Here is a 115343-nt window from a genome sequence, read left to right as displayed (position 1 = left end):
ATTCGTACCTCAACGTGGTGGCGCGAGATCCCGTGCCGCCAGCCGTTCACCATAGGAAGGCTTGAGCATCAGTTGTCGTCATACACCAGCTCATCGAGTTCGTCAGTTGCCGGCGAATGCTCAAACAAGTGCCTTGCCAAGTGACATATACGCTGCGACCAGGCCACCTTGGCTACCCACTCGGGCGGCATTCCCGACACCCCATACAAGGCACCTGCCAACTGCCCCGCCGTGGCGGCCACGCTGTCGGCATCGTCGGCAAGGTTGGCCGCGAGCAGAATCGCATCCTTGAAATTGTCGGTGTGCCAAACCGCCCAGAGCGCTGCTTCTAGGGTGTCGACCACATAGCCGGAAGAGCGAATCTGCTCTCGTGACTTGAGCTTGTATTCGCCGGCATTGATGATCCGCGGCCGAGACTTCAGCGGGCGCACTTTGGCTGCCAACGCCTCGTGTTTGTCGGCGCCATTGAGTGCCAGATGCAACTGTGCGCCGAACAGGCTACAGCACTGCAGCACTTCGGGCGCGCTGTGCGTGACCGTGCTCTGCGTGGCACTTTCTCCCCAAGTCGCCGAGAGCGAGTGGCGCCGAAAAATGGCAGTGGGCGCAAGCCTGATCAACGAACCGTTGCCAGCAGCCGAGGGCTCGGCATTCCCTTGCCAAGCAAGCCCCTCAGTTTCCCACCCTTCGAGCGCGCGCCGAGTGACACTGCCGATGTCGAAACAGCGCCCATTGACGCTGTTCTCGCCCTGGCGGTACCAACGCACCAGTGCGTCTGCAAAAGTCGCGAAATCGAACCTGCCCTTGGCCTCGTAAGTATCGGCCAGGCACAGCGCCATGCTGGTATCGTCGGTCCACTCGCCGGGCGCCAGCCGGAATGGGCCACCACCGACCATGTCTGTAACCTGGCCCTGACCGCGGCGCTGAAACTCCAGTGTGGTCCCCACCGCATCACCGATTGCCAGGCCCAGCAGTGCGCCCTGTGCGCGGTCGAGTGCTTGTTCGCGTGAAAGCGTGCAAGGCCTGTCGCTAAGCCAGGCTGGCTTGATGCGTGGCAATATGGGCGCGTCTGGATCGTATATGTACTCCATGCGCTGCTGTAACTGGGGGGATACGTCGGGGACCAGGTCGATGTAGCGCTGGGCGTATTCGCTCAGGACTGCGTCCGGACTTCTCAGGTCGATCATGCTGGCTCCTTGCAAAGGCTTGCTCTCATCCATCGGCCCATTTTGCTGACCTGGTCAGCCCCTGACAACAGCTCCAGACAGGATCTGGCATAATCAACGATCAAGCACAGCAAGGAACGCTGACGTCATCATGAAATCTCATCCCGAACTCCATGTCAGATCCCCGCTGCTCTTTCGCTGCGTGGCCATCGGCTTTGCGCTGTGCATGCTAGCGGTGTGCGCACTTGCGTTCTACGTACTGTGGGCCGAACTGCTGCCGCTGTATGGCCGCCTCTACAGAAATGCACCCGTTGTGGAAACGCCGCTCATGAGTTTTTTCGTACTCGCGGCGATTCCGGGGACGCCCTACTCGCTCGTTGTCTGCGCCTTCGCGGCATGGACCGGCCAGAAATTCGACCCGCCCAAAAAGTCCAGGCTTCACACGTTCGAAATCCGGTCGTTGCAGTTGATGTTCGCGATAATGTGCTGCGCTGCCCCGGCCATGATCATTGCGACCACGGCCACACTCTCTGCGAAGGGCTACTGGTCTTGCCCAAAGCTCCGTATTTCAGGCTCCGCATGGCAGATGTTCTGGGTGAACGATGAGCGCATATGCTTTACGCCCGATTCCTACATCAACGACCATTGGCCATGCAAAGTTGTCGGGAACAAGACTATTTGCGTCCAGGTGGACGGTAGGTAGCAACGCCCCAACCTGCCGCCGAACGACACGATCGAGGGGGGATGGCACCGGCTTTGCCGGTGATCGCCGGCAAGCCGGCTTGCCGGCGATCACGGGCGCAGCCCGTGCCAATCCCCCTGTCAAACACGCAGCTCAAATAATGCCGGCTCCTGGATCTTGAACCCACTCCATCCGCCGCTACATGCGGCGTATTCCGTCGCATTGCCATCATTGAAAGGCCCGCCGTAAAGCCCCTGCATTACCGCCCGACCCAACCAGAAATGCGACCTGCTTCACCTTTTGAAAAATATTTTCCAATCTCTTTTTCAGCTGTTTTCCCACGCCTCAAACCCCTTCCCCACGGGCCCAAGCCCTGATTTTACGCACCCAAAACCACTGCTCGATATCAATGCGACATCATTGCGCCGCGTCACAAACAACGAAAAAATCGCGGCCGCCGCAGGAACTTCTTCCAACGCGGGGTGCCCTACACGGCATTACTGGCAACACGATATTCATGTGCCAGTACCGAGTTTCCAGTCCACGCCAGCGGCGTATCAGGACGATTCAAAAAGGCTCATGGACGATGTACCGATGACACAGACGTTTGATGTCGAAGCACTGATCAAGCTGCGTAGCCAAACGCGGGCAATCTCCGATGCGCTCAAGGCGCAGGCGGCCGATTACCTCGCCACCGCGGCGCCGCTGATCCGTCCGCAAACGCTGTTCGGTGAATACCTGCAGGGGGCGCAACGCAGCAGCGGGCGCGAAACCCAGGGCCACTTCCAGTCGCTTATCGAACTCTACGAGCGTATCGGCTCGGCCGCGCCCTTCCAGCTGGTCAGCGAGCTGGAAGTGCCGCTCAACCTCATCAGCACCACCCCCGAACTGTTCCCCCTGGAATACGACAAGGCCCTGGTCCCCAGCGGCCAGGTCATCCGCATCACCAGCCCCGTGCGCTGGGTCGTGGGCTTTCAGGGCTTCGAGCTGGCGCGCTTTCGCAATGTCATCCACGACCCCAACCGCAGCAGCGCCGAGCTGTACCGCTTCGTGGTGCACTACCTGGTGCTGTTCTACTGCCTGAGCAAGTCACCTGGCCTTGGCCGCCTGTTCGAAGGCCTGCGCTTTGGCTTGAGCTTCGAACGCCTCAAGGGCATGGGTGACCTGCCCTTCTGCGTCATCAGCTCGCCGGTGCGTTCGGAACTTCCCGACGATTCGGTCATCCGTAGCAGCACGCAAATTGCCGGCAACACCAGTTTCGAAGAGCTGGTGGGCCGCGACAACATTCTGGAAATGAACGACGAAATCCGTCAGCGCCTGCTGCTGACGATCGAAGGACTGTAACGCGCAGGCCCCCGCCGGGCCGCGCCATGATTCGCAGCGAATTGCTCGCACTGGAGAACACGATGGCGAAGAAGGAAAGTACCCAGCACAAACTCGACCGCGTTCGCGCGCCGCGGGTTCACATCACTTACGACGTGGACATCGGTGATGCGATCGAGAAAAAGGAGCTGCCCTTTGTCGTTGGCGTGCTGGGCGATTTTTCCGGCAACCCGCTGGAGCCCTTGCCCAAGCTCAAGGACCGCAAGTTCGTCTTCATCGACCGCGACAATTTCAACGGCGTGCTCAAAGGCATCAAGCCGCGCCTGACCTACCGCGTCGACAACACCCTGGCCAAAAACGGCACCCAGCTGGGCGTGGAGCTGAACTTCAACAGCATGGAAGACTTCGAGCCACAGAACGTGGTGAAGCAAGTCGAGCCGCTGCGCAAGCTCTTGGAAGTGCGCAACAAGCTGGCCGACCTGCGTAACAAGATGGGCGGCAACGACAAGCTCGAAGAGCTGCTGATGGACGTGCTGCAGAACACCGAGAAGCTGAAAACCCTGGGCAAGGAATTCGGTCGCGAAGCCGCCGTACCCGCCGCCGATGGCAAAGAGTAAGCAGGAGCCAGACGATGACCGACAAGCAAACACTGCCACAACAGGACACCGACCTGGTCGAGGTGGAAACCTTCGCCCCGCAGGCCTCGCTGCTCGACAGCATCATTTCGCAAAGCCGTGTGGCCCGCTCCGACACCGAGCGCAACCGCACCCGTGACCTGATCGGTGAGCTGGTCAATCAGGTGCTCGAGGGCGAGATGACCCCGAGCAAGGACCTGATCGCCGTGCTCGACGCGCGCATCGCCGAGATCGACTCGATGCTCTCCGAGCAGATGAACGAGATCATGCACGCCCGCGAATTCCAGCAGCTGGAAGCCTCCTGGCGCGGCCTGAAGTACCAGGTCGACCAGACCGAAACCAGCACCACGCTGAAGATCCACCTGCTCAACGCCTCGAAGAAGGACCTGGTGCGCGACCTCAAGGCCGCCAGCGAATTCGACCAGAGCGCGCTGTTCAAGAAGGTATACGAAGAAGAGTACGGCACCTTCGGTGGCGCCCCGTTCGGCATGCTGATCGGTGACTACGAATTCAACCGCAACCCCGAAGACATGTACCTGCTCGAAGAGATCTCGCACGTTGCCGCCGCGGCCCATGCGCCATTCATTTCGGCCGCATCGCCCGAGCTGTTTGGCTGGGACTCGTTCACCGACATGTCCGGCCCGCGTGACCTGGCGAAAATCTTCGACACGGTCGAATACGCCAAGTGGAAGTCGTTCCGCGCCTCGGAGGACTCGCGCTATGTCGGCCTGACCCTGCCGCACGTGCTCGGCCGCCTGCCATATGGCCCTGATACCACCCCGGTGGAAGAATTCAACTTCGTCGAAAGCGTCGACGGCCGTGACCACAACAAGTACCTGTGGATGAACGCCGCCTACGCCTTGGGCACCCGCGTCACCGATGCCTTCTCGCGTTACGGCTGGTGCGTGGCCATCCGCGGTGTCGAAGGTGGCGGCCTGGTAGAAGGCTTGCCAACCCACACCTTCAAGACCGATGACGGCGAAATTGCCCTCAAATGCCCAACTGAGATCGCCATCACCGACCGCCGTGAAAAAGAGCTGTCGGACCTTGGCTTCATCCCGCTGGTGCACTGCAAAGGTACGGACTACGCCGCGTTCTTCGGCACCCAGTCGGCGCAGAAGCAGAAGCAGTACAACACCGACATCGCCAATGCCAACGCACGCCTGTCGGCGCAGCTGCAGTACATCTTCGCCACCTCGCGCATTGCCCACTACATGAAGGCGATCATGCGCGACAAGATTGGCAGCTTCGCCTCGCGCATGGACGTCGAGCGTTTCCTCAACCAGTGGCTGGCCAGCTATGTACTGCTTGACGACACCGCCAGCCAGGAAGCCAAAGCCAAGTTCCCGCTGCGCGAAGCCCGTGCCGAAGTGTTCGAGGTGCCAGGCAAGCCAGGTGTTTACAAGGCCGTGACCTACCTGCGCCCGCACTACCAGCTCGACGAACTGACCGCTTCGCTGCGCCTGGTCGCAGAGCTGCCGCAAGGCGCTCGCGGCTGACCGGCCTGCGTGTTCAAGGATGACACATGAGTAATCAGGCCCGCCTGCTGCCCTCGCTGCTCGACCGGCTGCTGGACGACCGTCCGTTTCAGTCGGCCGAGCCGGCTGTGCAGCGCACCTGCTCGCTGGCCGAATACAAGGCCAGCATCGTGCGCGACCTGGAGGTGCTGGTGAATACCCGCCAGTCCCTTGTCGCCGAGCAGATCGAAGGTTTCAGCCAGCTCGGTGGCTCCATCCTTGAATACGGCATGCCCGACTTCATCAGCCGCAGCGTGCTCGACCCGCACGACCGGCGGCTGATCCAGCAACAGCTGGAGCGCGCGATCAGTACCGGCGACCGGCGTTTTCGCCGGGTGCGCGTACAGCTGCTGGCCCAGCAGAACGGCCATCGCATGTTGACCTTCCGCGTGGACGCCGTGTTGCGTCTGCAGGACATCAGCCGCCAGGTGTCGTTTGACGCCGTGCTGCAGGTCAACACCCAGGAATACAAAGTGCAGAACCTCAACTGATGCTCGACGAACTGCTGCCCTACTACGAAAAGGAACTGTCGCACCTGCGCTTCCTCGGCCAGGAGTTTGCTGCGCAGTACCCGAAGATCGCCTCGCGGCTACTGATCGAGGGCGACAACTGTGAGGACCCGCATACCGAGCGCCTGATCGAGGCGTTCTCGTTCCTCTCGGCGCGGGTGCACAAAAAGCTCGATGACGAGTTCCCGGAGATTGTCGAATCGTTCCTTGAGGTGCTGTACCCGCACTACCTGCGCCCTACCCCGTCGATGTCGATCGCCGAGCTCAGCCTTGGCAAGCAGGAGAAGGTCACCGAAGCCTACCGCGTGGCGCGGCACACCGAGATGCACGCCAATGCCGTTGAAGGCGTAGTGTGCAAGTTCCGCACCTGCTACCCGGTGGAGCTGTGGCCGGTTGCCGTGCAGCAGGCCTCGTTCACCGAGATGGAACGCTCGGCCTTCAACGGCCACAGCGCCGATCTGGTGGCGCGCTTGCGCATCCGCCTGCAAGCCACCGGCGACGCCTTGTTCGGCCAGATGGAGCTTGACCGCCTGCGCTTCTTCCTCGACGGCGAAGCAACGCTGATGCACCAGCTCTACGAGCTGCTGTTCAACAACCTCGCCAAGGCCACACTCAGCTTCCAGGACGAAGGCCGCAGCCGTGAAGTCGCACTGCCCGCCGACGCCCTGAAAGCGGTGGGTTATGCCCGCGACGAAGGCCTGGTGGATTATTCCGAGCGCTCGTTCCTCGGTTACCGCCTGCTGCACGAGTACTTCACGTTCCCCGACAAATTCATGTTCTTCGACCTCTCAGGTTTTGCCCGCATCCTGCAGGGCAAGGCCATCGAGCAAGTCGAGATCAACTTCTACTTCAACGATTACGACCTCAGCGAGCGCCTGGCGCGGCTGGCCCAGAACATCGGGCGCAACAATTTCAAGCTCAACTGCACGCCGATCATCAACCTGTTCCGCCAGCAGGCCGAGCCGATCAAGCTCACCCACACCCAGCACGAATACCCGGTCACCCCGGACATTCGCCTGCACAACGCAGCGGAAGTGGTGTCGATCGACCGGGTGCGGCGCGTACGCAAGCTCGGTGGCATCGACCACGTCGGCACCTGCCAGCCGTTCTTCGAGCCGCGTGGCGAGCAAGACCCGCACAACAGCTTCTGGATTGCCCGCCGGCGCAACCAGGGCGATGCCACGGCGATGAGCATCCGCGTGGTCGACCGCGACCTGGAGTTGATCGACGGCACCAGCGACACCCTGAGCATCAGCCTGACCTGCAGCAACCGTGATGTACCCCTGCTGCTGCCGTTCGGTGGCGAGCGCGGTGATTTCAACATCCCGGCCAACTCGGTGATCAAAGACATCCGCTGCCTGCGCAAGCCCACCGCCACGGTGCGCGTCCCGCTGGGCAAAGGCCTGATCTGGCGGCTGATCGCGCACCTGTCGCTCAACCACCTGTCGCTGGTGAGCCAGGGCCGCGAAGTGCTGCTCGAGCTGCTGTCGCTTTACAACTACCGCAACGTCTCGGCCATCCGCAAACAGATCAACGGCATCAAGGCAATCAACAGCGAGCCGGTGGTAGCGCGCATCGGCCATCCGCGGCCGAATTTCGTGCGCGGCGTGGGCATCACCCTGACCTTCGACGAAAGTCAGTTCACCGGTAGCGGCGTGTTCCTGTTCGCCATGGTGCTGGACCACTTCTTTGGCCAGTACTGCTCGATGAACAGCTTCACCCAACTGACCCTGCGTACCCAACAACGAGAAAAGAGAGTCGTCCAATGGCCAGCACGTACTGGCGATCAGCCCCTGGTCTGATCGATCAAGCCAGAGCCGAGCCGCACCGATTCGAATTCTTTCAATTGGTGCGCCTGCTTCGCCTGCACTACAGCCGCACCGGGCGCATGGACCTGGCAACCCGGCCGCACGAAGACCCGCTGCGTTTTCGCACTCAGCTGTCGCTGGCGTTTCCGGCCAGCGAGGTCAGCGACCTGCAGTTCGAGCGTGAGGGCAAGGTGTCGACGGCAGGCCTGCCGCTGTCGGAAGTCCAGGTCACTTTCATGGGCCTGGTGGGCCCGTCGGGCGTATTGCCTCGCCCGTACACCGAGCTGCTGCTCGAGCGCCACGTGCAGTACCGCGACGATGCCGCCCATGCGTTTCTCGACATCTTCTCGCACCGCATGACCACGCTGTTCTACGAAGCCTGGCAAAAGTACAAGTTCCATATCGAGCACGAGCGCAACGGCACCTCGGGCTTCGATGGCTACCTGCTCAACCTGGTCGGCCTGGGCCCGCGCGCCCAGCAGCTGAAGTTCGAACGCCAGCAACCGGTGCTGCGCCGCGAGCTGTTCAGCTACTTTGCCGGGCTGCTCAGCCAGAAGCCACGCAACGCGCTGAACCTGGAGCGGATGCTCGGCTTCTATTTCGCCCTGCCGATCAAGGTCAGGCAGTTCGCCGGCCGTTGGTTGAACCTGCAGCCCGAACAGTGCACCCAGCTTGGCCGCAAGAACGCCCAGCTCGGCCTCAGCGCCGTGGCCGGCAACCGCGTGTGGGACTACCAGTCGTGCATCCGTATCGAGCTCGGCCCCTTGGCGTTGGCCGATTACCGGCGGTTCCAGCCTGGCACCGACGACTACCGCAAGCTGGTCGAGCTGGTGCGCTTCTATGTAGGCGCCGAGCTCGATTTCGAAATCGCCCCGCTGCTCAAACGCGAGGCCGTGCCCCGTGCCCAACTGGGCCGCAGCGGCAATGTCGCGCTGGGCTGGCTGGGCTGGCTCAAACGCCCTGGCCGTGACGCGGAGCCTTCGCGTTGCGCCGTCTTCCACATTCCTTACGATGGGGTCGCCTTGTGAACCTGAAGTCTCTGTTCGCCAAGCTTAACGAAACCAGCCGCACGGCCACTGAAAGCGCGGCGGCCCTGTGCCTGTCGGAGCACCACTACGACGTCGAGGTGGAACACCTGCTGCTGCAGTTGCTGGACAACAGCGACAGTGACCTGCCGCTGATCCTGCGCCACTACGACGTGGTCGCCGAGCGCCTGCAGGCGCAACTGGTGACCGCCCTGGGTACCTTCAAGAAGGGCAACACCCGCACCCCGGCGCTGTCCCCGCACATCACCCGCATGATCGAGCAGGCCTGGGTACTGGCCTCGATCGAGTATGGTGTGGGCCAGGTGCGCAGTGCGCACCTGTTGCAAGCATTGCTCGACGATGCCGAACTGCGCCGGGTGGTCATCGCCTCCGCACCGGAGCTTGAGAAGATCAACGCCGACGACCTGCGCCTGAACCTCAGCGCACTGGTCGAAGGCAGTGCCGAATCCCGGCTCGCCAGCCCTTTGGCCAGCCCCTCGGCGCCAGTGGCAGGCACCGGCAAGGTTGGCGGCAAGACCCCGGCCCTGGACCAGTACACCGTCAACCTCACCCAAAGCGCCCGGGACGGCCGGATCGACCCGGTGCTTGGCCGCGAGTTCGAAGTGCGGCAGATGGTCGACATCCTCACCCGTCGCCGCCAGAACAACCCGATCCTCACCGGCGAAGCCGGCGTCGGCAAGACCGCAGTGGTCGAAGGCCTGGCCTTGCGCATCGCCCAGGGCGATGTGCCGGCCCCACTCAAGGACGTCGCCGTGCACACCCTCGACCTGGGCCTGCTGCAGGCCGGTGCCGGGGTCAAGGGCGAGTTCGAAAACCGCCTCAAAGCGGTGATCGAAGAGGTCAAGCGCAGCCTGCACCCGATCATCCTGTTCATCGACGAAGCCCACACCCTGATCGGCTCTGGTGGTCAGGCCGGGCAGAACGATGCCGCCAACCTGCTCAAGCCAGCCCTGGCCCGTGGCGAGCTGCGCACCATCGCTGCCACCACCTGGGCCGAATACAAGAAGTACTTCGAAAAAGACGCCGCCCTCGCCCGTCGCTTCCAGGTAGTCAAGGTCGAGGAGCCTGACGAAGACAAGGCCATCCACATGCTGCGCGGCCTGCTCGGCAAGATGCGCGAGCACCACAAGGTGGCGGTGATGGACGAAGCACTGGTACAGGCCGTGCGCCTGTCCAACCGCTACATCACCGGCCGCCAGCTGCCCGACAAGGCGGTCAGCGTGCTCGATACCGCCTGCGCACGCATCGCCCTGGCGCAGTCGTCGCAACCCGGCGCGCTGGAAGACTGCCGCCGCCATATCGACAACCTGCAGGCCGAAATCGCCGTGCTCGACCACGAAGCCGGCAAGGGCCACGACCATGCCCGGCGCCTGGCCGAGCTGCAGGCCGCCCTGCAGGCCGAGCAGGAGCACGAACAGCGCCTGAGCGCCCAGTGGCAGCAGGAGCTGGGCCTGGTCGAGCAACTCAAAGCCCTGGACAGCGCCAAGGACACCGACGCCGCCCAGCTCAACGCCCTGCGCGCCGAGCTGAGCAATGTGCAGGGCGACCAGCCCTTGGTCCACGCCTTGGTCGATGCCGGCGCCATCGCCCAGGTGATCAGCGGCTGGACCGGTATCCCGCTGGGCAAGATGCTGCGTGACGAGATCGACACCGTGCAGCGCCTGCCTGCGCTGCTCGGTGAACGCGTGCTGGGCCAGGACCACGCGTTGCACGAAATCGGCAAGCGCATCAAGATTTCCCGCGCCCGCATGGAAGACCCGAACAAACCGATCGGCGTGTTCCTGCTGCTGGGCCCCAGCGGCGTCGGCAAGACCGAAACCGCGCTGGCGTTGGCCGACACCCTGTACGGCGGTGAGCGCAACCTGATCACCATCAACATGTCCGAGTACCAGGAGGCCCACACCGTGTCGAGCCTCAAAGGCTCGCCACCCGGCTACGTCGGTTACGGCGAAGGCGGCGTGCTGACCGAGGCCGTGCGCCGCAAGCCCTACAGCGTGGTGCTGCTCGACGAGGTGGAGAAGGCCCACCCCGACGTGCTCGAGCTGTTCTTCCAGGTGTTCGACAAAGGCGTGCTGGACGACGGCGAAGGCCGCGAGATCAACTTCCGCAACACGGTGATCATCCTCACGTCCAACACCGGCACCGAGCGCATCATGCAGACCTGCCTGAATGCCCAGACGCTGCCCACCCCCGAGGCCATCGTCGAAGGCCTGCGCGACGAGCTGAACCACGTCTTCAAACCGGCCTTCCTCGGCCGCCTGAGCATCGTGCCGTTCTACCCGGTGCAGGACCAGATCCTCGAGCGCATCGTTGCCCTCAAGCTCGAGCGTATCGCCAAACGTTTCGCCCGCAACCACCAGGCTGAGCTGAGCTACGACGACGCCATGGTCAAGGCCATCGCGGCACGTTGCACCGAGGTCGACAGCGGCGCACGCAACATCGACAACATCCTGTCACGCACCCTGATGCCCGAGCTTGCCCAGCACGTTCTCGAGCGCATGGCCCAGGACGCGCCGATCGAGCGCTTGACGATCGAGCTGGGCAGCGATGGCGATTTCGCCTATCGCCTGGCCTGAACGAGTACCCGGAGGTTTAGCCGTCATGTACCACACACACACCGCCCTGAAGCGCCTGACCGTCGCAGCCCTGCTGCTGGCACTGGCCGGTTGCGGCGTCACCGACCGTATCGGCAAGCGCATGGAAGACAGCTGGGCGGCCGACATGCTGGCCGACAGCGAGAAGGTCATCCTGACCTCCGACGGCGGTAACCAGCTCAACCCCGACGCCGAGGGCAAGCCGTTGTCGGTGGTGATGCGCGTGTACCAGCTGACCGACCTCGAGCGCTTTGCAGCCACCGACGCCGAGACGCTTTGGGACACACCGGAAAAAGCCCTGGGCAACACGCTGGTCGAAGCCCGCGAGCTCACCCTGCTGCCGGGTATCGGCCAGACCGACCAGTGGCCGCTGGCCAAGACCGCCCGCTATGTCGGCGTGGCAGCGTTCTTCCGCAATGAGCAGGATGCCCGCTGGAAGGTCGCATTCGATGCTGAGTCGCTGCGCAAGGACGGTATCTGGTTCTCGTCCGATGGCCTGCGGGTACTGGTGGACAATACCGAAATCAGCGCCCTGCGTGGCGTCGATGTGCTGAACAAGCCGCCCACCGCCGACCAGTTGGCTGCTGCGCAAAAGGCCGACGATGCGCCGCCTGCCCTCACCGACAAAGTGCAGGATGCCGTGATCGAAAAGGCCACCGACGCTGCCGGTAAATCGGCCAGCAACGCCATGGATTCAACCTTCAACTCTTTAGTGGATAGCGTCAAATGAGCAAGCAGAGCCGGGTGATGTGGTCGGAAGGCATGTTCCTGCTGCCCCAGCACTTCCAATACCAGGATGAGTTCCACCAGCACCAGCTGGCCGAGGCCACCCTGCGCGGCACCCCGTTCCATTGGGGCGTGCAGGCGCTGCAGGTGGACGAAGATGCCCTGGCCAACGGTTCGCTGCAGCTCAAGCGCCTGAAGCTGGTGTTTCCGGACGGCAGCCTGTACGACGCCCCGCAGCACGACCCGTTGCCGGCCGCGCGCGACCTCAAGGACCTGCTCAAGGCCAACGACCTGAAGGTTTACGCCGCACTCAAGCTGCCCGAGCCCTTCGGCCTGAACTATGTCGAAGATGGCCAGGAGCACAAGGCGGCGCGGCGCTTTCGCAAGCAGTTCGACACCCTGCCGGACCTTAACGAAGGCGAGCTGGAAAACGAAATCACCAGCCTGCGCCTGAATGTGGTGCTGCTGGTCGATGGCGACAGCCTCGATGGATACAGCCATTGCCCGTTGGCCAAACTCACCCGCAACAGCATGGGCGGCTTCAACCTGGACCCCCACTTCGTCCACCCCACTCTGCACTTGGGCAGCCACGAGACCATCGCCGGCATCGGCAAGCGCCTGCTCGGTGCCCTGCAGGCCAAGAGCAAGGCGTTGTCGGGTCGGCGCCGTGAGCGCGCCGACCAGATCGCCGAATTCGGCTCCAGCGACGTCACACTGTTCTGGTTGCTGAACACGGTCAACCGTGCGCACCCGCAACTGGCCCACCTGCTGGCCCACCCGCGGCTGCACCCCGAGCGCCTGTACCTGTTCCTGGCCGACCTTGCCGGCGGGCTGTTGACGTTCACCCTCGATACCCAGCTTAGTGATGTCCCCGAATACGATCACCACGACCCGGCGGCATCATTGGTCAAACTGGACGAGATGATCCGGGTGATGCTCGACAATGTCGTGCCCAACCAGTGCATCGTCATCAACCTCACCCAGACCAAGCCGTCGTACTGGCAGGGGCAACTGCGCGACCCGCGCCTGGCCGAGGCCGACTTCTATATCTCGGTACACGCCGACATGCCCGGTGCCAGCCTGCTGGAGCTGGTGCCACGGGCGTTCAAGGTGGGCTCGCCGGAAGACATCGAAGTGGTGGTCAACAGCGCCATGCCCGGCGTCACCCTCAATCATGCTGCGCGGTTGCCCAACGCCATTCCGGTACGCCTGGACAACCAGTACTTCGCCATCGAGCCGCATGGCCATGTCTACGAGCGAATGATGAACGCCCAGACCATCTGCTTCTATGCGCCCAGCGCCTTTACCAACCTCAAGCTTGAACTGATGGCGGTGCTCAAATGACCGAAGCCGTATTGCAACAGGGCGCCGTTGCGCCCGCCAGCGACAAACCGACCCTCAAGGGCCTGGTACAGGACTTCATCAGCATGGCGCTGATTGTCCGCCGTGGCCGCCAGGTCACGTCGGTACAAGCCTTCGAAGCCAGCGTCGACCGCTTCTTCGCCAACCTGGAGCGCGATGCCCGCGCCGCCAACTACAGCGTCGAGCAGGTCAAGGACACCCAATACGCCCTGTGCGCGTTCCTCGACGAAAGCGTGCTGCGCTCCGGCGACAACGAACTGCGCGGGCACTTCGAGCTGCAACCGCTGCAGTTCCGCTACTTTGGCGTGCACCTGGCCGGTGAAGGCTTCTTCGAGAAGGTCGAAGCGTTGCGCGCCGACGTCAAACAGAACCTCGATGTGCTGGAGGTCTACCACCTGTGCCTGGCGCTGGGCTTCGAGGGCAAGTTCAGCCTCGGCCAGAAAGACCAGCTGCGCTACCTGGCCAACGCCCTGGGCCAGGACATCGCGCGCTACCGCAAACCGCCCAAAACCCTCTCGCCGGACTGGGCCCTGCCCGACCAGGTGTCGCAGATGCTGCGCCACGAAGTGCCGCTGTGGGTGTACCTGGTGTTGATTGCGCTGGTCTGTGTCGCGGTGTACCTGACGCTCGACTGGTTGCTGGACAAGGATGTCGCCGCCCTTTCCGAACAAATTCGCCAGCTGTTCAGTGCCTGAGCACACCTCAGGTAGCCGAGTCAGGAAGACATGAAAACATTACTGCGTCTGTTGAAGAGTTTCTGGATTCTCCTGCCACTGCTGTGGTTGGTGACCCTGTTGATCTGCTGGCTGGTGGCACCGATGGTGCCATGGCTGCGCCACCATGTGCCCGAAGCGTTGGCCATCATCAGCGCCTGCTTCCTGCTGGTGATCGTGCTGCGCCAGTACCAGCGCATCCGCGCCGAGCATAACCTGGAGAACCTGCTGCAGATCGAGGTCGATCGCTCGTGGAACGCCACCGGTGAATTCCGCGACCAGCAAGTGCTGCGCGAGCGCCTCAAGCATGCCATCGCCATGCTGCGCACCGACCGCTCCGCCGGTGGCGGTGGCAAGGCGGCCCTGTCCGACCTGCCCTGGTACCTGGTGATCGGCATGTCGGCTGCAGGCAAAACCTCGCTGTTGACCCACTCGGGCCTCTCGGCCAGCATCGCCACCGCCAATGACAGCGAAAGTGGCACCCAGCACTGTGACTGGTATTTCAGCCCCGACGCAGTGATGATCGACACCGCAGGCCGTTACCTGCGCGACGATCAGTCTGCCAGCGAGTTTTCAGCCTTCCTGCGCATGCTGCGCAAGCAACGCGGCAAGGCAGCGATCAACGGCCTGGTGCTGGTGGTCAGCCTGCCTGAACTGTTGGCGGCCAACAGCGACGGGCGTAACGCGCTTGCCGCGCAGTTGGTGGCGCGCGTGGAGGAATACGCCGAGTGCCTGGGCACCAACCCGCCTGTGTACCTGATGCTGAGCAAGACCGACCAGTTGCCCGGCTTCAACCAGGCCTTCGAAGGCCTGGACCTGCACCAGCGCCAGCAGCCGCTGGGCATGACCTTTGGCCTGTCGGAAATCCGCAACAACGGTTTGCAGGCGGTGCTCAACACTCGCCTGAAAAACCTGCAGAGCCACATCCGCCGCCACGTCGATGCGCAGATGATCAGCCTCGGCGCAGATGCCGACAGCACACTGCTCAACTTCCCCCAGTACTTCGCAGAACTCAATGGCGTGCTGGAGCAGTTCCTTGAGCACTTCACCCGCGGCCAGGGTGGCGCTGCCCCGCTGCTGTTGCGCGGCTTGTACTTCACCAGTGCGCTGCAGACCGAGCAGCAACTGGGCCAGGTGTACGAAGACGTCATCGCCGACAACTTTGCCCTGCAAGCGGCCCACGACGAAGGCGCCCAGCCGGCCAGCCACACGCAGGGCAACCGCAGCTACTTCATCACCGACACATTCCGCCAGGTGATTTTCCCCGACCGCGACCTGACCCTGTACCAGTCGCGCCTGGGCCGCAAGGCAGGCTTCAGCCCCCTGTTGCTGGGCCTGGCCGCTGCCGCCGGGGTGGCCTTTATCGGCTGGCAGGCGCTATCGTTCGCCAACAACCGCCAGTGGCTGGACAGCCTGCGTGGCCAACTGGCCGAGATCGAACGCGCCGATGACCGCGCACAACTGTTGGCTGCCGGTAAAGGCCTGGAAGTGCTGCGCGGGCAGATGGCCACGGTCGAGGCCCATCGCCAGCAGGGTGTACCGCTGCAATTGAGCGCCGGCCTGTACCACGGCGAGGCGATTCACCAAGTGGCCCGCAACGCCTACCTGGCGCAACTGCGCAGCCAGGCACTGGAGCCGATTGCCCGCAGCCTGCAGGTGCAGATGCGTGCGTTCAACACCTTTGCCAGCGGCATCAACCAGGAGCTGGAGTTCACCCCGGCGCCGAAAAGCCGCAATGGCAAACCGTTGACGCCTCGCCTGGCGGCCAAGGCCCAGGCGGCCCTGACCAAAACCCGTGTCGGCGCCTACGCCGCCAAGGTCAACCTGGCCACGGCCAGCGACGCGGCCGAGTTGTCCGCCACCACCGGCGGCCTGTCACTGTCCGAAGAGATGCTCGGCCGCCTGGACGAACAGCAAGTGGCGTCGATCATCGAGGCCTACAACACCCTCAAGCTGTACCTGCTGTTGACCGAGCCACAAGCCCACCCCGACCCAGCCTTCGTCGCCGCCAGCCTGCCGCAGGCCTGGGCAGGCGCCGCAACCCAAGGTTCCCCCACCGACGCTGCGGTCATCAGCGAAAACGCCCCTCTGTACGTTCAATTGCTGGAGCAAGGCCAGGCGCCGTCGCTGCCGCGTAACCAACAGCTGATCGACGAAACCCGGCAGAACCTCAAGGCATTCATGATTTCCAGCTCGCTGGTGGATCGCGAATACCTGCGCCTGCAACTGGAGTCCAGCCGCCAGTTCCCGGCGCTGAGCCTCAACGACCTGGTGCCAACGCCTGGCCATAACCTGTTGTACAGCTCTGCCGGCGTGCCGGCGATCTATACCCGCCAGGGCTGGGACACCTTCGTCAAGCCCGAGCTGATCAAGCTGGTGTCGGGCAACCTGCGCAACGAGTCGGACTGGGTGCTCGACGGCGAAGGCGGCGATGCCATCGTGCAGAAAGCCAACTTCGTGCGCGAGTTCATGGCCCGCTACAAACGCGATTACACCCAGGCCTGGTACAAGATGGTCAGCAGCGTGGGCGTGCGCCACTTCGCCGACCTGGCCTCGGCCACAGAACACCTCGGGCTGCTCAGCGATGTGCAGAACTCGCCGGTGAAGAACCTGCTGGCAGCGGTCAACGACAACACTCAGTGGGACTTGCCGGTCAAGCGCGACGCCACGCCCACGGGCAATGCCCGCGCGGACGGTTTCTGGAGCAAGGTCACCGGCCTGATCGACGAAGCCAAGGACGCAGCGCCTGACGCCATGGCCCCTAGCCTGCCGGCCGTGGACGACGGCAGCCTGGCCAAGCGTTTCGAGCCGGTCGCCCGGGTGTTCGCAGCCAACAACGCCGAAGGCGCCGACAGCACCATCATGGACCGCTACCTTGCCGCGCTGCGCAAGCTCAAGGTGCGCATGAACAACATCCAGCGCTCGCAGGATGTCGGTAAAAGCAGCAAGCAGCTGATCAGCGAAACCCTGGAAGGCCAGCCGAGCGAGGTGACCACCGTGCGCAACTACGTGGAAACCAGCGTCGACACCAGCCAGGACGGCCTGTCGCGTTCGCTGCAGGGCCTGTTCAGCCTGCCGATCCAGTACGCCTGGGAAACCCTGCGCGACCCGGCCGGCCAACAGATCGCCAAAGCCTGGAAGCAGCAGATCGCCAAGCCCTGGGAGCAGGTCATGGCGCACCGTTACCCGATCGCCACCGGCAGCCGCAACGAAGCTTCGGTCAAGGACCTGCAGCGTTTCGTCGACCCCGAAAGCGGCCTGCTGCCGACCTTCAAGCGCAACGAGATCGGCAACCTGTCCGGCGGTGAAGGCCTGGGCCTGAGCAACGGCAAGGCGCCGGCGCTGGTCAACCCGGGGATGCTCAACAGCATCGACAAGGCCAGCAACGTGGGTCAGGTGATCGCCAGCCTGTCGGACCGCGACAACGGCTTCGAGATCATGCTTGAGCCGTCGGCCAACTTTACCGACATCGTGTTCACCCTTGATGGCCAGGAGCAGCACTACCGCAACGGCCGCAGCAGCTGGAGCCGCTTTGCCTGGCCAGGCACCAACAGCGCACCGGGCGCACGCCTGGACGTGGTCACCCTCAGCGGTGCACGCATCACCGTGTTCGACTTCCCGGGGCGCTGGGGCCTGCTGCGCATGAACGAAAGCGCCCGGGTCGATGACCTGGACGGCATCCAGCAGCGCTTCAGCTGGAACACGGCCAATGGCCGGGTCAGCCTGGTGGTGCGCAACTTCGGCGGGGTCAAACTCACCGACCTGGGCGACGTCAAGGCGCTGAGTGCCCTCAACGACGCTGGCAGGGGCGCACGATGATCGGCTGCTTCGGCAAGCTGCCGTCGAGCGCGGACTTCGTCAGCCTGCATGGCGCGGCGGAAGAAGTCTGCGAGTTCGACGCCTGGCTGCAGGCCTCGTTGGCGGCAATGCGCCACCGCGAGGACTGGCAGGCGTTGTTCGATGCACTGCCGATGTGCTTCTTCTGCTACCGCGCGCGCAATGGCAACTGGCTGCTGGGCGGCCTGCTCAGCTCCCGCGATGCCAGTGCCCGACGCTACCCGTTCTTCATCTTCCAGCTGCTCAAGGGCCAGGAAGGTGAAACGCTGCTCAACCCGTTCACCCTCGGCGAGCTGTTCAGTGCGCAGATCAAGCCTTTGCTGCATCAGGCCGTGCAAGGCGCCGAGCGCGCCAGCCTGTTCGAACGCATCAAGGCCCTGCGCCCGCTGCAGGCCCAGGACCTGGACCTGTTCCGGCGTGTGCACGGCAAGTTCCTGCATGATTTCAGCTTCAGCGACATCGCCCGTGCGCTGCAGGGCTCCTGGCCGGCCTTCGACAGTGCTACCGCGCTGGCACGCTTGCGGGCTACGCAATTGGCGCTGCACGGCGACTTCGACGGCGGTATCGAGCTGCCGTTGCCGGCCGAGCGTGGCCTGAAAAACCCCACCGCCGACCTGTGGCTGAGCTGGCTGACGCGCATTGCCAGGCGCCATGACGTACCGGCGATAACCTTGCTGGCCGACGATTTCATGCACCCGCGGCTGTACTGCTTCCCGTCGCGCCATACCGGCAAAGCGTATCGCCTGCTCAGCGGCACGGCCGCAGCCGGCCAACGCCTGGACCTGCTCAGCCCACTGCCGCCACAAACGCCCGTGCACGACTACGACCGACCTCTAGAACACGTCATCGACCGCTTTGTCGATGCGTTGGATGCGACGCCTGTATGAACAAGATCAAGTACTACTGCCTGCGCTATCAACCCTACCTGTTGGGGCTGGCCTTCTTCCTGGCGATCTTCGTGGTGTGGGCCCTGGGCCGTGCCCTGGGTTTTGCCTCGCTGCACAGCCTGCTGGCGGGCATTGGCGTGTTCCTGCTGCTGTCGGCGGGCTATGTACTGCTGCTTTACCGTGGCGCAGGCCAGCACCACAACCTTGAGGCGCTGCTGCGTGATGACGCAGACCAGGCGGTACTCAACGCCAGCCCGGCCGACCGCGAAGAAATCAGCCTGCTGCGCGAGCGCCTGCTGCAGAGCATCGAGCGCCTGCACAGCAACAAACCACGCGCCACCCCTGCGAAGGACGCTTTGTACGCCCTGCCCTGGTACCTGGTGATCGGCCAACCAGCCGCCGGCAAAAGCACCATGATCCTGCAGTCCGGGCTCAATTTCCCTTACGCCGAGCGCGAAGGTGCGCGGGTTGCAGGCCTGGGCGGCACGCGCAACTGCGACTGGTTCTTCAGCTCCGAAGCGGTGCTGCTGGACACCGCCGGCCGCTACATGAACAGCCCCGAGGAAGCCGGCAAGTGGCGTGGTTTTCTGCAGCTGCTACGCCAGCACCGCCAGCGCCGGCCACTCAACGGGCTGATCGTCAGCGTCAGCATCGCCGATATCCTGCATGGCTCGGCCGAAGACCAGGAGCGTGTGGCCAAGCGCCTGCGCGAGCGTATCCAGGAAAGCTGCGCCCTGCTGGAAGTACGCCTGCCCATCTACCTGGTGTTCACCAAATGCGACCTGATCCCGGGCTTCACACCCTTCTACCGCCAGCTGGATGACGCAGCGCGCGGCGAGGTGATGGGCAAGACGTTCTCGCACAAAGGCTATGAACAAGCCGACTGGGGCCAGCGCTTCGGCAAGGCCATGGACGAGCTGACCGGCTATTGGCAGCAGGTGGCGAGCCAGCAACTGATGCAGCAGGATATTCAGGTAACCCGCCAGAACAATGCCGCCTACCGCTTCCCGCTCGAACTGGCCGCGCTCAAGCCACGCTTGCAGCAATTCGTCGACAGCCTGCTGCGGGCCAACCCGTACCAGAACGCCGAACTGCTGCGTGGCTTTTATTTCACCGCCGCGCTGGAAGCCGACGACGCCCTGTGGGGCAGCCATGGCCAGCACGTCGCCGAGCGTTTCGCCCTCGCGCACGGCCAGGACCGTAGCGGGGGTAACAGCCAGCCGGCACCGCTGTTCATCAACAGCCTGTTCCGCAAAGTGATCATCCCCGACCAGCACCTGGTGGCGGTGTACACCAGCAACCGCCGTGAACGCCAGCGCAAGGCCGCCTGGGTGGGTGCCGCCAGCCTGGCGGGATTGCTGCTGTGCAGCCTGTGGGGCTGGTCGTACATGAACAACCGCAACACCCTCGACACCATGGCCGCCGAACTGGCCCAGGCCAAGCGCGAAGACCAGGCCAACCCTGGCCAGTACGCCCCTTGGCACAGCCTCGACCGCCTGCGTTTCTGGGCCGCACACTACTACCAGCAGCACCACGAGCACGCCGTGCCGCTGGGCATGCGCCTGGGCTTGTACCAGGGCCATGCGGTCGAGCCGGTAGTGCGTGCGCGCTACTTCGCAGCCCTGCAGAACGTGATGCTCAAGCCCACGGCAGACAACCTGACACGCACCCTGTACCTGCTGACTACACTGAAGGTCTACCAGCGCAATACCCGTGAGTTGCAGCCGGTGACCGGTGTCGACAGTGTCGAGCCAGAAGCCCTGCCCCATGACAACCGTGCCCAGTCGATCGCCGACTTCGGCAAGGCAGCGCTGGACACCTACGTGATGCTGTCACCTGCCCAGCGGGAAAAGGCCGACCCGGCATTGCTCAAGGCCAGGTTACCGGAGTACTGGTACCCGGCCATCGCCCGCCACACTGGCAAGCGCATGGACGCCGCCGGCAGCGAAAGCCCTGCCAACCAGGACTACCTGTACGCCAGCCGCCAGATCGTGTTCTACAGCGACCAGATCCGCGAACCCGATGTGCCGCGCATTCTCGACAACGCGTTCCTGATGTCCAGTTCGCGCAACTACATCAACAGCCTGCTGACCCAGTCGTTGCGCTCGATCGAAACCATCACGCTGGAGTCCGACACCCTGTTCGCCTTTGCCCGCGCCGACTTCCAGAGCCTCAAGAGCGAAGGCCAGAACCAGCTGAGCGCTATCGCCAGCAAACTGCTGAATACCCCGAACATCGGCAAGATCATCATCTCGGGCCACGCCGACCAGCTCGGCGATGCCCAAGGCAACCTGCAGGTTTCCCGGCAACGGGCGCAAACCATCCGCACCTACCTGGTCGGCAAGGGCGTACCCGCCGAGCTGGTAAGTGCACAGGGCGAAGGCAGCCGCAAACCGCTGGTCAACTGCGACATGCAACAACCGCGGGCGCAGCTGATCAAGTGCCTGGAGCCCAACCGGCGGGTGGAAATCGAAGTGCGCGGGCTCAACTGAGGCCGCGCTGCAAGAACCGGCCACCCGGGCCTCACAGGAGGAGGCCCGGGTGGCGGCAAGCTACCTCTGCTGACAGGTTCGGCGAGGTCAACACGAAGGGGCGCATGAGCGGCCTTTAATTGATGTTAATGGAGAGTTTTACAATGGCATTTGACGCGTATATCCAAATCGACGGCATCCCGGGCGAAGTTCTGGATGAAAAACACAAGGACTGGATCGAAGTGCTGGGCTACGAGTACGGCGCCACCCAGGCCACTTCGGCCACTGCCAGCTCCTCGGGCGGTGCATCCTCCGAGCGCGTGTCGCTGACCGACTTCAAGATCCGCAAGGCAGTCGACAAGGCCTCGGCCAAACTGTTCGAGCACTGCTGCACCGGCAAACACATCGCCAAGCTGAAGCTGAACGTCAACCGTGCCGGTGGTGACAAGGTCACCTACCTGACCATCGACATGGAAGAAGTGGTGGTGTCCTCGGTCAAGTTCGTCGCCGGTGGCAACCAGGGCGGTGAAGACAAGGCGGTCAGCGACCTGCCGATTGAAGAAATCAGCTTCAACTTCGCCCGCATCAAAACCACCTACACCCAGCAGAACCGTACCGACGGCCAGGCTGGCGGCAACATCGTCGGTGGCTGGGACCGCACCGCGAACAAAGTGTTTGCCTAAGCACTTGTTTGGCCTGGGCCGCGCAAGCGGCCCATACCCTGCGGCGTGCCGGGGCTCCCGGCACGTTGCTCTTCACCCCTGATCAGAGTGTTTTATGCCTGAATTCCTCAACGGCCTTTCGCTGGCCGAGCTGGCCGCGCCGATCGACGGTGGCAGCGGCGAAGACTTGAGCTTCTCTGCCTTGTTCGACCAGATCAAGGAGGCGCGCCGGGCAGACCCTGACTACCTGACCCAGGGCGACTGGCAGACCGACCTGAAAACCGCCGACTGGGAAAAGGTCATCAACCTGTCGGCCCAAGGGCTTGAGCAGCAGAGCAAGGACCTGATGCTGGTCGCCTGGCTCAACGAAGGCCTGGCCCAGCGCGATCACTTCCAAGGCATCACCTTCGGCCTGACCCTGTGCGAACGCATCCTGGAAACATTCTGGGAGAGTGCCTACCCGTCACTCGAAGACGGCCTGGACGAGCGCGCTGCGCGGCTGTCCTGGCTCAAGACCACCCTCACCGACATTGTCGGTGGCTTGCCCATTACCCAAGGGCAGAATTTCGGCGTGCTGCGTTACGACGAATCACGCCATGTAGAAAACCTTGCCTTGCAGAACCCCAAGGCGATGCAAACCGCGCTCAACGAGGGCAAGATCAACGCCGAGATCTTCCAGCGCTCGGTGGTGCTCAGCGACACCGAGCACCTGCAGGCCAAAGCGGTGCAGATCGCCGCCAGCCTGCAGGCCTGCCAACGCCTGCAAGCGACCACCGACCGGCTGTTCGGTACCGAAGCGCCAAGTTTTGCCAGCCTCGCCGACATGCTGTCGCGGGCCAGCCAACTGGCAGAGAAACTGCTCAAGGACCGCGGTGTCGAACTGCACCCTGTCGCCGCAGAGCCAGAGCCTGCCGTCACCCTCAGCGCAGCCAGCGAGCCAGGTGAACCTATGAATACGCCCGTTCAGGCCGCAGCGCCTGCGCCCATGCGCACCACGCCACTGACCCGCGACGAAGCCTTCACGATGCTCGCCGGCATTGCCCAGTTCTTCAAACAGACCGAGCCGCAAAGCCCGGTACCGTACCTGATAGAGCGCGCCATCAAGTGGGGCAACATGCCGCTCGAGGGCTGGCTGAGCGATGTGATCAAGGACAGTAATGTGGTGGACAACATCCGCGACGTGCTGGGGACACGCGAGCAGCGCTCCTGAGGCCTGCACTACCCGCACAAATGGTGCAAACTTGAGGCTTGCCCCCCGCGAAGGAAAGCCCCATGCCACCACGCCACCCCACCCCGCCAGGCTTCATCCGCGTACGTGGCGCCCGTGAGCATAACCTCAAGAACATCGACGTCGACATCCCCCGCGACGCCTTGGTGGTATTCACCGGCGTCTCTGGCTCAGGCAAGTCCTCGCTGGCCTTCTCCACCCTCTACGCCGAAGCCCAGCGCCGCTACTTCGAATCGGTCGCGCCCTATGCCCGGCGCCTGATCGACCAGGTCGGCGTGCCGGATGTCGACGCCATCGAGGGCCTGCCGCCAGCCGTGGCCCTGCAGCAGCAACGCGGTACCCCTAGTGCGCGCTCGTCGGTGGGTAGCGTCACCACCCTTGCCAGTTCGATCCGCATGCTCTACTCCCGCGCCGGCAGCTACCCGGCGGGCCAGCCGATGCTGTATGCCGAGGACTTTTCGCCCAATACGCCACAGGGCGCCTGCCCCGAATGCCATGGCCTGGGCCGGGTTTATGAGGTGACCGAGGCGACCATGGTCCCCGACCCGTCGCTAACCATACGTGAAAGGGCGGTGGCAGCCTGGCCATTGGCCTGGCAGGGGCAGAACCTGCGCGACATTCTCGTGACCCTGGGCTACGACGTCGACATCCCCTGGCGTGAATTGCCCCAAGAGCAACGCGACTGGATCCTCTACACCGACGAGACACCCACCGTACCGGTGTACGCCGGCCTCACCCCGGCGCAGACCCGCACCGCGCTCAAGCGCAAGCTCGAACCCAGCTACCAGGGCACCTTCAGCGGTGCCCGGCGCTATGTGATGCACACGTTCATGCATTCGCAGAGTGCGCAGATGCGCAAACGCGTCTCCCAGTTCATGCGCCCCAGCCCTTGCCCGCTGTGCCAGGGCAAACGCCTGAAGCGTGAAGCGCTGGCAGTCACCTTCGCCGGCCGCGACATCGGCGAGCTGTCGCGCCTGCCGCTGCAGGCACTGGCCGAGGTGTTGCGCACAGTGGCGGCACCCGGTTACCTGGAGCAGCATGAAGACACCCTGACGCTGGAAAAACGCCTGGCCGCACAGCGCATCGCCTACGAGTTGCTGGAGCGCATCGCGCCGCTGATCGACCTGGGGCTCGGCTACCTGGCCCTGGAGCGCAGCACACCGACGCTTTCTTCGGGCGAGCTGCAGCGCCTGCGCCTGGCCACCCAGCTCAACTCGCAGCTGTTTGGCGTCATCTATGTGCTCGACGAGCCGTCGGCCGGGCTGCATCCGGCCGACAGCGAGGCGCTGTTCGAGGCGCTGCAGCGGCTAAAACAGGCGGGCAACTCGGTGTATGTGGTGGAGCACGACCTGGACACCATCCGCAGGGCCGACTGGCTGATAGATGTCGGCCCTGCGGCGGGTGAACACGGCGGCCAGGTGCTTTACAGCGGCCCGCCACCGGGCCTTGCACAGGTTGCGGCGTCGCGCACCGGCGCCTACCTGTTCGCCGGGCAGCAGCCGGCCAGCCGCACGCCGCGCCCGGCGCAGGCCTGGTTGCGGCTTGAAGGCATTAGCCGCAACAACCTGCGTGAGCTCAGTGCGCAGTTTCCGCTGGGCTGCTTCACCGCGGTCACTGGCGTCTCTGGCTCGGGCAAGTCGAGCCTGGTCAGCCAGGCTTTGCTGGAGCTGGTGAGTGCACACCTGGGCCATGCCGCACAGCCGGCCGATGCCGAGGAACAGAGCCTTGAAGACGCGCCCGAGCAGCCCAGCAGCGGGCGCGTGAGCGCGGGGCTGGAGTGCATCAAGCGGCTGGTGCAGGTCGACCAGAAACCCATCGGCCGCACGCCACGCTCCAACCTGGCCACCTACACCGGGCTGTTCGACCATGTGCGCAAGCTGTTCGCCGCTACCGAGCAGGCCAAGGCCCTTGGCTACGATGCCGGGCGCTTCTCGTTCAACGTCGCCAAGGGCCGCTGCGCGACCTGCGAGGGCGAAGGCTTCGTCAGTGTCGAGCTGCTGTTCATGCCCAGCGTCTATGCGCCCTGCCCGACCTGCCACGGCGCACGCTACAACCCCCAGACGCTGGCCGTGACATGGCAAGGCATGACCATCGCCCAGGTACTGCAATTGACCGTCGACCAGGCGCTTGAAGTGTTTGCCGAACAGCCCTCGGCCCGGCGCTGCCTGCAGGTGCTGCAGGACATCGGCCTGGGCTACCTGCGCCTGGGCCAGCCGGCCACCGAGCTGTCCGGCGGCGAGGCGCAGCGCATCAAGCTGGCCACCGAACTGCAGCGCACCGCCCGCGGCGCCACGCTGTATGTGCTGGATGAACCCACCAACGGGCTGCACCCGCAGGACATCGACCGCTTGCTGGTGCAGCTCAACCGCCTGGTCGACGGCGGGCACAGTGTGGTGGTGGTCGAGCATGACATGCGCGTGGTGGCGCAGAGCGACTGGGTGATCGACATTGGGCCGGGGGCTGGGGATGCGGGGGGCACGGTGGTGGTGAGTGGTACGCCTCGGGATGTTGCGGGGTGTTGTGCAAGCCGCACAGCCGAGTTTCTGGCCAGAGCCCTATAGCGCCTGTACTGGCCCTATCGCCGGCAAGCCGGCACAAGTACCCCGCTGCTCTCAAGCTCAGCGCAAACCCAGTGAGCCGGCTTGCTGGCCGTAGGGCCTGTGGGTACAGTCTGCGCCATGGATAAATACACCCCTCACCAGTGGCTCCCGCACGAAAAGCCGAGCCTGCCCGGTTCCCCTTCCACGCCCTTGCATACCCCGGCCAAACGCCTGGCCTTCGGTGTGGTCGGCCTGCTGGTGGCGATCACCGGCGGCCTGGGCAATGCGCTGGTCACCGCCAACCTGGTGTTTCTGCAGGGTGCCTTGGGCGCAACCACCGCAGAAATGGCCTGGCTGCCTGCCGCCTACGTGATGACCAACGTGTCGATCAACCTGCTGCTGGTCAAGTTTCGCCAGCAGTTCGGCCTGCGCGCCTTCACTGAAGTGTTTCTGGTGCTCTATGCACTGGTCACCTTCGCCCACCTGTTCGTCAACGACCTCAACTCGGCCATCGCCGTACGGGCGGCCCATGGCATGGTGGGTGCCGCGCTGAGTTCGCTGGGCCTGTACTACATGATCCAGGCGTTCCCGGCGCAGTGGCGCCTCAAGGCCATGGTGCTGGGCCTGGGCGCCTCGCAGCTGGCCCTGCCGCTGGCGCGGATTTTCTCCGAAGACCTGCTGCAAATCGCTGAATGGCGCGGCCTGTACCTGTTCGAACTGGGCCTGGCGCTGGCCGCGCTGGGTTGCGTTCTGCTGCTCAAGCTGCCCCCGGGCGACCGCTTCAAAACCTTCGAGCCGCTGGACTTTCTGACCTTCACCCTGATGGCCGGCGGCACCGCCCTGCTGTGCGCCGCCCTGTCGCTGGGGCGCATCGAGTGGTGGCTGGAGGCGCCATGGATCGGGGTCGCCCTGGCAGCGTCGATCGCCCTGGTGTTCAGTGGCCTGGCCATCGAGCACAACCGCCAGAACCCGCTGCTGATGACGCGCTGGCTGGGCAGCGGCGCGATCATCCGCCTGGGCTTGTGCGTGATCCTGATCCGCATGGTCACCTCCGAGCAGTCCACCGGCGCCGTGGGTTTTCTGCAAGTGCTGAACATGGGCAGCGAGCAGATGCGCACGCTGTACTGGGTGATGCTGCTCGGCGCGGTGGCGGGCCTGGCCAGCAGCGCGCTGACCATCAGCCCCAACCACCTGGTGCTCCCGCTGTTGATCTCGTTGCTGGCCATGGCCACCGGGGCGTTCATGGACAGCAGTTCGAGCAACCTAACGCGGCCGGCGCAGATGTACCTGAGCCAGTTCCTGCTGGCCTTTGGCAGTACCTTCTTCCTCGGCCCGTCCATGGCCCTGGGCATCAGCCACGTGCGCGCCAACCCGCGCAACCTGGTGAGCTTCTCGGTGCTGTTCGGCATCTGCAACAACCTCGGTGGCCTGATCGGCGCCGCGCTGCTGGGTACCTTCCAGACCTGGCGCGAAAAATTCCATTCCAGCCACCTGGTCGACCGCCTCAGCTACCTCGAACCGCTGGTCAGCGCCCGCGTGCAAAGCGGCGGCAGTGGTTATGCCGGCATCCTCGCCGACCCGGCCCTGCGCAGCGAGGCCGGCCTGCGCGTATTGGCCAACGCGGCCACGCGTGAGGCCAACGTCATGGCCTACAACGATGTGTTCATGCTGATCGGCAGCATCGCTATCCTCACCATGATCTGGATTTGCATCCGCGGTTCCTGGCTGTGGTACACAGCCCGCCAGGCCGCTTCACCCGATTCCACCAGCGGTACTGCCAACCGATGACCGACCAAACCCGCACAACCACCACCACTGCCCTTGCCGAAACCCCGGAAGGCGCCACACCGCCCAGCGAACCGACCAGCCCGGTGCGCACGCGACGGGTGCGCATCCTGTCTTCGATCATGTTCGCCTGCGTGGCCCTGGCCGGCATCCTGCTGGTGCTCTATGCCTGGCGCCTGCCGCCGTTCGGCAGCGCCATCGAAAGTACCGAAAACGCCATGGTTCGCGGCCAGGTCACCATCATCGGGCCGCAACTGAGCGGCTATGTGGTCGATGTGCCTGTGCATGACTTCCAGTTCGTCAAGGCCGGCGACTTGCTGGTGCAACTGGACGACCGCATCTACAAACAGCGCCTGGCCCAGGCCATCGCCCAACTGCAACAGGAGCAAGCGGCGCTGGCCAACAACCTGCAGCAGCGCAATAGCGCCGAAGCCACCATCGCCCAGCGCCAGGCCGCCATTGGCGATGCCAAGGCCCAGGCGGACAAGGCCCGCGCCGATCTTGGCCGCAACCAGGCGCTGGTCAGCGATGGCTCGGTGTCGCGCCGCGACCTGGACGTCACCCGCGCCAGCCAGGCCGCTGCCGTCGCCACCCTGGCCCAGGCCAAGGCCGCGCTGGCCATCGCCCGCCAGGACCGCGAGACGGTCATCGTCAACCGCGCCGCGCTAGAGGCCTCGGTTGAAAACGCCAAGGCGGCCGTGGAGCTGGCCCGCATCGACCTGGACAACACCCGGGTCACTGCGCCGCGTGATGGCCAGCTGGGGCAGATCGGCACCCGCCTGGGCGCCTACGTCAACTCCGGCGCACAACTGATGGCGCTGGTGCCCGATACCGTGTGGGTGATTGCCAACATGAAGGAAACCCAGATGGCCAATGTGCGCATCGGCCAGCCGGTGACTTTCACCGTGGACGCCCTCAACCACCTGAAGCTGCGGGGCCATGTGCAGCAGATTTCACCGGCCACAGGCTCCGAGTTCGCCTTGCTGCAGGCCGACAACGCCACCGGCAACTTCGTCAAGATCGCCCAGCGGATACCCGTGCGGATCACTGTCGATGCCGACCAGCCAGCGGCGAGGCGCCTGAGCCCGGGGATGTCGGTGGTGGTGAGTATCGATACCCGTGATGAAAAATGACTGGCCCCGCGCTGGGTGAATCTGAGAGCCGCGTCGAGATGCCGTCCTGCCACGATTGCGCCGCTCTAGCCCGTGGGTTCTAATTCTGACCCACCGGTTTTATCTTCGCCATCCAAGGACGCTTGATCATGTACAGGAAGCTCGTACCGCTGGCGCTGCTGGCCACTCTGGCCGGCTGCTCGGACACCACGGACACCAGCGAAACCCATTTCCAGAAAGCAGCGCAGGCCTACCTCGACACCCAGTACCCCCATTGCTTCGTGATCACATCTTTCCCCGCCAAGACCCAGGACTTCGATACCAACGGCACCAACAAGGCGCTGCATGCGCTGGCGCAAGTCGGCGTGGTCAGCGAGAAGGAAATCTCCCGCACCGAAGTGCCGGAACGCCTGTGGCAGCCGGCACGCACCGACATCTATTACGCCTACGACCTTACCGCTGAAGGCCGCAAGTACTACAAGGCCGATGCGCAGAAGATGCTCAACGGCAGCACCCGCGGCGGGCTGTGTTTCGGCAAGGCGCAGGTCACTGCGATCGAGCGTTTCACCGAGCCGGGTGAAGTGATGGGCCAGACGATTTCCAACGTCACCTATGCCTACACGATCACCGGCCTGCCAGCCTGGGCGGCTGACAACGAAGTGCAAGCGAACATCCCCCCGCTGCGTGAGGCCGTGGCCACCAACCAGACCCCGGCCAGGGAGACACGGGCGATGGTGCTGACCAACAAGGGCTGGGTGCACGAGCGCCTGTTTGATAAATGAGGGTGCCTACCGGCCCTTTCGCGGGGCCGGTCCGGTCCCGTCACAGCCACCAGGCCAGCACCAGCGGTAACCAGGCAAACGACAGCACTGTCGAGCACATCACCAGGTTGGCCACCTGCTCCGGCTCACGGTTGGCGCGCACTGCCATCAGGTAGTTGAACACCGCCACCGGCATGGCCGACTGCAGCATCAGCACCGCGCGCTCCATCTGCTCCAGCCCCAACGCCATGCCCACTGCCCAACCCACCGCCGCCCCCAGCACGATGCGCAGGCCGCCCAGCACCAGGCCGCTGCCAATGTGCTGCGCGCGGATGCTCGCCAGCGATACACCCAGGGTCAGCAACATCAGCGGGATCGACATGCCACCGAGCAGGTCTGCCGTGTTGGCCAGCCAGCGCGGCAGCTCGAAGTCCAGGAAGATGATCGGCATGGCCCCAGCCAGGCTGATGACGATGGGGTTGCGCAACAGCGCCTTGAACGAGGCCGCCGTACCGGCGATGGCCATGCCGAGGGTGAACTGCACGATCGACAGGGTAAGGAAGAACGCTACCGCCAACGCCAGCCCATGCTCGCCGAAGGCGTACAGGCTGATGGGCAGGCCCATGTTGCCGGTATTGGGGAACATGAACGCTGGCATCAGCACGCGCCAGTGCTGGCCCGAGGCGCGACACACCAGCCAGCCGCCCAACGCCATCGCCAGCGTGCACAGCAGGCAGGCCATTGCCATGCTGGTGAAGGCTGCCGGGTCCAGCTCGGTGCGGCTGAGGGTCGACAGCACCAGCGAAGGGGTGCCCACCGTCATGACCATGCGGGCGACGAACGCGGTGGGGTAGTCCAGGCCCTTGCGGGCCCAGGCGTAGCCGATGCCGGCGACGATGAAGACCGGGGCCAGAACGGCGAACAGTGAAGCGAGCATGGGGTAGGCCTTCCTTGGAGCGTTTGGGCGACAGTATGCCGCAGCCTTCAACATCGCGGGGTTGCTTTGCAGCCCTATCGCCGGCAAGCCGGCACACAGGGACAGCAGTATGCTTGGGATCACGCTGTCGGGGTGGGAGCTGGCTTGCCAGCGATTGGGCTGCAAAGCAGCCCCACACAATGTCGGCTCCAGACACAAAGCCGAAGTATTCCGACCTGCGGCGTCCTGTCGCACTCTACACCCCCTTGGGCAAACCCCTCGCAGGCCGTAGAATCGCGCCTCCTTTTCGCCCGTCGCCTTGAACGGTGGCAACCGGCAGCAACGACAGAGTCCGTGCCTGACCACATGCCCGTCCATGTGAAATAGGCTCAACCGACCCCGCCCGGCCCAGCTCTTTGTGGGGCCAGCGGTTGAGTCTTGCCCAGGTCGCATCCAGCCCAGGCACACCCGTGCAGCCTTGCGGCCCTCATTGGGCCTGTTTGGCGTGCGCGTTCGAAAAGGCGCTCCCAACCGCCACTCCAACTTGAGGTTTGTATGTCTGCGCGTTTGCTGGCCATGGCGCTGGCGCCCCTGCTCGGGCTGTTCATCATTGCCCTGGGCAACGGTTTCATGTCTTCCCTGACTACCCTGCGCCTTGGCGCTGCCGGTGAATCGGCAACGATGATCGGTATCGTCTCGTCGAGCTACTTCCTGGGCCTGACCCTGGGCGCAATCTTCAACGACCGGCTGATCCTGCGCATCGGCCATATCCGCGCCTACTCAAGCTTCGCCGCGCTGATCGCCGCGACCATCCTGCTGCAGGGCCTTTTCTACGACACCACCTGGTGGTCGATCCTGCGCCTGATCAACGGCTGGGCGGCGGTCGGTGTGTTCCTGGTGATCGAGAGCTGGCTGCTGCTGGCGGGCGACGCGAAAATCCGCGGCCGGTTGCTGGCCCTGTACATGATTGCCTTCTACGGCGCCGGGGTGATTGCCCAGGCCGGGTTGGGCGAAATCACTCACCTGGGTGACAGCGCTCCGTTCATGCTGGCCGGCATGCTCGCCGCGTTGTCGGTGCTGCCGATCGTGATCCTGCCGCGGGTATCGCCGCTGCTGGACCAGGTCGAACCGTTGAAGCCGCGCCAGTTGCTCGGTGTGGCGCCGTCCGGGCTGGTCGGCTGCTTCGGCTCAGGCGTGGCCATCGCCGGGATCTACGCCTTGCTGCCGCTGTACCTGCAGCGCATCGGCCTGGACGTGGGCGAAGTCGGCAACATGATGGCCTGGGTAATCCTCGGCGCCATGCTGTTGCAGTATCCGGTGGGGCGCTGGTCCGACCGCAAGGACCGCCAGGATGTGCTGATCGCCCTGGCAGCGCTTTGCGTGGTGCTGTCGCTGATCACCGTGTTCCTGCCGTCGCAGTCATCGTTGCTGCCGGTGATGCTGTTCCTGCTCGGTGGCGGGGTGTTCGCGCTGTACCCGGTGGCGGTCAGCCATGCGGCCGACCGGGCCCCGTCCGATGCGCTGGTACCGATGATCCAGGGCCTGCTGCTGATCAACTCGCTGGGTTCGGCCATGGCCCCGCTGGCGATTTCGCCGGCCATGACCGAGTTTGGCGAGGCGGGGCTGTTCTGGGCCTTCGCCGTGGTCAACCTGGGCATGGTGTGCTTTTTCCTGTGGCGCCGGGGCAAACGCCCGGCGGCGGAGCACCCGGCACCGTTCACCGCCTCGACCACGTTCTCGCCGACCGGCGCCGAACTGCGGGTGACCGAAGACCTGAAGCAGGCGGCGCAGGAGCACCCGCCGCTGGAGCCGGCAGAGGCTCAGGCCTCAGGCGTCAACGCGCACTGAACCCAGGGGGCTGCAGGGCAGCCCCTGATGGTGACCGCCCGTCGCCCCAAGGGCACCCCACCATCACTGGCCAGCCAAACGAATGACAGATCATCCGCACAGGAGATTCGCCATGATCCGCATTCGTCCCCTCCCCCTGCTCTTCACGCTCGCCTTGGGCCTGGGCTCGGCCACCAGTTTCGCTGCTTCCGATACCTCCAACACCAACACCAACACCGACACCTACCCGAAAACCGACCAGCAAGGCGGCAAGACTGCCGGTGAGGGCAGCAGCGTCAACAGCCCCGGCAGTAGCCAGGACAACGACAGCGCCGACACCGGTGGTGATGCGGCCGATGGCGCCGCAGGCGGCTCCAACAGCACTGGTGAAGCAACGGGGTCTGGCGCCGGGCGTACCGGCGGCACCGCCGAAGACCAGGACAGCCGCTGACAGCAGCCTGGGCTACACTGCGGCGAGTCGCCCTGCCAAGGAATCGCCATGAACCTCAAACCCTGGCTGTTCGCCGCGCTGCTGCCCTGCACTGCACTGGCCGCGGGCAGCGGCTCCGGTGCGCTGTCGATCAGCTCCGCGTCTTTCACCGATGGCGGCGTCATCGCCCTGCAGCAGGTCGGGCCCGACCCGGCCTGCGGTGCTGGCGAGCAGCGTACCCCGCAGTTGAGCTGGACGAATTTGCCTGCCGGCACGCGCTCGCTGGCCTTGGTGATGTTCGACCCGGACGGCGGCAAGGGTATCGGGGTGGTGCATTGGGTCGCTTATAACATCGACCCTGAATTGGGTAGCCTGGAAGAAGGCAAGTACGCCTTGACCACCAAGGGTGTGACCGTTGGCCGCAATTCGCGCGGCACCCTCACCTACCGTGGGCCGTGCCCGCCAGCCGGGGATAACCCGCACCACTATGCGTTGACACTGATAGCCACTGACATACCCATCGGCGTATTGCCCGATGGGCTGGACCGCAATGGTCTGATGGAGTTGCTGCAAGGGCATGCGTTAGGTGCGCAGAGCCTTGTTGGCAAGTATGGACATTGAGGTGGTAAGCACCGGTCTTTTCGCAGGCAAACCCGGAGGCCACCATGCCCTCACCTGAAACAGCCCTGCGCCTCAGCTGGCAGCAAAACGCCAAAAGCTGGATCGAAGCCGTGCGCAGCGGCGCCATCGAAAGCCGCCGGCAAGTCACCGATCAAGCCATCCTTGTGGCCATACTCGGCCGCCAGCCCGAACATGTTCTCGACCTGGGCTGTGGTGAAGGGTGGCTGCTGCGCGCCTTGGCCGAGCGTGGCATCGACGCCACCGGGGTGGATGGCGATGCTTCGCTGGTCGAGGCGGCACGGGTAGCCGGCTCGCCACAGGTGCACCTGGCAAGCTATGAGCAGCTGTGCAATCGCGCGGTGGAGATTGGCAGCGGTTACGACCTGATCTGCAGCAACTTCGCCTTGTTGCAACAAGACATCATCCCCCTGCTGGCGGCGCTTGGCGCACTGCTGGCACCCGGCGGTGCGCTGGTGATCCACACACTGCACCCCTGGAGTGAGGCGCACGGTGATTACCAGGATGGCTGGCGCGAGGAATCGTTTGCCGGTGTTGCCGGCACGTGGCAGCCGATGCCCTGGTACTTCCGCACCCTGGCCAGCTGGTTGAACGCGCTGGAAATGGCAGGTTTCAGGTTGGTGAGCCTGCAGGAGCCGCAACATCCACAGAGTACAGGGCCGCAGTCATTGCTACTGGTGGCTGAGCGGGTTGATTGACTGTGCCGACAGCCCGGGGGAAACCCTGGGCAAGGGCAAGCACAGCGTAGCGGCCTGGCATTCAGCAACCAAATACCGAGCATTCCAACATTTAATTTGTGGATGTGTGGGGCTGGCCCCTATGCTGTCAGTGCATCCCCTGCACGCACCGGCCGGTGTGGTCCAAGGCATGGGGAGAGAACAACAAGTCGAGATCGTTCATGTCGAATCACTCCTACTTCGCCCCCCACGGTGGGCACCCGGCTCAAACCGAGCTGCTGACTGACCGTGCAATGTTCACCGAAGCCTATGCCGTCATTCCCAAAGGCGTGATGCGTGACATCGTCACCAGCCACCTGCCGTTCTGGGACAAGATGCGCATGTGGGTCATCGCCCGCCCACTCACCGGCTTTGCCGAAACCTTCGCCCAGTACATCGTCGAAGTGGCCCCGGAAGGCGGTAGCGAGCGTCCTGAACTGGACCCCAATGCCGAAGCTGTCGTATTCGTCGTCGAAGGCGAAATCGACATCACCGTCGAAGGCAAGCACCACACCCTGGGCCAGGGCGGTTACGCATTCCTCGCCCCGGGCGCCGAGTGGAGCCTGCGCAACAACAGCAAGTCCAACGTCACCTTCCACTGGCTGCGCAAGCACTACCAGAAGGTTGAAGGCCTGGACATCCCTGAGTCGTTCGTCACCCACCGCGACAACGCCACCGTCATCGAAATGCCGGGTACCGAAGGCCGCTGGGTCACCACCCGCTTCGTCGACATGGCCGACATGCGCCACGACATGCACGTCAACATCGTGACCTTCCAGCCGGGCGGCGTGATTCCGTTCGCTGAAACCCACGTCATGGAACACGGCCTGTACGTGCTGGAAGGCAAGGCGGTCTATCGCTTGAACCAGGACTGGGTTGAAGTGGAAGCGGGCGACTTCATGTGGCTGCGCGCATTCTGCCCGCAAGCCTGCTACGCCGGCGGCCCAGGCAAGTTCAGCTACCTGCTGTACAAAGACGTGAACCGTCACGTGCACCTGACGCTGAACCCGCAGCGTTAAGGCCTGAATGCTGTAGCAGAGCCCGCCACCTGGCGGGCTTTGTGTTTGCCGCACATACTCAAGGGCCTACCCACTTCGCGGTGCACGCCATGAACCGCAGTACCCTGTTCGCTGCCCTGTTGGCCTTCACCTGCGTGCAAGCTGCTGATGACTGGAGCCTGGCTTACGACCGCGAAGGCATTCGCGTGTACCTGCGCGGCGTGACCGGCTCACCCTATCAGCAGTTCCGCGGGGTCAGCACCATGCAGGCCAGCGTGCGCACCCTCACCGACCTGCAGGAAAATCTACGTGTCGCCTGTAAATGGCTGTATGCCTGCGCGCAGATGCGCCTGCTGGAAGTCGCGGGCGACAGCACCTGGGTCTACCTGACCACCGACTTGCCATGGCCTACCCTGCCGCGCGACGTCATTCTCAAAGTCACCAGCGAACGGCTCGACGACGGCACCCTGGTACGCCACTTGAGTGCCGAGCCGAACAAGTTGCCGGAGCAGCCGGGGCTGATCCGTGTGCAGCACCTGAGTGGCGAGTGGGTCATGAAGCCGCTGGGCGAGCGCACGACCGAGGTCACTTATCAGCTACAGGCCGATCCGGCCGGGGATGTGCCAGGCTGGCTGGCCAACCGCTTCGTGGTGGATGCGCCGGTAGTGACGCTGCGCACCCTTCGGGCCGTGGCCGAGCGCCAGCCTTGAGGCAGCCTACTGAACCACCCCGCAAGCGACCCGTGCACCGCCGCCACCGAGCTTCTCGGGGTGGTCACTGTGGTTGTCGCCCCCTGCATGCACCATCAGCGCGTGCCCTTTGAAGTCCGAAGCCTTCAGGCGTGGCGCCAGTACCGGGTAGGTGGCCTTGCCATCAGCGCCCACATACAGCGCCGGCAGGTCGCCGCGGTGGCCGCTATCGTCGTAAGGGCCCTTGTGTGCATTGGTCGAGTCCGGATCCCAATGGCCGCCCGCTGCACCTGCAGGCACAGGTTTGCCATTTTCCTCGGCAGGTGCGCAAGAAGGCTTCTGGTGCAGGTGGAAGCCGTGCACACCCGGTGGCAAGTCTTTGAGGTCCGGGGTGAGCACGGCGCCGTACTTGCTCTGCTCGATGCTGACGGTGCCGATCACTTTGCCCGGGCCGTCCGCGGCGGCCAGCTTCAGTTCCACGGTCTGCGCAGCCTGGGCGAGGCCGGCCGAGGCCAGCAAGGCGCTGAATACCAGTGCTTTCATGATGTATCTCCATGGTTTGAGGTGAGCGGGTGTCATACCCACATAACAGGTGGGACTGCACAGGTTGGCAGGCATTCAATCCAGCCACAGAATGAAATACTTCCTACCAGAACCGGTCAGCGTATTCTGCAAAGCCCAAATAAGCGTTTTTACCAACCCGCCAGCCGCGCTAACCTGTGGCCGTTACCCGGCCACGGACCCCGCCCATGCTCCACCTCCTGCTGACCACGCTGGCTCCCATCATCCTGCTGATCGCCCTGGGCACATTTTTGCGCGTACGCGGTTTTCTGGCTGAAACCTTCTGGCCTGGTGCCGAGCGCCTGAGCTACTACGTGCTGCTGCCATCGCTGTTCCTTCATGGCCTGGCCACCGCCAACCTGGACGGGGTGCCGGTGCTGGGCATGGTCGGCGTGCTGATGCTCTCTACCTTGCTCGGCGCCGCGCTACTGGTGCTGTACCAAGGTGCGGTGAACCACGATGGCGCAGACTTCACCTCGGTGTTCCAGGGTGGCGTGCGGTTCAACAACTATATTGGCGCCACCCTGGCCGCCGGGCTCTACGGCAGTGCGGGCATTGCCCTGGCTGCGGTGGCGAACGCCGCCATCGTGCCATTGGTGAACCTGCTTTGCGTGCTGGTGTTCGCCCGTTTCAGTGCACGCCACAGTTCCCCGGTCACCGTGCTGCGGGCGATCTTCGCCAACCCGTTGATCGTGGGGTGTGCTGGCGGGCTGCTGCTGCGCGTCACCGGGTTGGGGCTCCCTGCCGGCATCGAGCCAACAGTCAAGGCGCTGGGCCAGGCCGCCCTGCCCTTGGGCCTTTTGTGTGTCGGCGCAGCACTGGGCGGCGCCAGCGTCGGCCAACAGGTACGCCCGCTGCTGGCGGCTTCGACGTTCAAGTTCCTGGTCATGCCGCTGACCACCTGGGGCCTGTGCCGCCTGCTCGGCCTGAGCGGCCAGGCGGCGGTGGTGGCGGTGCTGTTCCAGGCATTGCCTACAGCATCGTCGTCCTATGTCATGGCGCGGCAAATGGGCGGCAACGCACCGTTGATGGCGACCATCATCGCCTTGCAGACCGTGGCCGCCGCGGTGACCCTACCCTTGATGTTAATGCTTTCGCTCAATTGAAAACGCTTGGCTAGACTGAGGATCAGCAAACACTTCGGAACCTGGACCATGCGCCTATCGTGGATGGTGATCGGCTTCACCTCGGCCCTGCTCGCAGGCCCATTGAATGCCGCCGACACTGCCAAGGCCACTGTTGCCGAGGAAAAGGCCGAGGTGCTTGAAGAGAAGGTGGCCGACGATGCGCCAGCACCGAAAAAAGCCGAAACCCTGACGCCCAGTGAAGTCAAGGCAGTCGACCCCGCAGGCCAGGCGCCGCTGGACGACAGCATCACCTGCCTGGCACGCACGATCTACTGGGAAGCCAAAGGTGCCGATGAAAAAGACATGAGCGCTGTGGCCAGCGTGGTGCTCAACCGCCTTGGCAAGGACGGTTTCCCCAACACCATCTGTGGTGTGGTCAAGCAAGGGGTTGAAAGCAAGTCCTGCCAGTTTTCCTGGTGGTGTGACGGGCGCTCCGACCAGGTCGAGGAGCCGCAGCGCTACGACATCGCCAAGGAGATCGCGCGCAAGGCGCTCAACCAGCAGCTCAAAGACACCACCGGCGGCGCGCTTTACTTCCATGACCGCACAGTGCGCCCCGACTGGGCCAAAGCCTACCGCAGGACCGCCCAGACAAGGCTCTTTCTGTTCTACAAACCCAACCCGGCGTTGGCGCGCTGAGCCGGGTGACTGTTGCGCAGCCCCTGACACCGGCGAACGTTTGCACACAGCGCGCAGTCAAACTCAAGCCCCGACAATGATGGGCAACGCATCGCACTTTTCAGGCAACCCGCGGTCTACCACCTCTTTTGTCGCCTGCAAGCCATTGCTGGTGTTTTGTTTTCATTGCTTTGCACGACACCGGGCCAAAAGCCTTGGGCTTGTGTAGGATGAGCAGCGCATACCAAGACGCTGCCAGTCACAGGGAGATCCACATGCGCGTCCTGTCATCCGTTGCCGCCTTGTCGTTAAGCCTGGCCGTTTCGACTTCGAGCCTGGCTGCCAACGGCGAAGAGGCGCAACTGATCGATTCGATCAATGCCTACCGCAGCCAGGCCCAACCCTGCGGCGATGGAGCATCGCTCGAGCTGCCGCCGCTCAACAGCGACACCCGCCTGGCGCTGTCGCCCGAAGGTACGCGCGACCTGCAGCAGGCCATGACCCGCGCGGCCTACCCCATGGTCAACGTACAGGCGATCAGCCTGTCCGGCCCGCGCGACGCCCGCGCCGCGATGCATGCCATCCAGGAAAGCTTCTGCCAGGTGGTGCTCGACCCGCAGTTCGTCGACATTGGCGTCAGCCAGGAAGGCCGCGACTGGCGCATCGTACTGGCGCGCCCATTGCTCAGCGGGCGCCTGGGCGACTGGCAGGCAGAGGGGCAAAATGTGCTGCAGGCGATCAACGCTGCGCGCAAGGCCCCACGACAATGTGGCGGCCAACCCTTTGCCGCAGCACCCGCGCTTGGCTGGAGCACCGCGCTGGCGGGGGTGGCGGCCAACCATACAAGGGCCATGGCCAACCAGAATTTCTTCGACCACATTGACCGCGACGGCCGCACGCCGGGTGACCGTGCCGAACTGGCCGGCTACCTGTACCAGCAGATTGGCGAGAACATCGCAGCCGGCCGTGACTCGGCACAAAAGGTGGTAGATGGCTGGTTGGCCAGCCCTGGGCATTGCGCAACCTTGATGAACCCAGACTTCCGCGAAATGGGGGCTGCCTATGCAGTGGACCCCAAGAGCGATGCGGGCATCTATTGGACGGCGTTGTTCGGCACGCCGCAATGAGCCGCCTTGCGCAGCGCCTGCGCCGTGCAACCAAAGCGCTGTCGCACGCGCCTGCCCAGGTAACTGGCATCTCCAAGCCCTACTTCCTCGGCAATCTGTGCCAGGCCATGGCTGGAGTTGCACAGCCGCCAGCGGGCCTGTTGCAGGCGCATTTCCAGCCACCAGGCCTTGGCGCTCATGCCGTGGCTGGCCTGGAACTGGCGGTCCAGTTGCCGCCGGCTGATCCCCAGCTCTGCCGCCAATCGCTCGATGGACAGGCGCGCCCCCATATGGTGGCGCATCAACGCCAGCGCACGCTCCACCTGGCGCCCCTGCCCTGCGCCGGCCTCCAGCGAGCGCAGGGCATGGCGGCTGTCACGGGTCTCATCCACCAGCATGTCGGCCAACCCCTTGAGCGCGCGAGCGCGGCCACAGGCCTCTGACAGCAGCGCCACCGCCAGGTCGATGGCTGCCGTGCCACCGGCGCATGTAATACGGGCCCCATCGATGCAGTACAGCTGCTCGCGCAGTACCTGAAGGTGCGGGAACAATGCGCGGAACTCGGTTTCGTGACGCCAGTGCACAACCACCCTGTGCGCCTCCAGCAAACCACAGGCCGCCAGCAGGAAAACCGCGTTGTCGACGCCGACCAATTTCACCCCAGCCCTGGCTGCGCGCTTGAGCAGGCTCTTGTAGCGAGGAGCCAACCCGGCAGTTGCCTGCGCGTTGCGGCTGCCGAACAGCACCAGGTAATCGAAACCCTCCAGCGCCAGCGAATCGGTAATCGCCGCCACTTGCACCACCGCGCCGCTGCTGGAAACCACAGGCTCCCCGGTCAGCCCGCCGAGTGTCCAGCTGCAGTAGCGCTGGCGGCTGTAATCTTCGTCGTCGGCGCTGAAACGCAGCTTGTCCAGAAATGCGCCAAAGGGCAGCAACGCGAAATCCGGCAAGGGCAGGATCAGCAGGCGAATATCGGGGGCCATGCGAGGATGTCCAGAAAGTACCTTCGAATGTCCAGATCATACCCTGCCCCAGCCACGCCGTCGCTTAGACTGGACACCTGAACACTGATCGAAAAAGGCGCGTTGCATGGCTCTGGATACCTGGCTCATTTACCTGCTGGCAAGCATCGGCCTGTCGCTGACCCCAGGGCCGAACAGCTTACTGGCGTTGACCCATGGCGCGCTGTATGGCGCTCACCGTACCTTGTTCACCATCGTTGGCGGTGTGTTCGGCTTCAGCGCGCTGATCGCCCTGGCCATGTTCGGCCTGACGGCCCTGCTGCAAACGTCAGCGGCATTGCTGACGGTATTGAAGTGGGTAGGTGGCGCCTACCTGGTGTGGTTGGGGATTACGCTCTGGCGCAGCCCGGCCTTGCACCTTGAAATGAACACGCGCCCCGCAAAGCTGAGCAATGCCGGTCTGTTCCGCCAGGGCCTGCTGTCGGCCATGGCCAACCCCAAGGTGCTGCTGTTCTATGGCGCATTCCTGCCGCAGTTCATCGACCCGCAGCGCGGCTTGCTCATGCAGTTTGTAATCATGGCCGCCACCTTCGCCAGCGTGGAGTTCGTGGTCGAATACCTGCTGGCCCGGTTGGCGTTCCGTATCAGGCCTTGGCTGGCCAAAGCTGGCAAGGGTTTCAATCGGTGCTGCGGGGGCTTGTTCGCGCTGATCGGATTGGCGTTGCCGTTCGGCCGCTAGCGGGTTCAACGGGCAGGTTCGCGCCGCGCAACCAGAAGGAACGCCGCCAACGCCAGGCCTGGTAACAAAGCCCCCAGTACTGCCACACCCTGCCACCCATAGTCGGAAAACACCGCGCTGGCCGCCGCCGAACCCAATGCACCACCGAGGAAAATGCTCGTCATGTACAGCGCGTTGAGCCGCCCACGGCTAGCCGGGTCCAGCGCATAGACCTCGCGCTGGCCGATGACCATGTTCATCTGCACCGCAAAATCCAGCAGTACCCCTGTCATTGCCAGGCCGATGACGCTATACCCCGGTGCGGTCAACCCCAGCAGCAATGCCACAGGCGCCAACACCAAGGCAAGCAGTGACGCGGCGCGGGCATGGCCGGCGTCGGCCAGGCGTCCGGCCAGTGGCGCGGCGATGGCCCCGACTGCACCCACCAGGGCAAACAACGCGATCTGGCTCTGCGAAAGGCCATGCTCTTGCGCCAGGACCAGCGGCACCGCCGTCCAGTAGAGGCTGAACGCCCCGAACATCAATGCTTGATACAACGAGCGTTGGCGCAACACCGGGTACTGTCGCAACAATGCAATCAACGAGACCATCAGTGCGGCGTAGCTGGCCTTGTGGTCGGGCACCCGACGCGGCAGGGTCAGCACCAACAGCAGGATGATCGCCAACATCAGGCCCGCTGCACCGATGAACACCATGCGCCAGCCGAAATGGTCAGCCACCAGGCTCGACAGCGGCCGCGCCAGCAGGATGCCCAACAACAGGCCCCCCATGATATTGCCGACCACACGCCCGCGTTGCTGCTCCGGTGCCAAGTGCGCTGCCAGCGGAATGAGCATCTGTACGGCGACCGAACTGAAACCGATCAACAGCGCATAACCCAGGAATAACAGGCCTTGGCCATGGCTGCTGGTACCCGCCAACAGCAGGCTTGCGCAAGCGAGCACGGCAGTGAAGACCATGAGCCGACGGTTTTCAACCAGATCGGCCAGCGGTACCAGCAGCAGACCCAGCGCATAACCCAACTGGGTCAACGAAACGATCAGGCTGGCTCGCTCTGCAGACAGCCCAAGGTCCGGAGCAATCAACCCGACAATAGGCTGGGCGTAATAGATATTGGCGACGATAGCGCCGCAACAGAACGCCAGCAGGGTAATCAGGGCACGACTCAGTGCTGGAGCTGCAGCCTGCGCAGCAGCAAGGGAGGGATTCATGCGAGGTTCCTCGGCATTGGGTGGAATATGCCGGGCACATTAGCGGTACATCCCCGGCAAGAGAACCCGGCCTTGACGCAACGGGGCTTTGCATTCTGCGCAACGCAAATTTCTCAGGGCACCAGCAGGCCTTCGCAGAACCTGATGAATGCCTGCACGCGTCGCGAACCACGATGGTTGGGGAGATACAAGGCATTGATGCTGGCGTTGGCGGTGCCCGGGCTGATCTGCCAGGTATCGAACAGACGTCGCAAGCGCCCGGCCGCGACATCCTCGCGGACCATCCAGTCAGCCAGCAGCGCGATACCGCTGCCGGCCAGCGCAGCTTCGCGCAGCAGATCAGCGTTGGCGCTGCGCAGTGGGCCCCTGACATCCAGCTCCAGCACCTCATCGCCCAGCCGCAAGCGCCAAGGCCGCACCATCTGCCCGTAGCTAAAGCGCAGGCAGGCGTGATCAAGCAACTGACCCGGGTGCTGCAAGGTCTGGCAACCGGCCAGATAGTCAGGGCTTGCCACCAGCCAACGCTCGAAGCGGCCCAGTTGCCGGCACACCAGTTCCTCACTGGGCGCAGGGTCGCCAAGCCGGATCGACACGTCGTAACGACCGCCAAGCAAGTCATCGATCCGATCACTCATGTCGATGTCCAGCTCCAGAGCACGATGGCGCGCCAGAAACTGCCCAAGGTGTGGCGCAATCACCCGGCGGCCGAACTCAACCGGCAGGCACAAGCGCAGCACACCCACCGGTTCCTCGCCACGGTCGGCGACACTGGCATCGGCTTCATCCAGCGCTTCGAAGATCTCACGTGCACGGGCGTAGTAACGGGCACCTGCTTCTGTAAGGGTAACCTGGCGCGTGGAGCGGTTGAGCAAAGTGGCCCCCAGTGCCGACTCCAGAGCATCAACCAGCCGCGTCACCGACGAGGTGGCCACGCCGAGCTTGCGCGCTGCGGCGGAAAAGCCCCGAGCGTCGACGGTGGCAGCGAACATCCTCATCGCCAGAAGCTTGTCCATATGAGTCCTTTGGCATTTGGTCTCAGAAAAGTCCTACATTCGAGATAGGTGGTCAAGAAGCGCGCGACCTTTCGATCCAGTCCATAGTGAAATACCTCCCATACAGCGAGATGCGCTATGACACCTGCCAACGTGCTGACCACCCTCCCACCGTGTGACCCTGCCACACCGGAACGGGTCGATGACCTCCTGCAACGCCCGGGCCTGCGTATCGAGCGCATTGTTTCAAGCGGCCAGTGCAGCCCTCCCGGCTTCTGGTACGACCAGCCCGAAGGCGAATGGATCGTGCTGCTGAGCGGCAGTGCCGGCCTGCGCCTCGAGCATGAGGCCTACACACGGCTGCTGGCGCCGGGTGATTGCCTGGACATCCCGGCCCATTGCCGCCATCGCGTGGAATGGACCGCACAAGGCACCCATACCGTGTGGCTCGCCGTGTTCTATAGCAGTGAAAAACCCTGGCCTGCCTGCTGAGCGGGTTAGAATGGCCACACACATCCCTCGACATCACGACCATGATCCAGTCCGATCTCGACCTGTTCGGCCCCCAGCCACAACGGCTGGCCAGCCACACCGTGCTGTTGCCCGGCTTCGCCCTTGCGCAAGTCGAGCGGCTGCTCGACGCTCTGCGCCCTGTGCTTCGCGCAGCCCCCTTCCGGCACATGCGTACGCCTGGCGGGCTGCACATGGCGGTGGCTTTGACCAACTGCGGTTCGCTGGGTTGGGTCAGCGACGCCAAGGGCTACCGATACAGCCCGACCGACCCAGCCAACGGCGAACCTTGGCCAGCCCTGCCTGAAGCTCTGCTTGACCTGGCCGGGCGTGCTGCGGCCGCGGCAGGCTTCGACGCGTTCGTACCTGATGCCTGCCTGGTCAACCACTATCTGCCCGGTACCCGCCTGAGCCTGCACCAGGATCGCGACGAAGCGGACTTCGGCCAGCCGATCGTGTCGGTATCTCTGGGGTTGCCGGCGGTGTTCCTGCTGGGTGGTTTCCAGCGCTCGGACAAGACCCGGCGAATAGCGTTGAGCCATGGCGATGTGCTGGTATGGGGAGGTGAGGACCGGTTGCGCTTTCATGGTGTATTGCCGATCAAGCCTGGCGTGCATCCGCGGATGGGCGAGCGGCGGATCAACCTGACGTTGCGCAAGGCGGGGTGATGCAGTCAAATAGCCACCCGACATTTTTGCCAGTAGACGAGCGCCCTCCTGCTCCCGGTTAATTGAGCTGACGCCGCCACTACCAGAGCGGTCTCGTTCAAGGGAGTGAACCCATGCGCTTGATGACCACATTCCTGCTACTGATGGCCCTCTTCGGGGCAAGCCGCGTCATGGCGCTGGATGCCAATGAAGAGGCCTATGTCGATGCGCCACCCGCCAAGTACCTGGTCTACTCCGTCACTTGGCAACCCACGTTCTGCATCATGCGGCCCTCAACGCCTGGCTGTGACCAGGCACCGCAACGCTTTCTCACCCACGGTATCTGGCCCTACAGCGAAAGCAGCGGCCACCTCACCAACCGTCACCCCCAGTACTGCACCAATTCCCCTGACTGCACCAACGGCGAAGCCTGTGCAATGAGGGCCGATGAGATGAGTGCGGTGCTTGCCAACAAAGCCCTGCGGGACATCGTTACCCGCGAGCCCAAGGGCATGTTCGCGCACGAATGGCAAAAACACGGCACCTGCTCAGGCAAGGAGATGCAGGCGTATTTTCAGGACTTTGTCGACTTGAGAAAAGTAGTCAGTTTTGACAATCAAGCATTCGACGCGATGGTAGGCAGCGCTACCGAGTTCTCGAAGATTCGCGAGGCCTTCCCTGAGAACACTGCGTTCAGATGTTACCGGGACGAGCAGGGCAAACAGTACCTGCATGAGGTGTTCTACCTGATCGACGATAAAGGGAACCCGTATAGGGAAGAAAACAACCTGCAGATCGGCGTCCGTTGTGAAGCGCAGAAAACATGGATTCCGGCTGGTACCAAGCCTGTGTCCTGACGGCAGTTTTTACCCGGACAAGGATGCCAACCTCGAGGTACAGCGCGCGCTCGGACGCCTCTGTACCTGTGAGGGGCGATGTCGTCTTCATGGTCATTGCGCCTGAGACTGGCTCAGGTACTTGTCCACCCCAGCCTTGCCATCCCCTGCATCCCCCGCCACCTGCCACAACCGCCGCTCGATCCCCTGTGCCAGCAAATGCCCTACCGCCGACTCGATAGCCGACAGCACGCACAACTGCGCGGGTTCGTTGGTGGTGTAGCCCACTTCTGCTTCGAGCAGCTTCTTGAACTCGATGAACTTGAACACCCCGGCGCTACGCCCCACCGAGTAGATGGTCTTGCTGGTCATCACGTTAGCCAGTACCTGCCCGGTGCGCACGTCCACCGCCCGCAGGTTGACCGTGACCTGATCGACCCGGTACTCGCGGGAGATGTCGATGCCCAGGTAGCGTGCCCCTTCCCCGCCGCTGCGCACATTGGTGTCGTAGGCGATGATGCCGCCTTCGAGCATCAGGTTGGCCGCTTGCAGTGGCGGCAGCTCGGTCTGGATGTTCTCCGGTACGTCGGCCTTTTTCTGCGAGGCGCGGATGATCTTGCGTTCGGTCAACAGGTTCTGCAGGCCTTCACGCTCCAGCACCACGAACCAGCCGCTGGCATTGAGGGCATCCATCAGCATGCTCGCCGCCCCTTGGGTGACACTGGTGGAAAACGAGCTGGCCGGGGTCGGCTTGTACTGCCCGGTCTGGTCGCGGAAGCCATACACCACCGCCATCAGCCGGCCCTTGGGCCGTGGCATGTTGATCAGGTCGTAGTAAGTCGACGCGCGCGGAGTCAGGGTCGGGCTTTCCGAGTCCTGTTCGGCCGACATCGGTTCGCGCAGGCCGCAACCTTGGAGGCCTTGCAGGGCGGCGAGGATCAGCAAAGTGCTCAGCAGACGTTTCATGGTGTTCTCTCCCCAGATAACAACCCGTCCCTCTCAGGGGTTCAGGCCGCTGACCTCAATGATCGAAATTTCTCCTGTGACGCGGTCGGTGACCTTGATGCTCAGGGCACCGGAGTCATCGATCACATCGATCAGGAAGGCATCGGTGGCCATGCTGCCGGTCTGGCCATTGCTGATGTTGTCCAGCAACTGCGACAACATCCGCGATTCCAGCTGGTTGCTGAAGCGTTCCAGGGCCGAGGTACCGCCAAAGGCGGAGGTGCGGTCCTTGAGGTCGGGGTCGTCATAGTCGTTCTGCGCTTGGGCGTTGTTCAGCAACCAGGTGCCGTTGAGCGGGTTGCCACCGAACGCCGGGTTGACCGGGGTGTACACCAGCTCCGTGGCCTGGGCGGTAACGGCGCAGGCCACGAGACAGGCGGCGATGCAGTGGGGTATACGCGTGTTCATAGCTCGTCCCTCTCCAGATCAGTGGTGTCTTGCAGCAGGCGTTGCAGCTTGCGTTGAATCACCTCCTGCTTGACCAGGTCGGCGGCCGCAACGGCCTCTTCTTTCAGTTGGGTGACGTTGGGTGGCAGAAAGCGGCGGTACAACACGTCGCGCTCGAACTCCACCGTGATCAGGCTGCCCCAGCGGGCATCCGGGCGTTCTCGCACCACCAGGTTGAAATCCAGGCGGCTGGTGGCACGCAGGCGGTCGGCAAAGTAGTAGTAAAAGTCGTGACCGATGTGCGAGATGGTGTTGTCGACGATAAAGCCCTTCATCTCGTCTTCGGCATCGGCCTGCGCCACATCGGATACCCCGGCGGCCAGCAGCAGGCCAAGGCTCAGGCAAAACACGTTCAGGCGTTTCATGGCGCGTCCCCCGGGCTGCTGTGGGTCTGTGCGCCACTGGCGCTTTCGTTGAAGGCCTGCTCGGCGACGAACTGCCAGTCGCTGTAGTGCTCGAGGCCTTCGAAGCCGGACCACTGCGTGTCGAAGCCGCTGCGTTTGAACGGGGTAGCGTCGGAGCGGCTGTGCACCCCGGTGATGCGCCCGTCGATCGAACGCAACAGCCCCCATTCATCACTGCCGGTGACCGGGTCCGGGTACAACCGGCGAATGTGCCGTTTCGGCTCGGGAAAACGGTTGTCCTCCAGCAGGTCGGCCAGCGCCTGCGGGTACTGCGCCAGGCCTGGCGAAGCGCGGTAATAGCTGCGCAGTGCCTGGGCATACTGGCCACCCACCCACAGCAACTGACGCTCCTTTTCGCGCTGCGCCGCGCTGGACCACAGCGTGCCGCTGGACGCCAGGGCCACGCTGCTGGCTGCGATCAGCAGCAATACACCCAGGTAGGTGAAGCCGTTGCAGGCCTTACCATTGTGCGAAGTGGCTGCCATCACGTGCCCTCCCTGTCGCACCGCTCTTGATGTCGGCCACGCCACCGGCCACCCCTTCTGGCGGCGGCACCAGTTGCCAGGCATCACCGCGTTCGGTAATCGGGTCGATCGGGGTGTTGCGCAGGTAGCGCTGCTCGACCAGTTGTTCCAGCGAGTCGGGGTAGCGGCCGGTGTCGCCGTAGTAGTGGTCCAGCGCCTCACGCAGCACCGCCAGGCTCTGGCGCAGGGCAGCCTCACGGGAGCTTTCCAGGCTGTTGAAGTAACGTGGCATGGCAATGGTCATCAGCGTGGCGATGATCGCCATCACCACCAGCAGTTCGATCAGGGTGAAACCTCGGCTGCGTTTCATGGCCGTCACCATTGCCCGTAGGGGATGTTGTTGAGGCCTTTGCCGCGGGCCTTGGAGTACACGTCGTAAACGTCTTCGCCGTCACGCGGGTTGTCCGGCCCGCTGTCATAGGCGCGCAAGCCCCAGCCACCGCCGTCATCGTCTTTTGCCGCCACCAGCGGGTCGTGCGGGATGCGCCGCAGGAAGTAGAACTTGTTGCCCTTGGCGCTGCGTACATCGCGCACCCCGTCGACCAGTACCTGCAGGTTTGGCGGGTAGCCACTGGCATCCAGGCCTTTTTCGATGAAACCTGCGTCAAAGGCCCGCTTGTAGGCATCGATGGCATCGCGGATCTGGTACAGCGCCTGACGCAATTGCTGCTCCTTGGTGCGGCGCACCACGGTTTCGGTCAGCGGTGCAGCCATGCTGGCGAGCAGCCCGAGCAATGCCAGGGTCAGCACCACCTCGATCAGGCTGAAGCCTTGCACGCGGCGTTTCATGGCCGTGGGCCCTTGCCGGCAGGTACCACCGCCATCTGGCTGTCGACAACCGGTGCATCGCCAGGCGCCTGGCCCGGCTCATCGGCCGGCAGCGTGCCGGCTGGCAAAGGCAGGGCCAGTTGGCGCACCTGCATGCTCGATTCGGTACCGGTGGCGAACTCCATGTCCGAGGGGCTCTGGTAAGGCAGGTTGCGTACGATCCGCGGGGTGATCGCCAGTACCAGTTCAGACTTGCTCATGTCATCGCGGTTGCTGCCGAACAGCCGGCCCAGGCCAGGGATGTCGCCCAGGCCCGGGATCTTGTTGCCGCTGGAGGTCTTGTCGTTGCGCACCAGCCCCGCCAGCACCTGGGTTTCGCCGTCGTGCAGGCGCAGGCTGGTCTGGGCGTTGCGGGTGTCGACCTGGACCGGGATGGTGCCCTGGCGGGTCGGCTCCAGCGGGGTGGCGTTGCTGACCTCGAGCGCCACCTTGATCGCCACCTCGTTGTTCAGGTGCACGGTAGGCTGCACTTCAAGCTTCAGACCGACATCCAGGTAGGTGACGCTTTCGGTGATCACCGGCCCTTGGGTGGAAGGTACCGAGGTGGCGCTGATGATCGGCACACGCTGGCCGATGTGGATGCGCGCCTGCTCGCGGTTGCTGACGCGGATCACCGGGCTGGCGAGGGTGTTGATGTCCTTGTCCTGGGCGTTGATCTTGGCCTGGGGCGCCGGCGAGATGCTGATACGCCCGGAGTTGATGCCGCGCAACTGGTCCAGCACGCTGACCGGGTTGCCCTCATCGCTCAGCACCCCGAAGGTATTGGGCCATTGCAGGCCAAGGTCGAGGATGCGCGAGCGGGCCACCTCCATCACCTCCACTTCCAGCACCACTTCAGGGTTGGACTGGTCCTGCGACTGCAGCAGCTTCTCGGCCATGCGCACGGCGTCGGGGGTGTCGCGCATGGTCAGGGTATTGAGGCGCTCATCAACGAATACATCGCGGGTCTTGAGCATGGTCTTGACCATGTTCAGTGCGGTGTTGGCATCGATGCTGGTCAGGTAGAACGTGCGCATGACCAGTTCCTGGTAGTCCTTGGTCTTCTGCGGCGAGTCGGGGTAGACCAGCAAGGTGTTGTCGTTGACGATCTTCTGGCGCAGCTGGTTCTGTTCCAGCAACAGGGCTATGGCATCCTCGATGCGCACCTCGCGTACGAAGATGGTGGCCTTCATGTCCGGGCGCAGGTCCTTGTCGAAAATGAAGTTGATGCCGGCCACCTGGGACAGCACTTCGAAAATGACCTTGAGCTCGGCATCGCGAAACTCCAGGGTCACCGGGCGTTCCAGCTTGCTGCGCAGTTGCGGGAAGGGCTGCGCCGTGCGGGCCTGGACGTTCTCGATATCGCTGCGCAGCATGATGCCCTTCTGGTTTTGCGGGTCCAGGCGCAGCACCTCACGCATGTAACGCTCGGCACCGAACAGGTCGCCCTGGCGCAGCGCAGCCTGGCCCAGCGCAACACGGTCATCGAGGGTGCGCATCAGTTCCAGCTGGCGGATGCCCTCATGCGCGCGGCGGTTGTTCGGTTCCAGGGTGAGCACGCGGCCATAACCAAGGCGCGCGCCGGCGAAGTCGTGGCGGATGCGGTCGCTGTCGGCCTGGCCAAGCAGCGCCTCGACCGCGTGCTGGCGGCCTTGGGCCAGGGCAATGTTCAGGTCGGTGTCACGCGGGTCGTCGCGCAGCGCCTCTTCCAGGCGAGCGATACCGGCCTCGTACTGGCCTTCTTTCATCAGCGCCTGGCTGTCTTTGCGCACCGCGCTCGAACCGCAGCCGGCAATGGCCACGCAGAGCGCCAGCAGCATGAACGGAGCAGGCTTGCACAACTTCGATGGCTTCATGGTGCGCTCCCGACAGACAGCGTCTGTGACTGGTGCAAAGGCAGGTAGACCAGGCCCAGCTCATTGGCCGAAACCCGATCGAGGCGGTAGGTGTCGTCAATCACGTCGCCCTGGCGCACGACGTAGAGTTTTTCGCCGCTGCGCAGGAAGACCTGCAGGTCATCGCGATCGCCCAGGCGGCCGACGAACTGGAAAGGCAGCGCCGGGGCTGCGGGGGCAGCGGCTACCACCGAGGTGGCGACCACAGGTTGTTCGGTGACCGTGGCCAGGGCCTTGGGTTTGGTCCATTGCTGGCGGGGGAACAGGTCGCGCGTGGCCTGTTCTGGCTTCATCACCGGTACGCCGGCACTCTCAGAAACCGCTTGTGTGGGCGCCGGCTTGCCGGCGATCAGGGCCTCCTCGCTGCCCTCGCCGAACCAGTGCCCAGGCGCCCAGGCCAACGCCCCGGCAAGCCCCAGAAACCCCGCCCACACCACTGCACGCTGAGTGTTCATCACGACCTCGACAGGTAAAGGGTCATGCGCAGGCGGCCATTGAGTTCACTGTCGCCAATGCGCTTGCGCTGCAGCTCCAGGTCTTCCAGCACCAGGGTCGGCAACTGGCCCAGCAGGCCGCGCACAAAGCCGCGGATCTGCGGATAGCTGCCACGTACCGGCAGGACGATCTGGTAACGCGCCAGCTGGGTCTTGGGGTCGACACCCAGGGCGTACTCACCACGGGCCAGGCTGATTCGTTGGGCGCTGGCCAGGTGGTACAGGCGCTCGATCAGCTCGCTGGCTTCAGGTTGCCCTGGCAGTTGCTGGCGCAGGCTGTCCAGCGCTTGCTGTTCAGGCTTGACGGCGACTTTAAGTTCGCCGCGCCTGACCCGCTCGACCTGGGCGCTGGCATCGGCCTCGCTGGCGCGCAGCTCGCGCAGGGCCTGCCACTGCGGCAGCACCCCGGCCAGCGCTACAGCGACTGCCAGGACGGCCATTGCGGCGCCGGCCAGGCCGACCGGGCCGATACGGCGCAACTGCTCCTGAAGGATCAGGCTGTTTATCGAGTCAGGGGCGCGCATGGCCGGTCTCCCAGGTGGCGGTAAGGGTGAAGCGCACCGGGTGCTCGGGTTGGCCCGCCACCACCTCATGGTTGAGCAGCGATACATCGCTGAGCTCGGTGCTCTGTTCCAGGCGGTGGTGGTACTGCAGCATCGCTTCCAGGTTGCGGGCCTCGGCGGCAATGCGCACCTGGCCCTTGCGGGCATCGGGCGTCAGGCTGAGCAGGGCCACGTCTTCCTGGGGTTGCGCTTCAAGCATGGCGAACAGTTGCTGCCAGGGCCGTTGCAGTTGCTGGGAAACGCTGCGCATCTGCGCCAGGCGTTCGGCCTGCTCGCGGCTGGCGGCGCTGTTCTGCGGGGCGACCGTGGCAGGGCGGCGGCCCAGTTGCAGCTCCAGGCTGTGCAGCCGGGCCTCAAGGTGAACCTGCTCGGCTTGCAGGTGCTGTTGCAGCAGTACCAGCACGGCCACCACCGCGCCGCCCAGGGCCAGCAGCGACCAGGCCAGCGGGCTGCTGCGCCGGGGCTGGAATTCCAGGTCGAGGCGGCGCATGTCAGGCCACCGCCCGCCACATGGCGCACAGCGGGTCGGCTTCGCTGGCCGGCTGGCACAGCTGCACCGCCGCCAGTTGCGGCACGTCGCCCCGGCCCGGGGCATGCAGGTAGACCTGCGGCATGTGCTCGCCATACAGCTCGCAGGTCCGTTCGATCAGCGCCTGCAGGGCTTGGTCGCTGTCGGCGCAACCCTGCGTCAGCACCTGCTGCCAGGCGCCACCGGCGGCCAGCAGCAGCACGCTGCGCCGTGGCTCGGCGAGGACAAACAGGAAATCGCCCGCCTGCAGCTGCGATGAGCAGCGGTTGTAGGCAGCCATCAAGTACGGCTGCACCGAACGCAGGCGCAAGCGATTTTCCCGGGCCAGTGCCTGCAGCCCCTGCAGCAGTGCCTCAGGCAGCGCTGTGGCGATACGCGCAGCGCCGGCCGGCTCTGGCGAAAGGGCGATGCGCCAGTCGTCGAGCGGCTGGGCATAGAGGTTCTCGAAGCAGGCCCGGGCGTAGGCCTCAAGCTCGCGTGGATGGCTGATGGCAGCGCTCCAAGGCACCAGGCAGAACCGGCTGTAGCGCGCCGACAGCAGCACCTGGCACTGGCCACCGCGCACGGCATGCTCGCCCAGCAGCGCGGCTAGCGCCTGCAGGGCCGCATCCCAGGCCGGTTGCCCGGCGTCACCGGTGAAGGCGCGGCTGCCCAGCCATTGGTGCTGGTTGCCGTGCCAGCGGCCCAGGCCGACGCCTTCGGCGCCGAGCACGGCGCAGTAACGGGTAGAGGCATGATCACGCAATGAATGTGACACGGTTGATCTCCTCAAGCGTGGTACGGCCCTCGCGGACCAGGTCCAGGGCGGATGCGCGCAGCAGACGCAGGCCGCGCTGGCAGGCCAGCGCCTTGATCTGCGCCAGCGGGCGACGTTCGACGATCATCTGCCGCAGGTCGTCATCCAGGTGCAGCAGTTCGGCGATGGCGCTGCGGCCGCGGTAGCCACTGCCGCGGCACTGGCCACAGCCCTGGGCGCGGACGAACGTCCAGCCCTGCACGGCGTCACGGGTAAGGCCGGAGGCGGCCAGGGTTTCGTCATCGGCCTCGCACGGCGTGCAGCAATGCGGGCAGGCCAGGCGGATCAGGCGTTGGGCCAGCACAGCGTTGAGGGCGGAGACGAAGCTGTAGGGGTCGACCTGCATCTGGCTGAAGCGGCCGATCACGTCGAAGACGTTGTTGGCGTGGATGGTGGTGAACACCAGGTGGCCGGTAAGTGCCGACTGCACGGCGATCTGCGCGGTGTCGGGGTCGCGGATTTCGCCGACCAGGATCTTGTCCGGGTCGTGGCGCAGGATCGAGCGCAGGCCACGGGCGAAGGTCAAACCCTTCTTCTCGTTGACCGGGATCTGCAGCACGCCGGGCAACTGGTACTCGACCGGGTCTTCGATGGTGATGATCTTGTCCACACCGTGGTTGATCTCGCTGATCATGGCGTACAGCGTGGTGGTCTTGCCGCTGCCGGTGGGGCCGGTGACCAGGATCATGCCGTAGGGCTCGGCGGCCAGGCGGCGCAGGGCACGCAGGGTTTCATCGGCAAAGCCCAGGGCCTGCAGCTGCACGCCGCTGACACGGTCGGACAGGTCCTGTTTGTCGAGCACCCGCAGCACGGCGTCTTCACCGAAGATGCTGGGCATGATCGACACCCGGAAGTCGATCTGGCGCTCGCCTACGGCAACCTTGAAGCGGCCGTCCTGAGGCACGCGCTTTTCACCGATGTCCAGCTCGGCCATGACCTTGATGCGCGAAATCACCTGGTCGGCGAAGGCGCTGCCACTGGCCTTGCCGGCCGCGTTGAGCACGCCGTCGATGCGGTATTTGATGGTCAGGCCCTGGCCGGTCATGCCCAGGTGGATATCGCTGGCATGCTGCTTGAGGGCGTCGTAAAGGGTTGAGTTGACCAGCTTGACCACCTTGCTCTGGTCTTCGCTGATGCTGGTCAGCGACAGCCGTTGCAGCGGGTCGCTTTCGCTGCTGGCTTCGGCGTCGTGATCGAGGGCATCGACGGCGTGAAAGCTTTCTTCGTGGCGGGCCAGGAAGGTGGCAAGGTCGGCGGCGTGGGCCAGGTACAAAGGCGCGCCTTGCAGCACATCGTCGATCCAGGCCAGGCGGGCGTGGTCGAAGGGGTCGGCGAACACACCCCGCAGTTCACCGCCCTGCTCTATCAGCACGAACTCGCGCTTCAGGCATTGGGCCAGGCTGATCTTGTCGAAACGAGGGGTGCTGGCCAACAGGCTCTGGCTGTCCAGTACCGGGTAATGCAGGGTGCTGCCCAGGCGGCGGATGAAGGTGTCGGGGGTGTCGCAGGCGAGGCGTTCGAGGCAGTTGAGCAGGCGCTCGCCGCTGGCTTGCAGGCGGGCCTGGGCCATGAGATCGCGGGGGTAGCTTGAGGCTGGCGGAGCCTGTACCGGCGATGAGGCCGAAACGCTGTGGTCGAATACATCTGACATGGCCTGCGACTCCGCTCAGGGGGCGCGTCGCAGGCTCGGTGAGGGCTGCGGGCGCCGCTATTCCCCAGTGAGCAGTTGGTCGTCGTCGGGTCCAGGGGGCTTGGCGCCATTACGGCGGCGGTCGGCCAGTACCCAGCTACCATCGTACAACTGCAAGGGGAACGATTCGTTCCTGTTCTGGCGTCGTTCGACGAACCCTTCTGCCGGGTTGTCCGTGGCCCTGCGCCGGCGCTCGATGCCCATCAGGTCGAAGATCGGGCGCGCCAGTTCCGACAGCGGGAACGGCTTGAACAGGACATGGGTCACGCCAAGTTCGGCGGCTCGCTCACGGACCTCGGCGGTCGGGTGGGCGGTGATCAGCACGAAGTGGCACTGCCTGTTCTTGCGCACGGTCTCCAGGACCTGAAAACCCTCCATATCGGGCAAGCGGTAATCCAGCACGATCACATCCGGTGCCAGGCACTCAGCCAGGCCGATACCACTGGCACCGTCGTGGGCAACATGGACTTCCAGGCCTTGCGCCTGCAGGTACGCTTGCAGGTTTTGCGCAAGGGTCTGTTCGTCATCGACTACCAATACTCTGTTCACCAAGGTCGACTCCCAAGAACTGCCCGGTTACCCGGTCTGCGAAGTGCGGCCTTGGTAAGGCTTGAGCAGGCTTCGTGCCAGGCATGAATAGTCATGTTGCACCACGTCAAGTTATTGATTTTGCTGGCACCTTTGATAGCCCTACGAACAGGCTCAGGCCCGCTGCCCCACATCCGGGGCACCTGATGGCACTTTGCCAAGCCGTTATTCCCCAGCTTTGGGGAAACGCCATCGCAGGCTTCAGTCAGCGATTTCCACTTTAGCGGATTCGCGCAAACGTTGGCGCGCCGCTTGCCGTGACTGTGCCTGCAACTGGCTGATGAGCGAGGCCCTGGCCAGCACCAGGCCCTGTTCGCGTATGACCGAAGAATTATCACTTTGGTTCTGCGCTCCTTGCAGTCTCTGTTGGTTGGCCTGATAAAACGCTTCCACCTCGGCCTGGGTGGGTTCGGCTACCGCGCTGAGCTGGGCATACACCTGTTGCGCTGCCAGCTCCCGGTGCAGGTAGTCAGCGTATGCTGCGCGGTCGAACCCTGCCTGTGCAAGCCGTCTTTCAAACAGCGCTGGGCTTGCGAATGCCGCCTCGACTTCACCTAGCTGCGCCGACACCTGTTCATCACTGATGGCGATGCCGCGGCGCTGGGCTTCTTGCCACAGCAACTCCTTGTCGATCAGTTCGTCCAGGGCCTGGCTGCGCAGACGTTTGTACAGCGCAGGGTTGCGGATACTGGTCACCGCCCGCCCCTGTGCCTGCAGATACTCGCTGAAATAGCGCTCCAGGCGCAGCAGCCCGATGTCCACACCATTGACCCGCGCCGCCGGGCTATCGGCCCAGCCCGCCTTGGCGACCAGCAACAGCAGGCACAGCAACAGAATACGCATGGCAACCTCCACTCAAGGGCTGACCGGTACAGGCCGATACGGGACGACAGCTGTAAAACGTGGCCCAGGCAGCGCCACCGCGACCACATGGGCGCCGGCCAGGCCCTGGCGCTGGCCCGGCCCGAAGCCCAGCGGCGGGGTCAGGCCGGTATCGACGTCATGCAGGCCCTCCAGCGCCGCAACCAGGCGCTCGCGGCTGGCGTCACGGCCGATCTGCTTGAGGGCTTCGCCAAGCAGGCGCAGGGCACATAGGGTGTTGACTTGCAGCGAGGCCTGACGCGTGTCGAGGCCTTGACGCTGCTGCAGGCCGGCCAAGGTCGCCATGCCCTGTTCGGTCCAGTCGGCGGGCACGAACGGATAGGCCAGGAACACCCGCTGCGACCACTGGGCCGGTAGCGAGGCCACGGCACCGGCCACCTGGCTGGAGGTGGCGAACAGATAGGGGGCACGGCCTGCCGCCTGCAACGCCGTGGCCAGCTCGGCAAAGGCCTGGGCGCGGCCTAGAAAAACAATGCCCTGCCCCTGCACCGGCTGGCCTTTGAAGGCCTCGACCGGTGCTGGCGCCCAACCCAGCTGCTGCAGGCGCTCGCGCACCTGTTCGGCTTGCACTGCCTGGTCATCGCCGGCATACACCACACGCAAGCCATCTGGCGCCAGGCCCAAGGTATCGCGGGCATGCACGGCCAGGCTCAGCAATTGCGTGGCGATACCTGGCATGGGGTCGAATATCTGCGCACTGCCGCCACCGCGCGGTGTACTGCCAACCAGTGGCACGCCATGCTGTTCGAGCAGCAGGGCCAGGCGCGGGTCGAGCATCGGTGCCAGCGGGCTGATCAGCGCAAATACCCGCTGCTGCTCGAGCAACTGCTGCAACGCATGCTCGGCACTGGCCAGGTCGCTGCCGGGGTCGATCACCACCAGTTCCAGGCGCCGGCCATGAACGCCGCCCTGCTGATTGAGCTGGGTCACCCCGTCCTCGAGCACCGCGCGCACCACCTGCCCGGCCTCGGCCAACGGCCCGCTGGCGGGCAACAGGGTACCCAGGCGTAGCACCCCTTCTTCCACGCCAGGGTCGCGCTCATCAGCCAGGCGTTTGAGGTAGGCGGTGAGGTTGCGCTGGTCGGCCAGGGTCAGTTCAAAGCGAGGCATGGCCGGGTCCAGGCGGTTGCCGGCCGGGTCCAGGCCGTGCTGGATGGCGCGGGCCAGGCTGTTGTCGGTGTACGCCGGGTAGCTGCGGCCGTTGCTCTGGCGTGCGCCCTGGCCCTGGGCCAGGCGCTGCCAGTCGAGGCTGGGCGGGCGCACCCCGCCTTCGGCGCGGCCACGGCCATCATTGCCGTGGCAACTGGCGCAGGGCAACACGCTGGCGGGCACGCGCATGTCGCTGGCACCTACGCGGGCCAGCAATTGCGCGTCGCTGCTGGATAGGCCTTCGCGGTACAGGCGTTTACCGGCTTGCTCGTGGGCGGTGAGGTCAAGGGCAAGCGCCTGAGCGCAGCAGGTCAGGCCCAGCGCCAAGCAAAGTAATCTCGCTGTGTTCATTCTGGCCTCATCGCCGGCAAGCCGGCTCCCACTGTGTTCTGCGCCGCTGCGCAGATCCTGTCAGTGCTGCCACTATGTTCTGCGCGGCTGCGCAGATCCTGTGAGTGCATTTACCGTCCGGCCAACGGCTGGGTCAGCAACTGCATGCGCTGGGCAATGGCCGCTGGCGGTGCATCGGGGCGGATCTTGCTCCAGCGCTTGCCCGCCACGTCACCGGCTATCAGCTGGGTCGAGTGCTGCTCGGGGCTGGGCAGGAACTGGCCGATACGCCCCAGCACCAGATCGACGCTGGCCTTGTCGCCGGTCAGGAACAGCCAGTTGGCGCTGTCCACCCCCTGTTTTTCAGCAAAGGCCTTGAGCGCTGCCGGGGTGTCGTTGAGCGGATCGCTGCTGATGGACACGAAGGTCACCTGGCTGGCCAGCTCCGGGCCCATGGCCTCGCGCACCTCACGCAGCTTGCGGGTGATCAGCGGGCAGGCATCGGTGCAGTGGGTAAAGATGACGTTGAGCATCACCACCTTGTCTTTGAGCACATCACTGTAAAAGCGCAGCGCGCGGCCATTCTGGTCCTGGAGCACGGTGTCGGTGAACCAGGTGTGCGCATCGCGGGTGCCTTCGCCACTGGCCATCACCGGGGGCGAAGGCTGCGGGCTGGGAGCGCTCGGTGCATGGCCTTCGTGGGCCATGGCGACCGACGCGAAGATCCACAGGCAACCGGCCAGGGCCAGCCAGTCGAAGCTGCGCATGCCGACGCGACAGGACGCTTGGCTGCTCATGGTTGCACCTCCTGGTGTTCGGCGATGGCCGTACTCTTGGCATGCACCCGACGGGCGCTGAGGCGGTTGATTTCGTCGATCAGCACGGCCGGGTCGGTGAAGCCGTAATAACGCGTCCAGTGGCCGCTGTGCCCGTCACCCACCATGATCATCGGGGGGTGCTGGCTGAGGTCGGCACTGAAGCTGCCCAGGCCTTTGAGGGTCTCGGTGATGGCATAGGGCGAGCCGGTCAGCCAGCTCCAGCCAGGGCCGTGCTGGAACGCCTTGGCGTAACTCTGCAAGCGTTTGGAGTCGTCACGCTGCGGGTCCACGCTGATCGACACCAGGCGGATTTCCTCGCCTACCCGGCCACCGAGTTGCTGCTGGACCTTGCCCATGATCGAAGACACTACCGGGCATACCGTGGTGCAACTGGTGTATATGAAGCCCATCACCACCAGATGATCGCCGACCAGGTCCTTTTCCAGGCGCACTGGCATGCCATCCTGGTCGAGCAGTGAAACATCGGCAAAGCGCACACTGGCTTTCTCCTGATGTGCCGCTGGCGGCTGTGGAGCATGCCCACTGTGGTCATGGCCCGCGTGGGCCATAGCGAGATGGCTGGCCATGGCCATGGAAAGTGCGAGCAGCTTGCAAGAATGTCTGGCGTTCATTGCACATTCCTCACTTCAGTCTGGGAAGCAGTAGACGCTGCAGCCGGCAGGACACGCAGGCTGGTGTAGTTTTCTTCGGCGAACTTGTGCCCCAGCGACGGCGACTGCACATGCAGGTACCACGCGCCGGCTTCAGGCAGCATCAGTGCAGCCTGGTAAATACCCTCGCCCACCTCTTCCAGGCGCAGGTTGCGCGGCATCGATGACGGCGCCAGGAAGTAGCGCAGGGTCAGGTCGTCCAGGCCAAGGCGCGGGCGGCCGTCGTCACCGAGGATGCGCACTTTGGCGGTGATGGCGCGGTGCTGTGGCAAGGGCTGGTCCAGGCCGATGAACTCGGCATGCGCGCCCTTGCGCTTGACCGCATCCGGGGCGGCAGCCACGTCGGTGCTGAAACAGTGGATGATTTGCGGCTGGTTGAGCAGGAACGCCACGTCGAACTTGCCTGACGCCGGCATCTTCACCGTCGAGCCATACACCCCCGGGGCCAGTTCGCGCAGGCTGCGGTCGATGACGATGGCGGCGCGGGCCTGGTGGCCGCGGTTGTTGTAACCCGACATCGGGGCATTCATGCCTTCGGTATAGAAGTACGTGGTGTTGTCCACCGGATTGACCACGAATACCGAGTTGTCATCCCGTGACACCGACAACCCCTGGGCCAATGGCAGGTCCCCGGCCTGGCGCGGCGCGGCGGGGCCGGCATCGAAGCCCTGGATGATCGGCTGGCGGCCTTCGCCCAGGCTGCTCAGGTTGATCATGCTGACCTTCGAAGACGCCAGGCCGCGCACGTAGGCATAACCTTTGGTGAACGTCAGTTGGTACGGCTCGGCCGCCACCGGGATGCGGTGGATCAACCTGTCGGTACTGGCATCGATCACAAGGGCCTGGTTTTCCAGGGTGTTGAGGACGATGCCGTAACGGCCATCGCTGCTGAAGCGCATCGGCCCCAGGCCCTGCTCGGCCTGGACGGTATGGCGCAACTGATGGCTGCGGGCATCGTACACACGCACCGTGCCTTCTGAACCATCGCTCACGTACACCGCCTGGGACAGCGCCGAGTAGGCCACTGCCAACGGATGCGGGCCAACTTCGAGGGTTTTCACCAGGCGCATCTCGGGGATGTCGATGATGCTCAGGGTGCCGCCGTCGCGGTTGCTGACGTAGGCGTAGCGCGAATCGGCGCTGAAGGCGATTTCGTGGTGCCCGGAGCCGGTGGCGAAGCTCTTGAGCGTGGTGCGGCTATGCACATCGATCACCGTCACCCCGCCCTTGGCCGGGTCGTCGCTGTTGTTGCCGACCCACAACCGGCGCTGGTCCGGCTGCAGGGCCACGCGCAGCGGCATCTCGCCGGCCTCCAAGGTGGCCACGCGGGTAAAGGTTTCGGTGTCGATCACCGCGACCTCGCCGCGTTCGGGAATTGACACGAATACCTGCTTGTCATCGCCGCTAGCCACCCAATCCATGGGCCGACCCGGCAAATCGATGCGTGCCAGGGTGCTGGTAACACCGCCCACCGAGACTGTCGGGTCGATCACGGTCAGGCTGGCATCCTTGTTCAGCACCAACAGGAAGTAGCTGTTCAGGTCCAGCAGCGGCCTGGCACCGATGCTGCTCTTGAGAAACAGCGCCACCCGGGCCTTGCAGCTCTGGTCGCGGCTGCTTTCCAGTGGGGCCGACTGCGCCGGGTCGATCCACGCCCCTGGCGCCATCCCCGACAGCGGTTGGCCGCTGTTCTGGTCGGTGACCTTGAAGCGGATATTGGCGAAGGCGCCTTCGCGCAGCTCGCTGCCGGCCAGGGGCCGGGCTTCGAACTCCACGGTCACCCCATCCCGGCTGAGCCGGTGCAGCGCCTGCGGGTCGGCAGGCTCCTGCAGCAGCTCGCGCGGGTCGCACCAGAGCTCCTCGTAGGCCACGCCCAGGCCGATCAACGCCGTGCCCAGCAATACCCCCAGCACGGCGGGGCGGATTTTCCTGTTATGCATATTGGTGCGCCCCTTTTCTTATTGTGCCGGCGCCGTTGCCGGCGGTGCGTCGTCGGTAACCCGCAGAATCCCCCACAGCCCCGAGGTATTGCCGTAGGCGGCGTAGTCTCGGAACAGATAGTCGCCCGGCACCGCGTTGGCGCCCCCGGCGCTGGGCAACATGAAGCTGAAGTGCGCGGCGGGCAGCACGCTCTCCTGGGCACCGATGTACATCGACATCGGGTTGTAGCCAAAGCGCACCGACCCGATCCCAGGCTGCTTCATCGGGTAGCCATCGAGGTCGTTTTTCTCGGCCTGGTAGGCATGCAGTGGCCACAGGTGCCCGTCCAGCTGGTAGGTGATGCCACGGCTGCCGCCACTGGGCATCACCACATGGTTGCGCACGGGTTGACCGGGTTTGGCATACAGCACCGGGGTTTGCGGGTCGCTGCCCACCAGGGCATTGCTGTAGGCCATGTGCGCGTTGGGTACATCCGCGAAGCCAAAGCCATCGGCACGGCCAAACGGAGCGTCCGGTGCCAGGCCGAAGCGCAACCACAGCGGCTCGGTCTTGTAGTTGATGGCCATGTTGCCGTTGTCTTTGGGGTCACCTGGCACACCGTTGCCTTCGGTGGCGATACCCTCCACCGGGCGGCCGTCGGCCCAACGCATGTTCAGCGCACGCTGCCAGACGGTGACGAAGTCGCGGTAGTCCGGCTGGCCACTGACCTTGACCGTGGCCTGGGCCCGGCTGGCCGCGTCCTCGGTGAAGGTCGCGGTCTGCGGCAGGATGCTCATGGCGCCCACCAGGCCTTTCTGCGGTTGCTTGATGACATCCGCCGGGGTGAGGTTGAGGGCGCCGAACTCGATTGCCGTGGTGCGGATGTTGTCCACCGTGCGGCCCAGTTGCAGCACCGGCTTGCCTTCACGCTCCAGGTGCCCGGCATAGTACTGGTACACCCTGGTCGGGTAGGCACCACTGTTACCGCTGCGCGGCGGTACGGTCTGCTCCGGGTTGAGGCCGACGTTGACGCCATCGGACTTGGTGATGTCATAGGCCAGCAGCTGTGCGTGCAGGCCAACGTGGCTGGAGGGCCGGATCAGGTTGTTGTTGAAGGCGGTAGCGCCTTCGCTGTCATTGCGGTCGCGCTTGACCACGTTCTGCATCACCGCCGTGCTGGGCAGGTCCGGCATCACCAGCGGCAGGCGGTTCTCCAGGGTGATGCTGATGCAGTCGCCGGCATTGGCGCGCAGCACCAGAGGCTCGACCGGCACCCCGGCCTTGAGCTTGCCGGTGTTGGTGTCCAGGTCGGCCTTGCGCACATACAGCACGGCGGTCGGGTCGTGCAGTGGCGCGCTGTGCCCGCCCACGGTGAAGGTGGTGCCATCCTCCTCGTCGGTCACCGTCACCTGCGGGATGCTGGTGGTGCGGCTGTTGAACACCAGGGTGCCGCCATTGGCCTTCAGCGGGCCGCCGACGTGCTGGCCGATACCGGCCGGGTCGTTGATGCTGACACCGTTGCGGTTTTCGAGGATGTCGTTGGCCAGCGCGGCGACGATTTCGTAGTTGCGCTTGACCGTTGGCCGGCTGCCGACGCCGCTGGGGTTGGCCGTGGTTCTCGGGCAGATGCCATCGAAGTTGATGGTGTTGCGCATGGCCACCGGCTGCGGGTTGTTCGGCAGCGCGAACAGGTCGGCACGTTGCGCGGTGTAGTTGCGCATGACGCCCCAGATGCCGTTCCAGTAGCCTTCCAGCGCTGCGTCCAGCGAATACAGGTAGTCGCCATTGGTGGTTGCGGAGCTGGAGATCATCGACACCGGCGCCAGGAAGCCCAGCTGCTCGGATATGCCGATCATCTGCGAGGCCTTCCACCCCGAGTTGGAGCTGCTGCCGTAGCCGGTGCCGTTCTGCAGCCATTTGACGCCGTGCATCGTGACGTTGTGCTCCTCCTCATAGCCGCCAGCGTGCATGCGCAACCGCACGTTGTCGCCAGAGTAGGTGCGCAGCATCGGGGTGAACGGGTCGCCTGGTTCGCTGCCTGCCGTGTTGATGTGCGGCGGGAACAAGGTGGTGCCACCCGTAGGGCCGACCGCAGAGTTGATCGCCGAGGGGGCCAGGTTCATGGCCGGGATGGCACGGTCGGTACGGCTCTGCAGGGCATACCCCAGGTCGCCACCGAGGCCGTCGGCCTGCATGCCGCGCTTGCCGTCCGGCGCCACCTTGTTCGGGTCGAACACGCGCAGGGCCAACGGCTCGTTGCGGTAGTTGACGACGAACATGCCCGGGTCATCCACCGAGATCGCCTGTGGGCATGGCCGGGTCGGGCAACCAGGGTTGAGGCCACCGCGCGATTCGACGATCGACTCCAGCAGGTTCGAAGCCTTCTGCCGCACGGGCGGGTTGATGGCGTAGCGGAAGCTGTCGGCCGTGGCTGGGTAGGCCTGGGCGTTGGGCACACCATCGGGGCCGGCGCCCACATACACGCCCGCTTCATAGGCATGCTGGAAGTCGCTGTACTCAAGGAAGAACTCGCGATAGCTGTCGTTCTTGCCATCACCGTCGTTGTCACCGGTATTGATCACCGCCTGCCACGAGGTCGGGCCACCGTCCTGGCGCAGGGCGGGGTTGTACAGCTGCTCGCCGGTCTCGGCGTGGTGCCAGGTGGAGCCGGCAGGCTCGGCCAGCACAGTGGCATACAGGCCCAACTGCTGGTGGGTCGATGGGCCGAAGTGGTCATGGGTGAAGATGGTGCCCAGGCCGCGGTCGACGTTGTGCACGTTGACCAGCGGGTCGGCGAACCAGCGCTGCATGGCTGTGCGCGCGCCCACCCAGTCGGCCCGGCCAAAGCGGCCGAAGTACGGGTGCAGCTTGGCTGTCGGGCAGGCGGCGGTGCCGTCGCGGCTGTCGCCTTGTGAACAGCCATTGAACGCACGGATGGCGTTCACCCGTTCCACCACGCTGCCGGGTGAGAGGACACCGTCTTCGTAGTTCCAGCCGTTGGCTGAACCGTCGGCTGCGGTCAGGTCCCACTTGGGCAGGTGGATGTGCTGGCCGATCACATCGGTCGGTGTGCGCACCTGGTAGTCGTCCATTTCATAGAACGCCGGGATCAGGTTGGTCTGCTGGTACATGGTGCAGTCGAAGGTGTTCATGCGCATCACCAGCGGCTCTGGCGGGCGCTGCTTGGTGATCACCGGCCAGGCGTCTTCCCACAGCGCAAGGATGCGCGCCTGCGGGAAGTGATAGCCGACCTTGTTGTACACCGCGTCGAACTGGATGTTGGCCGCCTTGTAGATGCGAGGGCGGTCGGCAGTGAACGTGGAGGCACCACGGAAGTTGATACCGCCCAGGCTCTCGCCGCTGAAGTATTCGCCCGTGGACGAGGCCTGGGTAAGGCGTTTGCCGCGGTCATCCATGCAGGGTTCGAAGAAGGGGGCACCGGCGGTTGGCAGTGCACCATTGGTGCGAAATGCCTTGGCCACCGGCTGGCTGCCAGGGATCAGGGCAAAGCTTGGGTGCTCGGCCTTGGCGTGGAACTGCATGGCGGCCTGCTCGACGTCGGTGCCCTCCTCGGGCAGGTAGATCGGCTTGGCCTTTTCTACCACTTTGGAAAAGTCCAGCTTGGTGGTGGTGGTCACGGCCTCACCACCGGCCGACACTCCATCGAGGGCATGGCGGCCCAGGCCGCCATCCCAACCGTCGACCTGGTTGCCATCGAGGTTGGCCCACAGTGCTGCGCCGCTGTCTTTGAGCTGGCGTGCCATGGCCGGGTCGAGCATATCCAGCGGCGGGGTCGGCGGACGCTGGCCGACACTGCTTTCCATGCCGCCGATCCAGAAGGGGTAACCTGGGTTTTTCAGGGTGCCGTCAGCGTTGCGGTTGGTTTCGCTGCGGTCGACCAGTGCCAGCGAGCCTACAGCCTTGGCTGCGCCTGGCGCGTCGCTGTGATCGTCATCGCCGTGCTCTGGGTCATCATGATCCTCGTCATCCTCGGCGATCAGCTCTTGCGCCAGTTTCGGCACGACCACGACCTTGCCCGGCATCGGCGCCATGGCTTTGCCTGGCAGCGGCACGATCGCCGGGATCGGCGTACCTGCAATGATTTCGCCGTCCGGCAGCGCACGTGCGCCGGCCGCCGGCTTGCCGCTGCGCAAGGCGAAGGGCGTGTCATGGAAGCCGTCCTCCCCCTGCCCGCTGACTTCCAGGCGGGTACCCTCCTCGAACACATCGTGCACCCGCCACATGGCCCACATGCCTTGGGCGAAGTGCGGATAGAAGTGGCAATGGTAGATGGCATCACCCGCCACACGGTTACGGTTGCCCGAGCCGCCGTTGGCGATCTCGTAGGTGTACCCAACACCTGGGCCTATGCCCTGGGCGTCGATGTAGTCGGAGTTGTCGTCATTGGGGTTGAACAGCCACTGGTGGCCATGCAGGTGGAAAATGTGTTGCTCATGGCCGTTGTGGGTGTTGCGGAACTTGGTGAAGTCGCCAATGTAGCTGTGGTGCACGTTGGCCGGCTCCGACGGGTACAGCGCCATGTTGGCCTTGACGCCAATGGCGCTGGCCGGCGGGGTCTCGCCTGGGCGAATGTGTTCCAGGCCGATGTTGGCCGGCACGTCCACCAGGGTGCCGATATCACCCACGGTGTGCGCGCTGAGGAAGAACTCTTCATAGGCGCAGGACAGGCAATCGTGCATCGGCCCGACCCCCAGGCGGTTGGCCACAACTTCCGCGCCCATGCCCCCCGAGCCGTAGTTGATCATGAACGCGTCGCGCGTAGGCTCCAGCACATGCCCCATGACCGGGTCCGCCCAGTAGCCGGGGAAGGCCTGGGTGGCCGCCACTTCATCAGCGAACTGCGAGGCGAAATCGCGGAACGCCTCCAGGCGGTTGGGCAAGGCCGGGTTGCGCTTGTTGATGCTTTCCAGTGGGTAGGTTGAACGCGGGAAGCTGCCGTCCGGGTTGGGACCCATGACAATGGCGTCGGTTTCACTGCTGAGGATTTCGTTGCCGTCGACCATGGCGATGATCGGCTTGCCGGCCTTGCCTTCGGCTATCCACGGCTCAACCTGTGGGTAGCGGGCCTCGTAGTCGACCACGGGCTGGCCGGTGGCGGCACGGCCGGTACTGGCCAGGCGCATTTCCTCTTCGGTCAGGGTGTTTCGATAGGTGCGCCCACCTTTGGGCACCACCACCACCTGGCCGAACAGGCCATTGGCGACGTTGCCGGCGTTACCCTGGCCGCCGAACGTGGCACCCTGGCTGGTGGCGGCGAAGGCACCTTCGCGCTCGGCGTAGAGGGTGTAGCTGCGGGTAGCGCCCGGGGCGATCAGGAAGTTGCCATTGCGGCCGGTGTTGGCGGCAATGTCGCCGATGCTGTTGACGGCCTGAAGGCCGTTGACCTGAAAGCCGACGTGGCGATCAGTGACCTGCTCGTCGACGACGAAGTGCTCGCCCCCGTCATTCTCCACTTCTGCAGCTTCTTCGGCTTCATCGCCTTCTTCGGCTTCTTCTCCCTCTACACCTTCGAACTCGTTCTCATCATGGTCGATACCGTGTTTGTTGGGATTGGCCTGATAAGCCAACAGGTTGGTCAGGTTGACCGTCAGGCAATCACCGGCGGCAACCCGCAGCACGATGGGACGTGGGCGTTTGTCCGGGCGCAGGGTCACCTTGCCCGGCACTGCGGCGCCCCCCTTGCTCAAGGGTACCAGGTGCTCGTCCACCACATCCTGACGCAGGGCGAACATCATGCCGTTGGCGTTTTGCGCGCCAAGGCGGTTGAACATCAGGGGCTGGTCCAGGGCGATCACGTTGGCCACCAAGGTGCGCTGGCATTGCACAGCCGCCTCGCTGGTCGCTGTCCAGCCCAGCAGGGCCAGTACAAGTGATGTGAGGACGGGGCCTTTGTTGGGGGTCGACATGCTGCACCTCCGGGACACAGGAACTGTGCAAGAGGGTCAGCAAGGTGTATGCCAGAAGCAAATATCCTTTTTATTCAATTGGTTGGACGATCAATCGAACCGGATTGGGGTGGATTCCCCGCTGCGCCCCCCACATCAGGGGATGGTATTCGTTGTCATTGCGGGGGGTGTGGGTCACCAGAAAATGGGGTATTCATGGTTTGCCGCAGGGGTGGGTAAACGACCTGTAAACAGGCCCCATAAAAAGTTGAACGTCCGCACTCAGTTGCTTTCCACATGCTGATCGACGTCAACTTCCAGGAGCCCCGCAACGATGAAGATGCCCGGCCGTGCCCCCAACGCCAACGTGCAACTGGACTATGTGCGCGACACGCTGTTCGGCCCGATTGCCATGAGCGTTGAATGCCAGTGCCAACTCGCTGCACTGAACGTGCAGGGGCGCCCTGCCCTGCGCCTGCACATCTGCCCGCCGCTTCCGGACAAAGTCGAGCGGGCGCACAGCGTGGCCTTCGTGTGGGATGGCCGCAGTTACCATGGTGTGGTCCGTGACCAAGGCAAGTGTGGTGATGGCGGGCTGAACCTGCTGCTGGAGCTGCAATGAGCCGATCAACGACGGCGAGGTGGGCTGACAGCAGAATATGGCGCCCGGCCAGCTTCGGCTGACCGGTGCCCCTGGGTGGTCAGGCGATCGCCTTCAGCGACGCTGGCTGGCTGTCACGCAGCGCATGCAACTGGTCAACCAGTTTCACCACGTCACGGCAACTGTTCAGGTTCTGCAATGGAACGCCTGTAAGCGTCACACCCTGCTCCATGTTTGGCCCCTGACCCAAGCGAATGGTCAGGCTTGTGCCATCCAGGCAACTCACTTCACAAAGATCAGGCAGGCAGGCCTGTTCGATCAGTTGGCGCATTTCCAGCATCGAAACACCTATCAACGACATGTTAAGACCCTCTCTTGAGTGGATGGCCTGTTTATTGGAGTACGCCTTTGGCAGGCAGGGTGCCAATTGATAATGCCCATGCCCAGGCGGCCGTCCATGCGCCGGGGCAATTGATGATGCGCAAGATCAACTAGCACCTTAGTGGAAGAACCGGCAAGCCCTCTTACCGTTCGATCCAATCGAGGCACTTCACGACAGGCGGTCAGCGCTGGCGACCGCGTGGCGGGTAGCGCATAAACAGTGCCAATGACGTCGAGCGCCCCCGCCCATGTGATCGTTGCTCAGCCTTTGAGGTGGTCCAGTACCTGTTGCGCCGCCGCGGCCGGATCCTCCTGCATGAAGCAGTGACCTCCGGCGACCTGACGAGCCTGGACCCTGGGGTTGATCGCGGCCAGCCGCTGCACCGAATGCGGCACGAAAGGATAGGTCTGTTCGCCATACAACACACGGGTGGGAACCTGGATGGCGGCGAGATGCGCCCACATGCGCGCAGGGAAGGAGCTGAAAATCTCAACTTCACGGCTGGGCCGGCACTTGAGCACCACGCCCTCACCGCAATCGCCGATGGCATGTTCGATGTAGGCCTGCAGCGCTGCATCGCTCCAGCCCTTGAAGATGCCCCGCCCCTGCAGCGAAGCCGTTGCCGCTTCGCGGTCGGGCCAATGGCTGCGGCGGTTGGCGGCCTTGCGCGCCAGGGCATGCCGGCGGTGCAGGCCCACCAGCGCAGCAGCCCCCATGACCCCGATCATGCGCCGGCTGAACAATACCGGGTCAAGCAATACGGCGCGCTCGAACAACCCAGGCCTGATGGCCAGGATCAGCCCGGTGAGCACGCCACCAAAACTGTGCCCCAGTGCATAGCGAGGTACCTCGCCATACTCGCCACGGCCCGCTTCGAACGCCTCCACTGCCAACTCAGCCGTGCGGTTCCAGCCGCGGAACACCCCGCCATGGTCACTGTCGCCGTGCCCCTGAACATCACTGAGCCACAGGTCGAACTGCTCGCCGAGGCGCGCCAGCATCGGCTGGTAGGCCAGGCAGCAAAAGCCATTGCCGTGCAAAAAATGCAGCAGCGGCTTGCCGCTGGCCGGCGAGCGCCAGCCGCGCAGGGTGAAACCTTCGGAGCATTGGTGAGACCAGGGGATCAACTGCATGGGTTTGCCGTACTCGACGCGTTACGAAAACGCCGATTCTACAAATAGCAGCGGGTAAAGCGATATCACCAGCAGCAAGGCCATCAGGACATTGAACAGCATCAGCCAGCGCGGGTTCTGCAGCAGGTTGCGCAGCGCACTGCCAAACATCACCCACACGCCGACGCTGGGCAGGTTGACCAGGGCGAACACGGCCGCGATGACGATCACGTTCAGCACATAGCCCTGGGCCGGTGTGTAGGTGGTGATCGCCCCTACCGCCATCACCCACGCTTTGGGGTTGACCCACTGGAACGCGGCTGCCCCCCAGAAGCCCAGCGGCTTGCGGGCATTGGACGAATCGGCGCTCAACGGGCCGGAGGTGGCGATCTTCCAGGCCAGGTAGAGCAAATAGGCAGCGCCCACGTAACGCAGCACGGTGTACAACGCAGGCCAGGCCTTGAACACCTCGCCAAGGCCCAGACCAACGGCCAGCCCCAGGACCATGAAACCGATGCTGATGCCCAGGGCGTGAGGGATGGAGCGACGCACGCCAAAGTTCACCCCAGAGGCCAGCAGCATGGTGTTGTTGGGGCCTGGGGTTATCGAGGAAACGAAGGCAAACAGCACAAAGGCCATCAGCAGGTCGAAAGAGGCAAGCATGGCAGGCATTCCAGAATGGTAATGAGTGCTGTCACACTACGGCAGTCGCCTTCCGTACAACCGGTACAGTTACCTTAAATTACGCAGACACACATGACTGTATCGATACGACGCATTGCTTATCAAGGAAGCCCAGCATGAGCCTTACCATTCGCCCCGCAGTACGCACTGACGCCGCACAGATTCTTGCATTCATCACCGAACTGGCCGAGTACGAGCGTGCGCGCCATGAAGTGGTCGCCACCCTTGCCGATATCGAGCACAGCCTGTTCGATGAGGGCAGCACGGTGCACAGCCTGATCTGCGAACGCGATGGCCAGGCAGTGGGGTTTGCCGTGTATTTCTACAGCTATTCGACGTGGCTGGGGCGAAACGGTATTTACCTGGAAGACCTGTACATCACGCCTGAACAGCGCGGCGGTGGCGCGGGCCGCGACCTGCTGCGGCACATTGCCCGCGAAGCCGTAGAGAACCGCTGCGGACGGTTGGAATGGAGTGTGCTGGACTGGAATGAACCGGCGATCGGGTTCTACAAATCGCTGGGGGCCGAGCCACAGGATGAGTGGGTGCGGTACCGGCTGGATGGGGACAGGCTGCTGCAGTTTGCCCGCGGTTGATCGGTAACCTTTGTGGGCTTGCCGAGATGCAGACGCTGCGGTGCAGGGCACCGGCTTTGCCGGTGATCGCCGGCAAGCCGGCTCCTACAGGGACCCCGCTGCTCTCAAGCTCAGCGCGAATCCAGTGGGAGCCGGCCGTCACGCGCCGCTGCGCACCCGTTGCATCACCGCCCCCACCAGTACCACATTGACCAGCGCCAACAGGCACAAGGTCACCAGCACCCCCATCGCGCCAAAGTGCTCGAACAGGTAGCCCCCCACCACCGGCGTCAACGCCTGCCCGATCAGCGACGGCCGCGACATGCGCCCCATCAACAGCACGTATTGCGCAGGCGGCATCATCGCCAAGGGCAACAGCCCGCGCACGATCGCCCGCAAGCCATTACCACAACCGAACACCAGCAGGCCCACGGCCGTGGCCGCCGGCACCAGCGTGACCAGCAGCAGACCGACCAGCACCAGGCTGACCCAAGCCAAGGCCGTCCAGATCGGATGGCGCTGGCCGGCCAGAATCTGCAACACCCTGGAGGCCACCTGGCTGGGACCGAGCATCGCCGCCAGGCCAATTGCCACCGGCAGCGAGTGCCCAAGGCCCTGGAGCACGGCTACCAGTTGCACGGCAATTGCCGTCATGATGATCGCGCCAATAGCGAACATGCTGGTCAACAGCAGGTAAAGCTGGCGGTCGGCCCCGGTCGCGGTGCCTTGATCCTGAGCCTTGCGTACCTCAATCCGCCCTCCGGCCGGCAACACGCGCCAATACAGAGGCGCCACCACCAACAGCAACACGAGCGCATAGCAGCCGCAAGTGGTGCGCCAGCCCAGGTGTTCGATGGCCAAGGCCACGGTCGGCCAAGACAGGGTCGAGGCGAAGCCGGCGATCAGGGTGATGCCCGTGATTGCCTTGCCCGCACCCTCGCCATACAACCCGCCAAGGGTGGCGAACAGTGCCTCGTACAGCCCCATCGCCATGCCGACGCCGATCACCACCCAGGCCAGCAAAAACAGCCCCAGGCCCTGGCTGGCGGCCATGATCAGCAAGCCCACCGCGACCACGGCGCCACTGGCGGCCATCTGCGGACGGCCACCGTAGCGTGCAACAAGGCGGCTGGACAGCGGGGCAAACAGCGCCGAGACCATCAAGCTCAGCGATAGCGCACCGTACACCCACTGGCTGGGCCAGCCGGTGTCGCGGCTGATGGGCTCGGCCATCACCGCCATGAGGAAGAACGAACCGCCCCAGACCAGTATTTGCAGGATGCCCAGGCAGACGATGCCGAGGGGCCCGGGTAGTTGCGGGGAGCTGTTCACGATCGGGCCTTGGTTCACATACGGGGGAGGATCAGAGCCGGCACCCTACCATGCTCGCCATCGATGAAATATCCCGACATATCATTGGGCGTGATAATAACCTTCGCTGCGTTCGATTCGTGCGTCACGCGCAAGGCACTCACACTCCGCCCACTACTAATACTTTGGCGGAGTTCTCCATGGACCACTCACTCAAACCCTTGCGCTTCCCCCTCGCTGCCCTGGCAGTGGTGGTGCTCAGCGCTTGTGGCCGCACCCCAGATGCCGTGCAGGCTCCCGCCGCGCCCAAGGTCACCGTCGCCAAGGTGATCGAGCAGCCGATCAACGAATGGGACGAATTCACTGGCCGCCTCGAAGCCCCGGAAACCGTCGAAGTGCGCCCGCGCGTGTCCGGCCAGATCGACCTGGTGGGCTTCACCGAAGGCGCCCAGGTCAAGAAAGGCGACCTGCTGTTCCAGATCGATCCACGCCCGTTCCAGGCTGAAGTGCGCCGCCTCGAAGCCCAGTTGCAACAGGCCAAGGCCACCGCCATCCGCAGCGCCAATGAAGCTCGCCGTGGCGAGCGTCTGCGTGACAGCAACGCCATCTCCGCCGAGCTTGCCGAGTCGCGCAGCAGCGCTGCCGCCGAGGCCCGCGCCGGTGTCGATGCGATCCAGGCCCAGCTTGACCTGGCCCGCCTGAACCTCAGCTTCACCCGCGTCACCGCGCCGATCAGCGGCCGCGTCAGCCGCGCCCAGTACACCGCCGGCAACATCGTCACTGCCGATGTCACGCCACTGACCAGCGTGGTCTCCACCGACAAGGTCTATGCCTACTTCGATACCGACGAGCGCGTGTACCTCAAGTACACCCAGCTGGCGCGTGAAGGCCAGCGCGGCCAGGCCACCCCGGTCTACCTGGGCCTGACCAACGAAACCGGCAACCCGCACCTGGGCCACATGAACTTCGTCGACAACCAGGTCAACCCGCGCACCGGCACCATCCGTGGCCGCGCCGTGTTCGACAACCGCGACGGCCAGTTCACCCCTGGCCTGTATGCCCGCCTGAAGCTGGTGGGCAGCGCCCAGTACGACGCGGTACTGATCAACGATGAAGCCGTGGGCACTGACCTTGGCAAGAAGTTCGTACTGGTCATGGACAAAGACAACAAGGCGACCTACCGCACCGTGGAACTGGGGCCCAAGCTCGAAGGCCTGCGCATCGTGCGCAGCGGCCTGGGCAAGGATGACCGCATCGTGGTCAAGGGCCTGCAGCGGGTACGCCCTGGCTCGCCAGTCACCCCGCAAGAAACGCCCATGGCCAGCGAGCAGACCCTCGCCGCCCTCGCCCAGCAGCGCCAGGCTCTGGAAGCCAGCAACCCGGCGCCGAAGGTTGCCGGCACCCATGCAAAAGTCGCCGGCGCCCAAGCGCCGCGCGGTTAAGGGACAACACCGATGAACTTTTCGAAATTCTTCATTACCCGGCCGATCTTCGCCGCGGTGCTGTCGCTGGTGCTGCTGATCGCGGGTTCCATCTCGCTGTTCCAGTTGCCGATCAGTGAATACCCGGAAGTGGTGCCGCCTACCGTGGTGGTGCGCGCCAACTTCCCGGGCGCCAACCCCAAGGTGATCGGCGAAACCGTCGCCGCACCGCTGGAGCAAGCCATCACCGGTGTCGAGAACATGCTGTACATGTCCTCGCAATCCACTGCCGATGGCAAGCTCACCCTGACCATCACCTTCGCCTTGGGCACCGACCTGGACAACGCGCAGGTGCAGGTACAGAACCGTGTCACGCGCACCCAGCCCAAGCTGCCGGAAGAAGTGACCCGTATCGGTATCACCGTCGACAAGGCTTCGCCCGACCTGACCATGGTGGTGCACCTGACTTCGCCGGACAACCGCTACGACATGCTCTACCTGTCCAACTACGCCATCCTCAACATCAAGGATGAACTGGCGCGCCTGGGCGGCGTGGGCGATGTGCAACTGTTCGGCATGGGCGACTACTCGCTGCGGGTGTGGCTCGACCCGAACAAGACCGCTTCGCGCAACCTGACCGCCGGTGACGTGGTCGCGGCCATCCGCGAGCAGAACCGCCAGGTTGCCGCGGGCCAGCTGGGTGCCCCGCCCGCCCCCGGTTCGACCAGCTTCCAGCTGTCGATCAACACCCAGGGCCGGCTGGTGAACGAGGAAGAGTTCGAGAACATCATCATCCGCGCCGGTGCCGATGGCGAAATCACTCGCCTGAAGGACATCGCCCGGGTCGAGCTGGGTTCCAGCCAGTACGCCCTGCGCTCGCTGCTGAACAACCAGCCGGCAGTGGCCATTCCGATCTTCCAGCGCCCAGGCTCAAATGCCATCGAGATCTCCGACGAAGTACGGGCGAAGATGGCCGAGCTGAAGAAAGACTTCCCTGAAGGCATGGACTACAGCATCGTCTATGACCCGACCATCTTCGTGCGCGGCTCCATCGAAGCGGTGGTGCACACCCTGTTCGAAGCGCTGGTGCTGGTGGTGCTGGTGGTGATCCTGTTCCTGCAGACCTGGCGCGCCTCGATCATCCCGCTGCTGGCTGTACCGGTGTCGCTGATCGGGACCTTCGCGGTGATGCACCTGTTCGGCTTCTCGCTCAACGCCCTTTCGCTGTTCGGGCTGGTATTGGCCATCGGTATCGTGGTGGACGACGCCATCGTTGTGGTGGAGAACGTCGAACGCAACATCGGGCTGGGCCTCAAGCCGCTGGAGGCCACGCAAAAGGCAATGGGCGAAGTGACCGGACCGATCATCGCCACCGCCCTGGTGCTGTGCGCAGTGTTCGTGCCCGCCGCGTTCATCTCCGGGCTTACCGGGCAGTTCTACAAACAGTTCGCCCTGACCATCGCCATCTCGACCGTGATTTCGGCGTTCAACTCGCTGACCCTGTCGCCGGCCCTGGCCGCCGTGCTGCTCAAGGACCACCACGCACCCAAGGACCGTTTCTCGTGGCTGCTGGAAAAACTGCTGGGCAGCTGGCTGTTCGCCCCGTTCAACCGCTTCTTCGACCGCGCCAGCCACAGTTACGTCGGTGGCGTGCGCCGGGTCATCCGCTCAAGCGGCATCGCCCTGTTCGTCTATGCCGGCCTGATGGGCCTGACCTACCTGGGTTTCTCGTCCACGCCGACCGGTTTCGTGCCAGCGCAGGACAAACAGTACCTGGTGGCGTTCGCCCAGTTGCCTGACGCCGCCAGCCTCGACCGCACCGAGGCGGTGATCAAGCGCATGAGCGAAATCGCCCTGAAGCAACCCGGCGTGGCCGACTCGGTGGCCTTCCCGGGCCTGTCGATCAACGGTTTCACCAACAGCCCCAACAGCGGCATCGTGTTCACCCCGCTCAAGCCGTTCGATGAGCGCAAGGACCCGAGCCAGTCGGCAGCGGCCATCGCTGCGGCGTTGAACGCCCAGTTCGCCGACATCCAGGATGCCTACATCGCGATCTTCCCCCCACCGCCAGTACAAGGCCTGGGCACCATCGGCGGCTTCCGCCTGCAGATCGAAGACCGTGGCAACCTGGGCTACGAAGCGCTGTACAAGGAAACCCAGAACATCATCGCCAAGAGCCACAACGTGCCGGAGCTGGCTGGCCTGTTCACCAGTTACCAGGTGAACGTGCCGCAGGTCGATGCGGCCATCGACCGGGAAAAGGCCAAGACCCACGGCGTGGCGATCACCGACATCTTCGACACCCTGCAGGTTTACCTGGGCTCGCTGTACACCAACGACTTCAACCGCTTCGGCCGCACCTACCAGGTCAACGTCCAGGCTGAGCAGCAGTTCCGCCTCGATGCTGAGCAGATCGGCCAGTTGAAGGTGCGCAACAACCTGGGCGAGATGATCCCGCTGGCGACCTTCCTGAAGGTCAGCGACACCTCCGGGCCTGATCGCGTGATGCACTACAACGGCTTCATCACCGCGGAAATCAACGGTGCGGCAGCCCCGGGCTACAGCTCCGGCCAGGCCGAAGCGGCCATCGAGAAACTGCTGAACGAGGAACTGCCCAACGGCATGACCTTCGAGTGGACCGACCTGACCTACCAGCAGATCCTCTCCGGCAACACCGCGCTGCTGGTGTTCCCGCTGTGCGTGCTGCTGGCGTTCCTGGTGCTGGCGGCCCAATACGAAAGCTGGAGCCTGCCGCTGGCGGTGATCCTGATCGTACCGATGACCTTGCTGTCGGCGATTACCGGAGTGATCGTCTCCGGTGGCGACAACAACATCTTCACCCAGATCGGTTTGATCGTACTGGTGGGCCTGGCGTGCAAGAACGCCATCCTGATCGTCGAGTTCGCCAAGGACGAGCAAGCCAAGGGCCTCGACCCGCTGGCTGCGGTGCTGGAAGCCTGCCGCCTGCGCCTGCGGCCGATCCTGATGACCTCGATTGCGTTCATCATGGGCGTGGTGCCGCTGGTGTTCTCCTCCGGTGCCGGCTCGGAAATGCGCCATGCGATGGGTGTCGCGGTGTTCTCGGGGATGATCGGCGTGACCGTGTTCGGCCTGTTCCTGACCCCGGTGTTCTTCTTCCTGATTCGCCGTTTCGTCGAACGTCGCCAGGCCCGCAAGGCCGAACGCGTTCAATCGCTGGAGAACCACGCATGAAGCTGCTCAAACCCCTGACCCCGAGCCTGCTGGCCCTGGCCCTGGTGGCCTGCGCGGTAGGCCCGGACTACAAAGCGCCGAACACTGAGCCTGCGCGTTTGGCCAGCGACGTGCAGGCCAAGGCCTTCGACCGTAGCCGCTTCGAAAGCGTGTGGTGGAAGCAGTTCGATGACCCGGTACTCAACCAGTTGGTGCAGGCTTCGCTGGACGGCAACCGCGACCTGCGCGTGGCCTTTGCACGGCTCAAGTCGGCGCGGGCGATCCGCGATGATGCCGCCAATGACCAGTTGCCGGTGGTCACCAGCCGCGCCAGCAGTGAGATCGGCAAGGGTCAGGTACCCGGCCAGACCGATCAACGGGTCAACAGCGAGCGTTACGACCTGGGCCTGGACATGGCCTGGGAGCTCGACCTGTTCGGCCGTATCCAGCGCCAGATCGAGGCCAGCGACGCTCAGGCAGCGGCCGCCCAGGCCGACCTGCAACAGCTGCAGGTCAGCCTGATCGCCGAACTGGTCGATGCCTATGGCCAACTGCGTGGTGCACAACTGCGCGAGAAGATCGCCGTGGCCAACCTCAAGACCCAGCAGGAGTCGCGCAGCATCACGGTGACCCTGCGCGACGCCGGGGTCGGCAACGAGCTCGATGTGGTGCGCGCCGACGCCCGCCTGGCCGGGGTCGAAGCCACCGTGCCACAACTGCAGGCCGAGCAGGCACGGGCTCGCCACCGGATTGCCACCCTGCTCGGCCAGCGCCCGGATGCCCTGAACGTGGACCTCTCGCCCAAGGCCTTGCCGGCTATCGCCAAGGCCCTGCCGGTGGGCGACCCGGGTGAGCTGCTGCGCCGCCGCCCGGATATCCGTAGTGCCGAGCGCCAACTGGCCGCAGCCACCGCCAATGTGGGCGTGGCGACTGCCGACCTGTTCCCGCGGGTGAGCCTGAGCGGCTTTTTAGGCTTTACCGCCGCGCGCGGTTCGCAGATCGGTTCGTCGGCAGCCAACGCCTGGGGGCTGGGGCCAAGCATCACTTGGGCTGCGTTCGATCTGGGCAGCGTGCGGGCCCGACTGCGCGGTGCCAAAGCCGATGCCGAAGGAGCCTTGGCCAACTATGAGCAACAGGTACTGCTGGCCTTGGAAGAGTCGGCCAACGCCTTTAGCGACTATGACAAGACCCAGCAGCGGCTGCTGTCGCTGATGCGCCAGAGCGAGGCCAGCCGCAAGGCGGCTGACCTGGCTTCGGTGCGTTACCGCGAAGGTACGGTGGATTATCTGGTGCTGCTCGATGCCGAGCGTGAGCGGCTGAGCGCCGAAGATGCACAGGCGCAGGGCGAGGTTGACCTGTATCGCGGCATTGTCTCGATCTACAAGGCGCTGGGCGGTGGCTGGCAGCCGGACTCGGTGGCCAGCGTGCGCTGAGTTCTCACTTTTTAAACGACTCCTTTGGTTGGCTCCTCCCCCAACCGTTTGCCCCGCTGGCCTTGGCTTGCGGGGCTTTTTTTGGTTTGTTTACAGGTCGCTGATGGTGCGGCCGGGCACATGCCTTGATTGCTGTGCTGCCCTTGCAGCCCACGCCAATCTGCCCCAAGCTTCCACTTCCCCCGCCATGGCCCCCTCCGATGCCCACACGCCACCGCTACCTGATCGCTGCTTTACTGCTGATTCTGGTATCAGTCGGCATCGCCTACCTGCGCCGGGATACCCCGCCAGCACAACCGACACTACCCCCGCACAGCTACGCCAAAGCCCTGCGCCAGGCGCATGAAGGCCAACCGGGCGCCGCGCGGGTGCTCTACCAGCAACTGCAACGCAACGACCTGGCGCCGATCCGCCGCGCAGCCCTGTACGCAGAGCTGCCCAACTACCCCTCGCCACAAGCGCTGAAACTGGCCCGCATGGACCTGGAAAACGATGAGCCCTTGGTCCGTCGAGCAGCCATCGCCAGCATCCGCCGCCTGCTGCCCGCCGCACAACGCAGCCTGGTTCTTGGCCCCCTGCTCGATGATGACGAGCAAAGCGTACGCTTTGCCGCCGTCGATGCCTTGCTAGGCCTGGCCCCCGACGCCATTGGCCTGTACTTCGGCCCACTGCAGGCGGCACTGGAGCAATACCAGCAAACGCTGGAAAAACAACCTGAGGATGCGGCGGCCCAGGTGCACCTGGCACGCCTGTATCTGCATGAGAATGACTACACCGAGGCCGCAGCCGCCCTGCACCGCAGCCTTGCATCAAACCCGGACAACCTCGACGCCCTGGCGACCCAGGTACGCTTGCTCGAACGTCAAGGCCACCACGACCAGTCCCGGCAGGTACTGGCCCAGGCGCTGGCGCTACGGCCGGATTCGGCCTTCCTGCAACACGAACTGGGGCGCTGGCTGATCCGCCATGGCCAGCGCGAATTCGCCCTGCTCGCGTTGTCCCGCGCGGTCGAGCTGGAGCCGGACAATGCCGACTATCGCTATAACCTGGCAGTGACCCTGCACGACCTGGAACAGTCCGATGCAGCGCAAAAGCAGCTTGAAACCCTGCTCAACCGGCAACCGGCCAATCGCCGGGCACGGGTGTTGCTGATTCAATACTGGAAAGAAACAGGTCAATTGCAGAACGTTCAGGTGCTGCTTGCCGAACTGGAGCGGCAAAACCCTGATGACCCATTTCTGCAGCAAGGACTTTAGATACGTTGAACCCTGGGGGTTTGCCTGCGGTCCAGTGGGTAACGGACCACTCACGGCTTGGCCAGGCATGGCCGCCCTTAAGGAGAATCACATTGGCCAGCTCGCTGTCGCTGGACGAACGTGCCTTGATTCTGGCACCCAGGCAACTTGCCACGCACACCTCGACGTTTCTGACGAGCGCTGGCATCGATTGCGTGTGTTCGCGCGACATCACCCACCTGCGGGGCGGGCTGGACAGAGGCGCAGGCTTGCTGGTCGTCGACGAACACACGCTCAACAGCAGCCAAAACGAACTGCTGCAGGCTTTTATCGACCAGCAACCGCCCTGGTCGGACCTCCCCATCGTGCTGCTTACGCAAACCCCACAAGCCTCAGCCAGCCCCTGTACGCCCGCCGACCATCCACTGGGTAACCTGACACTGCTGGCTATTCCGTTCGAAGATGAACAGTTGCTTGAACTGATCAAGTTGGCGCTGCGTCAGCGTCGCCGGCAATACCTGGCTCGCGACCAGTTAGTCGATCTGCAGCAACGCCTGGATGGACACAGCGAGGCACAGCACAGCACCGAGCATGCTATGCACCAGACCCGCAAGATGGACGCCATCGGGCAATTGGCCGGGGGGGTGGCTCACGATTTCAATAATCTGCTGACCAGTATCGGGGGGAGCTTCGAACTGATCGACAGGCGGTTGAAACAAGGCAGCACCAAAGGGTTGGAAGGCCTGCTCAGCAGGGGGCAGGAGGCCGTTTCGCGTGCAGCGCGCCTCACCCATCGGCTGTTGGCGTTTTCGTCCCGACAATCGCTGCACAGCCGTCGCATCGACTTACGGGCACTGCTGCAGCCACAACGGCTGGAGGCCGTACTGCAGCATGGCGTAATACTGCAACTGCAAATACCTGAACACACCTGGCCAGTGGCCGGCGACGACACACAATTGCAAGAAGCCGTGGACAACCTGCTGCTCAATGCCTGCGAAGCCATGCCCAACGGTGGCAAGGTGCGTGTCGAAGCCAGCAATCGAGAGGTAGCAGCGACGCAGTTCGCCGATGGCAGCCTGGCGGTGGGCGACTATACGTGCCTGAGCGTCACTGACGAAGGCCAAGGCATGTCGCAGAGCACGATCGAACATGCCTTCGAGCCGTTCTTCAGCACCAAGCCGGTGGGCCAGGGTATCGGCCTGGGCCTTTCGATGGTCTACGGCTTCAGCAAACAGTCCCAGGGGCATGTGGTACTGCATAGCCAGATAGGCCAAGGTACCCGCGTGGACCTTTACCTGCCGCGCCACTTGGAGCAGGAGCAACCCCAGGTGCAAGCAGCCCCACCACGTTCACAGGGTGGCGGCCGCACGGTACTGGTGGTCGAGGATGATCCGGATGTGCGCCAGTTGTTGTGCCAGACCCTGCAGGAGCAGGGTTTCCCGTGTTGCAGTGCCTGCAATGCCAGTGAGGCCCTGCAGGTATTGCGCTCATCCAAGGCAATCGACCTTTTGGTCAGCGACGTAGGCCTTCCGGGCATGAACGGGCGGCAACTGGCAGAGATCGCCCGTACCTTGCACCCTCACCTGCCCATATTGTTCATCACTGGCTACACCGAAACGGCAATGGCCCGGGAGGGTTTTCTCGGCGCCGGCATGCAACTGATGTGCAAACCATTCGAACTGGCTCAATTTCATGCCCGAGTGATGCAGATTCTCGGTGAGACCTGACGGGCTCAGTCGTCCAGCAACAGCAGTGCCTGGTTGGCCAAGGTCGACAATTCAAAGGGTTTGATCAGCAGCGCCGTGCCTGGCACTTGCAACAGGCCAGGTTCCAGCGGTTGATCGGTATAGCCGGTGATGAACAGCATCTTCTGGCAAGGGTTGACCGTACGCATGGCCTTGGCCAATTGCTGCCCACTGAAGCCTTCAGGTAGCCCGATGTCGGTGATGACCAGATCGTACGGGCCATCGTGACGAAAGCGCTCCATCGCGGTATTGGCGTCGGCCACATCAATTACCGTAAAACCTCGCTCGCGCAGATACTCGCCCATGACCGTGCGCAGGTTATGCTCGTCGTCGATCAACAACACTCGCTGCCCGCTGGCCAGGGAGGCCTGGGGCATCGCCGCCGCAGGCTTTTGCGGTATCGCTTCCAGGCATCGGGGGAAGAGCATGCAGACCTTCGTACCTTGCCCCGGTGACGACTCGATCCATACGTAACCGCCAGATTGGCCGACGAAGCCATGCACCATCGCCAGCCCCATCCCTGAGCCGCGCCCAGTGGGCTTGGTGGTAAAAAATGGCTCGAAGGCCTTGGCCACATCCTTGGCCGGCATGCCATGGCCATCGTCCGTGATCTGCAAGCCAAGATAGTCACCTGGCGCCAGACCGCCCTCTTCAGGGAAGGCCGAGGCCAGCCTGGTGTTGATCGTGCGAATCGCAACGCTGCCGCGGCCCAGGCAGGCTTCTCGCGCATTGGCGCACAGGTTGACCAGGCTGTTTTCCAATTGGCCGACATCCAGACACACGGTCCTTGGGTCGACATCCAGTTCCCAGGACAAACTCATTTCAGTGCCAAGTGCATGGCGCAACATCGGCTCCATGGCGGCCAGGTGGCGGTTCATGTCCAGCGGTGCCGGGGCCAAAGGCTGATGGCGGGAGAAAACCAACAGGCGGTGGGTCAGGTTCATGGCCCGCTGCACCGAGTCGCGCGCCAACGCCACGTAACTGTCAATACGCTCCATGCGCCCCTGGCTCAGACGCCGTTGCAACAATTCAAGGCTGCCGCCAATACCCGACAACAGGTTGTTCATCTCATGGGCCATGCCCCCGGCCAGATGACCGACCACCTCCAGCCTCTGGGTGTTGCGCAGCAAGACCTGAGACTGACGCATGGCCGCTTCACGGTCGCCTGTAATGTCTCGCCCAACGGCAGTCAGCACCGAGCCGTCGAAGCTGCCACTCCAGTGGAACCAGCGGTAATGCCCGTCGACATGGCGCACACGTGTTTCGAGCTCTGCAGGGCCTCTGTCGTTGACGAAATCGATTGCAGCCGCTTCAACTTCATCCCTGTCGGCCGGATGAACCAGTTCCAGGATCGACATGCCCCGCACCTCAACCTCGCTCCAGCCCAGGGCGCGATGCCAGGCCGGGTTGGCTGCCAGCATCTTCAGGTCCAGGCTCACGGTGATCATGGCATCGCGCGACAGGCGCCACATGTAGTCGCGGTCAGCCATGTATCGCGCTATCTGACGCTCGAATGTCTGCGCCTGCTCGCGCCACTTGCCATGTGCAGTCACACCGGCGGAGCTCTGGATCACGGTGTGAAGCATACCTACAACTTCATGGTGCTCGTCACGGATTGGCGCATAACTGAAGACGTACCACGCCTGCCCCCCCGTCTTTGCGCACTTGATCTCATAAGGCTGATCTTCGACAAAACTGGTACCACCCTGCAGTGCCTTGAACACCCATGGACCGATATCGTCCCAAACGTCGCTCCACAACGAATCGAAGCGCCTGCCCAGTGCCTGATCCAGGCCACCCAGCAGCGCCACATAGGAATCGTTGTGAACAACGGTCATATTGGGCCCCCAGACCACGGCACTGGGGAAAGAGGAAAGGAGCATCATGTCGATCGCAATGCGCAACGAAGGCTCCCAGTGCGGCAAGGGCCCAAGGTCCGTATGCCGCCAGTCGAACTGCACGATCCTCTCCCTCATGCCACCGTCCGACTCTTTTGTAGGGGTCAGTAACACGCCGTTCGGCGAGGGATCGTAAGGAGTGCTGTTAGCGACCAAGGTGATGGTTCCACTGTTGCTCAAGACTGACGAAGTGATCCTGCATCATCGGCTCCCCGGTTAACTGCTGCAATAGGCCTTTTGCACCACGCCTGCACTCTGGCACCCAAGAGCGGGCAGTGCAAACAACATCGGCCAGCGCAGGAAGCAGCACCAGGCCACTCCCCATACGCTTGCCCGCAAACGCCAGCTATGCTCTATAGGCTTTGCGTGCCATGAGCTGACTTCCCGTTTGATTACAGGCAGGAGTGTAGTAATGAGCAAGAAAATTCTGGTGGTGCTGACCAATACCGCCAAATATCCGACCCTGAGCAGGGCAACCGGTTTATGGCTGGGTGAAGCCGTGCATTTTGTCGATGTGGTTCAGCAGGCAGGTTTTACGGTCGACTACGTCAGCCCCGGCAGCGGCTACGTGCCAATCGATCCGCACAGCCTGCAGATGGCCCCCGAGCTGGACTGGAGCTATTACAACGACAAGGCCTTCATGAACCGGCTGGGCGCCTCGCTAAGCCCCGGCCAGGTCACAGCAGACGAATACTGTGCCATCTATTACACCGGTGGCCATGGCGTTATGTGGGACTTCCCTGACAACCCGCAATTGCAGGAGCTGGCGCGCAAGATATACGAAAAGAATGGCGTTGTGGCCGCTGTCTGCCATGGGGTGGCAGGCCTGCTGAACATCAAGCTCAGCGATAACAAGTTGCTGCTCAAGGACAGCCAGGTCACCGGTTTTTCCAATACTGAAGAAAAGCTTGCCGAACTCGAGGAGGTGGTGCCGTTTCTCACCGAGAACGAACTGGGAGCACGAGGGGGTATTTACAGCAAGCATGATGATCCCTGGAAGCCTTTTGTAGTCTGTGACGGCCGCCTGATCACGGGCCAAAACCCCGCCTCTACGGGTTTACTGGCAGAGAAGGTAATTCAGACGCTCAATGGGTAATCCTTCTTACGTCTCGACAATGCAAATCCTCAGTCAGACACGGTTGCGGATTACAGTAGGGGCACCCCTGAATACATAGGCTCTTCGGTCAACTGTCCATCCCGGACAACTCGGATCAGGAGGGCTTCAGTCCCATGTCAAAATTCAGGGTTCTCGGTCGAAGCATGATGGCGCTGCTGCTGACACTGGCGATCAGTTCGATACCTGTTGCGTCAGGCTTGATGGTGATGATCTATCAGCACGATAACAAGCTCAAGGAGACGGCTCGCGTATCGTTGAAGGAAGCCGTCTTTTCCATTGATATGTCCCTTAACCGCTTGCACGACGCCGCTTTGGTGGCAATGCCGCTGGCTGGCAGCGCTTGCGAGACAGCCAAGGCGCACCTGTTGAAACAGGTTCAAGACGTCCGTTACCTGCGAGCGCTGGCATTGACCGCCGATGGCCGTATCTACTGTGACACCCTGGTTCCTCCCCGTGCGAAAAACAGGTTCGCGACTGGCTCCGAGGCACCGGTACAACTGATCTTCGATTCTCCTGCAGCGCCCAATGCAGTGCTTGTCGCCTACCAGCTTCGCCGCGAAAATCTGGGTGTGATAGCGTCAACCTACGGCATGGAGCTGCGCAACGAACTGCGTGCATTTCAAACCGGGCTGGTGTTGCTGCTGGAGTTCCAAGATTTTTACATCTGGGCAGATGGCGACAGCCGAGACCCTGCCCGCCCCTCTCAATCCGAGTTCTTCATGACCGGGAAATCGGACAAGTACGGCTACACCGTGAAGGTCGGCTATCCCGACGGCTTTGCCGCTGATGAAAGGCGCCAGATGCTGATGCAGATCCTGCCGTCACTTGCGTTGATCGGCATCATCACAGGTTCGATCTTCTACTGGGGGCTGTTCAGGCAATGGGGTAAGCGTGACTGTACCGCCGCCCGAAAAGCATGACGGCGGTACACTTCACTTATTGAACGTCGAGCACGCCTCGGCGAACCTGGTCGCGTTCGATCGACTCGAACAGCGCCTTGAAGTTGCCTTCGCCAAAGCCGTCATCGCCTTTGCGCTGGATGAACTCGAAGAATACCGGCCCGAGCAGGGTTTCAGAGAAAATCTGCAGCAGCAGGCGCTTGTCGCCTGCCTCGGAAGCGCCGTCCAGGAGAATGCCGCGAGCCTGCAATTGGTCGACCGGCTCACCGTGCCCTGGCAGGCGCTCTTCGAGCATTTCGTAATAGGTCTGCGGCGGCGCAGTCATGAAGCGCATGCCGTAGCCCTTGAGCGCATCCCAGGTCTTGAGCAGGTCATCGGTGAGGAAGGCCACATGCTGGATGCCCTCACCGTTGAACTGCATCAGGAACTCTTCGATCTGCCCCGCCCCTTTGGACGACTCTTCATTGAGCGGGATGCGGATCATGCCATCCGGAGCGGTCATGGCCTTGGAGGTCAGGCCGGTGTACTCGCCCTTGATGTCGAAGTAACGAATCTCGCGGAAGTTGAAGAGTTTTTCGTAGAAGCCGGCCCAGTAAGCCATACGGCCGCGATACACGTTGTGGGTCAGGTGATCGATGATCTTCAGGCCTGCGCCCGCAGGGTGGCGGTCGACGCCTTCGATGAAGTTGAAATCGATGTCGTAGATCGAGCTGCCTTCTTCGAAGCGGTCGATCAGGTACAGCGGAGCGCCGCCAATGCCTTTGATCGCCGGCAGGCGCAGTTCCATCGGGCCGGTTTCGATCTCGACCGGCTGGGCACCCAACTCCAGGGCACGGGCATAGGCTTCATGAGCGTTGCGTACCCGGAACGCCATACCGCACACCGACGGGCCATGCTCGGCTGCAAAGTAGGAGGCGATGCTTTTCGGCTCGTTATTGAGAATAAGGTTGATGCCACCTTGACGATAAAGGTGCACGTCCTTGGAGCGGTGTGTGGCTACCTTGGTGAAACCGAGCATCTGGAACACCGGCTCCAGAACGCCAGGGGTTGGCGAAGCCAGTTCAATGAATTCAAAGCCCATCAGGCCCATAGGATTGTCGAAGATATCAGCCATGTTCGTGTCCTCATCTGCAGCGAAAATTATTGAGTGCGTGGGATGTGGTACGAAAATGGCGGCGAGCAGGGGATGCCGCGCACGCTTCTGGCGAGGAAGTCACCAATGATCAGCTTGAACCCTTGGTTTGTCATATAGTCCCATTCTCGGTGGGGTTGATCCTTCAATGAAGAAAGACCTTATTGTTGTAATCGTAAACCGATTCTACAGTGCGTAAATTTCTTTGTCGCGCATTAGTTCTCCGCCCGCGCCGACAAACGGCTATCCTCAGTCATTTCATGTAAAGATTACGCCAACATGCCCCTGCGCAGTAAAAGTCCCGCCCGCTGGAGCTGGCGCACCCTTCTCCCCTGGGGCGTTGGCATCTTGCCTCTGGCGTTCGGCCTGATCGTGATGAACTGGCAAATCGAGCGCGAACTGCGCGCCAGCAGCCAGGCCACCACGCGGCAAGTGGTCGAACAGGTCGAGCATATTCTCGACAGCCTTTCCGGTGCCGCTCAGGCCCTGCTGCCGTTGGCTGGCAGCCCGTGCGGGCAAGTCGAACTGGCCTTGCGTGGGCAAGTGACGCGCAACGCATTTGTGCGTTCGACCAACCTGTTCCGGCAAGACACGCTGTACTGCACCTCTCTGTTCGGCGAGTTCGACGAGCCGGTGGACGCCCGCGACTACACCGATGGCAAGCTGTGGCTGATGGACGGCAATTCGGTGACACCCGGGCACCCATTGCTGGTGTATCGGGCCAGTGACGGCGACCGAGGCGCCATCACCACCGTGGATGGCGACCATCTACTGACCGCACTGCGCCTTATCGGCCCCAGCGAGGCGCTGCAATTGCGTGTCGGGACGGCGTGGATGGGCAAGGATGGCGTGGTGCATCAAGGCCTACCGCCCACCGCAGCCATTGGCGACGTGACACTCGGATCGACGCACTACCCTTTCAGCGTTCACGGCGGTTATGCCGCCGACAAGCGTGGCGAAGTGCTGCGCAGCCGCTACCCGGCACTGCTCAGCTTGCTGCTGTTGCTCGGCATGGCGGCAGGTTGCGCATGCCGCTGGCAGATCCGCCGCGCCAACTCTCCACGCGCCGAACTGCGCCGTGCGCTGGAAGCTGACGAGTTCATGCCGTACTTCCAGCCGGTGGTGCGCAAAGGCGATTATCGCTGGGCTGGCGCCGAAGTGCTGATGCGCTGGAACCACCCGCACGAGGGCCTGGTGCGCCCCGACCTGTTCATTCCCTATGCCGAACACAGTGGCCAGATCGTCGACATGACCCGTGCGTTGATGCAGCACACGGCGCACAGCCTGGCGCCTTACGCTGCGTTGTTGGAAGACGGCTTCCATATCGGCATCAACATTACGGCCGATCACTGCCGTGACCTCGCCCTGATCGACGACTGCCGCTCATTCCTCGAGCACTTCCCCCCCGGGCGGGTGGTGCTGACGCTGGAGCTGACTGAACGCAAACTGATCGAGGCCACCGGGGCAACCCTCGAACTGTTCGAAAAGCTCCACGAAATGGGCGTGATGATCGCACTGGACGACTTCGGCACCGGCCAGTCCAGCCTCAGTTATCTGCGCCAGTTCAAGGTCGACTACCTGAAAATCGACCAGAGCTTCGTGGCAATGATCGGAGGTGATGCACTGTCGCAGCACATCCTTGACAGCATCATCGAGCTGTCGGCGAAGCTAGGCCTGGGCATCGTCGCCGAAGGCGTGGAAAGCGAAGTGCAGCGCGACTATCTGGCCCGTTATGGCGTGGACTTTCAGCAGGGCTATCTGTTCGCCAGGCCAATGCCGGCCGCGCAATTTCTTCAGGCACTGGCCACGCGCCCCGGCGTGAGACAGTTGCCGCATGACGCGGCCCCTGAGATCATGCGCGGCTGATCCAGCCGCCCATCCCGCTATTCGAGGCATTCGTGTCAAAAGGCATTCTCTGTTCGGTCATGGCCTCCTGCCTGTTCGCCGTGATGTACTTCTATACCTCCCTGCTCACCCCGCTCGATGGCGAAGAGATCTTCGGCTGGCGCACGCTGCTGACGCTGCCCTGCCTGACGCTGTTCATGCTGGCCAGCAAAGACTGGAAACGGGTCGGTGACTTGCTGGTGCGCGTGCGCCAGACCCCAGTGCTGCTGCTGGGCATGGTCGGCACCTCTTGGCTGATGGGCGTGCAACTGTGGCTGTTCCTCTGGGCGCCCCTGCACGGGCGCAGCCTCGAGGTCTCGATGGGCTACTTCCTGCTGCCGCTGGCGATGGTGCTGACGGGCCGCCTGGCTTACGGCGAACGCCTGTCACGCCTGCAAAAAGTGGCAGTGGCCTGCGCTGCGCTGGGCGTGGCGCATGAGCTTTACCAGCACGGCAGCTTTGCCTGGGAAACCATGCTGGTGATGGTCGGCTACCCCGTCTACTTCGTGCTGCGCCGACGCTGCCGCACCGACCACCTGGGCGGTTTGTGGTGCGACATGTGCCTGTTGCTGCCCTGGGCTCTGTACTTCGTCATCCAGGGGCCGTTGTCCAGCGCTGACCTGCTCACGCACCCAGGCCTTTACGGCCTGATTCCGCTGCTGGGTGCGATCAGCGCGTCAGCCCTGATCGCCTACGTGCTGGCCAGCCGACTGCTGCCGTTCAGCCTGTTCGGCCTGCTCAGTTATGTCGAACCGGTGCTGCTGGTGGGCGTTGCGCTGCTGCTGGGCGAAACCATCGGCCCGGATCAGTGGCTGACTTACCTGCCGATCTGGGCCGCGGTCCTGGTGCTGGTGCTTGAGGGTTTCAGGCACCTGCTGCGCCAACGTCGCCGTTCGGTTTGAGCCGCACCTGGCGCACCCGCCGCTCCTCCACCGCCACCACAGTCATGCTCCAGCCGTTCCAGGCCAGGTGGTCACCGACCACCGGCAGGCGGTCGAGCAGGCTCATCACCAAGCCGGCAAGGGTCTGGTAGTCTTCGGTGGCACGCGCGCTGAAGCCGGTGCGCGCCTGCACCTGGCTGAGGTTCAGCGCACCGCTGACGACGAAGCCATCACCGTCCTCGACGATCGCCGGGCCTTCCACCTCGCTGGCATCAGGCAGCTCACCGGCGATCGACTCGAGGATATCGGTCATGGTCAGCAGGCCGGTGAAGTCACCGAACTCGTTCACCACGAAGGCGATGTGCGTCGACTGCCCGCGCATCTGCTCCAGCGCATTGAGAATGCTGAAGCTCTCCAGCAGGTTCAGCGGTGCCCGGGCCATGCGCTCCAGGTCCGGCTGGTTGCCCGAGAGCAGCTCCTTGAGCAGCTCCTTCTTGTGCACGAAGCCCAGCGGCTCATCGATGCGGCCGTCACGAATCAGCGGCAGGCGCGAGTAAGGTGAGTTGGCCAACGCCTCGGTAATGGTTGCAGCAGGCTGCGCCAGGTCGAGGACGTCGACTTCGGTACGGGCAGTCATTACCGTGCGGATCGGCCGCTCGGCCAGGTTCAGCACCCCACTGATCATCACCCGTTCGCGGCGGTCGAACAGCACATGCTCTTCACCTCCGGCGACCAGGTCAGCGATCTCCTCGCCGACCTCGTCAGCCTCCACCCTGCGCCCGCCGAGCAAGCGCAGCACGGCGTGCGCGGTACGCTCACGCAATGGCCGATGCTGCTGCAGGCTTTGCTTGCGGCGGGCACGGGCGAGCTGGTTGAACAGTTCGATGAGGATGGAGAAACCAATGGCCGCATACAGATAGCCTTTGGGGATATGGAAGCCCAGGCCTTCGGCGGTCAGGCTGAAGCCGATCATCATCAAAAAGCCCAGGCACAGCATGATGACCGTCGGGTGGGCATTGACGAAGCGGGTCAGCGGCTTGCTGGCGACGATCATGATACCGATCGAGAAGATCACTGCGATCATCATCACCGACAGGTGTTCGACCATGCCGACGGCAGTAATCACCGCATCCAGCGAGAATACGGCGTCGAGCACCACGATCTGCGCCACGATGGGCCAGAACGCGGCATGGCGCACCGCGCCACTGGCCTGCGTGACATGGCCTTCGAGGCGTTCATGCAATTCCATGGTGGCCTTGAACAGCAGGAACACACCGCCGAACAGCATGATCAGGTCGCGGCCGGAGAAGCTCTTGCCGAACACCTCTAACAACGGCGCGGTCAGGGTGACCATCCACGAGATACTCGCCAGCAAGCCCAGGCGCATGATCAACGCCAGGCTCAGACCGATCACACGCGCGCGATCGCGCTGATGCGGCGGCAGTTTGTCGGCCAGGATGGCGATGAACACCAGGTTGTCGATACCCAGTACCAGCTCGAGGACGATAAGCGTCAACAGGCCCAGCCAGGCCGTAGGGTCGGCTAGCCATTCCATTAGCGGGTACTCACGAAGCAAGCGTCACGAAGACGGGGAAAGGATGGCCAGGACGGCCGAAAACTGGGGGGTTCCGCGAAGGTGCTCATGGGGACCTGGATAGAAAATAGGGAAAATGATCCTACAAGAGCAGAACAATATTCTGATAGCGCCAAACTATTACAAAACCTGTACGCATTTTTGGGGGACTTTTCTTCAATATCTTGGTTTGGCTTCTGGGCAGCATGGCAAACACCCCTTCACACGGACATTCCCGATGAGCCTGTACCTTTCAATGGCTGCGTTTGCGCTGGCAGCATCGATATCCCCCGGCCCTGTCAACATCGTCGCCCTTGGCAGCGGCGCACGTCACGGCCTGCGCGCCAGCCTCGCGCATGTTGCCGGAGCGACCTTGGGCTTTTGCCTGCTGCTGGTGCTGGTGGGCCTGGGCTTGCACGCCCTGTTGTTGCGCTGGCCGTTGCTGGGCGTGGCGCTGCACTGGGGCGGCGTGGCGTTTCTGCTGTACCTGGCGTGGAAGCTGGCCAGTGATGACGGCCAGTTGGGTGGTGAGCAGCAGCAACGTGCACCTTCGGCCTGGGAGGGCGCAGCCATGCAGTGGCTGAACCCCAAGGCCTGGCTGGCGGCGGTGGCGGGCGTGGCTGCCTATACCGGTGGCGAGCAGCAGATGCTGTGGCTGTTCACCTGGATCTATGGGCCGATCTGTTTTGTGTCAGTGGCCAGCTGGGCTTGGGCAGGCAGCATGATTCAGCAATACTTGCGCAAGCCGCGCTACCTGCAGATGTTCAACCGAGGCTTGGCGTTACTGCTGGTGATCAGTGCGCTGTATCTGCTCGTTTGATGCTCGCTGAGCCGGGCCTTCAGGCCTTGCGATAATGCCCTGGTGTCGCCGCCAGATGTTGCTTGAACGCACGCTGCAGATGCGCCTGGTCGGCAAACCCTGCCTCCAGTGCCACCTCGGCAATCGCCCGCCCCGTGCGCAGTTGCGCGCGGGCATACTGCACGCGCTGATCCAGCAGGTAGCCATGCGGCGTCAAGCCGAAACGCTGGGCAAAGGCACGGATCAGATAAGAGCGGGACAACCCGCTGGCAGCACAGATGTCTTGCAGCGTCAGCGGGTCGGTGCGGTGGGCCCGGATGAACGCAGCTGCCGCCTCCAGCTGCGGGTGATGAGCTTGCGTTTTGCCGGTAGCAGCCTGCAGGTAGTCTGGCAGTGCATTGAAAAAACACGCCAGCCGGGCTTCTCGGTCATCCAGGTTGCCGTCGAACAGGTCGGCAAACACTTGCAGCACGGCACTGTACAGTGCCGGCGAGGTACTGCAGGTTTGCGCCGGCAAGTTGAAACCTAGCGCCTTCAGCCACGGCATGTCGACGAACAGCATCAGGTACGACCACCCCTGCCCTGCAATCGGATTGCACGTGTGGACCACACCGGGGTTCATGAGCACCGTGGTACCAGCGCCCACTTCGACTTGGCTGGTCCCACTCAGGTAGGTGCTGCGCCCCCCGGTGATCACGCCGAGCGAAAAGCTCTCATGGGAATGGGCGGCATAGCACACCTGACGCCCATCCCCAACGCGCCTCGCTTCTACAAAAGGCAACGCCGAATCCCGCCAGAACCGCGACACCTCGATCATCGCCCTGCCCTCACCTGCTGCTGTAGCCGGGCCTGTGCTCAGACGCTAACGCCTGCGCGACAAGAGCCACGCTTCGTACCCGGCTCGCCATGATACACACCCGTAAAAGGTGTGTTCAGCCGCGCCTTCTATGAAAGTTCAGCTCAAGGCATCACCGGCGGCACGTACTGCAAGGTCGTACCCAACGCCCACAGCAGCACCAGCACCAGCGGCACATGCACCAGCAGTTGCACGAACGAAAAGCCGATCAGGTCACGCGCCTTCAGGCCCAGCACCCCCAGCAGCGGCAGCATGTAGAACGGGTTGATCAGGTTCGGCAGCGCTTCGGCGGCGTTGTAGATCTGCACTGCCCAGCCCAGGTGGTACTGCAGGTCGTTGGCCACCAGCATCACGTAGGGCGCCTCGATGATCCACTTGCCACCGCCCGAGGGGATGAAGAAACCCAGCACCGCCGAGTACACGCCCATGAGTACGGCATAGGTGTCATGGGTGGCGATCTGGGTGAAGAAAAGCGAAATGTGGTGGGCCAGGGTCTGCTCATCGACCCCCTTCACCTGGGTGAGGATGGCGGCGATCGAGCCGTACAGCGGGAACTGGATCAACACCCCGGTGGTGGTCGGCACCGCACGCGCCACGGCATCGAGGAAGCTGCGTGGGCGCCAGTGCAGCAAGGCACCGAGCATGATGAACAGCAAGTTGTAGGTATTGAGCCCGGAGATTGCAGTAATGGCCGGTTTGGTGGCGAACTCCTGGTACAGCCAGCCGCCGGCCAGCGCCACCATCAGCAGGATCAGGATCGGGCTGTATTCCAGCCATTCACCCGGACGAGTGCGCTGGGGTGCGGGCGGCGCGGTAAAGCTGGGGTCGACACCGCAGTCTTCGGCACTGCGCGCACTGTTCGGGCCGGGTGCGGTCGCGTAGGCGATCACCAGCGAGACGATGACCAGCGCGGCCAGCAACACCCCGGACTGCCAGAGGAAGATGGTCTCGGTGAACGGAATCACGCCGGTTATCGACAGAATGGACGGCGGCAGGCTGGCCGGGTTGGCCTGCAACTGCGCCGCTGAAGACGACAGGCCCAGGGCCCAGACCGCCCCCAGGCCCAGGTAAGCAGCGGCACCGGCGGCGCGGTAGTCCATCTTCAGGTCACTGCGCCGTGCCAGCGCGCGCACCAGCAGGCCACCGAACACCAGGGACAGGCCCCAGTTGAGCAAGGATGCCAGCATCGAGATCAGCGCCACCCAGCACACCGCCGAACGGCCGTTCTTCGGCACCCGCGCCAGGCGGTCGATCAGCCGTGCGGCAGGGGGTGAGCTGGCCACCACGTAGCCGCCGATGACCACGAAGGCCATTTGCATGGTGAAAGGGATCAGGCTCCAGAAGCCATCGCCAAAGGCCTTGGCGGTATCGGTAGGTTTGGCGCCCATGACCATGGCGCCGAGGCATACCAGCACCACTGCCAAGGCAGCGAACACCCAGGAATCAGGGAACCAGCGCTCGGCCCAGTTGGAGCAACGCAGGGCAAAGCGGGCGGAGCGGCTGTCTTGGATTTCAGCGGCCACGGTAACTTCCTTTTATTGGTTTTATGGGGGGCTACGTTTCAAGCACAACGCACAAAACCCTGTGGCAACGACGGCTCCGGCGAAAGCGTTGGTGCATTGACCATCGCATTCGTAGCTGCCGCCGCTGCCACAGGGCTGGGGTGGGTGTATCAGAAGGTCATTTCCTTCACATCATCCGGCACGATCAGCTTGCCGGCGGTTTTAGCGATGATTTCTTCAACACTCACCCCGGGCGCGGTTTCGCGCAGGATGAAGGCGCCGTTGTCGATTTCCAGGTAGGCCAGGTCGGTGAGCACCTTGCGGATGCAGCCGGCACCGGTCAGCGGCAGGCTGCAGCGCGGCAGCAGCTTGGACTCGCCATCTTTCGAGGCGTGGGTCATGGTGACGATGATGTTCTCGGCCCCGGCTACCAGGTCCATGGCGCCGCCCATACCCTTGACCAGCTTGCCCGGGATCATCCACGAGGCGATGTTGCCCTCGACGTCCACTTCGAAGGCCCCGAGCACGGTGAGGTCGACATGGCCGCCACGGATCATGGCGAACGATTGTGCCGAATCGAAGATCGAGGCGCCGCGGCGGGCGGTGACGGTCTGCTTGCCGGCGTTGATCATGTCGGCGTCGATCGTGCTCTCGGTGGGGAATTCGCCCATGCCCAGCAGGCCATTTTCCGACTGCAGCATCACATCCATGTCAGCAGGGACGTAGTTGGCCACCAGGGTGGGGATGCCGATGCCGAGGTTGACGTAAAAGCCGTCCTTCAGTTCACGTGCGACGCGTTGTGCCATCTGTTCGCGGGTCAGTGCCATGGTGAGAATCTCTTTGTTGTTCTGGAGGACGGCGCTCAGGCCTTGACGGTGCGCTTTTCGATGCGTTTTTCGAAGGTGCCCACAATGACCCGGTCGACGAAGATGCCGGGGGTGTGGATCTCGCTGGGCAGCAGCACGCCTGGCTCGACGATCTCTTCCACTTCGACCACGGTGATCTTGCCGGCGGTGGCAGCCAGCGGGTTGAAGTTTTGAGCAGTGTTGCGGTAAACCACGTTGCCGTAGTGGTCAGCCTTCCAGCCTTTGACGATGGCGAAGTCACCGGTGATCGATTCTTCCAGGATGTATTTGCGGCCCTTGAACTCGCGCACTTCCTTGCCTTCGGCAACTGGCGTGCCATAGCCGGTGGCGGTATAGAAGGCCGGAATGCCGGCGCCGCCGGCGCGCATTTTTTCGGCAAGGGTGCCTTGCGGGGTCAGTTCCACTTCCAGCTCGCCACTGAGCAACTGGCGCTCGAACTCGGCATTCTCGCCTACGTAGGAGGCAATCATCTTGCGGATCTGCCGCTCTTCCAGCAGTACGCCCAGGCCGAAGCCATCGACGCCGCAGTTGTTGGAAACCACGGTGAGGCCCTTGACGCCACGGCGCTTGATTTCGGCGATGAGGTTTTCCGGGATGCCGCACAGGCCGAAGCCGCCGGCCAGTACCGTCATGTTGTCGGTCAGGCCTTCAAGGGCCTGTTCATAGGTTGCTACGCGCTTGTCCAGTCCGGCCATGCTGATCCGCCTTTTGTAGTTGTTGACCGACGAGGCTGTCGGTGAGCGTGTGCAGGCATCTTCACCGTTGGCGACTGATTTGTTAATTTTGTTTTCGTCATCGATTGATAACTTTTTCAAAACAACCTGTGAGCCCGCCATGAACGTCAAGCAACTGCGCGCCTTCGTCGCCGTGGCCAAGTACCAGAGTTTTGCCCAGGCCGGCGAACACCTGCATGTCTCGCAACCGGCATTGAGCCTGACCATCAAGGCGCTGGAGGACAACCTTGGCGGCGCCCTGCTCACCCGTACCACACGCAGCGTCAGCCTGACGGCCGAAGGTGAGGTACTGCTGCCACTGGCCCGGCGCCTGCTGGCCGACTGGGACGACACCGAGGAGATGCTGCGCCAGCGTTTCACCCTGCAATTGGGGCGGGTGTCGGTGGCGGCCATGCCGGCTTTTGCCGGCAACCTGCTGCCCCACTCACTCAAGGTGTTTCGCCAACGTTACCCGAAGGTCAACGTCACGGTGCACGACGTGATCAACGAGCAGGTACTGGAACTGGTGCGCCACCGCCGCGTCGAACTGGGCATCGGCTTCGAACCGGAAAACACCGACGGCCTGCGCTTCCACCCGCTGTACCTGGACCGTTTCGTTGCCGTGGTGCCCACCGACTCCCCGTTGGCCGAGCTGGCCGAAGTCAGCTGGGCGCAGTTGCTGGCCGAGGATTTCATCGCCCTGCAGCGCCCTTCGGCCGTGCGCCTGCTGCTGGAGCAGAACGTGGCGGCACTGCACGGCAAGCTGGCGGTGGCGTTCGAAAGCCACCAGCTCTCGACCATTGGCCGCATGGTCGCCAGTGGGCTGGGCGTGAGTGCGGTGCCGGCGCTGTGCATCAACCAGATGCAGGAGCTTGGCGCGCGTTGCATTACCCTGGTAGCGCCCACCGTCGAACGGCGGATCGGCGTAATCGCCTTGAGCGACCATAAACTTTCCACTGCAGCGCAGGCGCTGCTCGAGGTACTGCTTTCCCACACACAGACTCCGGAGGTGACATGCGTTACATGAAACTGGCAGGTTGCAATGTGCCGGCCATTGGCCAGGGCACCTGGTACATGGGCGAAGACCCGGCACGTAGGGCTGACGAAGTGGCCGCCCTGCAACAAGGCATCGACCTGGGCATGAACCTGATCGATACCGCCGAGATGTATGCCGAAGGTGGCGCCGAGGAAGTGGTCGGGCAGGCCATTGCCGGGCGGCGCGATCAGGTCTTTCTGGTCAGCAAGGTGTACCCGCACAATGCCAGCCGGCGCGGCGTACCCGCTGCCTGTGACCGCAGCCTCACTCGCTTGGGCACCGATGTCATCGACTTGTACCTGCTGCACTGGCGCGGCCAATACCCGCTGGAAGAAACCGTCGAGGCGTTCGAGCGCTTGCGCGAACAGGGCAAGATTCGCCACTGGGGTGTTTCCAACTTCGATGTCGACGACCTGCGCGAGCTGGACAACCCTGATTGCGCCACCAACCAGGTGCTGTACAACCCGGTGCAGCGTGGCATCGAGTTCGACCTGCTGCCCTGGAGCCGGCAACGCGGGCTGCCGACCATGGCTTACTGCCCGTTGGCCCAGGCCGGGCAGCTGCTGCAGCATCCGCTATTGCACGAGATTGCAGAGCGCCATGGGGCCACCCCGGCGCAGGTCTGCCTGGCCTGGGTGACGCGCGAAGACGGGGTCATAGCGATTCCCAAGGCGGTGGCGCCGGAGCACGTACGGTTGAATGCGGCCGCCGCAGGCTTGACTTTGACCAGTGAGGACTTGCGGGCCATTGACAGGGCATTCCCGGCGCCAACACGCAAACAGCACCTGGCAATGGTCTGACCACTCGGCCAACAACGGCGACTGCGGCTGCTTTGCAGCCCGTTCGCCGGCCAAATCAATGGAAGTCCCGGCTCCTCACATCCAGCCCCTGCAGCAACACACTGACATCCTCCAACCGCCGTGCAATCAGGTGCCGCACCCCGTTCGCCTGTTCCAGGCGGCCACTCACCTTGAGCAATTGAGACCCCACCAGCGCGCGCCGTTGCCGCTCGGCCAGCTCGCGCCAAACCACCACATTGACCATGCCGAATTCATCCTCAAGGGTCACGAACGTCACCCCGCTGGCGGTCTGTGGCCGTTGCCGCCCCACCACCAGCCCAGCCACGGCGACTGCATCGCCATGCTCAACGCCCGCCAGTTCCTGAGAGCTGCGACAGCCCAGCACCCGAAGGCGCTGGCGCAGCAACGTCAGCGGGTGGGGCCCCAGCGTGGTGCCCAAGGTGGCGTAGTCGGCCACCAGGTCTTCGCCGGCAGTAGGCACAGGCAATGCCACCGCGGCTTCGGGCGTTGCCTGCAGTTCGGCGAACAGGGGCAGTTGCGGCTGCACCGCCGCGACCTGCCAGCGTGCCTGGTGGCGGTCATGTGCCAGGGCGCGCAACGCACCGGCATCGGCCAGCCGGGCGCGGGCTTTGCTGTCGAGGCCGGCACGCAAGCACAGGTCCTCGACATCGCGCCACGGCCTGACCGCCCTCGCCGCTTCGAGCCGCCGAGCATCGGCTTCGGCGAAACCGCGGATCTGCCGCAACCCCAGGCGGATGGCCAAGGCACCCTCGGCGACTGGCTCCAGTGTGCAATCCCACTGGCTGTGGCCTACATCCACCGGCCGTACCTCGATCCCCTGGCGGCGAGCCTCCTGCAACAGTTGGTCGGGGCTGTAGAAGCCCATCGGCCAGCTATTGACCAGCGCACAGGTGAATATCGCCGGCTCATGGCATTTGAGCCAACTGCTGGCATAGCACAGCAAGGCGAAACTGGCCGCGTGCGATTCCGGGAAGCCATAACTGCCAAAGCCCTTGATCTGCTCGAATATGCGCTCGGCAAACGCAAGGTCGTAGCCGTTGCGCAGCATGCCCTGCACCAGCCGTTCGCGGTGTGGCTCCAGGCCGCCATGGCGCTTCCAGGCGGCCATGCTGCGGCGTAACTGGTCGGCCTCGCCGGGGCTGTAGTCTGCCGCCACCATGGCCAGTTCCATGACCTGCTCCTGGAACAGCGGCACGCCCAAGGTGCGCTCGAAGACTTCCTTGAGCTTGAGCGATGGGTAGGTCACCGGCTCCTGCTTCAAGCGCCTGCGCAAGTAGGGGTGGACCATGTCGCCCTGAATCGGCCCCGGGCGCACGATGGCGACTTCGATTACCAGGTCATAGAAGGTGGTGGGCTTGAGCCGCGGCAGCATGGCCATCTGAGCGCGTGATTCGATCTGGAACACGCCCATGGTCTCTGCGCGGCTGATCATCGCGTAGGTGGCCGGGTCTTCGGGGGGGATCGTCGCCAGGGTCAGGTGCCGGCCCCGGTGCTGCTGCAGCAGGTCGAAACAGCGGCGCAAGGCACTGAGCATACCCAGGGCGAGCACGTCGACCTTGAGCAGGCCGACCATGTCCAGGTCGTCCTTGTCCCACTGGATGACCGTGCGTTCAGCCATGGCGGCGTTTTCGACCGGCACCAGGTGGTCCAGCGGTTGCTCGGAAATGACGAAGCCGCCTGGGTGCTGAGACAGATGACGGGGGAACCCTATCAGCTGCGCGGCCAGCACCAGAATGCGCCGCAGCGAAGGGCTGCCGGGCTCGAAGCCGGCCTCGGCCAGGCGTTGCTCGTCCGGGATGCGATCGCTCCAGCGGCCACAGCACTTGGCCAGGGCATCGACCTGATCGGCAGGCAAACCCAGCACACGGGCGACATCACGCACCGCGCCAGCGGCGTGATAGGTGTTGACCACTGCGGTGAGCGCTGCGCGGTGCCGGCCATAACGCCGGAACACGTACTGGATCACTTCTTCGCGACGATCGTGCTCGAAGTCGACGTCGATGTCCGGTGGCTCGTTGCGCTCGCGGGACAGGAAACGCTCGAACAGCAGCCGATGCTCCATCGGGTCGAGCTCGGTGATACCCAGCACGAAGCACACCACCGAGTTGGCTGCCGAACCGCGGCCCTGGCAAAGGATGTGCTGGCTGCGAGCAAAAGCGACGATATCGTGCACGGTCAAAAAGTAGCTTTCGTAGCCAAGCTCTGCGATCAGCGCCAGCTCCTTGGCCAGCACCGCGCGCACCTTGTCGCTTGGCCCCGACGGCCAGCGATGGGCCAGGCCACGCTCGCACAGCTGGCGCAACCAACTGGCCGGGGTTTGGCCCTCGGGCACCAGCTCACGCGGATACTGGTAGCGCAATTCACCGAGGTCGAACTGACAGCGTTCGGCAATGCAGAGTGTTTCGCTCAGCAGGTCGGGCGGATAAAGTTCGGCCAGTTGCTCCAGCGTACGCAGGTGACGCTCGCCATTGGCGAAGAGAAACCGACCTGCCTCGGCGACGCTGCAATGCTGGCCGATAGCGGTCATGCAATCCTGCAAGGCCCGCCGGCCGCGTACGTGCATGTGTACGTCACCGCAGGCCACGGCGCGAATGCCCAATTGCCCAGCCAGGCCGCGCAGCCGGGCCAGGCGGGCCTGGTCATCGCTGCCCCGATGCAGGTGCACACCCAGCCACAAGCGTTCGCCGAACAGGGCATGCAGCCACTGGCCGGTGACCAGGTCGCTGGAGTCCTCGGCAAGCCATAACGCCAGCAGCCCTTGGTGCAGTTCGCGCAGGTCGTCACGGAACAATTGGTAGCTGCCCTTCTCCGCTCGCCGACGGGCGCGGGTAATCAAGGCGCACAGGTTCTGGTAACCACTAAGGTCCTGTACCAGCAACACAAGCTTCGGGCCGTCGTGCAGGCGCACTTCACTGCCGACGATCAAGCGTATCTGCTGCGCTTTGGCAGCCTGCCAGGCACGCACGATGCCGGCCAGGGTGCACTCATCGGTAATCGCCAGGGCTTGGTAACCCTGTTCCCGAGCCCGGCGCAGCAGCTCTTCGGCGCTGGATGCACCGCGCTGGAAGCTGAAGTTGGACAGGCAATGCAGTTCGGCGTAGCCCGGTGCGCTCATGCGAACCAGCCCTGCAGCCACAAGGGGCCGGGCTGGGCCAGGTCGCGATAGGCCCAGCCGCGCAGGCCTTCTCGGGTTTCGATGCGGTAATAGTCGCGGCGCACATCACCGCCATCCCACCAGCCCGACTCGATACGCTCGGCCTGGCCCAGCACCCTGTGAACGCTGGCGTCCAGTGCCAATGGCTGGGGCAACAGCCAGCCAGGCCGGCTCCCGGGCAAGGCGGGCAGGCTGCCCTGCCCGCCTTGCTCGGCGGACTGCCAGGCACATTCGGGGCGGTGGTCGGCTTCAGCGCGCAGGCCCTTGACCGCGTCGTCGCCAAGCCGGGCACGCAAGCGCTCACGCAGTTGCTCCCAGGGTTGGGCCTGCTGGGCGCGTGGGTCGAACAGCGCGTGGTGCTGGGGCACGAAAGCCGGCAAGTCATCGGCCACCAGGCGCAGTTTACGCACCGGTGCCGGAATGCGCAGAGGCTCCAGGCGCCCGCGCGCCAGCTCGAAGAGCATTGCCGCATCACGTTCTGCAGCCAGTAAGCCGACCTGCAGTTGCGTCTCCGGCCCCTCGGCGTGCTCCAGGTACAGGCAAAACCGCTGCACACCGCAGTCTCGCCCGGCGAGGAAAGCGGCCAGGTCGTTGAGCATGCGCCGCAACGGGAACAGCAACGCCTGGTGCGATTCGACGTCGAAGTTGAGCTCCAGTCGCGTTTCGAAACGGTCCGGCGGCTGATAGAAAGCCAAGCCAAGCGTACGCAGGCCCAGCAACTGGTCCAGGTGCAACTGGACCTGGGCACTGAAGCGCCTGGCCAATGCATCACGCGGCAAGGCCAGTACCTGGTCGAGCTGATGCAGCCCCATGCGGGCGAACGCTTCGGCGGCGTCCTGCGGTAAACCCACCCGCGCAATGGGCATGCGCGCAAGCGCCGCCCGGGTTTCTTGCGGGCAGCTCAATGCCAGCCCGTCATGGCCGTTGGCAAGCATGCGCGCCGCCACCGGGTTGGTGGCCAGGACAATCCGCTGACGCAGCCCCAGGGCTGCGAGTTCCCCGCGCAGGCGCGCCTCGAACACCGGCCAGGGGCCGAACAGTTGCAGGCTGGAGCCCACTTCCAGCAACAAGGCACGCGGGTAGTGCAGGCTGACCTGGGCACTGAAGCGGTAGGCCCAGGCCGCCAGCAATTGCTGCAGTTGCTCGATGCGCGCCGGGTCTGCTTCAACACAGGTGAAACCGTCGGCCAAGGCGCGGGCGGCCGTCAGGGTTAGCCCAGCGCGCAGACCGAGCGCCGCCGCAGCGGGGTTTACGGCTTGCACCACACGCCGCTGCACAGGCCCGCCAATCAGCACCAGTGGCGCATCGGCGTCATCGCGTTCACGCAGGATCGAGTCCAGCGCCAACTGCGGCAATAAGATGCAGGCCCAGAGCATGTTGCATCAACCCTGCCCGGCACAGGCTATGGCTGCAGCCGGCGGTAAACCGCCCCGGCACTTGAGCACACGCCATTGTGCGGGCCGCGCGTCGATGGCGATGCGCACCGCGGCCGGTGATGGATTGTGCGCGGCCTGTTGCGGCCTGCAGGCAAAAGCCAGCGCCTGCCCGGTTTCTGCCGCCACCTGCAAGCGCCGCAGCGCACGGTCATCGGCACGCTCCGGCCAGCACAGCACGGCGGCGCAACTGCCAGAGCGCAGGCACTGCTCGGCAGCCCAGAGCGCGTCGGCCTGTTCGGCATCGACCTGGACCAGCCAGCGCAAGTCCACCCCGGCCGCTTGCCAGGCCGGTGCGTAGGGAATGAAAGGGGGCGCCACCAGCACCACTCGCCCGCTATCGGCGGTCAGCCGGGCCAACGAGGGCCACAGCAGTTGCAGTTCGCCACACCCGGGGCTGGCCAGCAGCAACTCGCTCAGCGCAGCCGCGGGCCAGCCACCCTCCGGCAGCCGTTGATCAAGCGCCGCATGGCCAGTGGGCTGCAACCCGGTCGGCCGTACCCGGGCCTGCCGGCCGCGCCAGACCTGGCGCTGGTCCAGCAACCGGTCAAGATCGACCACCGCGCCCATCAGTCGCGCCTCAACAGGCCGCAGAACACGCCTTCGATGAAGAATTCGCGCTCAGGCCCGACATCGATCGGCGCATAGGCAGGGTTGCGTGGCAGCAGCCGGTAGCCGCCCGCTTGGCGTTGCAGGCGTTTGATGGTGACCTCACCGTCGAGGCGGGCGACCACGATCTGGCCATCACGGGCCTCGCCTTGCTGGCGGATGCCCACCAGGTCACCGTCGAAGATACCGTCATCGACCATGGAGTCGCCGCGCACCTTGAGCAGGTAGTCCGGTGTGCGTCGGAACAGGCTGGGGTCAATCAGCAACTGCTCGTGAATGCCCAGGTCCGGGCCAATCGGCGCGCCTGCAGCCACTTGGCCCAGCACGGGCACTTCGAGAATTTCCGGGCGGCGCAAGGGTGCGGCCAGGCGGATGCCCCGTGCCTGGTTGGGCGTGACGTCGATGTAGCCGGCCTGACACAGGGCAGTGATGTGCTTGCGCGCAACGCTGCGTGATGCAAAGCCGAAGCGGATGGCGATGTCGGCAAGGCTCGGTGGCTGGCCATGATCGGTGATGCGTTCACGGATGAAGTCGAGGATTGCGCGGCGTTTGGGGGTGAGATTGTCCATGGAGCACATTTGTACTCTTTTCGTCGAAGGCTGAACAGCCCCCTTCGTCGCCAGGTTTCGTTATCATCCCCTGACATGAGTTTTCTACTGCCTGGATGCCTGATGCTGACTGCACTGCTGTTCGATCTCGACGGGACCCTTACCGACACCGACACCCTGCATTTGCAGGCCTTCCGTCAGTTGTTGCGCGACCATGACGGCCGTGCGCTGACCCAGGCCCAGTTCGATTCGCAGATCAGTGGCCGGGCCAATGGGCCATTGTTTGCCGAGCTGTTTCCAAACGCCGGCGCGCATGAATGCCTGGCGCTGGCTGATCGCAAGGAAGCACTGTTCCGCGAGCTGGCCCCTGCCCTTGAACCCATGCCGGGCTTGCTGCGCCTGCTGCACTATGCCCAGGCGAGCCGTATCGACATGTGCGTGGTGACCAATGCACCCCGGCTCAATGCCGAGCACATGCTCAATGCAATGGGCCTTGGCGCACACTTCGAGCATGTACTGGTGGCCGAAGAGCTGGAACGGCCCAAGCCTGACCCGCTGCCGTACCTGACCGGCTTGCAGCGCCTGGGGGCAACGGCCGAGCAAGCGCTGGCGTTCGAGGATTCGTTGCCGGGCGTGAACGCGGCGAGCGGTGCCGGGATCTTCACCGTGGGGGTGGCGACTACACAGACAGCAGAACGGCTGATGGCTGCGGGGGCCAGGCTGGTGGTGGATGATTTTGACGATCCACGGTTGTGGGAGGTCATTGAAGCGATGCAGTGTGGCGATTGAGCCTCATGGTGTGACTGGGGTGGCGCGGCGCACAACCATTCGTCGCAGCAACAGGGCCTGCTGTCGATCTCACCCCGCCCCGCTCGACCACACTTGAACCCCCGTGCGGAGTCATCCTCATGAACCCTCAAAAGCCCGACATCGTCTCGCGCAGCCAATGGCTGGCCGCCCGCCGTCAGCTATGGCTGCATGAAAAGGCCTTCACCCACCAGCGCGACGAACTGGCCGCCGCCCGCCGCGCCCTGCCCTGGGTCAAGCTGGAACAGCCCTACCGTTTTCAAGGCCCGGACGGCCAGCTGAGCCTCGCCGACCTGTTCGCCGGGCGCAGTCAATTGCTGGTCTACCACTTCATGTTCGCCGAAGGCTGGAGCGAAGGTTGCCCAGGCTGCTCGTTCCTCGCCGACCATTTCGACGGTGCCAACCTGCACCTGGCGCATCACGATGTTTCGCTGGTCGCCGTTTCGCGTGCACCCCACGCTGAGTTCCAGGCATTTCGCCAGCGCATGGGCTGGCGCTTTCCCTGGTACTCGTCAAACGGCAGCAGTTTCAATGAAGATTTCGGCGTCAGTGTCGCCACTGGAGGCAACAGCCAATACAACTACGAACCCTATACCGGCAACGAAAGCGAGCTGCCTGGGTTGAGCGCCTTCTACCGGGACCCGGGCGGCACAATCTTTCATACCTACTCCACCTATGCCCGCGGGCTCGACATCCTGGTCAATACCTACAATTTCCTCGACATCGCGCCATTGGGGCGCAACGAGGCTGGCACCATGGATTGGGTGCGGCATCATGATCGCTACGAAGGCCAGCCCGGCAAACCTCATTGCTGCCATGACTGAACACGCCACAGTGCCGCCTGTGCCATGGCTGAACAGCCCAGGCGGCACAATGGCTGCAGTTCGGCAGAATACGGCCATACTTGAGCCCGTCGCCCTTGCATTACAGGCCCCCCATGCTCAAGCGCTTGCCCATGTTCCACCTACGAACCCTGGTTGTCGGCATTGTCGTGCTGGCGTGCCTGGCAACCCTGTGCAACACCCTCGCTGTCGCCTACCGGGTGCAGCACCGCGCCTTGGTAGACCTTGAGCTGAAGGCCAACCAAGCCTATGCGAGCAAACTGGCATCGGATATCAACGAGTTCCTGCGCTCGGCACACAACCACCTGTCCTACACCGCCGGGCAACTGAACGGTGGCCTGGACGACATGACCATGCTGAAAAGGGAAGCCAAGCGCCTGCAGGTGCAGGACAAGGACTTCAACTCCATCGTCATCGTCAACGCCCAAGGTCAGGTGCTGGTGGCTTATCCGAACATTGAACAGGTCACCAGCCACCACCAGCACTCCAGTGAAATCCGCCAAGCCGTGCAAGCCCGTCAGCCGTGGGTCAGTTCCGCCTACACCTCGCGGGGGGGCGAACTGGTGATCTTCGTTTCGCAGCCGGTCTTTGCCGCAGATGGCCGTTACCTGGGCATTGTCGGCGGTTCGGTGTTCCTCAAGAAAGAAAGCGCACTGCATACGTTGATTGGCCTGCACTACCAACAGGACGGTACCTTCGCTTTCGTCGCCGACGCCAATCGACGCCTGCTGCACCACCCCGACCATGCGCGCATTGGCACCCAGGTCACCAGCAGCCCGACGATCAGCGCGGCCTTGCGTGGCGAGGCAGGCACCCTTGAAGTACCCAACTATATCGGCGTTCCCATGCTCGCAGGCTTTGCCCCGATGCCTGAAGCGCACTGGGCAGTGGTGGTCCAGACACCGCGGGATCTGGCCTTGGCACCACTGGGCGAAATGACCCGCAAAGTGCTGCTTTATATCCTGCCGGTCAGCATTATCGGCTTGCTGTTGATGCTATGGATGACCTACCGCCTGACCTTGCCGTTACGCCAACTGGCACACAGCGCCAGTCACCTGTCCGCCACCCAGACCGGCGAACAGCTGCGCCGTATCGACGCGTGGTACGTGGAGGTCGCTGCCATCCGCCGCGCCTTGTTGACAGGCGAGCAATTGCTGCAGGAAAAATTCGGCAAGCTGCGCCAGCAGGCTCAGAGTGATGCCCTCACCGGCCTTGCCAACCGGCGTGCCATGCAGCTGGCGCTGGATGCCTTGATGCAAAGCTCTAGAGCATTCGCCGTGCTGGCCCTGGACATCGACCACTTCAAACGGGTCAACGACACCTTTGGCCACGATGCTGGCGACGAGGTGCTCAAACACCTCGCCGAGCTGCTGCGTCACAATTCACGCCAGGATGACCTGCCCTGCCGGGTCGGTGGCGAGGAATTCACCATGCTGCTGCCGGACACTGGCCTGGCCGATGCCCGGCGCATTGCCGAACGGATACGCAGCGCAGTCGAACAGGCCGACTCACCCCATGTGGGCAAGCTTAGCGTGTCGATTGGCGTAGCCTGCCGCCGGCCCGATACACAACAGGCCGACAGCGTGCTCAAGCAAGCCGACGAGCAGCTGTACAAGGCCAAGCACAGCGGCCGCAACCGCGTCGAAGTGCTTGACCTCAGCCCCTCACCCCCAGCATTCCCCGCTCCACGATGAAGTCGATCACCGCCTGCAGGCCGTCGCCTTTCTTCAGGTTGCTGAAAGTCCAAGGGCGCTCCGGGCGCATACGCTGTGTATCGCGCTCCATCACCTCCAGCGAGGCGCCGACGTAGGGCGCAAGGTCGGTCTTGTTGATCACCAGGAAATCGGACTTGGTGATGCCGGGGCCGCCCTTGCGCGGGATCTTCTCGCCTTCGGCGACATCGATCACGTAGATGGTCAGGTCGGCCAGCTCCGGGCTGAAGGTAGCACTAAGGTTATCGCCACCGCTCTCCACGAAGATCACTTCAAGGTTGCCGAACTTTCTCGCCAGCGCCTCCACGGCAGCAAGGTTCATCGAGGCATCCTCGCGAATGGCGGTGTGCGGGCAGCCACCGGTTTCGACGCCAACGATGCGCTCGGGCTCCAGGGCGCCAGCCTCGGTGAGGATGCGCTGGTCTTCCTTGGTGTAGATGTCGTTGGTGACCACGGCGATCTGGTAGTGATCACGCATGGCTTTGCACAGGCATTCGAGCAGCGCGGTCTTGCCGGAGCCGACCGGGCCGCCGACGCCGACGCGCAGGGGTTGCTGATAGCTTTGCATTAAGGCAGTCCTCAGGAACGGAACAAACGGGTGTATTGGGTTTCGTGACGCGATGATGCAATGGCCAATAGCGGCAGGCCGCCACCGAGCTGGTCGTCGCCAAGCGCCAGGGCCTGGTCGATGACGCCGGGCAGTATCTCGCCCAGGTCGCGCAGCAGGGTCTGGGCCGCCTGCTGGCCGAAGGGCACCAGTTTGACCCCAGCCATGACCGCGCCCTCCAGCCAGGCGAAGGCATGCCCGAGGGCAAGCTGGCGCAACGGGATCGACCAGTGCACGGCCAGCCAGGCCATGCCGCCCAACTGGCTGAGCTCAAGGCTTGGGCGCCAGGCCGGGGCCTGGCCCAGCTGCCAGCCATCGAGCAAGCGTGCCAGGGCCGCGCCACGCTGCTGCTCTTCCAGGCGCAGCTCGGCGGTTTCGCGGTTGGCCAGCAGAAAGCGGCTCCAGCGCGCAAACGCGTCGGCATCATCGGCCTTGCACGCGTGGTACAGGCGCGCCAGCACCGGCCAGTCCAGGTAAGCGAGGGTGTCGTGCATCTGCTCGCGCTGCCAGGCACTGAAGCTTTTGATGTCACGCACCCAGCCCGCCTCGACGGCCCACTCAAGGCCCTGTGAGTAGGTAAAGCCACCCACCGGCAAGCCGGGGCTGGCCAGCTGCAACAAGCGCAGCAGTGCCAGATCGCTGTTCATCAACCGGCCAGCACAACTGCGGCGCCGGCAAGCATGCCGCCGCCAAAGGCTTTCTGCAGGGCGCTGTGGCGGCGCAGCAGGCAACCGACAGCGAAGCCCACTACCAGCAGCAAGCCGCTGACGGTGACGAAGCCGGCGCTGAACAGCCAGAAGGCGCTGGGTGTGGCTTCCACGCCGTGGGCCCAGCCATGGAACAGGGCAAACACCGGCATGGCCAGCGCCAGCAGCAACTGCCGGCTAGGCAGCAGTACGGCAACGCCAGCCACCAGCACCGACACGGCGATCATGGTTTCCATGCCCAGCACATCACCGAACAGGTGGCCGCATAGCGCACCAGCGAACATTGCTGCCAGGGTTGCCAGCGGCAAGGCCAGGTTGCGCCGGGTCAAGGCCGCCAGTACGCCGGTCCCCAACAGCATCAACAAGTGGTCAAGACCGGTCAGCGGATGCAGCAGGCCATCGTGCAGCGGGTTGCTGTCATGGCCCGGGTGGGCGAAGGCCGGCAGCGCAACCAGCAGCAGGGCAAGGGCAAGCGTTTTTTTCATTGTGGGCTCCAAGGGGCAGTTCAGGAGTGGGCTGGCAGGCGCACGAAGGGGTGATCATGCGCATGGCTGTGGCTGTGGCTATGCGGTGCGCTCTGGTAGGCACCGGCTTCCGGCTCGAACGGCGCCTGCTCGGCCTCGACCGTCAGGCCCAGGCCGCGCAGCATGTCGTCGAGCACGTGGTCGTGCTGGTAACGCAGCAGGCCGGGCTCGATCTGCAGGGGGACGTGGCGGTTGCCCAGATGGTACGCGGCACGCGCCAGCAGGTGCGGGTCGCTGCAACGCACGGTCGATACTGCCTCGGGCGCTGCGAGTACGCGCACCACCTGGCTGCCGGCGGCGTCGGCCAGCAGTTCGCCACCGCGCAGCAGGTGGCCGCGTTCGAGCATCAGGCCGGCCTCGCGGCCGTCGTCGAGGGTTACGCGCAGGCGGCTCTTGATACGGCTGTCGACGTCCAGGGTAACGGTGCCGGTGATAGTGTCGGATGCATCGATCCGGCGGTTCAGGACAATCATCTTCGCTCCTTCAGAACAGGAAATAACGCTGGGCCAGCGGCAGTTCGCTGGCCGGCTCGCAAACCAGCAGTTCGCCGTCGGCGCGCACCTGGTAGGTCTGCGAATCGACTTCGATCACCGGTTGCAATGTGTTGTGGACCATGTCGGCCTTGCGCACCCGGCGGCAGCCGTGGGCCACACCGATCAGGCTCTGCAAACCCAGTTCCTGGGCCAGGCCACGGTCCATGGCGGCCTGGGGCAGGAAGGTCATGCGCGTGGCATGGCGGGCCGCACCGAGCGCGCCGAACATGGGCCGGTAATGCACTGGCTGTGGCGTCGGGATCGAGCCATTGATGTCGCCCATGGGCGCTGTGACGATCATCCCGCCCTTGATGACAAGGGCCGGCTTGACCGCGAAGAAAGCCGGCGACCACAGCACCAGGTCAGCCAGTTTGCCCACCTCCACCGAACCCACCTCATGGGCGATGCCATGGGTGAGCGCAGGGTTGAGGGTGTATTTGGCGATGTAGCGCTTGACCCGGAAGTTGTCGCTGTAGCTGCTGTCCGGTGCCAGCGGGCCGCGGCGCACTTTCATCTGGTGCGCGACTTGCCAAGTGCGCAGCACCACCTCGCCGACGCGGCCCATGGCTTGGGAGTCGGACGAGGTCATGGCGAAGGCGCCCATGTCGTGCAGGATGTCCTCGGCGGCGATGGTTTCACGGCGGATGCGCGATTCGGCGAACGCCACGTCCTCGGCGATGCTCGGGTCCAGGTGGTGGCAGACCATCAGCATGTCGAGGTGCTCATCGACGGTGTTGACCGTGTAGGGCAGGGTCGGGTTGGTCGAGGACGGCAGCACGTTGGCCTGCCCCGCCGCGCGAATGATGTCGGGTGCATGGCCGCCACCGGCCCCTTCGGTGTGGAAGGTATGGATGGTGCGATCACCGATGGCGACCAGGGTGTCTTCAATGCAACCGGATTCGTTGAGGGTGTCGGTGTGAATCGCCACCTGGATGTCCATTTCTTCGGCGACGCTCAGGCAGCAGTCGATGGCTGCCGGGGTAGACCCCCAATCCTCGTGCAGCTTCAGGCCCACCGCGCCTGCAGCGATCTGCTCGCGCAGCGCTTCAGGGCGCGAGGCATTGCCCTTGCCCAGCAAGCCGATGTTGATCGGCAGGCTGTCGGCGGCCTGGAGCATGCGCGCCAGGTACCAGGGCCCCGGGGTGCAGGTGGTGGCGTTGGTACCGGTGGCCGGCCCGGTGCCGCCACCGATGAACGTGGTGACGCCACTGGTCAGCGCCTCTTCCACCTGCTGCGGGCAGATGAAGTGAATGTGCGAATCGATGCCCCCGGCGGTGACGATCTTGCCTTCGGCCGCGATCACTTCGGTGCCCGGGCCGACCGGCACGGTGACGCCCGGTTGCACGTCAGGGTTGCCGGCCTTGCCGATGGCAGCGATGCGCCCGTGCTTGACGCCGATATCGGCTTTCACGATGCCCCAGTGGTCGATGATCAGGGCGTTGGTCAGCACCAGGTCCATGGCCTGGGCTGCAAGCATCTGGCCCTGCCCCATGCCGTCGCGGATGACCTTGCCACCGCCGAACTTGACCTCTTCGCCGTAAACCGTGAAGTCCTTCTCGACCTCCACCCACAGGGCAGTGTCGGCCAGGCGCACGCGGTCGCCGACGGTAGGGCCGAACATGTCGGCATAGGCCCGACGCGAAATGCGGCTCATGCCTGACCCTCCAGTGCGCCCATCACTTTGCCCTGAAAGCCATACACCTCGCGCTTGCCGGCGTAGGCTACCAATTGCACGGTACGCGCCTGGCCCGGCTCGAAACGCACGGCAGTGCCGGCCGGGATGTCGAGGCGAAAGCCGCGGCTAGGCTCACGGTCGAACACCAGTGCCTCGTTGACCTCGTAAAAATGGTAATGCGAGCCCACCTGCACCGGCCGGTCGCCATGATTGGCCACTTTGACACTGACCGTTGCACGGCCGACGTTGAGTTCGATGTCGCCGGCGGCGACCTGGATTTCACCTGGGATCATGCTGGGCTCCTCGGCCAGGTCAGACGATGGGGTCATGTACGGTCACCAGCTTGGTGCCGTCAGGGAAGGTGGCTTCGACCTGCACGTCATGGAGCATCTCGGGAACACCGTCCATGACCTGATCGCGGCCGATCACTTCGCGGCCCAGGCTCATCAGCTCGGCTACCGTGCGGCCATCACGGGCGCCTTCGAGCACGGCGGCACTGATCAGCGCCACCGCCTCCGGGTAGTTGAGCTTCAGGCCACGGGCCAGGCGCCGTTCCGCCAACAGTGCGGCGGTGAACAGCAGCAGTTTGTCTTTCTCTCTCGGGGTCAGCTCCATGGCGCTCTCTCAGGTGGCCCAGATGCGCGGCGGGCACGCCGGCAGGCCGAGAACGGCCGGCCGCAGGACGTGCCAGAGGCGCTGCAGGGTGTGTTGCAGATGTTGGTTGTCGTGGTCCAGCAGGCGAATCACCAGCAGCGAACCCAGCAAGGTGGCGCCGGCGGGCGTTTTCAGTTCCTCGAGCAGAGGCCGCACCCTTTCCAGCACGGATGGGTCTGCCGGGGACGCACAGAAGGTAGCGAGCAACGGGTGGCCGCCGAGCTTGTCGAGCAGGCCACCGGTGATGCGCAGGCGTTCGCACAAGCCAGGGTCATCGGGCAACTCGATGCTCAGACGGCTGTCCAGCGCGCCCTGATCGAATCGCTCGCCCATCACCGGGCGGCCCAGGCACAGCGTTTCCCAGGCCAGCAGGCGGGCACCGGGCTCAAGGGTGAAGCGGCTGTCGAGGCTGGCGCGAGCACCGGAAAAGAAAATGCTGTCCTGGGGCAGCCACTCCAGGGTGCTGCCCGCTTGCAGATGGAAACGTTGGGTCAGCCACGCGGCTGGGCCGATACTTCGATAAAACTTGCTGGCGCCGGGCATGGTCAGCAATGCGTGGCTGCCAGGCTCTAGCTGAATATCCAGTTCCAGGCGGTCACCGGCAACGATGCCCCCTGGCGGGTGCAGCACATAGACGTGGCACGGCGCACCTTCCGGGTAGAACGGCCGCTGCACCAAAAGTGGGCCGAAATGGCGGCGCGCACCAAGACGAGTCACGCCACCACGCTCGACAAAGCGCAACTGCAGGTGGGCACTCCAGCCTGCATCCTGTTCAGATTTTTCGACGCGCTCGGCCAGCAACATCCTATAGCCCCTGATATCCACGGCCTGGTGGCCGTTAAAAGGATCACCGCCGCGCACTGACGTGCTGCAGGCTTGACCACTCGATCAAATTCGATTGGCTGGGATATAGCAGTTTGCGGGCCAACTACGCAGGTGAAGCCACATGAAATATATTGCGCGAGGCTCTGGCGTGGGGCATGCCGGGTCATGACGCACGACACGAGGGCACTCACCAGCCCTGTTTCGGTGCTCGAATCAGCCAAGGTATTGCGCCGCGAACAAGACAGTCCGCCGTGACAATCAGTAGACTGGCAATCCAGTCAAGTACCGCCCACGGCCAAGGAACCGCCATGCCTCTCGCCCCTGCCATCCCCATCCTGCGCATTTTCTCGGTCGAAAAGGCCAAGGAGTTCTACCTCGACTTCCTAGGCTTCACCCTGGACTGGGAGCACCGCTTCAGCCCGGACCTGCCTTTGTATGCGCAAATCCATCGCGACGGCCTGGTCCTGCACCTGAGCGAGCATCACGGCGACGCGTGCCCAGGCTCGACGGTGTTTGCCCGTACCGACGAACTGCTGGCGCTGGAACGTGAACTGCTCGACAAACAGTATGGTTACGCCCGCCCACAGGCCGAGCGCGTCGACTGGGGCCTGCAGATGCAGATACGCGACCCGTTCGGTAACCTGTTGCGTTTCTGCCAGCAGATCGATGACGAGGCCGCGCAATGAAAGCATTGGGCAAACGCGAGCTGGCGCGCCTTGAGCGGGAACTGGTGGCGTGCCTGACCGACGCCTGCGAAACGGCCAAGGCGCAAATCGTCGGGTTCAGCTGGCTGACACATCGCCTGGACCCTGATCAGTTCCCTGCCAGCTTGCGCGTTACGTGGGTCTTCGAGCGCGAGGTGGACAAGGCCGCAGCGCTGGCGGGTGATGCGAAGGCACGCATGCTCAAGCTGACGGCCCAGGCGCTGGACGAGGCAGGTATAAGGCTGGATCACCCGGCATGGCATGTGCGCTTTGACAGCGAAGAGGCGTGTGAGCGTAGCCACGGCGGGGATTGGAACAGGCGGCTTGGTGCCGGGCGGTAGCGCTGGAGGGAGGCACATGGCGCAGTGCTTGCCCTGATCGGTCTCAAGGGCACAGCGAACCCATCGCCAGCCCCGCCCCATCCAATTCGTGACTGGCCGTTCCCGATCCGCGGCGGATGTATTATCGTGGCGAGGTGCGCATATAACAGCAGCCTGAGCGATCGGGCACTTGCAAGACAATCGAGGGTGTCATGAGTAACGAAAGCATTAACTGGGACAAGCTGGGTTTCGACTACATCAAGACCGACAAGCGCTACCTGTCCGTGTGGCGCAATGGTGAGTGGGACAAAGGCACCCTGACCGAAGACAACGTGCTGCACATCAGTGAAGGCTCCACTGCCCTGCACTATGGCCAGCAATGCTTCGAAGGCCTGAAGGCCTACCGCTGCAAGGACGGCTCGATCAACCTGTTCCGCCCTGACCAGAACGCCGCCCGCATGCAGCGCAGCTGCGCCCGCCTGCTGATGCCGCACGTGCCGACCGATGTGTTCATCGAGGCCTGCAAGCAAGTGGTCAAGGCCAACGAGAAGTTCGTCCCGCCACACGGCAAGGGTGCCCTGTACCTGCGCCCGTTCGTGATCGGCACCGGCGACAATATCGGCGTGCGCACCGCCCCCGAGTTCATCTTCTCGGTATTCGCCATCCCGGTTGGCTCGTACTTCAAAGGCGGCATGAAACCGCACAACTTCCAGATTTCCAGCTTTGACCGCGCCGCCCCGCAAGGCACCGGCGCCGCCAAGGTCGGCGGCAACTATGCGGCAAGCCTGCAGCCAGGCGCTGAAGCCAAGAAGGCCAACTTTGCCGACGCCATCTACCTCGATCCGCTGACCCACACCAAGATCGAGGAAGTCGGTTCGGCCAACTTCTTCGGCATCACCGCCAACAACGAATTCATCACGCCGAAATCGGCCTCGGTACTGCCAGGCATCACCCGCCTGTCGCTGATGGAACTGGCGTCCTCGCGCCTGGGCCTGAAGGTGATCGAAGGCGATGTCGAAATCAACAAGCTCGACCGCTTCATCGAAGCCGGTGCATGCGGTACCGCCGCAGTGATCACCCCGATCGGTGGCATCGAGTACAACGGCAAGCTGCACGTGTTCCACGACCTGGAAAAGGTCGGCCCGGTCACCCAGAAGCTCTACAACGAGCTGACCGGTATTCAGAGCGGCGACGTCGAAGCGCCGGCGGGCTGGATCGTCAAGGTCGCCTGAGCCATCGCGCCACGCTGAACCACGGGGCATGCCAGACGCTGGCATGCCCCTTTTTTTGACTGAGCGTTCCGGCCCCATCGCCGGCAAGCCGGCCCACAGGGATTGCGTCATCTTTAGACGTTGAGCAAGACAGTTTGCCCCGCAGCAAACGAACTGCAGCCAGATGAATTTTTCTTAAATTCCCGGCAGTCTATTCTTTGGCACAATCAAGCCTCCACTAGACGCCCAGGAACCAGCATGCCACGCGTACTGACCATCGAAGACGACGCCGTCACCGGCCAGGAAATCGTCGCCGAACTCACCAGCCACGGTCTGGAAGTGGATTGGGCTGACAATGGCCGTGAAGGCCTGGCCAAGGCCATCGGCGGCGGCTACGACCTGATCACCCTGGACCGCATGCTGCCAGAGGTCGATGGCCTGACCATCGTCACCACCCTGCGCAACCTGAAAATCGCAACGCCCATCCTGATGATCAGCGCCCTGTCCGACGTCGATGAGCGTGTGCGAGGCCTGCGTGCCGGTGGCGACGACTACCTGACCAAGCCATTCGCCTCCGACGAGATGGCCGCACGGGTGGAAGTGCTGTTGCGGCGCAACAGCGTGCCGATGACCCAGACCCGGCTGCAGGTCGCCGACCTGCAACTGGACCTGATCAGCCATGAGGCCCGCCGCGGCGAACAGACGCTCAACCTGCTGCCCACCGAGTACAAACTGCTGGAGTACCTGATGCGCCATAGCGGCCAGGTGATCACGCGGATGATGATCTTCGAGGAAGTCTGGGGCTACCACTTCGACCCTGGCACCAACCTGATCGATGTGCATATCGGCCGGCTGCGCAAGAAGATCGATGCCCCCGGGCAGTCGCCGCTGATCCGTACCGTACGGGGCTCCGGCTATGCCATTGCTGAACCCGTCTAAGGGCTGGAGTTCCTCGACCAGCCGCCTGCTGGCGCTGTACAGCTTCCTCTTCGTGGCCTGGAGCAGCATCCTCATGGGGGTGCTGTACTTCGAGGTTTCCAGCTACCTGAACAAGCTGACCCGCCACTCCATGCTGCAGCGCCAACACCTGTTCGCGCACATGAGCGGCAAGCAGTTGGACGACGCGCTGATCGCCAGCCAGGCGTTCGAGGAGCGCGCCTTCGATGCCTACGGCCTGTTCGACGCCCAGCTCAACCCGATCGGCGGGCGTATCCGTGCAATTCCGCCGGAACTCGGGCTGGACGGCAAGGTGCATGAACTCGAGCGGTGCCTGGACGCCGATGACCCGCACATGCCGCGTGACAGCTGCGACGCGGTGGCAATCAAGGTTCAGGACGGCCGCTGGCTGGTACTGCTGCGCGACAACGGCTCGTTGTTCGTGGTGACACGCATCATCCTGCATGCCTTGCTATGGGGCATCTCGCTGACCCTGATCCCAGGCTTCGCCGGCTGGTACCTGCTGCGCCGCAGGCCTTTGAAACGCATTCGGGCCATTCAGGCGCAAGCAGAGCTGATCGTCGCCGGCGACCTCACCCACCGCCTGCCGCTGTCGGCCCGGCGCGACGAGCTGGACATGCTGGCCGCCATCGTCAACGCCATGCTTGACCGGATAGAACGGCTGATGCATGAGGTCAAGGGCGTGTGCGACAACATTGCCCACGACCTGCGCACACCACTCACCCGCCTGCGTGCACAGCTGTACCGCATCCGCCAGCAGACCGGGCTGGATTCGGCACAAGCCGAGGCACTGGACCAGGCCATCGGCGAAACCGATACCCTGATGGCACGTTTTCGCGGCCTGTTGCGCATCAGTGAACTGGAGGATCGCCAGCGCCGCGCCGGCTTCGTTCAGCTGGACCCGCGTGAGCTTCTGGTGGAGTTGCACGATTTCTACCTGCCCCTGGCCGAAGATGGCGGTATCCGCCTGCATCTGCAACAGCCTGAGCACTTGCCGGCGCTGCATGGGGACCGTGAATTGCTGTTCGAAGCGCTGGCCAACCTGGTGGGCAATGCCATCAAGTTCACGCCAGAAGGTGGCCAGGTGGCCATTACGGCTACGCAGGACGAAGCAGGCGTGCATATCGCTATCGAGGACAGTGGGCCTGGGATTGCGGAAGAAGAGCGCACTGCCGTGCTGAAGCGCTTTTATCGCAGCGAGGAAGGCCACCGCCACCCGGGGTTCGGGCTGGGTTTGTCGATCGTTGCGGCGATCGTCGACCTGCATGGGTTTGGGCTGGAGGTGGGTGACAGTGAGCTGGGTGGGGCTAAGCTGGTGTTGCATTGCGCGTTGGCGGGGTTGCCCAGGTAAAAGCGGGGGCTGCTATGCAGCCCATCGCCGGCAAGCCGGCTCCCACCACGACAGCACAACCTTCAAGCCCTGCGTAATACCTGTCGCCGGCTTGCCGGCTCTCACCACGACCGCGCAACCTTCAAGCCCTGTGCAATACCTGTCGCCGGCTTGCCGGCTCTCACGACCGCGCAACCTTCAAGCAAGCCCTGCGCAATAC

General features: G+C 63.8%; 103 protein-coding genes. 55 read left to right on the top strand and 48 right to left on the bottom strand.

Features of this window, described 5'->3' with window-relative positions; genetic code table 11:
* Positions 1-68: 68 nt before the first annotated feature.
* On the bottom strand, positions 69-1184 hold the full coding sequence (tri1, locus tag ACEWE8_RS16815) for an ADP-ribosylarginine hydrolase Tri1 (RefSeq protein ID WP_046787628.1): 1116 nt from the start codon (positions 1182-1184) through the stop codon (positions 69-71).
* A gap of 130 nt (positions 1185-1314) precedes the next feature.
* Between tri1 and ACEWE8_RS16810 the strand changes: the two genes are divergently transcribed.
* From ACEWE8_RS16810 to ACEWE8_RS16715, 20 genes are all read left to right on the top strand, one after another.
* Positions 1315-1866 (top strand): hypothetical protein, encoded by a 552-nt coding sequence (locus ACEWE8_RS16810; RefSeq protein ID WP_046787629.1) that lies wholly within the window; start codon positions 1315-1317, stop codon positions 1864-1866.
* 573 nt (positions 1867-2439) lie between these two features.
* On the top strand, positions 2440-3189 hold the full coding sequence (locus tag ACEWE8_RS16805) for a hypothetical protein (RefSeq protein WP_012314371.1): 750 nt from the start codon (positions 2440-2442) through the stop codon (positions 3187-3189).
* A gap of 62 nt (positions 3190-3251) precedes the next feature.
* Complete coding sequence (tssB, locus tag ACEWE8_RS16800) at positions 3252-3785, top strand: type VI secretion system contractile sheath small subunit (RefSeq protein ID WP_012314370.1); 534 nt, start codon at positions 3252-3254, stop codon at positions 3783-3785.
* 14 nt (positions 3786-3799) lie between these two features.
* A complete protein-coding gene (gene tssC, locus ACEWE8_RS16795; protein ID WP_012314369.1) occupies positions 3800-5302 on the top strand; it encodes a type VI secretion system contractile sheath large subunit in 1503 nt (500 codons plus the stop codon).
* A gap of 26 nt (positions 5303-5328) precedes the next feature.
* A complete protein-coding gene (gene tssE, locus ACEWE8_RS16790) occupies positions 5329-5811 on the top strand; it encodes a type VI secretion system baseplate subunit TssE (protein ID WP_012314368.1) in 483 nt (160 codons plus the stop codon).
* Positions 5811-7631 carry a type VI secretion system baseplate subunit TssF gene (tssF, locus tag ACEWE8_RS16785; protein WP_395589330.1) on the top strand — a complete coding sequence of 607 codons (1821 nt, stop codon included), beginning with the start codon at positions 5811-5813 and terminating at the stop codon, positions 7629-7631. Before tssE ends, tssF begins: the two co-directional genes overlap by 1 nt.
* Positions 7595-8665, top strand: a complete 1071-nt coding sequence (gene tssG, locus ACEWE8_RS16780; RefSeq protein WP_046787631.1) for a type VI secretion system baseplate subunit TssG — start codon at positions 7595-7597, stop codon at positions 8663-8665. The genes tssF and tssG overlap by 37 nt, the downstream gene beginning before the upstream one ends.
* Complete coding sequence (tssH, locus tag ACEWE8_RS16775) at positions 8662-11259, top strand: type VI secretion system ATPase TssH (RefSeq protein ID WP_046787632.1); 2598 nt, start codon at positions 8662-8664, stop codon at positions 11257-11259. Before tssG ends, tssH begins: the two co-directional genes overlap by 4 nt.
* A gap of 25 nt (positions 11260-11284) precedes the next feature.
* Positions 11285-12007, top strand: a complete 723-nt coding sequence (gene tssJ / locus ACEWE8_RS16770) for a type VI secretion system lipoprotein TssJ (RefSeq protein WP_046787633.1) — start codon at positions 11285-11287, stop codon at positions 12005-12007.
* A complete protein-coding gene (gene tssK, locus ACEWE8_RS16765; RefSeq protein ID WP_046787634.1) occupies positions 12004-13347 on the top strand; it encodes a type VI secretion system baseplate subunit TssK in 1344 nt (447 codons plus the stop codon). The genes tssJ and tssK overlap by 4 nt, the downstream gene beginning before the upstream one ends.
* Positions 13344-14060 (top strand): type IVB secretion system protein IcmH/DotU, encoded by a 717-nt coding sequence (icmH, locus tag ACEWE8_RS16760; RefSeq protein ID WP_012314362.1) that lies wholly within the window; start codon positions 13344-13346, stop codon positions 14058-14060. Before tssK ends, icmH begins: the two co-directional genes overlap by 4 nt.
* Before the next feature lie 30 nt (positions 14061-14090).
* The gene (locus tag ACEWE8_RS16755; protein WP_046787635.1) at positions 14091-17897 is read left to right on the top strand and encodes a type VI secretion protein IcmF/TssM N-terminal domain-containing protein; all 3807 of its coding nucleotides are present in this window, start codon (positions 14091-14093) and stop codon (positions 17895-17897) included.
* On the top strand, positions 17894-18802 hold the full coding sequence (gene tagF / locus ACEWE8_RS16750; protein ID WP_046787636.1) for a type VI secretion system-associated protein TagF: 909 nt from the start codon (positions 17894-17896) through the stop codon (positions 18800-18802). The genes ACEWE8_RS16755 and tagF overlap by 4 nt, the downstream gene beginning before the upstream one ends.
* Positions 18799-21294: a type VI secretion system membrane subunit TssM gene (tssM, locus tag ACEWE8_RS16745; protein ID WP_046787637.1), complete on the top strand. Its 2496-nt coding sequence runs from the start codon at positions 18799-18801 to the stop codon at positions 21292-21294. The genes tagF and tssM overlap by 4 nt, the downstream gene beginning before the upstream one ends.
* Positions 21295-21437: 143 nt before the next feature.
* Entirely contained in the window at positions 21438-21956 is a 519-nt protein-coding gene (locus tag ACEWE8_RS16740; RefSeq protein ID WP_012314358.1) for a type VI secretion system tube protein Hcp, read from the top strand.
* A 94-nt stretch (positions 21957-22050) separates the two neighbouring features.
* Positions 22051-23145, top strand: a complete 1095-nt coding sequence (gene tssA, locus ACEWE8_RS16735) for a type VI secretion system protein TssA (protein WP_039602990.1) — start codon at positions 22051-22053, stop codon at positions 23143-23145.
* A 62-nt stretch (positions 23146-23207) separates the two neighbouring features.
* A complete protein-coding gene (gene uvrA / locus ACEWE8_RS16730; protein WP_046787638.1) occupies positions 23208-25724 on the top strand; it encodes an excinuclease ABC subunit UvrA in 2517 nt (838 codons plus the stop codon).
* Positions 25725-25841: 117 nt separating this feature from the next.
* Positions 25842-27491, top strand: coding sequence for an MFS transporter (locus tag ACEWE8_RS16725; protein WP_046787639.1), 1650 nt, complete (start codon positions 25842-25844; stop codon positions 27489-27491).
* The gene (locus ACEWE8_RS16720) at positions 27488-28621 is read left to right on the top strand and encodes an HlyD family secretion protein (RefSeq protein WP_046787640.1); all 1134 of its coding nucleotides are present in this window, start codon (positions 27488-27490) and stop codon (positions 28619-28621) included. Before ACEWE8_RS16725 ends, ACEWE8_RS16720 begins: the two co-directional genes overlap by 4 nt.
* A 128-nt stretch (positions 28622-28749) precedes the next feature.
* Entirely contained in the window at positions 28750-29382 is a 633-nt protein-coding gene (locus ACEWE8_RS16715; RefSeq protein WP_046787641.1) for a hypothetical protein, read from the top strand.
* Positions 29383-29422: 40 nt separating this feature from the next.
* On the opposite strand, the gene ACEWE8_RS16710 is transcribed toward ACEWE8_RS16715, so the two are convergent.
* Positions 29423-30298, bottom strand: coding sequence for an AEC family transporter (locus ACEWE8_RS16710; RefSeq protein ID WP_046787642.1), 876 nt, complete (start codon positions 30296-30298; stop codon positions 29423-29425).
* Positions 30299-30832: 534 nt separating this feature from the next.
* On the opposite strand from ACEWE8_RS16710, the gene ACEWE8_RS16705 reads away from it, so the two are divergent.
* The 6 genes from ACEWE8_RS16705 to ACEWE8_RS16680 all read left to right on the top strand — a co-directional run bounded on the left by ACEWE8_RS16705 (position 30833) and on the right by ACEWE8_RS16680 (position 35597).
* Positions 30833-32125 carry an MFS transporter gene (locus tag ACEWE8_RS16705; protein ID WP_012314351.1) on the top strand — a complete coding sequence of 431 codons (1293 nt, stop codon included), beginning with the start codon at positions 30833-30835 and terminating at the stop codon, positions 32123-32125.
* Between the two features lie 112 nt (positions 32126-32237).
* Positions 32238-32555, top strand: coding sequence for a hypothetical protein (locus ACEWE8_RS16700; protein WP_046787643.1), 318 nt, complete (start codon positions 32238-32240; stop codon positions 32553-32555).
* Positions 32556-32603: 48 nt separating this feature from the next.
* Positions 32604-33155 carry a YbhB/YbcL family Raf kinase inhibitor-like protein gene (locus ACEWE8_RS16695; protein ID WP_046787644.1) on the top strand — a complete coding sequence of 184 codons (552 nt, stop codon included), beginning with the start codon at positions 32604-32606 and terminating at the stop codon, positions 33153-33155.
* Positions 33156-33199: 44 nt separating this feature from the next.
* Positions 33200-33871 carry a bifunctional 2-polyprenyl-6-hydroxyphenol methylase/3-demethylubiquinol 3-O-methyltransferase UbiG gene (locus tag ACEWE8_RS16690; protein ID WP_046787645.1) on the top strand — a complete coding sequence of 224 codons (672 nt, stop codon included), beginning with the start codon at positions 33200-33202 and terminating at the stop codon, positions 33869-33871.
* 200 nt (positions 33872-34071) lie between these two features.
* Entirely contained in the window at positions 34072-34908 is an 837-nt protein-coding gene (locus ACEWE8_RS16685) for a bifunctional allantoicase/(S)-ureidoglycine aminohydrolase (RefSeq protein ID WP_012314347.1), read from the top strand.
* An 89-nt stretch (positions 34909-34997) separates the two neighbouring features.
* The gene (locus ACEWE8_RS16680) at positions 34998-35597 is read left to right on the top strand and encodes an START domain-containing protein (protein ID WP_046787646.1); all 600 of its coding nucleotides are present in this window, start codon (positions 34998-35000) and stop codon (positions 35595-35597) included.
* Positions 35598-35603: 6 nt separating this feature from the next.
* Here ACEWE8_RS16680 and sodC read toward each other — a convergent pair whose 3' ends face one another.
* Positions 35604-36119, bottom strand: coding sequence for a superoxide dismutase family protein (gene sodC, locus ACEWE8_RS16675; protein ID WP_046787647.1), 516 nt, complete (start codon positions 36117-36119; stop codon positions 35604-35606).
* A 206-nt stretch (positions 36120-36325) separates the two neighbouring features.
* Here sodC and ACEWE8_RS16670 point away from each other — a divergent pair, with 206 nt between their 5' ends.
* The 3 genes from ACEWE8_RS16670 (at position 36326) to ACEWE8_RS16660 (ending at position 39009) form a co-directional block, all read left to right on the top strand.
* Complete coding sequence (locus ACEWE8_RS16670; protein ID WP_046787648.1) at positions 36326-37243, top strand: AEC family transporter; 918 nt, start codon at positions 36326-36328, stop codon at positions 37241-37243.
* Positions 37244-37291: 48 nt separating this feature from the next.
* Positions 37292-37903: a cell wall hydrolase gene (locus ACEWE8_RS16665; protein ID WP_046787649.1), complete on the top strand. Its 612-nt coding sequence runs from the start codon at positions 37292-37294 to the stop codon at positions 37901-37903.
* A 254-nt stretch (positions 37904-38157) separates the two neighbouring features.
* Positions 38158-39009, top strand: a complete 852-nt coding sequence (locus tag ACEWE8_RS16660; RefSeq protein WP_046787650.1) for a CAP domain-containing protein — start codon at positions 38158-38160, stop codon at positions 39007-39009.
* Here the strand turns inward: ACEWE8_RS16660 and ACEWE8_RS16655 are convergent.
* Positions 38976-39971, bottom strand: coding sequence for a GlxA family transcriptional regulator (locus ACEWE8_RS16655; protein WP_046787651.1), 996 nt, complete (start codon positions 39969-39971; stop codon positions 38976-38978). The genes ACEWE8_RS16660 and ACEWE8_RS16655 overlap by 34 nt on opposite strands.
* Before the next feature lie 106 nt (positions 39972-40077).
* On the opposite strand from ACEWE8_RS16655, the gene ACEWE8_RS16650 reads away from it, so the two are divergent.
* Positions 40078-40689 (top strand): LysE family translocator, encoded by a 612-nt coding sequence (locus tag ACEWE8_RS16650; RefSeq protein WP_046787652.1) that lies wholly within the window; start codon positions 40078-40080, stop codon positions 40687-40689.
* Positions 40690-40694: 5 nt separating this feature from the next.
* Here the strand turns inward: ACEWE8_RS16650 and ACEWE8_RS16645 are convergent, their stop codons facing one another.
* Positions 40695-41900 (bottom strand): MFS transporter, encoded by a 1206-nt coding sequence (locus tag ACEWE8_RS16645; protein WP_395589329.1) that lies wholly within the window; start codon positions 41898-41900, stop codon positions 40695-40697.
* A gap of 113 nt (positions 41901-42013) precedes the next feature.
* Positions 42014-42913: a LysR family transcriptional regulator gene (locus ACEWE8_RS16640; protein WP_046787654.1), complete on the bottom strand. Its 900-nt coding sequence runs from the start codon at positions 42911-42913 to the stop codon at positions 42014-42016.
* 117 nt (positions 42914-43030) lie between these two features.
* On the opposite strand from ACEWE8_RS16640, the gene ACEWE8_RS16635 reads away from it, so the two are divergent.
* From ACEWE8_RS16635 to ACEWE8_RS16625, 3 genes are all read left to right on the top strand, one after another.
* Positions 43031-43384 (top strand): cupin, encoded by a 354-nt coding sequence (locus ACEWE8_RS16635; protein ID WP_046787655.1) that lies wholly within the window; start codon positions 43031-43033, stop codon positions 43382-43384.
* 41 nt (positions 43385-43425) lie between these two features.
* Positions 43426-44070 (top strand): DNA oxidative demethylase AlkB, encoded by a 645-nt coding sequence (gene alkB / locus ACEWE8_RS16630; protein ID WP_046787656.1) that lies wholly within the window; start codon positions 43426-43428, stop codon positions 44068-44070.
* 113 nt (positions 44071-44183) lie between these two features.
* Positions 44184-44906, top strand: coding sequence for a hypothetical protein (locus ACEWE8_RS16625; protein WP_052750484.1), 723 nt, complete (start codon positions 44184-44186; stop codon positions 44904-44906).
* A 93-nt stretch (positions 44907-44999) separates the two neighbouring features.
* Here the strand turns inward: ACEWE8_RS16625 and ACEWE8_RS16620 are convergent, their stop codons facing one another.
* From ACEWE8_RS16620 to mnxG, 19 genes are all read right to left on the bottom strand, one after another.
* Positions 45000-45851 carry a CsgG/HfaB family protein gene (locus tag ACEWE8_RS16620; RefSeq protein ID WP_046787657.1) on the bottom strand — a complete coding sequence of 284 codons (852 nt, stop codon included), beginning with the start codon at positions 45849-45851 and terminating at the stop codon, positions 45000-45002.
* A 33-nt stretch (positions 45852-45884) separates the two neighbouring features.
* Positions 45885-46298, bottom strand: coding sequence for a curli assembly protein CsgF (locus tag ACEWE8_RS16615; protein ID WP_012314333.1), 414 nt, complete (start codon positions 46296-46298; stop codon positions 45885-45887).
* Positions 46295-46702, bottom strand: a complete 408-nt coding sequence (gene csgE, locus ACEWE8_RS16610) for a curli production assembly/transport protein CsgE (protein WP_046787658.1) — start codon at positions 46700-46702, stop codon at positions 46295-46297. The genes ACEWE8_RS16615 and csgE overlap by 4 nt, the downstream gene beginning before the upstream one ends.
* Positions 46699-47226: a type II secretion system protein gene (locus ACEWE8_RS16605; RefSeq protein ID WP_046787659.1), complete on the bottom strand. Its 528-nt coding sequence runs from the start codon at positions 47224-47226 to the stop codon at positions 46699-46701. The genes csgE and ACEWE8_RS16605 overlap by 4 nt, the downstream gene beginning before the upstream one ends.
* The gene (locus ACEWE8_RS16600) at positions 47201-47575 is read right to left on the bottom strand and encodes a type II secretion system protein (protein ID WP_039601767.1); all 375 of its coding nucleotides are present in this window, start codon (positions 47573-47575) and stop codon (positions 47201-47203) included. Before ACEWE8_RS16600 ends, ACEWE8_RS16605 begins: the two co-directional genes overlap by 26 nt.
* A gap of 5 nt (positions 47576-47580) precedes the next feature.
* Positions 47581-48054, bottom strand: coding sequence for a type II secretion system protein (locus ACEWE8_RS16595; RefSeq protein WP_039601768.1), 474 nt, complete (start codon positions 48052-48054; stop codon positions 47581-47583).
* Positions 48051-49928 carry a secretin N-terminal domain-containing protein gene (locus ACEWE8_RS16590; RefSeq protein ID WP_046787660.1) on the bottom strand — a complete coding sequence of 626 codons (1878 nt, stop codon included), beginning with the start codon at positions 49926-49928 and terminating at the stop codon, positions 48051-48053. Before ACEWE8_RS16590 ends, ACEWE8_RS16595 begins: the two co-directional genes overlap by 4 nt.
* On the bottom strand, positions 49925-50422 hold the full coding sequence (locus ACEWE8_RS16585; RefSeq protein ID WP_367903874.1) for a hypothetical protein: 498 nt from the start codon (positions 50420-50422) through the stop codon (positions 49925-49927). The genes ACEWE8_RS16590 and ACEWE8_RS16585 overlap by 4 nt, the downstream gene beginning before the upstream one ends.
* Positions 50422-50985, bottom strand: a complete 564-nt coding sequence (gene pilO, locus ACEWE8_RS16580; RefSeq protein ID WP_046787662.1) for a type 4a pilus biogenesis protein PilO — start codon at positions 50983-50985, stop codon at positions 50422-50424. Before pilO ends, ACEWE8_RS16585 begins: the two co-directional genes overlap by 1 nt.
* Positions 50972-51514 carry a PilN domain-containing protein gene (locus ACEWE8_RS16575; protein WP_012314325.1) on the bottom strand — a complete coding sequence of 181 codons (543 nt, stop codon included), beginning with the start codon at positions 51512-51514 and terminating at the stop codon, positions 50972-50974. Before ACEWE8_RS16575 ends, pilO begins: the two co-directional genes overlap by 14 nt.
* Position 51515: 1 nt before the next feature.
* Positions 51516-52310, bottom strand: a complete 795-nt coding sequence (locus ACEWE8_RS16570) for a hypothetical protein (RefSeq protein WP_046787663.1) — start codon at positions 52308-52310, stop codon at positions 51516-51518.
* Complete coding sequence (locus tag ACEWE8_RS16565; protein WP_080952182.1) at positions 52291-54000, bottom strand: GspE/PulE family protein; 1710 nt, start codon at positions 53998-54000, stop codon at positions 52291-52293. The genes ACEWE8_RS16570 and ACEWE8_RS16565 overlap by 20 nt, the downstream gene beginning before the upstream one ends.
* A gap of 57 nt (positions 54001-54057) precedes the next feature.
* Entirely contained in the window at positions 54058-54591 is a 534-nt protein-coding gene (locus tag ACEWE8_RS16560) for a response regulator (protein ID WP_042111969.1), read from the bottom strand.
* A 237-nt stretch (positions 54592-54828) separates the two neighbouring features.
* Complete coding sequence (locus ACEWE8_RS16555; protein ID WP_046787665.1) at positions 54829-55470, bottom strand: SurA N-terminal domain-containing protein; 642 nt, start codon at positions 55468-55470, stop codon at positions 54829-54831.
* A gap of 12 nt (positions 55471-55482) precedes the next feature.
* Positions 55483-57009, bottom strand: coding sequence for an ABC transporter substrate-binding protein (locus ACEWE8_RS16550; RefSeq protein ID WP_046787666.1), 1527 nt, complete (start codon positions 57007-57009; stop codon positions 55483-55485).
* A gap of 110 nt (positions 57010-57119) precedes the next feature.
* Complete coding sequence (locus ACEWE8_RS16545) at positions 57120-57785, bottom strand: SCO family protein (protein ID WP_046787667.1); 666 nt, start codon at positions 57783-57785, stop codon at positions 57120-57122.
* Positions 57782-58438 (bottom strand): SCO family protein, encoded by a 657-nt coding sequence (locus ACEWE8_RS16540; protein WP_046787668.1) that lies wholly within the window; start codon positions 58436-58438, stop codon positions 57782-57784. The genes ACEWE8_RS16545 and ACEWE8_RS16540 overlap by 4 nt, the downstream gene beginning before the upstream one ends.
* Entirely contained in the window at positions 58435-60417 is a 1983-nt protein-coding gene (locus tag ACEWE8_RS16535; protein WP_046787669.1) for a cytochrome D1 domain-containing protein, read from the bottom strand. The genes ACEWE8_RS16540 and ACEWE8_RS16535 overlap by 4 nt, the downstream gene beginning before the upstream one ends.
* An 18-nt stretch (positions 60418-60435) precedes the next feature.
* Positions 60436-66324, bottom strand: a complete 5889-nt coding sequence (mnxG, locus tag ACEWE8_RS16530; RefSeq protein ID WP_046787670.1) for a manganese-oxidizing multicopper oxidase MnxG — start codon at positions 66322-66324, stop codon at positions 60436-60438.
* Between the two features lie 313 nt (positions 66325-66637).
* Between mnxG and ACEWE8_RS16525 the strand changes: the two genes are divergently transcribed.
* Positions 66638-66925 (top strand): hypothetical protein, encoded by a 288-nt coding sequence (locus tag ACEWE8_RS16525; RefSeq protein ID WP_046787671.1) that lies wholly within the window; start codon positions 66638-66640, stop codon positions 66923-66925.
* Positions 66926-67004: 79 nt separating this feature from the next.
* On the opposite strand, the gene ACEWE8_RS16520 is transcribed toward ACEWE8_RS16525, so the two are convergent.
* The 3 genes from ACEWE8_RS16520 to ACEWE8_RS16510 all read right to left on the bottom strand — a co-directional run bounded on the left by ACEWE8_RS16520 (position 67005) and on the right by ACEWE8_RS16510 (position 69070).
* Positions 67005-67265, bottom strand: coding sequence for a DUF1652 domain-containing protein (locus ACEWE8_RS16520; protein WP_046787672.1), 261 nt, complete (start codon positions 67263-67265; stop codon positions 67005-67007).
* Between the two features lie 281 nt (positions 67266-67546).
* Positions 67547-68419: an alpha/beta fold hydrolase gene (locus ACEWE8_RS16515; RefSeq protein WP_046787673.1), complete on the bottom strand. Its 873-nt coding sequence runs from the start codon at positions 68417-68419 to the stop codon at positions 67547-67549.
* Positions 68420-68440: 21 nt separating this feature from the next.
* Positions 68441-69070 (bottom strand): LysE family translocator, encoded by a 630-nt coding sequence (locus ACEWE8_RS16510; protein WP_046787674.1) that lies wholly within the window; start codon positions 69068-69070, stop codon positions 68441-68443.
* Positions 69071-69198: 128 nt separating this feature from the next.
* Between ACEWE8_RS16510 and ACEWE8_RS16505 the strand changes: the two genes are divergently transcribed.
* Positions 69199-69678, top strand: coding sequence for a GNAT family N-acetyltransferase (locus ACEWE8_RS16505; RefSeq protein ID WP_046787675.1), 480 nt, complete (start codon positions 69199-69201; stop codon positions 69676-69678).
* Between the two features lie 138 nt (positions 69679-69816).
* On the opposite strand, the gene ACEWE8_RS16500 is transcribed toward ACEWE8_RS16505, so the two are convergent.
* Positions 69817-70938 carry an MFS transporter gene (locus tag ACEWE8_RS16500; protein WP_046787713.1) on the bottom strand — a complete coding sequence of 374 codons (1122 nt, stop codon included), beginning with the start codon at positions 70936-70938 and terminating at the stop codon, positions 69817-69819.
* 230 nt (positions 70939-71168) lie between these two features.
* On the opposite strand from ACEWE8_RS16500, the gene mexE reads away from it, so the two are divergent.
* The 5 genes from mexE (at position 71169) to ACEWE8_RS16475 (ending at position 79976) form a co-directional block, all read left to right on the top strand.
* On the top strand, positions 71169-72410 hold the full coding sequence (gene mexE / locus ACEWE8_RS16495) for a multidrug efflux RND transporter periplasmic adaptor subunit MexE (protein ID WP_046787676.1): 1242 nt from the start codon (positions 71169-71171) through the stop codon (positions 72408-72410).
* Positions 72411-72422: 12 nt separating this feature from the next.
* Complete coding sequence (locus ACEWE8_RS16490) at positions 72423-75602, top strand: efflux RND transporter permease subunit (RefSeq protein ID WP_046787677.1); 3180 nt, start codon at positions 72423-72425, stop codon at positions 75600-75602.
* The gene (locus ACEWE8_RS16485; protein WP_046787678.1) at positions 75599-77014 is read left to right on the top strand and encodes an efflux transporter outer membrane subunit; all 1416 of its coding nucleotides are present in this window, start codon (positions 75599-75601) and stop codon (positions 77012-77014) included. The genes ACEWE8_RS16490 and ACEWE8_RS16485 overlap by 4 nt, the downstream gene beginning before the upstream one ends.
* A gap of 200 nt (positions 77015-77214) precedes the next feature.
* On the top strand, positions 77215-78270 hold the full coding sequence (locus ACEWE8_RS16480; protein WP_046787679.1) for a tetratricopeptide repeat protein: 1056 nt from the start codon (positions 77215-77217) through the stop codon (positions 78268-78270).
* Positions 78271-78362: 92 nt separating this feature from the next.
* The gene (locus tag ACEWE8_RS16475; RefSeq protein WP_046787680.1) at positions 78363-79976 is read left to right on the top strand and encodes a response regulator; all 1614 of its coding nucleotides are present in this window, start codon (positions 78363-78365) and stop codon (positions 79974-79976) included.
* A 5-nt stretch (positions 79977-79981) separates the two neighbouring features.
* Here the strand turns inward: ACEWE8_RS16475 and ACEWE8_RS16470 are convergent, their stop codons facing one another.
* Positions 79982-81970: a PAS domain-containing sensor histidine kinase gene (locus ACEWE8_RS16470; RefSeq protein ID WP_080952183.1), complete on the bottom strand. Its 1989-nt coding sequence runs from the start codon at positions 81968-81970 to the stop codon at positions 79982-79984.
* A 334-nt stretch (positions 81971-82304) separates the two neighbouring features.
* Here ACEWE8_RS16470 and ACEWE8_RS16465 point away from each other — a divergent pair, with 334 nt between their 5' ends.
* Together ACEWE8_RS16465 and ACEWE8_RS16460 are read left to right on the top strand one after the other, a co-directional pair.
* Entirely contained in the window at positions 82305-82988 is a 684-nt protein-coding gene (locus ACEWE8_RS16465) for a type 1 glutamine amidotransferase domain-containing protein (protein WP_046787681.1), read from the top strand.
* 134 nt (positions 82989-83122) lie between these two features.
* The gene (locus tag ACEWE8_RS16460) at positions 83123-83929 is read left to right on the top strand and encodes a CSS-motif domain-containing protein (RefSeq protein ID WP_046787682.1); all 807 of its coding nucleotides are present in this window, start codon (positions 83123-83125) and stop codon (positions 83927-83929) included.
* 16 nt (positions 83930-83945) lie between these two features.
* Here the strand turns inward: ACEWE8_RS16460 and hppD are convergent, their stop codons facing one another.
* Positions 83946-85022 carry a 4-hydroxyphenylpyruvate dioxygenase gene (gene hppD, locus ACEWE8_RS16455; RefSeq protein ID WP_046787683.1) on the bottom strand — a complete coding sequence of 359 codons (1077 nt, stop codon included), beginning with the start codon at positions 85020-85022 and terminating at the stop codon, positions 83946-83948.
* Positions 85023-85319: 297 nt separating this feature from the next.
* Here hppD and ACEWE8_RS16450 point away from each other — a divergent pair, with 297 nt between their 5' ends.
* Both ACEWE8_RS16450 and rarD read left to right on the top strand, forming a co-directional pair.
* Positions 85320-86906, top strand: coding sequence for an EAL domain-containing protein (locus ACEWE8_RS16450; protein WP_046787684.1), 1587 nt, complete (start codon positions 85320-85322; stop codon positions 86904-86906).
* Between the two features lie 32 nt (positions 86907-86938).
* Positions 86939-87826: an EamA family transporter RarD gene (gene rarD, locus ACEWE8_RS16445; protein WP_046787685.1), complete on the top strand. Its 888-nt coding sequence runs from the start codon at positions 86939-86941 to the stop codon at positions 87824-87826.
* Here the strand turns inward: rarD and ACEWE8_RS16440 are convergent.
* Complete coding sequence (locus tag ACEWE8_RS16440) at positions 87789-89360, bottom strand: TerC family protein (RefSeq protein ID WP_046787686.1); 1572 nt, start codon at positions 89358-89360, stop codon at positions 87789-87791. The two genes, rarD and ACEWE8_RS16440, sit on opposite strands and share 38 nt — an antisense overlap.
* 256 nt (positions 89361-89616) lie before the next feature.
* Between ACEWE8_RS16440 and ACEWE8_RS16435 the strand changes: the two genes are divergently transcribed.
* Positions 89617-90198 carry a LysE family translocator gene (locus ACEWE8_RS16435; protein WP_046787687.1) on the top strand — a complete coding sequence of 194 codons (582 nt, stop codon included), beginning with the start codon at positions 89617-89619 and terminating at the stop codon, positions 90196-90198.
* 19 nt (positions 90199-90217) lie between these two features.
* On the opposite strand, the gene ACEWE8_RS16430 is transcribed toward ACEWE8_RS16435, so the two are convergent.
* The 4 genes from ACEWE8_RS16430 to ACEWE8_RS16415 all read right to left on the bottom strand — a co-directional run bounded on the left by ACEWE8_RS16430 (position 90218) and on the right by ACEWE8_RS16415 (position 94096).
* On the bottom strand, positions 90218-90994 hold the full coding sequence (locus tag ACEWE8_RS16430; protein ID WP_046787688.1) for an AraC family transcriptional regulator: 777 nt from the start codon (positions 90992-90994) through the stop codon (positions 90218-90220).
* Between the two features lie 143 nt (positions 90995-91137).
* Entirely contained in the window at positions 91138-92556 is a 1419-nt protein-coding gene (locus ACEWE8_RS16425; protein ID WP_012314293.1) for a short-chain fatty acid transporter, read from the bottom strand.
* 149 nt (positions 92557-92705) lie between these two features.
* Entirely contained in the window at positions 92706-93362 is a 657-nt protein-coding gene (locus ACEWE8_RS16420) for a CoA transferase subunit B (protein ID WP_046787689.1), read from the bottom strand.
* Positions 93363-93397: 35 nt separating this feature from the next.
* Entirely contained in the window at positions 93398-94096 is a 699-nt protein-coding gene (locus ACEWE8_RS16415) for a CoA transferase subunit A (RefSeq protein ID WP_046787715.1), read from the bottom strand.
* A 139-nt stretch (positions 94097-94235) separates the two neighbouring features.
* On the opposite strand from ACEWE8_RS16415, the gene ACEWE8_RS16410 reads away from it, so the two are divergent.
* Together ACEWE8_RS16410 and ACEWE8_RS16405 are read left to right on the top strand one after the other, a co-directional pair.
* Positions 94236-95141, top strand: a complete 906-nt coding sequence (locus ACEWE8_RS16410) for a LysR family transcriptional regulator (protein WP_046787690.1) — start codon at positions 94236-94238, stop codon at positions 95139-95141.
* Positions 95129-95950, top strand: coding sequence for an aldo/keto reductase (locus tag ACEWE8_RS16405; RefSeq protein ID WP_046787691.1), 822 nt, complete (start codon positions 95129-95131; stop codon positions 95948-95950). Before ACEWE8_RS16410 ends, ACEWE8_RS16405 begins: the two co-directional genes overlap by 13 nt.
* Positions 95951-96005: 55 nt before the next feature.
* Here ACEWE8_RS16405 and ACEWE8_RS16400 read toward each other — a convergent pair whose 3' ends face one another.
* The 4 genes from ACEWE8_RS16400 to lexA are packed head-to-tail and all read right to left on the bottom strand — an operon-like array spanning position 96006 to position 101745.
* On the bottom strand, positions 96006-99086 hold the full coding sequence (locus ACEWE8_RS16400; protein WP_046787692.1) for an error-prone DNA polymerase: 3081 nt from the start codon (positions 99084-99086) through the stop codon (positions 96006-96008).
* Entirely contained in the window at positions 99083-100501 is a 1419-nt protein-coding gene (locus ACEWE8_RS16395) for a DNA polymerase Y family protein (protein ID WP_046787693.1), read from the bottom strand. Before ACEWE8_RS16395 ends, ACEWE8_RS16400 begins: the two co-directional genes overlap by 4 nt.
* A 6-nt stretch (positions 100502-100507) precedes the next feature.
* Positions 100508-101128 (bottom strand): translesion DNA synthesis-associated protein ImuA, encoded by a 621-nt coding sequence (gene imuA, locus ACEWE8_RS16390; protein WP_046787694.1) that lies wholly within the window; start codon positions 101126-101128, stop codon positions 100508-100510.
* On the bottom strand, positions 101128-101745 hold the full coding sequence (gene lexA / locus ACEWE8_RS16385; RefSeq protein WP_046787695.1) for a transcriptional repressor LexA: 618 nt from the start codon (positions 101743-101745) through the stop codon (positions 101128-101130). The genes imuA and lexA overlap by 1 nt, the downstream gene beginning before the upstream one ends.
* 93 nt (positions 101746-101838) lie before the next feature.
* On the opposite strand from lexA, the gene ACEWE8_RS16380 reads away from it, so the two are divergent.
* From ACEWE8_RS16380 to ACEWE8_RS16370, 3 genes are all read left to right on the top strand, one after another.
* Positions 101839-102504: an HAD family phosphatase gene (locus ACEWE8_RS16380; RefSeq protein WP_046787696.1), complete on the top strand. Its 666-nt coding sequence runs from the start codon at positions 101839-101841 to the stop codon at positions 102502-102504.
* Between the two features lie 119 nt (positions 102505-102623).
* Entirely contained in the window at positions 102624-103346 is a 723-nt protein-coding gene (locus ACEWE8_RS16375) for a thioredoxin family protein (RefSeq protein WP_046787697.1), read from the top strand.
* Between the two features lie 131 nt (positions 103347-103477).
* Positions 103478-105058: a sensor domain-containing diguanylate cyclase gene (locus ACEWE8_RS16370; RefSeq protein WP_223255161.1), complete on the top strand. Its 1581-nt coding sequence runs from the start codon at positions 103478-103480 to the stop codon at positions 105056-105058.
* On the opposite strand, the gene ureG is transcribed toward ACEWE8_RS16370, so the two are convergent.
* From ureG to ACEWE8_RS16330, 8 genes are read right to left on the bottom strand one after another with little or no spacing between them, the layout of a single operon-like run.
* The gene (gene ureG / locus ACEWE8_RS16365; RefSeq protein WP_012314281.1) at positions 105021-105644 is read right to left on the bottom strand and encodes an urease accessory protein UreG; all 624 of its coding nucleotides are present in this window, start codon (positions 105642-105644) and stop codon (positions 105021-105023) included. The two genes, ACEWE8_RS16370 and ureG, sit on opposite strands and share 38 nt — an antisense overlap.
* A gap of 11 nt (positions 105645-105655) precedes the next feature.
* On the bottom strand, positions 105656-106330 hold the full coding sequence (locus tag ACEWE8_RS16360; RefSeq protein ID WP_046787699.1) for an urease accessory protein UreF: 675 nt from the start codon (positions 106328-106330) through the stop codon (positions 105656-105658).
* Positions 106330-106875, bottom strand: coding sequence for a HupE/UreJ family protein (locus ACEWE8_RS16355; protein WP_046787700.1), 546 nt, complete (start codon positions 106873-106875; stop codon positions 106330-106332). Before ACEWE8_RS16355 ends, ACEWE8_RS16360 begins: the two co-directional genes overlap by 1 nt.
* 20 nt (positions 106876-106895) lie before the next feature.
* Complete coding sequence (gene ureE / locus ACEWE8_RS16350) at positions 106896-107387, bottom strand: urease accessory protein UreE (RefSeq protein ID WP_039602760.1); 492 nt, start codon at positions 107385-107387, stop codon at positions 106896-106898.
* Between the two features lie 10 nt (positions 107388-107397).
* Positions 107398-109101, bottom strand: a complete 1704-nt coding sequence (gene ureC, locus ACEWE8_RS16345) for an urease subunit alpha (protein WP_046787701.1) — start codon at positions 109099-109101, stop codon at positions 107398-107400.
* Entirely contained in the window at positions 109098-109415 is a 318-nt protein-coding gene (locus ACEWE8_RS16340) for an urease subunit beta (protein WP_039602758.1), read from the bottom strand. The genes ureC and ACEWE8_RS16340 overlap by 4 nt, the downstream gene beginning before the upstream one ends.
* 19 nt (positions 109416-109434) lie before the next feature.
* The gene (locus tag ACEWE8_RS16335) at positions 109435-109737 is read right to left on the bottom strand and encodes an urease subunit gamma (protein WP_046787702.1); all 303 of its coding nucleotides are present in this window, start codon (positions 109735-109737) and stop codon (positions 109435-109437) included.
* 9 nt (positions 109738-109746) lie between these two features.
* Complete coding sequence (locus tag ACEWE8_RS16330; RefSeq protein WP_046787703.1) at positions 109747-110580, bottom strand: urease accessory protein UreD; 834 nt, start codon at positions 110578-110580, stop codon at positions 109747-109749.
* 329 nt (positions 110581-110909) lie between these two features.
* On the opposite strand from ACEWE8_RS16330, the gene ACEWE8_RS16325 reads away from it, so the two are divergent.
* The 5 genes from ACEWE8_RS16325 to ACEWE8_RS16305 all read left to right on the top strand — a co-directional run bounded on the left by ACEWE8_RS16325 (position 110910) and on the right by ACEWE8_RS16305 (position 115144).
* The gene (locus ACEWE8_RS16325; RefSeq protein ID WP_046787704.1) at positions 110910-111287 is read left to right on the top strand and encodes a glyoxalase superfamily protein; all 378 of its coding nucleotides are present in this window, start codon (positions 110910-110912) and stop codon (positions 111285-111287) included.
* Positions 111284-111646, top strand: a complete 363-nt coding sequence (locus ACEWE8_RS16320; RefSeq protein ID WP_046787705.1) for a hypothetical protein — start codon at positions 111284-111286, stop codon at positions 111644-111646. Before ACEWE8_RS16325 ends, ACEWE8_RS16320 begins: the two co-directional genes overlap by 4 nt.
* Before the next feature lie 191 nt (positions 111647-111837).
* The gene (locus ACEWE8_RS16315; RefSeq protein ID WP_046787706.1) at positions 111838-112857 is read left to right on the top strand and encodes a branched-chain amino acid aminotransferase; all 1020 of its coding nucleotides are present in this window, start codon (positions 111838-111840) and stop codon (positions 112855-112857) included.
* Positions 112858-113094: 237 nt separating this feature from the next.
* The gene (locus ACEWE8_RS16310; RefSeq protein ID WP_046787707.1) at positions 113095-113775 is read left to right on the top strand and encodes a response regulator transcription factor; all 681 of its coding nucleotides are present in this window, start codon (positions 113095-113097) and stop codon (positions 113773-113775) included.
* On the top strand, positions 113753-115144 hold the full coding sequence (locus tag ACEWE8_RS16305; protein ID WP_161871477.1) for a HAMP domain-containing sensor histidine kinase: 1392 nt from the start codon (positions 113753-113755) through the stop codon (positions 115142-115144). The genes ACEWE8_RS16310 and ACEWE8_RS16305 overlap by 23 nt, the downstream gene beginning before the upstream one ends.
* Positions 115145-115343 lie beyond the last annotated feature (199 nt).

The sequence above is a fragment of the Pseudomonas sp. TR47 genome, from assembly GCF_044143025.1.
In the GTDB taxonomy this organism is placed as follows: Bacteria; Pseudomonadota; Gammaproteobacteria; order Pseudomonadales; family Pseudomonadaceae; genus Aquipseudomonas; species Aquipseudomonas putida_E.
Note: the sequence above shows the minus strand (reverse complement) of the source record. Positions and strands in the feature narration are given on the sequence as shown.

Coding starts and splice junctions, on each gene's coding strand:
- ACEWE8_RS16590 (WP_046787660.1), bottom strand. CDS start 49,928: ATGAAGCCATCGAAGTTGTGCAAGCCTGCTCCGTTCATGCTGCTGGCG.
- tssK (WP_046787634.1), top strand. CDS start 12,004: ATGAGCAAGCAGAGCCGGGTGATGTGGTCGGAAGGCATGTTCCTGCTG.
- ACEWE8_RS16700 (WP_046787643.1), top strand. CDS start 32,238: ATGATCCGCATTCGTCCCCTCCCCCTGCTCTTCACGCTCGCCTTGGGC.
- ACEWE8_RS16430 (WP_046787688.1), bottom strand. CDS start 90,994: ATGATCGAGGTGTCGCGGTTCTGGCGGGATTCGGCGTTGCCTTTTGTA.
- ACEWE8_RS16625 (WP_052750484.1), top strand. CDS start 44,184: ATGCGCTTGATGACCACATTCCTGCTACTGATGGCCCTCTTCGGGGCA.
- ACEWE8_RS16670 (WP_046787648.1), top strand. CDS start 36,326: ATGCTCCACCTCCTGCTGACCACGCTGGCTCCCATCATCCTGCTGATC.
- ACEWE8_RS16325 (WP_046787704.1), top strand. CDS start 110,910: ATGCCTCTCGCCCCTGCCATCCCCATCCTGCGCATTTTCTCGGTCGAA.
- ACEWE8_RS16505 (WP_046787675.1), top strand. CDS start 69,199: ATGAGCCTTACCATTCGCCCCGCAGTACGCACTGACGCCGCACAGATT.
- ACEWE8_RS16520 (WP_046787672.1), bottom strand. CDS start 67,265: ATGTCGTTGATAGGTGTTTCGATGCTGGAAATGCGCCAACTGATCGAA.
- tssJ (WP_046787633.1), top strand. CDS start 11,285: ATGTACCACACACACACCGCCCTGAAGCGCCTGACCGTCGCAGCCCTG.
- lexA (WP_046787695.1), bottom strand. CDS start 101,745: ATGTGCTCCATGGACAATCTCACCCCCAAACGCCGCGCAATCCTCGAC.
- ACEWE8_RS16510 (WP_046787674.1), bottom strand. CDS start 69,070: ATGCCTGCCATGCTTGCCTCTTTCGACCTGCTGATGGCCTTTGTGCTG.
- tagF (WP_046787636.1), top strand. CDS start 17,894: ATGATCGGCTGCTTCGGCAAGCTGCCGTCGAGCGCGGACTTCGTCAGC.
- ACEWE8_RS16405 (WP_046787691.1), top strand. CDS start 95,129: ATGCGTTACATGAAACTGGCAGGTTGCAATGTGCCGGCCATTGGCCAG.
- ACEWE8_RS16705 (WP_012314351.1), top strand. CDS start 30,833: ATGTCTGCGCGTTTGCTGGCCATGGCGCTGGCGCCCCTGCTCGGGCTG.
- ACEWE8_RS16395 (WP_046787693.1), bottom strand. CDS start 100,501: ATGCTCTGGGCCTGCATCTTATTGCCGCAGTTGGCGCTGGACTCGATC.
- ACEWE8_RS16370 (WP_223255161.1), top strand. CDS start 103,478: ATGTTCCACCTACGAACCCTGGTTGTCGGCATTGTCGTGCTGGCGTGC.
- ACEWE8_RS16600 (WP_039601767.1), bottom strand. CDS start 47,575: ATGAAACGCAGCCGAGGTTTCACCCTGATCGAACTGCTGGTGGTGATG.
- ACEWE8_RS16595 (WP_039601768.1), bottom strand. CDS start 48,054: ATGAAACGCCGCGTGCAAGGCTTCAGCCTGATCGAGGTGGTGCTGACC.
- ACEWE8_RS16755 (WP_046787635.1), top strand. CDS start 14,091: ATGAAAACATTACTGCGTCTGTTGAAGAGTTTCTGGATTCTCCTGCCA.
- ACEWE8_RS16310 (WP_046787707.1), top strand. CDS start 113,095: ATGCCACGCGTACTGACCATCGAAGACGACGCCGTCACCGGCCAGGAA.
- ureE (WP_039602760.1), bottom strand. CDS start 107,387: ATGATTGTCCTGAACCGCCGGATCGATGCATCCGACACTATCACCGGC.
- hppD (WP_046787683.1), bottom strand. CDS start 85,022: ATGGCTGATATCTTCGACAATCCTATGGGCCTGATGGGCTTTGAATTC.
- ACEWE8_RS16605 (WP_046787659.1), bottom strand. CDS start 47,226: ATGGCAGCCACTTCGCACAATGGTAAGGCCTGCAACGGCTTCACCTAC.
- ACEWE8_RS16485 (WP_046787678.1), top strand. CDS start 75,599: ATGAAGCTGCTCAAACCCCTGACCCCGAGCCTGCTGGCCCTGGCCCTG.
- ACEWE8_RS16525 (WP_046787671.1), top strand. CDS start 66,638: ATGAAGATGCCCGGCCGTGCCCCCAACGCCAACGTGCAACTGGACTAT.
- ACEWE8_RS16440 (WP_046787686.1), bottom strand. CDS start 89,360: ATGGAATGGCTAGCCGACCCTACGGCCTGGCTGGGCCTGTTGACGCTT.
- ACEWE8_RS16565 (WP_080952182.1), bottom strand. CDS start 54,000: ATGTCAGATGTATTCGACCACAGCGTTTCGGCCTCATCGCCGGTACAG.
- ACEWE8_RS16450 (WP_046787684.1), top strand. CDS start 85,320: ATGCCCCTGCGCAGTAAAAGTCCCGCCCGCTGGAGCTGGCGCACCCTT.
- ACEWE8_RS16690 (WP_046787645.1), top strand. CDS start 33,200: ATGCCCTCACCTGAAACAGCCCTGCGCCTCAGCTGGCAGCAAAACGCC.
- tssB (WP_012314370.1), top strand. CDS start 3,252: ATGGCGAAGAAGGAAAGTACCCAGCACAAACTCGACCGCGTTCGCGCG.
- ACEWE8_RS16645 (WP_395589329.1), bottom strand. CDS start 41,900: ATGAATCCCTCCCTTGCTGCTGCGCAGGCTGCAGCTCCAGCACTGAGT.
- ACEWE8_RS16410 (WP_046787690.1), top strand. CDS start 94,236: ATGAACGTCAAGCAACTGCGCGCCTTCGTCGCCGTGGCCAAGTACCAG.
- ACEWE8_RS16535 (WP_046787669.1), bottom strand. CDS start 60,417: ATGCATAACAGGAAAATCCGCCCCGCCGTGCTGGGGGTATTGCTGGGC.
- ACEWE8_RS16315 (WP_046787706.1), top strand. CDS start 111,838: ATGAGTAACGAAAGCATTAACTGGGACAAGCTGGGTTTCGACTACATC.
- ACEWE8_RS16460 (WP_046787682.1), top strand. CDS start 83,123: ATGTCAAAATTCAGGGTTCTCGGTCGAAGCATGATGGCGCTGCTGCTG.
- ACEWE8_RS16415 (WP_046787715.1), bottom strand. CDS start 94,096: ATGGCCGGACTGGACAAGCGCGTAGCAACCTATGAACAGGCCCTTGAA.
- ACEWE8_RS16470 (WP_080952183.1), bottom strand. CDS start 81,970: ATGAGGGAGAGGATCGTGCAGTTCGACTGGCGGCATACGGACCTTGGG.
- ACEWE8_RS16375 (WP_046787697.1), top strand. CDS start 102,624: ATGAACCCTCAAAAGCCCGACATCGTCTCGCGCAGCCAATGGCTGGCC.
- ACEWE8_RS16545 (WP_046787667.1), bottom strand. CDS start 57,785: ATGAGCAGCCAAGCGTCCTGTCGCGTCGGCATGCGCAGCTTCGACTGG.
- ACEWE8_RS16400 (WP_046787692.1), bottom strand. CDS start 99,086: ATGAGCGCACCGGGCTACGCCGAACTGCATTGCCTGTCCAACTTCAGC.
- ACEWE8_RS16650 (WP_046787652.1), top strand. CDS start 40,078: ATGGCTCTGGATACCTGGCTCATTTACCTGCTGGCAAGCATCGGCCTG.
- ACEWE8_RS16360 (WP_046787699.1), bottom strand. CDS start 106,330: ATGAACAGCGATCTGGCACTGCTGCGCTTGTTGCAGCTGGCCAGCCCC.
- ACEWE8_RS16480 (WP_046787679.1), top strand. CDS start 77,215: ATGCCCACACGCCACCGCTACCTGATCGCTGCTTTACTGCTGATTCTG.
- ACEWE8_RS16615 (WP_012314333.1), bottom strand. CDS start 46,298: ATGAACACGCGTATACCCCACTGCATCGCCGCCTGTCTCGTGGCCTGC.
- ACEWE8_RS16340 (WP_039602758.1), bottom strand. CDS start 109,415: ATGATCCCAGGTGAAATCCAGGTCGCCGCCGGCGACATCGAACTCAAC.
- tssM (WP_046787637.1), top strand. CDS start 18,799: ATGAACAAGATCAAGTACTACTGCCTGCGCTATCAACCCTACCTGTTG.
- ACEWE8_RS16355 (WP_046787700.1), bottom strand. CDS start 106,875: ATGAAAAAAACGCTTGCCCTTGCCCTGCTGCTGGTTGCGCTGCCGGCC.
- uvrA (WP_046787638.1), top strand. CDS start 23,208: ATGCCACCACGCCACCCCACCCCGCCAGGCTTCATCCGCGTACGTGGC.
- tssG (WP_046787631.1), top strand. CDS start 7,595: ATGGCCAGCACGTACTGGCGATCAGCCCCTGGTCTGATCGATCAAGCC.
- tssC (WP_012314369.1), top strand. CDS start 3,800: ATGACCGACAAGCAAACACTGCCACAACAGGACACCGACCTGGTCGAG.
- ACEWE8_RS16515 (WP_046787673.1), bottom strand. CDS start 68,419: ATGCAGTTGATCCCCTGGTCTCACCAATGCTCCGAAGGTTTCACCCTG.
- ACEWE8_RS16715 (WP_046787641.1), top strand. CDS start 28,750: ATGTACAGGAAGCTCGTACCGCTGGCGCTGCTGGCCACTCTGGCCGGC.
- ACEWE8_RS16320 (WP_046787705.1), top strand. CDS start 111,284: ATGAAAGCATTGGGCAAACGCGAGCTGGCGCGCCTTGAGCGGGAACTG.
- ACEWE8_RS16420 (WP_046787689.1), bottom strand. CDS start 93,362: ATGGCACTGACCCGCGAACAGATGGCACAACGCGTCGCACGTGAACTG.
- ureC (WP_046787701.1), bottom strand. CDS start 109,101: ATGAGCCGCATTTCGCGTCGGGCCTATGCCGACATGTTCGGCCCTACC.
- ureG (WP_012314281.1), bottom strand. CDS start 105,644: ATGCAAAGCTATCAGCAACCCCTGCGCGTCGGCGTCGGCGGCCCGGTC.
- ACEWE8_RS16805 (WP_012314371.1), top strand. CDS start 2,440: ATGACACAGACGTTTGATGTCGAAGCACTGATCAAGCTGCGTAGCCAA.
- ACEWE8_RS16550 (WP_046787666.1), bottom strand. CDS start 57,009: ATGAACACAGCGAGATTACTTTGCTTGGCGCTGGGCCTGACCTGCTGC.
- tssE (WP_012314368.1), top strand. CDS start 5,329: ATGAGTAATCAGGCCCGCCTGCTGCCCTCGCTGCTCGACCGGCTGCTG.
- tssF (WP_395589330.1), top strand. CDS start 5,811: ATGCTCGACGAACTGCTGCCCTACTACGAAAAGGAACTGTCGCACCTG.
- ACEWE8_RS16640 (WP_046787654.1), bottom strand. CDS start 42,913: ATGGACAAGCTTCTGGCGATGAGGATGTTCGCTGCCACCGTCGACGCT.
- ACEWE8_RS16655 (WP_046787651.1), bottom strand. CDS start 39,971: ATGGCCCCCGATATTCGCCTGCTGATCCTGCCCTTGCCGGATTTCGCG.
- ACEWE8_RS16380 (WP_046787696.1), top strand. CDS start 101,839: ATGCTGACTGCACTGCTGTTCGATCTCGACGGGACCCTTACCGACACC.
- ACEWE8_RS16465 (WP_046787681.1), top strand. CDS start 82,305: ATGAGCAAGAAAATTCTGGTGGTGCTGACCAATACCGCCAAATATCCG.
- csgE (WP_046787658.1), bottom strand. CDS start 46,702: ATGAAACGCCTGAACGTGTTTTGCCTGAGCCTTGGCCTGCTGCTGGCC.
- ACEWE8_RS16490 (WP_046787677.1), top strand. CDS start 72,423: ATGAACTTTTCGAAATTCTTCATTACCCGGCCGATCTTCGCCGCGGTG.
- mexE (WP_046787676.1), top strand. CDS start 71,169: ATGGACCACTCACTCAAACCCTTGCGCTTCCCCCTCGCTGCCCTGGCA.
- ACEWE8_RS16575 (WP_012314325.1), bottom strand. CDS start 51,514: ATGCGCCGCCTCGACCTGGAATTCCAGCCCCGGCGCAGCAGCCCGCTG.
- ACEWE8_RS16665 (WP_046787649.1), top strand. CDS start 37,292: ATGCGCCTATCGTGGATGGTGATCGGCTTCACCTCGGCCCTGCTCGCA.
- ACEWE8_RS16635 (WP_046787655.1), top strand. CDS start 43,031: ATGACACCTGCCAACGTGCTGACCACCCTCCCACCGTGTGACCCTGCC.
- alkB (WP_046787656.1), top strand. CDS start 43,426: ATGATCCAGTCCGATCTCGACCTGTTCGGCCCCCAGCCACAACGGCTG.
- ACEWE8_RS16585 (WP_367903874.1), bottom strand. CDS start 50,422: ATGAACACTCAGCGTGCAGTGGTGTGGGCGGGGTTTCTGGGGCTTGCC.
- ACEWE8_RS16660 (WP_046787650.1), top strand. CDS start 38,158: ATGCGCGTCCTGTCATCCGTTGCCGCCTTGTCGTTAAGCCTGGCCGTT.
- ACEWE8_RS16720 (WP_046787640.1), top strand. CDS start 27,488: ATGACCGACCAAACCCGCACAACCACCACCACTGCCCTTGCCGAAACC.
- ACEWE8_RS16680 (WP_046787646.1), top strand. CDS start 34,998: ATGAACCGCAGTACCCTGTTCGCTGCCCTGTTGGCCTTCACCTGCGTG.
- pilO (WP_046787662.1), bottom strand. CDS start 50,985: ATGCGCGCCCCTGACTCGATAAACAGCCTGATCCTTCAGGAGCAGTTG.
- ACEWE8_RS16810 (WP_046787629.1), top strand. CDS start 1,315: ATGAAATCTCATCCCGAACTCCATGTCAGATCCCCGCTGCTCTTTCGC.
- ACEWE8_RS16740 (WP_012314358.1), top strand. CDS start 21,438: ATGGCATTTGACGCGTATATCCAAATCGACGGCATCCCGGGCGAAGTT.
- tssA (WP_039602990.1), top strand. CDS start 22,051: ATGCCTGAATTCCTCAACGGCCTTTCGCTGGCCGAGCTGGCCGCGCCG.
- icmH (WP_012314362.1), top strand. CDS start 13,344: ATGACCGAAGCCGTATTGCAACAGGGCGCCGTTGCGCCCGCCAGCGAC.
- ACEWE8_RS16685 (WP_012314347.1), top strand. CDS start 34,072: ATGTCGAATCACTCCTACTTCGCCCCCCACGGTGGGCACCCGGCTCAA.
- ACEWE8_RS16435 (WP_046787687.1), top strand. CDS start 89,617: ATGAGCCTGTACCTTTCAATGGCTGCGTTTGCGCTGGCAGCATCGATA.
- sodC (WP_046787647.1), bottom strand. CDS start 36,119: ATGAAAGCACTGGTATTCAGCGCCTTGCTGGCCTCGGCCGGCCTCGCC.
- tri1 (WP_046787628.1), bottom strand. CDS start 1,184: ATGATCGACCTGAGAAGTCCGGACGCAGTCCTGAGCGAATACGCCCAG.
- ACEWE8_RS16695 (WP_046787644.1), top strand. CDS start 32,604: ATGAACCTCAAACCCTGGCTGTTCGCCGCGCTGCTGCCCTGCACTGCA.
- ACEWE8_RS16725 (WP_046787639.1), top strand. CDS start 25,842: ATGGATAAATACACCCCTCACCAGTGGCTCCCGCACGAAAAGCCGAGC.
- imuA (WP_046787694.1), bottom strand. CDS start 101,128: ATGGGCGCGGTGGTCGATCTTGACCGGTTGCTGGACCAGCGCCAGGTC.
- ACEWE8_RS16555 (WP_046787665.1), bottom strand. CDS start 55,470: ATGCGTATTCTGTTGCTGTGCCTGCTGTTGCTGGTCGCCAAGGCGGGC.
- ACEWE8_RS16540 (WP_046787668.1), bottom strand. CDS start 58,438: ATGAACGCCAGACATTCTTGCAAGCTGCTCGCACTTTCCATGGCCATG.
- ACEWE8_RS16620 (WP_046787657.1), bottom strand. CDS start 45,851: ATGAAACGTCTGCTGAGCACTTTGCTGATCCTCGCCGCCCTGCAAGGC.
- ACEWE8_RS16710 (WP_046787642.1), bottom strand. CDS start 30,298: ATGCTCGCTTCACTGTTCGCCGTTCTGGCCCCGGTCTTCATCGTCGCC.
- ACEWE8_RS16335 (WP_046787702.1), bottom strand. CDS start 109,737: ATGGAGCTGACCCCGAGAGAGAAAGACAAACTGCTGCTGTTCACCGCC.
- ACEWE8_RS16305 (WP_161871477.1), top strand. CDS start 113,753: ATGCCATTGCTGAACCCGTCTAAGGGCTGGAGTTCCTCGACCAGCCGC.
- ACEWE8_RS16330 (WP_046787703.1), bottom strand. CDS start 110,580: ATGTTGCTGGCCGAGCGCGTCGAAAAATCTGAACAGGATGCAGGCTGG.
- mnxG (WP_046787670.1), bottom strand. CDS start 66,324: ATGTCGACCCCCAACAAAGGCCCCGTCCTCACATCACTTGTACTGGCC.